Source organism: Bacillus sp. FSL K6-2841 (assembly GCF_037976435.1).
Taxonomy (GTDB): Bacteria; Bacillota; Bacilli; order Bacillales; family Bacillaceae; genus Bacillus; species Bacillus pumilus.
On record NZ_CP150266.1, the window covers coordinates 688,048 to 803,390 of the forward strand.

Annotated in this window: 81 protein-coding genes and 1 pseudogene (2 of these 82 only partly in view); 56 read left to right on the top strand and 26 right to left on the bottom strand. The window is 42.2% G+C overall.

Features of this window, described 5'->3' with window-relative positions; genetic code table 11:
• The 10 genes in view from MHH68_RS03415 to MHH68_RS03460 are tightly spaced (at most 26 nt apart) and all read left to right on the top strand, a layout consistent with a single transcriptional unit that may run on beyond the window.
• On the top strand, nt 1-28 hold the final stretch of the coding sequence (locus tag MHH68_RS03415; protein WP_339165135.1) for a 3-hydroxyacyl-CoA dehydrogenase family protein. The gene continues 830 nt to the left of window position 1, outside the view; 28 of the gene's 858 nt are visible here — the last part of the coding sequence; its start codon lies beyond the left edge, outside the window; it ends in the stop codon at nt 26-28.
• Between the two features lie 14 nt (nt 29-42).
• On the top strand, nt 43-1,098 hold the full coding sequence (locus MHH68_RS03420) for an HAD-IIIC family phosphatase (protein WP_339165137.1): 1,056 nt from the start codon (nt 43-45) through the stop codon (nt 1,096-1,098).
• A 26-nt stretch (nt 1,099-1,124) separates the two neighbouring features.
• The gene (locus MHH68_RS03425; protein WP_003214412.1) at nt 1,125-1,394 is read left to right on the top strand and encodes an acyl carrier protein; all 270 of its coding nucleotides are present in this window, start codon (nt 1,125-1,127) and stop codon (nt 1,392-1,394) included.
• Nucleotides 1,381-2,523 (top strand): acyl-CoA dehydrogenase family protein, encoded by a 1,143-nt coding sequence (locus tag MHH68_RS03430; protein ID WP_339165140.1) that lies wholly within the window; start codon nt 1,381-1,383, stop codon nt 2,521-2,523. The genes MHH68_RS03425 and MHH68_RS03430 overlap by 14 nt, the downstream gene beginning before the upstream one ends.
• A gap of 19 nt (nt 2,524-2,542) precedes the next feature.
• Entirely contained in the window at nt 2,543-11,632 is a 9,090-nt protein-coding gene (locus MHH68_RS03435) for an amino acid adenylation domain-containing protein (protein ID WP_339165142.1), read from the top strand.
• Nucleotides 11,633-11,652: 20 nt separating this feature from the next.
• A complete protein-coding gene (locus MHH68_RS03440) occupies nt 11,653-14,322 on the top strand; it encodes a non-ribosomal peptide synthetase (RefSeq protein ID WP_339165144.1) in 2,670 nt (889 codons plus the stop codon).
• Nucleotides 14,315-18,820: a type I polyketide synthase gene (locus tag MHH68_RS03445; RefSeq protein ID WP_339165146.1), complete on the top strand. Its 4,506-nt coding sequence runs from the start codon at nt 14,315-14,317 to the stop codon at nt 18,818-18,820. Before MHH68_RS03440 ends, MHH68_RS03445 begins: the two co-directional genes overlap by 8 nt.
• Before the next feature lie 18 nt (nt 18,821-18,838).
• The gene (locus MHH68_RS03450; protein WP_339165148.1) at nt 18,839-26,071 is read left to right on the top strand and encodes an SDR family NAD(P)-dependent oxidoreductase; all 7,233 of its coding nucleotides are present in this window, start codon (nt 18,839-18,841) and stop codon (nt 26,069-26,071) included.
• Nucleotides 26,064-32,474: an HAD-IIIC family phosphatase gene (locus tag MHH68_RS03455; RefSeq protein WP_339165150.1), complete on the top strand. Its 6,411-nt coding sequence runs from the start codon at nt 26,064-26,066 to the stop codon at nt 32,472-32,474. The genes MHH68_RS03450 and MHH68_RS03455 overlap by 8 nt, the downstream gene beginning before the upstream one ends.
• A complete protein-coding gene (locus MHH68_RS03460; RefSeq protein ID WP_061407032.1) occupies nt 32,467-33,474 on the top strand; it encodes a phosphotransferase enzyme family protein in 1,008 nt (335 codons plus the stop codon). Before MHH68_RS03455 ends, MHH68_RS03460 begins: the two co-directional genes overlap by 8 nt.
• A 42-nt stretch (nt 33,475-33,516) precedes the next feature.
• Here the strand turns inward: MHH68_RS03460 and MHH68_RS03465 are convergent, their stop codons facing one another.
• The 3 genes from MHH68_RS03465 to putP all read right to left on the bottom strand — a co-directional run bounded on the left by MHH68_RS03465 (nt 33,517) and on the right by putP (nt 37,374).
• On the bottom strand, nt 33,517-34,923 hold the full coding sequence (locus MHH68_RS03465) for an alkaline phosphatase (protein WP_339165152.1): 1,407 nt from the start codon (nt 34,921-34,923) through the stop codon (nt 33,517-33,519).
• 113 nt (nt 34,924-35,036) lie between these two features.
• Nucleotides 35,037-35,735: an MgtC/SapB family protein gene (locus tag MHH68_RS03470; RefSeq protein ID WP_170966033.1), complete on the bottom strand. Its 699-nt coding sequence runs from the start codon at nt 35,733-35,735 to the stop codon at nt 35,037-35,039.
• Between the two features lie 157 nt (nt 35,736-35,892).
• Entirely contained in the window at nt 35,893-37,374 is a 1,482-nt protein-coding gene (gene putP / locus MHH68_RS03475; RefSeq protein WP_339165154.1) for a sodium/proline symporter PutP, read from the bottom strand.
• Nucleotides 37,375-37,772: 398 nt separating this feature from the next.
• On the opposite strand from putP, the gene gatC reads away from it, so the two are divergent.
• The 3 genes from gatC to gatB are packed head-to-tail and all read left to right on the top strand — an operon-like array spanning nt 37,773 to nt 40,979.
• On the top strand, nt 37,773-38,063 hold the full coding sequence (gene gatC, locus MHH68_RS03480) for an Asp-tRNA(Asn)/Glu-tRNA(Gln) amidotransferase subunit GatC (protein ID WP_003213898.1): 291 nt from the start codon (nt 37,773-37,775) through the stop codon (nt 38,061-38,063).
• A gap of 14 nt (nt 38,064-38,077) precedes the next feature.
• Entirely contained in the window at nt 38,078-39,535 is a 1,458-nt protein-coding gene (gatA, locus tag MHH68_RS03485) for an Asp-tRNA(Asn)/Glu-tRNA(Gln) amidotransferase subunit GatA (RefSeq protein ID WP_050945742.1), read from the top strand.
• Between the two features lie 13 nt (nt 39,536-39,548).
• A complete protein-coding gene (gene gatB / locus MHH68_RS03490; protein ID WP_061407034.1) occupies nt 39,549-40,979 on the top strand; it encodes an Asp-tRNA(Asn)/Glu-tRNA(Gln) amidotransferase subunit GatB in 1,431 nt (476 codons plus the stop codon).
• Between the two features lie 182 nt (nt 40,980-41,161).
• Here the strand turns inward: gatB and MHH68_RS03495 are convergent, their stop codons facing one another.
• Nucleotides 41,162-42,007 (bottom strand): TetR/AcrR family transcriptional regulator, encoded by an 846-nt coding sequence (locus MHH68_RS03495; protein WP_058015495.1) that lies wholly within the window; start codon nt 42,005-42,007, stop codon nt 41,162-41,164.
• 131 nt (nt 42,008-42,138) lie between these two features.
• Here MHH68_RS03495 and MHH68_RS03500 point away from each other — a divergent pair, with 131 nt between their 5' ends.
• Nucleotides 42,139-45,339, top strand: coding sequence for an efflux RND transporter permease subunit (locus tag MHH68_RS03500; RefSeq protein ID WP_339165157.1), 3,201 nt, complete (start codon nt 42,139-42,141; stop codon nt 45,337-45,339).
• Between the two features lie 82 nt (nt 45,340-45,421).
• On the opposite strand, the gene MHH68_RS03505 is transcribed toward MHH68_RS03500, so the two are convergent.
• Nucleotides 45,422-46,375 carry a nucleoside hydrolase gene (locus tag MHH68_RS03505; protein WP_339165159.1) on the bottom strand — a complete coding sequence of 318 codons (954 nt, stop codon included), beginning with the start codon at nt 46,373-46,375 and terminating at the stop codon, nt 45,422-45,424.
• Between the two features lie 181 nt (nt 46,376-46,556).
• Between MHH68_RS03505 and MHH68_RS03510 the strand changes: the two genes are divergently transcribed.
• The 3 genes from MHH68_RS03510 (at nt 46,557) to MHH68_RS03520 (ending at nt 53,541) form a co-directional block, all read left to right on the top strand.
• Nucleotides 46,557-47,465 carry a diacylglycerol kinase gene (locus tag MHH68_RS03510; protein ID WP_058015492.1) on the top strand — a complete coding sequence of 303 codons (909 nt, stop codon included), beginning with the start codon at nt 46,557-46,559 and terminating at the stop codon, nt 47,463-47,465.
• A 60-nt stretch (nt 47,466-47,525) separates the two neighbouring features.
• On the top strand, nt 47,526-48,911 hold the full coding sequence (gene rlmD / locus MHH68_RS03515) for a 23S rRNA (uracil(1939)-C(5))-methyltransferase RlmD (RefSeq protein WP_339165161.1): 1,386 nt from the start codon (nt 47,526-47,528) through the stop codon (nt 48,909-48,911).
• A gap of 244 nt (nt 48,912-49,155) precedes the next feature.
• Entirely contained in the window at nt 49,156-53,541 is a 4,386-nt protein-coding gene (locus MHH68_RS03520) for a hypothetical protein (RefSeq protein WP_339165163.1), read from the top strand.
• Nucleotides 53,542-53,683: 142 nt separating this feature from the next.
• Here the strand turns inward: MHH68_RS03520 and MHH68_RS03525 are convergent, their stop codons facing one another.
• Nucleotides 53,684-54,253 carry a hypothetical protein gene (locus MHH68_RS03525; RefSeq protein WP_339165165.1) on the bottom strand — a complete coding sequence of 190 codons (570 nt, stop codon included), beginning with the start codon at nt 54,251-54,253 and terminating at the stop codon, nt 53,684-53,686.
• A 57-nt stretch (nt 54,254-54,310) separates the two neighbouring features.
• Nucleotides 54,311-54,793, bottom strand: a complete 483-nt coding sequence (locus tag MHH68_RS03530; protein ID WP_339165166.1) for a hypothetical protein — start codon at nt 54,791-54,793, stop codon at nt 54,311-54,313.
• A gap of 350 nt (nt 54,794-55,143) precedes the next feature.
• On the opposite strand from MHH68_RS03530, the gene MHH68_RS03535 reads away from it, so the two are divergent.
• From MHH68_RS03535 to MHH68_RS03545, 3 genes and pseudogenes are all read left to right on the top strand, one after another.
• Nucleotides 55,144-56,280: a Rap family tetratricopeptide repeat protein gene (locus MHH68_RS03535; RefSeq protein ID WP_339165168.1), complete on the top strand. Its 1,137-nt coding sequence runs from the start codon at nt 55,144-55,146 to the stop codon at nt 56,278-56,280.
• A 406-nt stretch (nt 56,281-56,686) separates the two neighbouring features.
• Nucleotides 56,687-57,658: a tRNA-dihydrouridine synthase gene (locus MHH68_RS03540; RefSeq protein WP_339165170.1), complete on the top strand. Its 972-nt coding sequence runs from the start codon at nt 56,687-56,689 to the stop codon at nt 57,656-57,658.
• Between the two features lie 110 nt (nt 57,659-57,768).
• Nucleotides 57,769-58,218 (top strand): annotated as a pseudogene (locus MHH68_RS03545) (SMI1/KNR4 family protein); the annotation flags it as partial.
• Between the two features lie 133 nt (nt 58,219-58,351).
• On the opposite strand, the gene MHH68_RS03550 reads toward MHH68_RS03545, so the two are convergent.
• Nucleotides 58,352-59,116 carry a MurR/RpiR family transcriptional regulator gene (locus MHH68_RS03550; protein WP_339165172.1) on the bottom strand — a complete coding sequence of 255 codons (765 nt, stop codon included), beginning with the start codon at nt 59,114-59,116 and terminating at the stop codon, nt 58,352-58,354.
• Nucleotides 59,117-59,264: 148 nt separating this feature from the next.
• On the opposite strand from MHH68_RS03550, the gene MHH68_RS03555 reads away from it, so the two are divergent.
• Together MHH68_RS03555 and MHH68_RS03560 are read left to right on the top strand one after the other, a co-directional pair.
• Nucleotides 59,265-60,854 (top strand): alpha-glucoside-specific PTS transporter subunit IIBC, encoded by a 1,590-nt coding sequence (locus MHH68_RS03555; protein ID WP_339165174.1) that lies wholly within the window; start codon nt 59,265-59,267, stop codon nt 60,852-60,854.
• Nucleotides 60,855-60,871: 17 nt separating this feature from the next.
• A complete protein-coding gene (locus MHH68_RS03560; RefSeq protein WP_180309429.1) occupies nt 60,872-62,197 on the top strand; it encodes a 6-phospho-alpha-glucosidase in 1,326 nt (441 codons plus the stop codon).
• A 115-nt stretch (nt 62,198-62,312) separates the two neighbouring features.
• Here the strand turns inward: MHH68_RS03560 and MHH68_RS03565 are convergent, their stop codons facing one another.
• Nucleotides 62,313-62,684, bottom strand: a complete 372-nt coding sequence (locus tag MHH68_RS03565; RefSeq protein ID WP_024718616.1) for a hypothetical protein — start codon at nt 62,682-62,684, stop codon at nt 62,313-62,315.
• Nucleotides 62,685-62,866: 182 nt separating this feature from the next.
• On the opposite strand from MHH68_RS03565, the gene MHH68_RS03570 reads away from it, so the two are divergent.
• Nucleotides 62,867-63,304 carry an Rrf2 family transcriptional regulator gene (locus tag MHH68_RS03570; RefSeq protein ID WP_106031366.1) on the top strand — a complete coding sequence of 146 codons (438 nt, stop codon included), beginning with the start codon at nt 62,867-62,869 and terminating at the stop codon, nt 63,302-63,304.
• A gap of 66 nt (nt 63,305-63,370) precedes the next feature.
• The gene (locus MHH68_RS03575) at nt 63,371-64,285 is read left to right on the top strand and encodes an NAD(P)/FAD-dependent oxidoreductase (protein WP_339165177.1); all 915 of its coding nucleotides are present in this window, start codon (nt 63,371-63,373) and stop codon (nt 64,283-64,285) included.
• A 10-nt stretch (nt 64,286-64,295) separates the two neighbouring features.
• Here MHH68_RS03575 and MHH68_RS03580 read toward each other — a convergent pair whose 3' ends face one another.
• On the bottom strand, nt 64,296-64,496 hold the full coding sequence (locus tag MHH68_RS03580) for a hypothetical protein (protein ID WP_061407050.1): 201 nt from the start codon (nt 64,494-64,496) through the stop codon (nt 64,296-64,298).
• A 113-nt stretch (nt 64,497-64,609) separates the two neighbouring features.
• Here MHH68_RS03580 and MHH68_RS03585 point away from each other — a divergent pair, with 113 nt between their 5' ends.
• The gene (locus MHH68_RS03585) at nt 64,610-65,257 is read left to right on the top strand and encodes a DUF3885 domain-containing protein (RefSeq protein WP_268497716.1); all 648 of its coding nucleotides are present in this window, start codon (nt 64,610-64,612) and stop codon (nt 65,255-65,257) included.
• A 32-nt stretch (nt 65,258-65,289) separates the two neighbouring features.
• Here MHH68_RS03585 and MHH68_RS03590 read toward each other — a convergent pair whose 3' ends face one another.
• Nucleotides 65,290-66,618 carry a 6-phospho-beta-glucosidase gene (locus MHH68_RS03590; RefSeq protein ID WP_268497715.1) on the bottom strand — a complete coding sequence of 443 codons (1,329 nt, stop codon included), beginning with the start codon at nt 66,616-66,618 and terminating at the stop codon, nt 65,290-65,292.
• A 199-nt stretch (nt 66,619-66,817) separates the two neighbouring features.
• On the opposite strand from MHH68_RS03590, the gene MHH68_RS03595 reads away from it, so the two are divergent.
• Entirely contained in the window at nt 66,818-67,549 is a 732-nt protein-coding gene (locus MHH68_RS03595) for a MurR/RpiR family transcriptional regulator (RefSeq protein WP_268497714.1), read from the top strand.
• A gap of 17 nt (nt 67,550-67,566) precedes the next feature.
• On the opposite strand, the gene MHH68_RS03600 is transcribed toward MHH68_RS03595, so the two are convergent.
• On the bottom strand, nt 67,567-68,766 hold the full coding sequence (locus MHH68_RS03600; protein ID WP_268497713.1) for an MFS transporter: 1,200 nt from the start codon (nt 68,764-68,766) through the stop codon (nt 67,567-67,569).
• A 145-nt stretch (nt 68,767-68,911) separates the two neighbouring features.
• Between MHH68_RS03600 and MHH68_RS03605 the strand changes: the two genes are divergently transcribed.
• Nucleotides 68,912-69,391 (top strand): YbaK/EbsC family protein, encoded by a 480-nt coding sequence (locus MHH68_RS03605; protein WP_144521521.1) that lies wholly within the window; start codon nt 68,912-68,914, stop codon nt 69,389-69,391.
• 33 nt (nt 69,392-69,424) lie between these two features.
• Here MHH68_RS03605 and MHH68_RS03610 read toward each other — a convergent pair whose 3' ends face one another.
• Nucleotides 69,425-70,333, bottom strand: a complete 909-nt coding sequence (locus MHH68_RS03610) for a LysR family transcriptional regulator (RefSeq protein ID WP_061407054.1) — start codon at nt 70,331-70,333, stop codon at nt 69,425-69,427.
• Between the two features lie 103 nt (nt 70,334-70,436).
• Between MHH68_RS03610 and MHH68_RS03615 the strand changes: the two genes are divergently transcribed.
• Nucleotides 70,437-71,636 carry an MFS transporter gene (locus MHH68_RS03615; protein WP_268497711.1) on the top strand — a complete coding sequence of 400 codons (1,200 nt, stop codon included), beginning with the start codon at nt 70,437-70,439 and terminating at the stop codon, nt 71,634-71,636.
• 64 nt (nt 71,637-71,700) lie between these two features.
• Here the strand turns inward: MHH68_RS03615 and MHH68_RS03620 are convergent, their stop codons facing one another.
• Together MHH68_RS03620 and MHH68_RS03625 are read right to left on the bottom strand one after the other, a co-directional pair.
• Nucleotides 71,701-72,780, bottom strand: a complete 1,080-nt coding sequence (locus MHH68_RS03620; RefSeq protein ID WP_012009211.1) for a DUF3900 domain-containing protein — start codon at nt 72,778-72,780, stop codon at nt 71,701-71,703.
• Nucleotides 72,781-72,978: 198 nt separating this feature from the next.
• On the bottom strand, nt 72,979-73,128 hold the full coding sequence (locus tag MHH68_RS03625; protein ID WP_003213883.1) for a DUF1540 domain-containing protein: 150 nt from the start codon (nt 73,126-73,128) through the stop codon (nt 72,979-72,981).
• Nucleotides 73,129-73,482: 354 nt separating this feature from the next.
• Between MHH68_RS03625 and rfbF the strand changes: the two genes are divergently transcribed.
• Genes rfbF through MHH68_RS03650 form a run of 5 tightly spaced genes read left to right on the top strand, consistent with a single transcriptional unit; the run spans nt 73,483 to nt 78,264 of the window.
• Complete coding sequence (gene rfbF / locus MHH68_RS03630) at nt 73,483-74,247, top strand: glucose-1-phosphate cytidylyltransferase (RefSeq protein WP_169057302.1); 765 nt, start codon at nt 73,483-73,485, stop codon at nt 74,245-74,247.
• Nucleotides 74,248-74,251: 4 nt separating this feature from the next.
• Nucleotides 74,252-75,223, top strand: coding sequence for a GDP-mannose 4,6-dehydratase (locus MHH68_RS03635; RefSeq protein ID WP_041816148.1), 972 nt, complete (start codon nt 74,252-74,254; stop codon nt 75,221-75,223).
• A 12-nt stretch (nt 75,224-75,235) separates the two neighbouring features.
• Nucleotides 75,236-76,147, top strand: coding sequence for a putative nucleotide-diphospho-sugar transferase (locus MHH68_RS03640; RefSeq protein WP_306011825.1), 912 nt, complete (start codon nt 75,236-75,238; stop codon nt 76,145-76,147).
• On the top strand, nt 76,144-77,334 hold the full coding sequence (locus MHH68_RS03645) for a glycosyltransferase family 2 protein (RefSeq protein WP_058015472.1): 1,191 nt from the start codon (nt 76,144-76,146) through the stop codon (nt 77,332-77,334). Before MHH68_RS03640 ends, MHH68_RS03645 begins: the two co-directional genes overlap by 4 nt.
• On the top strand, nt 77,335-78,264 hold the full coding sequence (locus MHH68_RS03650; RefSeq protein WP_061407060.1) for a putative nucleotide-diphospho-sugar transferase: 930 nt from the start codon (nt 77,335-77,337) through the stop codon (nt 78,262-78,264). It begins immediately after the preceding gene.
• A gap of 35 nt (nt 78,265-78,299) precedes the next feature.
• Here MHH68_RS03650 and MHH68_RS03655 read toward each other — a convergent pair whose 3' ends face one another.
• Nucleotides 78,300-79,538, bottom strand: a complete 1,239-nt coding sequence (locus MHH68_RS03655) for an MFS transporter (RefSeq protein ID WP_268497706.1) — start codon at nt 79,536-79,538, stop codon at nt 78,300-78,302.
• Between the two features lie 134 nt (nt 79,539-79,672).
• Entirely contained in the window at nt 79,673-81,712 is a 2,040-nt protein-coding gene (locus tag MHH68_RS03660) for a penicillin-binding transpeptidase domain-containing protein (protein WP_268497704.1), read from the bottom strand.
• A gap of 260 nt (nt 81,713-81,972) precedes the next feature.
• Here MHH68_RS03660 and MHH68_RS03665 point away from each other — a divergent pair, with 260 nt between their 5' ends.
• Entirely contained in the window at nt 81,973-83,388 is a 1,416-nt protein-coding gene (locus MHH68_RS03665; RefSeq protein WP_058015469.1) for a DASS family sodium-coupled anion symporter, read from the top strand.
• Between the two features lie 5 nt (nt 83,389-83,393).
• Here the strand turns inward: MHH68_RS03665 and MHH68_RS03670 are convergent, their stop codons facing one another.
• The gene (locus MHH68_RS03670; protein WP_323641413.1) at nt 83,394-83,738 is read right to left on the bottom strand and encodes a hypothetical protein; all 345 of its coding nucleotides are present in this window, start codon (nt 83,736-83,738) and stop codon (nt 83,394-83,396) included.
• Between the two features lie 92 nt (nt 83,739-83,830).
• Here MHH68_RS03670 and MHH68_RS03675 point away from each other — a divergent pair, with 92 nt between their 5' ends.
• Nucleotides 83,831-84,058, top strand: a complete 228-nt coding sequence (locus MHH68_RS03675; protein ID WP_058015468.1) for a hypothetical protein — start codon at nt 83,831-83,833, stop codon at nt 84,056-84,058.
• On the opposite strand, the gene MHH68_RS03680 is transcribed toward MHH68_RS03675, so the two are convergent.
• The gene (locus MHH68_RS03680) at nt 84,039-84,518 is read right to left on the bottom strand and encodes an Hsp20/alpha crystallin family protein (protein ID WP_339165189.1); all 480 of its coding nucleotides are present in this window, start codon (nt 84,516-84,518) and stop codon (nt 84,039-84,041) included. The genes MHH68_RS03675 and MHH68_RS03680 overlap by 20 nt on opposite strands.
• Before the next feature lie 65 nt (nt 84,519-84,583).
• Here MHH68_RS03680 and MHH68_RS03685 point away from each other — a divergent pair, with 65 nt between their 5' ends.
• Both MHH68_RS03685 and MHH68_RS03690 read left to right on the top strand, forming a co-directional pair.
• Entirely contained in the window at nt 84,584-84,841 is a 258-nt protein-coding gene (locus MHH68_RS03685) for a hypothetical protein (RefSeq protein ID WP_012009223.1), read from the top strand.
• Between the two features lie 6 nt (nt 84,842-84,847).
• Nucleotides 84,848-85,081, top strand: coding sequence for a hypothetical protein (locus tag MHH68_RS03690; RefSeq protein WP_058015466.1), 234 nt, complete (start codon nt 84,848-84,850; stop codon nt 85,079-85,081).
• Between the two features lie 38 nt (nt 85,082-85,119).
• Here MHH68_RS03690 and MHH68_RS03695 read toward each other — a convergent pair whose 3' ends face one another.
• Together MHH68_RS03695 and MHH68_RS03700 are read right to left on the bottom strand one after the other, a co-directional pair.
• Nucleotides 85,120-86,511, bottom strand: coding sequence for an amino acid permease (locus tag MHH68_RS03695; RefSeq protein ID WP_058015465.1), 1,392 nt, complete (start codon nt 86,509-86,511; stop codon nt 85,120-85,122).
• Between the two features lie 185 nt (nt 86,512-86,696).
• Entirely contained in the window at nt 86,697-87,770 is a 1,074-nt protein-coding gene (locus tag MHH68_RS03700; protein WP_058015464.1) for a glycosyltransferase family 2 protein, read from the bottom strand.
• Between the two features lie 133 nt (nt 87,771-87,903).
• On the opposite strand from MHH68_RS03700, the gene MHH68_RS03705 reads away from it, so the two are divergent.
• The 3 genes from MHH68_RS03705 to MHH68_RS03715 all read left to right on the top strand — a co-directional run bounded on the left by MHH68_RS03705 (nt 87,904) and on the right by MHH68_RS03715 (nt 91,622).
• Entirely contained in the window at nt 87,904-89,787 is a 1,884-nt protein-coding gene (locus MHH68_RS03705; RefSeq protein WP_061407066.1) for an ABC-F family ATP-binding cassette domain-containing protein, read from the top strand.
• A gap of 162 nt (nt 89,788-89,949) precedes the next feature.
• Entirely contained in the window at nt 89,950-90,375 is a 426-nt protein-coding gene (locus tag MHH68_RS03710; protein ID WP_061407069.1) for a MerR family transcriptional regulator, read from the top strand.
• Nucleotides 90,376-90,431: 56 nt separating this feature from the next.
• The gene (locus tag MHH68_RS03715; protein WP_058015461.1) at nt 90,432-91,622 is read left to right on the top strand and encodes an MFS transporter; all 1,191 of its coding nucleotides are present in this window, start codon (nt 90,432-90,434) and stop codon (nt 91,620-91,622) included.
• Between the two features lie 216 nt (nt 91,623-91,838).
• On the opposite strand, the gene MHH68_RS03720 is transcribed toward MHH68_RS03715, so the two are convergent.
• Nucleotides 91,839-93,392: an ABC-F family ATP-binding cassette domain-containing protein gene (locus MHH68_RS03720; RefSeq protein ID WP_061407071.1), complete on the bottom strand. Its 1,554-nt coding sequence runs from the start codon at nt 93,390-93,392 to the stop codon at nt 91,839-91,841.
• 152 nt (nt 93,393-93,544) lie between these two features.
• On the opposite strand from MHH68_RS03720, the gene MHH68_RS03725 reads away from it, so the two are divergent.
• Complete coding sequence (locus MHH68_RS03725; RefSeq protein WP_061407073.1) at nt 93,545-94,687, top strand: DEAD/DEAH box helicase; 1,143 nt, start codon at nt 93,545-93,547, stop codon at nt 94,685-94,687.
• A 35-nt stretch (nt 94,688-94,722) separates the two neighbouring features.
• On the opposite strand, the gene MHH68_RS03730 is transcribed toward MHH68_RS03725, so the two are convergent.
• Nucleotides 94,723-95,727: an NADP-dependent oxidoreductase gene (locus tag MHH68_RS03730; RefSeq protein WP_058015459.1), complete on the bottom strand. Its 1,005-nt coding sequence runs from the start codon at nt 95,725-95,727 to the stop codon at nt 94,723-94,725.
• 108 nt (nt 95,728-95,835) lie between these two features.
• Nucleotides 95,836-96,225 (bottom strand): YfmB family protein, encoded by a 390-nt coding sequence (locus MHH68_RS03735; protein ID WP_058015458.1) that lies wholly within the window; start codon nt 96,223-96,225, stop codon nt 95,836-95,838.
• Nucleotides 96,226-96,446: 221 nt separating this feature from the next.
• Between MHH68_RS03735 and MHH68_RS03740 the strand changes: the two genes are divergently transcribed.
• The 12 genes from MHH68_RS03740 to MHH68_RS03795 all read left to right on the top strand — a co-directional run bounded on the left by MHH68_RS03740 (nt 96,447) and on the right by MHH68_RS03795 (nt 112,375).
• Entirely contained in the window at nt 96,447-96,794 is a 348-nt protein-coding gene (locus MHH68_RS03740) for a general stress protein (RefSeq protein ID WP_058015457.1), read from the top strand.
• Between the two features lie 972 nt (nt 96,795-97,766).
• A complete protein-coding gene (locus tag MHH68_RS03745) occupies nt 97,767-98,423 on the top strand; it encodes a methyltransferase domain-containing protein (protein ID WP_058015456.1) in 657 nt (218 codons plus the stop codon).
• Nucleotides 98,424-98,701: 278 nt separating this feature from the next.
• Entirely contained in the window at nt 98,702-99,427 is a 726-nt protein-coding gene (locus tag MHH68_RS03750) for a GTP cyclohydrolase II (RefSeq protein ID WP_058015455.1), read from the top strand.
• A 33-nt stretch (nt 99,428-99,460) separates the two neighbouring features.
• A complete protein-coding gene (locus MHH68_RS03755; protein ID WP_144463032.1) occupies nt 99,461-100,264 on the top strand; it encodes an SUMF1/EgtB/PvdO family nonheme iron enzyme in 804 nt (267 codons plus the stop codon).
• A 4-nt stretch (nt 100,265-100,268) separates the two neighbouring features.
• A complete protein-coding gene (locus MHH68_RS03760; RefSeq protein ID WP_339165198.1) occupies nt 100,269-102,026 on the top strand; it encodes a WD40 repeat domain-containing protein in 1,758 nt (585 codons plus the stop codon).
• Between the two features lie 276 nt (nt 102,027-102,302).
• Nucleotides 102,303-103,388 (top strand): bifunctional diaminohydroxyphosphoribosylaminopyrimidine deaminase/5-amino-6-(5-phosphoribosylamino)uracil reductase RibD, encoded by a 1,086-nt coding sequence (gene ribD, locus MHH68_RS03765; RefSeq protein ID WP_268467398.1) that lies wholly within the window; start codon nt 102,303-102,305, stop codon nt 103,386-103,388.
• Nucleotides 103,389-103,499: 111 nt separating this feature from the next.
• Complete coding sequence (locus MHH68_RS03770) at nt 103,500-105,653, top strand: exosporium glycoprotein BclB-related protein (protein WP_339165202.1); 2,154 nt, start codon at nt 103,500-103,502, stop codon at nt 105,651-105,653.
• A 143-nt stretch (nt 105,654-105,796) separates the two neighbouring features.
• Nucleotides 105,797-107,392: a sensor histidine kinase gene (locus MHH68_RS03775; RefSeq protein WP_058015705.1), complete on the top strand. Its 1,596-nt coding sequence runs from the start codon at nt 105,797-105,799 to the stop codon at nt 107,390-107,392.
• A gap of 3 nt (nt 107,393-107,395) precedes the next feature.
• The gene (locus MHH68_RS03780; RefSeq protein ID WP_339165204.1) at nt 107,396-108,094 is read left to right on the top strand and encodes a response regulator; all 699 of its coding nucleotides are present in this window, start codon (nt 107,396-107,398) and stop codon (nt 108,092-108,094) included.
• A 2-nt stretch (nt 108,095-108,096) separates the two neighbouring features.
• On the top strand, nt 108,097-109,074 hold the full coding sequence (locus tag MHH68_RS03785; RefSeq protein ID WP_339165206.1) for a tripartite tricarboxylate transporter substrate-binding protein: 978 nt from the start codon (nt 108,097-108,099) through the stop codon (nt 109,072-109,074).
• A gap of 191 nt (nt 109,075-109,265) precedes the next feature.
• The gene (locus MHH68_RS03790) at nt 109,266-110,564 is read left to right on the top strand and encodes a citrate:proton symporter (protein WP_058015708.1); all 1,299 of its coding nucleotides are present in this window, start codon (nt 109,266-109,268) and stop codon (nt 110,562-110,564) included.
• 179 nt (nt 110,565-110,743) lie between these two features.
• Complete coding sequence (locus MHH68_RS03795; protein ID WP_339165209.1) at nt 110,744-112,375, top strand: M14 family metallocarboxypeptidase; 1,632 nt, start codon at nt 110,744-110,746, stop codon at nt 112,373-112,375.
• Between the two features lie 144 nt (nt 112,376-112,519).
• On the opposite strand, the gene MHH68_RS03800 is transcribed toward MHH68_RS03795, so the two are convergent.
• Nucleotides 112,520-113,005: a phenolic acid decarboxylase gene (locus MHH68_RS03800; RefSeq protein WP_339165211.1), complete on the bottom strand. Its 486-nt coding sequence runs from the start codon at nt 113,003-113,005 to the stop codon at nt 112,520-112,522.
• A 112-nt stretch (nt 113,006-113,117) separates the two neighbouring features.
• Here MHH68_RS03800 and MHH68_RS03805 point away from each other — a divergent pair, with 112 nt between their 5' ends.
• Together MHH68_RS03805 and MHH68_RS03810 are read left to right on the top strand one after the other, a co-directional pair.
• Complete coding sequence (locus MHH68_RS03805; protein ID WP_339165213.1) at nt 113,118-113,675, top strand: PadR family transcriptional regulator; 558 nt, start codon at nt 113,118-113,120, stop codon at nt 113,673-113,675.
• Between the two features lie 104 nt (nt 113,676-113,779).
• Nucleotides 113,780-114,886 (top strand): nitric oxide synthase oxygenase, encoded by a 1,107-nt coding sequence (locus MHH68_RS03810; RefSeq protein ID WP_169057322.1) that lies wholly within the window; start codon nt 113,780-113,782, stop codon nt 114,884-114,886.
• A 27-nt stretch (nt 114,887-114,913) separates the two neighbouring features.
• Here the strand turns inward: MHH68_RS03810 and MHH68_RS03815 are convergent, their stop codons facing one another.
• Nucleotides 114,914-115,186: an acylphosphatase gene (locus MHH68_RS03815; protein ID WP_339165215.1), complete on the bottom strand. Its 273-nt coding sequence runs from the start codon at nt 115,184-115,186 to the stop codon at nt 114,914-114,916.
• A 122-nt stretch (nt 115,187-115,308) separates the two neighbouring features.
• Here MHH68_RS03815 and MHH68_RS03820 point away from each other — a divergent pair, with 122 nt between their 5' ends.
• On the top strand, nt 115,309-115,343 hold the start of the coding sequence (locus MHH68_RS03820; RefSeq protein ID WP_169057324.1) for an MOSC domain-containing protein. 616 nt of this gene lie beyond the right edge of the window; only the first 35 of its 651 coding nucleotides appear in the window; it begins with the start codon at nt 115,309-115,311; its stop codon lies off the right edge, out of view.

A 115,343-nucleotide genomic window follows, 5' to 3' on the forward strand; every position in this document is an offset into this window, starting at 1 on the left:
CAAGGGCTTTTTCCAATATGACATGTGAGAGGAGAATAACCAATGGCTAAGCAAATCAAGTGTGTTGTCTGGGATTTAGATCATACATTATGGGATGGAATTTTACTTGAGTCAGATGAAGTGACGTTAAAACCATCGATGAAGGAAGTACTAATAGAGTTAGATAAGCGTGGCATCCTTCTTTCTATAGCAAGCCGGAATGATGAAGCAGCCGTGAAGGAAAAGCTTTCTGCCTTCGGAATTGAACATTTCTTTCTCTATCCAGAGATTCATTGGAATGCCAAATCTAGTTCATTAGAGAGAATTAGTGAGCGCCTAAATATTCATAAAGATACCATTCTCTTTATTGATGATCAGCCATTTGAGCGGGAAGAAGTGAAGGCTGTTCATCCAGAGATTACGTGCTGGGATGCAGTGGATTATCTGTCATTACTCACTGATGATCGCCTGCGTCCAGTCTTTATCACAGAAGATGCTAGACGACGCAGAAGAATGTACTTAGAAGCGGACAAAAGGCAGCAGGAAGAAGAGAAATATGAAGGGCCGCCTGAGAAATTCTTGGCGTCTTTACAAATGAAATTCGTGATATCAGAAGCAGGAGAACAAGACCTCCAGCGCGCTGAAGAATTGACCGTCCGTACCAATCAATTAAATGCGAGCGGGAAAACCTACGATTATGAAGAGCTTGATTTCTTCCGTCAATCAGATTCCCACTTGCTGCTTGTCTGTGAACTTGAAGATAAATTCGGTTCCTATGGAAAAATTGGACTTTCATTAATAGAAGAAACAGGTGACACATGGCATGTTAAACTGCTGCTTATGTCTTGCCGCGTCATGTCTCGTGGTGTCGGGACCATCTTACTCACAACGATTTTGCAAGAAGCGAAAAAGCGAGGAAAGCGGCTTGTCGCTGATTTTAAACAAACCGATCGAAACCGTATGATGTACATCACATATAAGTTTGCCAATTTCAAAGAAATTGAGAAGGGGGAGGATGGCTATATCTTGTTTGAAAATGATTTAAGCATGATACAGCCTTTCCCAGAATACGTAGATGTCAATATCGAATTAAATCAGAAAGACCCAGCCAAACAATAAAAAGCGAAAAGCGAGGAGATTAAATCATGAACCTTCACGAACAAGTAAGAGCCTATATCGAGCAAAACCTAGTGGTATTTGATGAGGAAATTGAGCTTGGAAATGATGATCATATTTTTGAACAAGGCTTTGTGAATTCTCTATTTGCGATGAAACTAGTGAACTATATCGAACATGACTTTCAATTCCAATTAGACAACGAAGACCTCGACATTGCTCATTTTAGTACGGTCAATCGTATTGTCGCCTTAATTGAGAGAAAACAACAGGGGGCGGCTCTTCATGAAAACAGCTGAACAAACGATCAATGCCATTGAAGACATTCGTCAGTATTGCGATGAACATATCCGTCCGTTTGCCAATGAATTCGATGAGACGGAACATTTGCCAGAGTCACTGATTCGAGATATGGCGAAACGAGGCTACTTGGCAGCAGGTATCCCTTCTTCCTATCAAGGGCTGGGGCTTGATCCGATCGCATATGGACAGTTCACAGAACAAGTGGGAAAAGCTTGCTGTAATGTACGCACATTATTGACAGTAAATTCACTTGTAGGAGAAGCCATTCTTCGTTATGGAACAGAAGATCAAAAACAAGGCTGGCTTGTTGAATTAGCTAAAGGAGAAAAAATCGGAGCCTTTGCTTTGTCAGAGCCGAATATTGGTTCAGATGCCAATCATGTTGAAACAAGCTATCAAAAGGAAGGACAATCCTATGTATTAAGTGGGACGAAAAAATGGATTTCCTTTGGAGCGATTGCCGATTTCTTTATTGTGATTGCAAGAGACGGTGAACAAGTCACGGCATTCCTTGTCGATCGCGATCAGCCGGGTGTAGAGATTGAGAGAATTACAGGAATGATGGCCAACCGAGCGTCATATTTAGCGGAAATGACCTTTGATCATGTCCGGGTGCATGAAAACTGTGTCTTAGGACCAGTTGGGGGCGGATTTAACCATGTGGTGTCACTTGCATTAGACCATGGAAGATACAGTGTCGCTTGGGCAGGGCTTGCCATCGCACAAGAAGCTGTTGATTCTCTTGTCACGTATTCGCGTAAAAGAACACAGTTTAATGAAAAATTGTACAAGCATCAAATGATCAAAGGCATGATCGGGGATGCAGTGACCCAGCTCCATGCAGCGAGAGCTTTATGCCTAAAGGCTGGGGAAATGAGAGAAGCGAATCATCCTGATGCGATCACAGAAACATCCATTGCAAAATATTTCACTTCTAAAATCGCTGTTGACATTACAAATACAAATGTCCAAATTCATGGCGGAAGTGGATTTAGCCGGGAAAACTCAGCTTCAAGACTATATCGTGAAGCGAAGGTGCTTGAAATTATTGAAGGGACTTCGCAAATTCAGCAGCAGGTTATTGCTAACTATGGTTTACGCCATTATTTCGTGAAACATTCTTAGAGAGAAAGGAGATGAGCCCATGGCCTTACAGCCGCAGAAGCTGGATAAACAGAACATTGAAAATATGTTAGGTATCACTACGATCCAAGAAGGACTGCTGTTTCATCATTTAATGGAACCGAACGGAACAGCTTATTTTGAACAACTGCTGATCGAAATAGACGGACCAATAGATCGAGACATTTTTGAACAATCATGGACGAATGTCACCAAACAGCATGAAATGCTTAGAACATTGTTCAGATGGCAGGAACTCGCAAGACCAGTACAAATTGTGATGAAGCAGCATCAGCCAGACATTCGTTATCGTGATTTGACACAAGCGAAGGAGCCTCTTCATGTGCTGAAAGAAGAGGTAACGGCACAGAACCGAGAAGAACGCTTTGATCTGCAGGAAGTCCCATTTCGCCTGACGTTATGTGAAGTGAATGATGAAGTCAGTTGGGTTCTCATTAGCTTCCATCACATTTTATTGGACGGCTGGAGCCTTGGGATTGTATTAAGCGATTGGATGAGTGCATATGAGCGCTTATCGAATGGGGACAAACCTCTTCTGGAACAAAGACCATCCTACCAATCCTTTGTCAAATGGCAGCAGAAAAACCTTCAACAGACTGAAGAACAAGCCGCCTATTGGAAAAATGTTTTCAACGGCTGGAGTTATGCAGAACTGCTTCCGAAGTCAAGCGGCGCATATGAACATTCAGAAGTGTTTCATCAATATGAACATCAAGTGGATACGTCCATTGCCGAGAGCCTGAGCAAATTCACGAATCAATATGACGTGACGCTGGCATCTGTGATGTATACGCTGTGGGGAGTTTTGCTATCTAAGTATGCCAACCAAGATGATATTGTGTTTGGGACAACAGTATCGGGGAGAAATGCAGATGTCCCTCATATTGAAAAGATGACTGGGCTGTTCATTAACACATTACCGCTGCGGGTCTCATTCGAACAGGAACGGCCAATTCTTGAACAGATGCAGGAAGTGAGCCGTGAGATCGCTGTAAGAAATGAATATGAACATACCCCGCTATCTGCCTTAAAGAATTATGCAGGAATGACTGCAGAGCAATCATTATTTGATTCAATCGTCGTCATTGAAAACTATCCATTAGATCAAATGCTCACGAAAAACGATCAGCCAATTCGTATTCGTGGATTTGAGATGACTGAGCAGACAGAATTCGATCTCACGCTTAGTGTCCAGGCATTTGATGATCAGCTGCACTTTTCATTGGTGTATAACCCCGTCAGCTTTTCAGCTGAGCAAATCGAAAAGTGGTGTCAGCATTTTCTTCATCTCCTGTCTGATGCCTGTGCTCATCCGCACAAAACTGCTGCTCAACTACAGCTGCTATCAGAAGAAGAGAAAGAAAAGCAGTTGGCGGTCTTCCAGCAATATGGCGGAGCAACATCTAGCAATGAGCCAACGGTGATTGACCTATTTGAAGCACAAGTAGAGCGAACGCCAGCGGCAGCTGCAGTTGAGTTTGGCGATACGACGGTTACATATGAACAACTCAATAAGAGAGTGAACCAGCTCGCACATTATTTACAAAACAAAGGGGTCAAACAGGAGCAGCGTGTCGGCATTTTAGCAGAGCATTCCATTGAAATGGTGATAGCATGCTTAGCGATCTTAAAAGCTGGCGGTGCATACGTGCCGATTGATCCTGAATATCCGCAGGAACGAATAGAATATCTATTAGAAGACAGCGGAGTAGAATGGCTCTTAACTCACCCAATAAAAGGGCTCACCTACGCCTATCATGGAGAAAAAATCGATATCACGCAGCCGGATCTATACACCGGACCATCAGACAACTTGGCAGAAGCCATCACCTCAGACCAAACAGCCTACTGCATTTATACATCAGGAACGACCGGAAGACCAAAAGGTGTACTCATTCATCATCTTGGCTTAGCCAACTATATTGAATGGGCGAAGCAAGTATATGTTCGAGGAGAAACAAGGCATTTTGCTTTGTACACTTCACTGTCCTTTGACCTGACGGTTACTTCTATTTTCACGCCGCTCATTTCAGGAAATACCATCATGATTTATCACCATGAAAACCGGCAGCTGCTTGTCGAAGACATCATAAAAGACAATCGCGTGCATGTGATGAAACTGACACCATCTCATTTACAGTTTATTAAGCATTTGTCTTTCCCAGACAGCCAAATGAAATGTTTCATTTTAGGCGGAGAGCAGCTGGAAACATCTTTAGCGAAATCCATTCAGCAGTCCTTCCCGCAGCCAATTGAAATTGTGAATGAATATGGACCAACTGAAACGGTCGTTGGCTGCATGATTCATCGATATGATCAGGATCTCGATCAAGACGTGTATGTACCGATTGGTAAGCCTGCACAGCATACAGATATTCTTCTGTTTGACAGACATATGAATCTCATGCCGGAAGGAGCCGCCGGTGAATTATATATTGGCGGAAAAGGTGTCGCAAAAGGCTATTTGAATCGCCCAGAACTAACCGAAGAAAGATTTGTCGACCACCCTTTCCAGCCAGGTGAAAAAATTTATAAAACAGGTGATGCAGCGCGCATTCTCCCTAATGGGCTCATTCAATTTTTAGGTCGAAATGATGATCAAGTGAAGCTGAGAGGCTACCGGATTGAAACTGGTGAAATTGAATTTTGGCTGAATGAACAGCCAGGAATAAAAGCAGCAGCAGTTGTTGTAAAGCCAGATGCTTCTGGTACACCATGTTTGGCCGCATATGTTGTCACAGCAGCCATACTTGATCAAGCGGCAATAAAACAAGCGTTGGCTGATCAACTGCCGGATTATATGATCCCAACTCACTTTGTTCAATTGGACGATATGCCACTGACTGCAAATGGCAAACTAGATAAACGAGCTTTACCTGCTTTGAAACAGGCGCAGCAAACGAAAAAACAGGCGGGATCTGCCAATCTTTCTGATACGGAGAAAGTTATTCAAGACATTTGGAAAAAAGTCCTCGGTTTAGATGAGGTAAGTGTCCATGACAAATTCTTTGACATTGGCGGGCATTCACTCAATTTGATCCACGTCAATCAACAGCTCGCTAAGCAATTGAATCAAAGCATTCCAATGGTCGAAATGTTCCGCCGCCCAACGATTAGAGAGCTTGCCGCATATTTAAGCGGCGATTCAGAGCAAGTAGCGGCAGACGCGCAGCCTGTAAAACAAAAGACAAGAAAAGCCAATGAGCCGATTGCCATTATTGGAATGGCTGGTAAATTCCCAGGTGCGAAAAATGTTGAGGCATTTTGGCAAAATTTGAAGAATGGAGAAGAATCAATTTCCTTCTTTTCCGATGAAGAACTGTTAGAAGCCGGTATTGACCGTCAAACCTTCGAACGATCCGATTATGTGAGGGCAAAAGGTGTCATTGATGGACCTGATTTATTTGATGCATCCTTCTTCGGCTATTCGCCAGGTCAGGCAGAAATGATGGATCCTCAAATACGTCTCCTGCATGAGTACGCCTATAAGGCGCTGGAAGATGCGGGGTATGTGCAAGAAGATTATACGGGTAAGGTCGGGTTGTTTACTGGGTCCACATCGAACTTCCAATGGATTCAGCGTTTTGCCGCTTCCCTTGATAGCAGTATGTCAGAGCTGTTTGAAGTGGGTTCACTCAATGATACGTACACCGTAAGTACAAGAATTGCCCATAAATTGAATTTGAAAGGACCGGCGCTTACGCTGCAAACCGCTTGTTCAACTTCTTTGGTCGCCTTGCATTTGGCCTGTCAATCCATTGCGAATGGTGATTCAGATGTAGCTCTTGCGGGAGGTGTGTCAATCCTGCACCCAGTGAAATCAGGCTACGTTTATCAACAGAACATGGTGAAATCAAGTGATGGCCACTGCCGCGCCTTTGACGATCAAGCGGATGGAACTGTTGGCGGAGATGGTGTTGGTCTTGTTGCTTTAAAAGCACTTAGTGAAGCCATAGAAGATGGCGACCATATTTATGCAGTCATTAAGGGCTCTGCCATCAACAATGATGGTGATCAAAAGGTTGGTTTCAATGCTCCGAGCGTCGAAGGACAGACACGTGTCATTCAGGATGCCCTGCATCAAGCAGATGTTTCACCAGATACGATTGAATATGTGGAAACACATGGAACTGGCACATCACTTGGTGATCCGATTGAAATAGAGGCGCTCACAAAGGCTTTCGACACAGAGAAAAAACAATTTTGCCGCATTGGGTCTGTGAAAACCAATATTGGACATTTGGATGCAGCGGCAGGAGCAGCTGGCTTGATCAAAGCTGTGCTTTCGCTTCAGCATCACACATTTGTACCTAGTCTTCACTTCAAAAAAGCCAATGAAAACATTGCATTTGATCATAGTCCTTTCTTTGTCAATACTGAGCGGACCGACTGGAAGCAGCCAGCTTCCCATTTGCGGCGGGCTGGGGTGAGCTCATTTGGAATGGGTGGAACGAATGCACATGTCATATTAGAAGAAGCGCCACAAAGAGACCGTCAGCAAATGCCTCGTTCTGCTGAGCTGCTTGTTCTTTCAGCAAAGAGCAAAACGAGCTTGGAACGAATGAAAGCCAAACTCGCAAGCCAAATAGACAACACGCCTTCTATCAATTTGGCAGACGCAGCTTATACGCTGCAAACAGGAAGACAATCCTTTGGTTTCCGTCAGACATTTGTTGCGGCAAGCAGAGAAGATGCTTTGCGCGTATTAACAGAAAAGCAAGGCAAGGGCATTGGAAAGCTCATGCATTCGCATGTGGAGAAACAAAAGATTATTTTTATGTTTTCTGGACAAGGCAATCAATATCTCAATATGGGATTAGATCTGTACCGGGAAGAGCCTTACTTTAAGAAGCAAATGGATGCTTGTTTTCAAGCATATGAAGAAGCAACGGGACGAAGTCTTGCACGTATTCTGTACCCATTAGCGGCTGAAACAGAAAAGGCGCGTGAACAATTGGCAAGTACTCAATATGCACAGCCAGCCATTTTTGCCATTGAATATGCCTTATCCATGCTTTTCATTGAATGGGGCGTTCGTCCTGATGCAATGATCGGCTATAGCTTTGGCGAATTAACGGCAGCCGCCATATCAGGGCTATTCAGCTTAAAGGACGCAATGTCCATGGTCGCCTATCGTGCGAATGCGATGCAGTCGTCACCAGCTGGCGTCATGATGAGTGTTCCATTACCTGAGGCAGAGCTAAAACCGATGCTTCCAAAAGATATTTCTCTCGCGGTTGTCAATGATTCATCATGTATTGTGTCAGGTCTAGAAGAGGCGATCAGTGAATTTGAACAAGAGCTGAAAAGCAACAGATTGATGTGTATGCGATTAGGTGGAACCATTGCCGCCCACTCACATGTCATGAAGGAGGCAGCGGAGCAATTCGGAGAAAAATTAACACATATGAAAGCCGAGTCTCTTCGCATTCCATTCATTTCGAATTTGTCAGGAGATTGGATGACAGATACGAGAGCGAAGGATATGTCTTATTGGAAAAGGCATATGACCGATACAGTTCGTTTTGCTGAAGGGATCACAAATATTTTACAAGAGGACAATATTCAATTAATTGAGATTGGACCAGGACAAGATTTAAGCGTGATGGTCAATCGGTCGCTGAACGGCCTGAACCAGCATGTATGTCATGTGTTAAGGCATGCAAAACAAGATGTGACGGATACTGAATTTTTACTTGGTCAAATTGGACGTCTATGGACAAACGGATTATCTATTGATTGGGATAGGTTCCATTTAAACCGTCAGCCGCGGAAAATGCCGCTGCCAACGTATGCATTTGATCAAACCTCCTATTGGTATGATGCAGCAGATCGTGTGAAACAAGACAAACCAAAGCAGTCTGGACGAAAGCAGCAAATGGATGAATGGTTCTATACCCCTCATTGGGAAGCGGATCTTTTACCTTGCGTGCCATTAGAAGATACGTCTGACGGAGCCTTGCTTTTGTTTGCAGATCCATCTGCTTTTGGAGAGAAGGTTACGGCTGAGCTCCTGACGAAACGGAACGAGTCCGTCATGGTTCGTAAAGGAAATGAATTTACGAAGCATGACGAAAAAAGCTATACCATTCGGTCACATGAGCCATCTGATTATGAAAGGCTCATATCAAATCTGGCAGATGACGAAATCAACGTGTCAAAAGTTTGCCATCTATGGGGGCTTTCAGAAAGACAGCCATCTCAAACGGAAGAAGAATGGGTGAAGCAAACGCAGCAAGAAGCTTATTACTCCTTGCTTTACATCGGCCAGGCACTGAAAAAATATGTGTTGGACCAAAAGGTATCGATTACAGTTCTTTCCTCATTGACGTATGCCGTTGGCGGTGAGCCTGTACTTTATCCTGAAAAAGCGATCCATCTAGGGCCTGCCATGGTGATTTCACAAGAAACACCGAACTTACGTTACCGCATTCTTGATATTGATCGTCCAGTGGAACATGGGGTTCAAGAAAAGAGATTGCTAAAGCAAATAAGCGATGAGCTAGATCGAGCGTCTGGACCGCTTCTCACGGTCTATCGACGAAATAAACGATATGTGAAAAAGTATGCGAAAGGTTCAGTTCCCGAAACGGGACATGCTCATTTGGCTAAAAAAGATGGTGTGTACATTTTAATTGGCGGACTTGGGTTTATTGGATTGAATATCGCCCAGACTTTGGCCGAGCAAACGCAGGGAACATTGATCTTAACGAGCAGATCTGGGCTCCCTGATAGGAGCAAGTGGCAAGTATGGCTGTCTACGCATGATGATCAGGATCCAACAAAGAAAAAAATACAAAGGGTCATGGCACTGGAAGAGGCAGGCGCAGACGTTCTTATTCAGAAAGTGGACGTTCGTCACAAGGAAGATATTCAGCAATTGATCAACACAGTGGATGCGTCATATGGACAGATCAATGGCGTGATCTATGCAGCTGGAGTGACAGGCGACCAATCCTTCCAGGTGATGGAACAAACAGATGTCACTTTTTCGGAGCCGCATTTTGAAGCGAAGATGAATGGTGTACTTCATCTTGATGATGCCTTAGGTGATCGATCCCTTGATTTCTGTTTTGTCCTGTCATCTTTGTCACCGATCTTGGGCGGTCTCGGTTTTACAGCCTATACAGCTGTGAATCATTTCATCGATGCGTACGTGTATGAACGCAATCTACGTTCAGAAACACAATGGTCTGTCATTAGCTTTGACGGCTGGGAATTTGAGCAAGGGAAGCAGCTTGATCTTCCAATCGGAGATGATGTTACCGAAACGTTAATTACAGAAAAAGAAGGAAGAATGATCTTTGAACGATTGCTTTCACTGGATCAAGTGGAACAAATGGTTATTTCAACAACATCTTTACATGATCGTATTCACCGATATGTAGACCGTTTATCCCTTGAGGAAGAGAGCGGCGGTGAGCATGAACAAGATGGCAATTTGTATTCTCGTCCAGCGCTTTCCACGAATTATGCGGCACCAGAAACGGAGCTGGAGAAAGCATTAAGTCAACATTGGCAAGCTTTCTTTAAGATTGATGAAATTGGCATAGATGATCATTTCTTTGAAATGGGTGGAGATTCTCTAAAGGCGATTACCTTCATTGGTATCATTCATCGTGCATTTAGTGTAGAGCTGACGCTGCCACAATTTTTCCAAATACCTACGATACGATTAATGGCAGCATATATCGATCAAGCAGATACTGCTGCTTATCATGCGATTGAAAAAGCCGAAGTGAAGGAGCATTATCCTTTGTCGTCTGCGCAAAAACGGTTGTATCTCATGCAGCAAATGGATGTAAACAGCACAGGATACAATGAGTTTAAAGCGGGACGAATCAAAGGGAAACTCGATATTAGCAGGTTGGAATGGGCATTTCAGCAGCTCATTAAGAGACACGAAAGTTTGCGGACTGCGTTTGTATTAGAGAATGGTGTCCCTTATCAAAAGATTGAAGAAGAGGTACCATTTGCAGTCACATTATTTGACCTCACTAAGGGATCGACACAAGGATCTGAGGAAGAGCAAAAACAAGTGATTGAACAATTTTTGACTGCCTTTACGTTAAGTGAGGCTCCATTGATGAGAGTCGGTGTGATGAAGCTGGCAGAAGAGGAATTCGTGCTCATGCTGGACATGCACCACATTATTTCAGACGGTCTTTCTCAAGATATTTTGGTCAATGACTTTATGCAGTTATATGACGGCAGGACGCTTGAGCCTCTCGCTCTGCAATATAAAGATTTTTCAGAATGGCAAAATGACCTGCTAGCATCAGAAGCACTGAAAGAATCGAGTGATTACTGGAAAGATCGGTTAGAGGGTGCCCCCCTCCTTGATCTGCCAACAGATTTCGATCGACCAGTGGTGAGACAATTCCGCGGCGGGCATTATACGTTCCGTATAGAAGAAGCGGAGCTAAACGCATTTAAACAGGTGATTTTAAAGGAAGACGCCACACTGTTTATGGGCTTGTTAAGTGTATATCAGATTTTGCTTCACAAATTAAGCGGACAATCAGATATCACGGTCGGGGTTCCGGTAGCAGGGAGAAAACAAGAGGAGCTGCAGCAAGTGATCGGTATTTTTGTCAATATGCTGCCACTTCGTTTGTATCCTAAAGCAGAGCTGACGTACCAGCAATTCCTAGAGGATGTGAAAGCACACGTCATCGATGATTTCGGACATCAAGACTATCAGTATGAACAAATGGTTCAAGACCTTCAGTTAAGCCGGAGTGTCAGCCGGAATCTATTGTTTGATGCTGTGTTCGCCTTGCAAAACATGAATCAGCCAGAACTGAAGGTAGGCGGTTTAACCTTTAGTGATTATCCGTATGAGACAGGAACGTCACGCTTTGATTTACTCTGGATTGCGTATGAGCAGGAAGACGGTCTTTCTTCAACGATCGAATATAATACTGAGCTTTTCACAGAGGAAACCATAGAGCGGATTGCGGGCTTGCTGAAAGACATCATGCGGGCTGTTTCAATAGATGCTGTAAGAATAGAGGAGATCGAACTGACTTCTTCGTTCCAGCAATTAGATGACGTATCTCTTTTCGAATTAGATGACTTGAAAATATAAGTAAAGAGGTGAATGGAAGAGTGATTGAACATGATGATTTTCAACTGAAAGCAGCGGCGAAGGAAAGGGTGAGGGAAAGAGCCTACTGGACATCGATCTTATCAGGTGTCCAGCTTGATGGCCGCATTCCTCATACGGTTTCAAAGGCCGAACCTGCTGCAATGAACCGATCGCTTCATTCGTCCTTCCCTGTGGCTATGAATCATTCGTTAAAACAATTATGCGGAGATTCTGATTTGCGGCTGTTTATCGTGCTAACCACAGCAGCTTTTGGCTTGCTTCAACGTTATAGCGGAAAAACTGAGTTGATGGTGACTGTTCCTACAATGGAACAGTCTGCCAATCAATCCGCCATCAATCATATGCTGCCGCTTAAGGCAGAGATTGAGCCTCATATGAGCTTTAGCGCAGGGCTAGAGGCAGTGAAACAATCGTTTCAGGAGGCAGTGCGTCATCAAAACTATCCTGTTCAAATATTAATGGATGAGCTTTGGCGTTCAGTAGGAGAAGACAAGAAGCGTGTCAATCTGGCATGTGCATTTGAACCATTGCATGGGCATGCTGACCGAGAGCAGCTGTATGCGGATGTGCTTATTGTTTGGAAGAAAGAACAAGATCACCTTCATGCTGAAGTTCACTGGGATGCTTCCATTTATGATGACCACATGATGGAGCAGTTCTCCAATCATTTCATGGGATTCACAGAGCAATGTCTCGAAACGCCTGAGCAAATGATGAGCACTCACTCATTTTTATCTGATGTAGAGAAAAGTCAGCTGTTTGATTCGTTTCAAGGGGAGTCGCTCGCTTATCCAGTGGATCGTGATATTGTGTCGTTATTTCAACAACAAGTTCAATTGCATCCAGCACGAACGGCTGTTGTGTTTGGCACTACCTCCTATACATATGAAGAGGTTGATCAATTATCTGATCGCATTGCGCTTAGACTGTCTCAAAGTCAGATAACACGTGAGACCCCTGTTGGACTCAAAATGTATCGATCTGCTGAACTAGTCATTGCCATTCTTGGCATCTTAAAGGCTGGCTATGCTTATTTACCGATTGATGTCCATCTGCCGATCGAAAGAATTCGGTATATGCTCAAAAACAGCGGCGCTGCAGCTATTGTCTCGGATGCAGAAGGACACGAAGGATTGGATGTCGAGGTTCATGTGATTCAAGACATGCTTCAAGAATCATCAATAAAAGAGAATCTGACTTGGTCTATCTCGCCTTCCGATATGGCGTATGTCCTGTATACATCAGGTACAACAGGGCATCCGAAAGGTGTCGTTATCGAACATCGTCATGTCATAAATTTGGTATATGGAATGAAAACGCGCTTTTTTGATCTACTCCCTGATCCTTTGCAAGTAGGGATGCTAGCTTCACACATTTTTGATGCGTCTGTTCAAACATTGTTCCCAGCATTGCTCCTCGGACATACGCTGCATATTGCCAAAGATGAAGTCCGTATGGATGGGCATGCGTTATGGTCGTTTTACCAAGAACATCACATTCAGCTGTCTGATGTGACCCCCTCCCACTTGAAGCTGATGAACAAAGCAGCAGCGCAATCAAGACAAGACCTGCCTGCGTTGAACATGTTGCTGGTTGGCGGAGAGGTGTTCACAAAAGAGCTGATGGATCAATTTTTACAGCATATATCAGGTGAAAAACCGATCATGATTAATGCGTATGGGCCGACTGAATGTACGGTTCAGTCATCATCCTTTTTGATTCCCCAAGACTGGGATGAGCAAGTCATTCCTATTGGACAGCCGATGCCGAATGAGCATATTTTCATATGTGATGCGCAAGGAGAGCCAGTTCCGATTGGCGTCTTTGGAGAGTTATATATAACAGGCGATGGTGTAGGTCGTGGGTACATCAATCACCCTGATCTGAGCAAGGAGAAATTTATTGAAAAACCAGAGCTCAGCAGCGGGATGTTATATGGTACGGGAGACCTTGCAAGATGGCGGTTTGATGGTTTATTAGAATTTGCAAAGAGAAACGACAGTCAAGTGAAAATTAGGGGATATCGAATTGAGCTAGAGGAAATCCGCAGAGCGATTCTTGATGACCCGCATATGCAAGGATTGATTCAAGATGTCATTGTCATTCCTAAGGAAACGCAGGATCAGGACCAATACATTTGCGCATACATGATGGCAAAACAAGTGATAGATCAGCGCGCGCTTCGTCAGTCTTTAAGTGATAGATTACCAGGTTATATGGTGCCGAGACATGTCATCCAAATAGAGCAATTTCCTTTGAATCTATCAGGGAAATTGGATATCCAAGCACTGCCGAATCCAGAAGATCAGCTGGTAGACAATCAAGAGCCTATGACCATTCAAGCACATAATGAAACAGAGCAGAAGCTTGTTCGTATTTTCGCCTCTATTTTACAAGTCCCTGCTTCGCAGATTCGTATAGATGAACCGTTTTTTGACTTAGGCGGGAACTCTTTTAATATCGTTGAGTTGTCCAATAAAGTGAAAGAGGAATTTCAGCAGGAGCTGACAGTGATGGAGCTGTTCCAATTTACAACTGTTTCACAAATAGCTGCTCAAATAAAAAACAAAGCATCAGGGCAAGAGAAACAAATCGAAGATGATGGAGAAAATGAAGCGGATGACTTAGAAAGTGCCGCTCAACTGTTAGGCGGGATGATAGATGAGTAAGTTCACAGGATTAGAGGTTGCAGTGGTTGGGATGGCCTGCCGTTTTCCAGGAGCAAAGAATATTCATCACTTTTGGGACAACCTTGCAAATGGAAGAGAGTCTATTACGTTCTTTTCGAAGGAAGAGCTGCTTGAGGCAGGGGTTGAGAAAGAAGCATTGGATCATGAGCAATATGTACGTGCCAAAGGAGCAGTTGATCAGCATGATCATTTTGATGCAGATTTCTTTGGTTATTCACAGCGTGAAGCAGAAGTAATGGACCCGCAGATCCGCATGTTTCATGAGGTGGCGTGGGAATCTCTTGAAGATGCAGGCTATAACCCTGAAACCTATCAGGAACCAATTGGTTTATTTGGAGCCGCCTCTGCTAATTTATATTGGCAAGCTGCTTCCATGCTGATGAGAACGAATCACTCATCCGAACAATTTGCGGCTGTTCAGTTAACAGATAAAGATTTCATGAACACAAAGGTATCTTATAAATTGAATTTGAAGGGGCCGAGCGTAGCTGTTGATACAGCTTGTTCTTCCTCTTTGACTGCCATTCATATGGCGGCACGCGCCTTAATTACCGGAGAATGTAAAATGGCTCTCGCAGGCGGCGTCACCATTACGACCCCTCACAAAAAAGGATACATGTATCAAGAGGGGATGATCATGTCGCCAGATGGGCACTGCCGGGCTTTTGATGAACAGGCAGAAGGTACCGTAGGCGGTGAGGGCTGCGGCGTTGTTGTGCTCAAATCATTAAAGCAGGCACTAAAAGATAAGGACCATATCTATGGCGTGATTAAAGGTTCAGCCTATAACAATGACGGCGGGCGGAAGGTTGGCTACACAGCACCAAGTATAGAAGGACAAAGCGAAGTGATTAAAAAGGCACTCAACATCAGTCGTGTAGAAGCTGAGAGTATTTCTTATATTGAAGCACATGGCACAGGTACAACTCTTGGAGATCCGGTTGAAATTGAGTCACTAAAGAAAGCCTTTCAAACGGATAAAAAACAGTTTTGTGCGATTGGGTCTGTGAAAACCAATATTGGTCATCTTGATTCAGCCGCAGGGGTTGCAGGTTTTATCAAGACAACGCTTAGTCTGTACCATCAGATGCTGCCGCCTAGCCTTCATTATAAAAAGCCGAATCCGAAAATTGATTTTGAATCAAGTCCATTTTATGTCAATACAACACCCGTACCATGGACGAAAACAGAGCAGCCGCTGCGTGCCGGAGTTAGTTCATTTGGAGTCGGTGGAACGAATGTACATCTGATCATGGAAGAGGCACCCGCCGCCGACAAACCGTCAGTAGAAAGAGATCATGAACTAATGGTGATTTCTGCAAGATCGAAGCAGGCGGTTCAAAAATCTGCTGAACAAATGACATCTTATTTAAAAGATCAAAAGCGTGTCACACTATCCGAGGCTGCCTTTACACTGCAAGAGGGAAGAAAGCATTTTCCTTATCGACAAGCTTTTCTTGCAGGTCCTGACCGCACATTCCAGTCAGCGGGACAGCCGCAAAAGGCCTTTCAACAGCCTGCAGTCGTCTGGATGTTTTCTGGACAAGGTGCTCAGTATGTGAATATGGGCAAAGATTTATATGAGAAAGATCCTGAATTTAAACAAATGCTTCAGAAATGTTTTGCCATCATTTTATCTTTATCAGGTGTTGAGATCGAGAACGTGTTATACCCAACAACCGAAGAAGAGTTCATAAAAGCAGAACAGCTCATGCAGCAAACATCATATACACAAATCATCTTGTTTAGTTTTGAGTATGCGCTCGCATCGAAGCTGATGGGACTAGGCATACGTCCGCATTATTTCATTGGTCATAGCATTGGAGAAATAACAGCTGCCTGCGTGGCCGGTATTATTCACCTTGAAGATGCAATCCGTATCGTTTTAAAAAGAGGCAGTTTGATGCAAAAAATGCCTCGGGGTGAAATGGCCGGAGTGTCACTCTCTGCCGAAGAGATTGAACATGATCTTCCTGAAGGTGTCGAGCTTTCTGCGGTGAATAGCTCGCAATTATCTGTTGTTTCCGGTCCTTCAGAACGATTACAGATCTATCTCGAACAAGCTGAAAAAAGAGGAGCTTCTGTCCAAACATTGAAAACCTCTCACGCCTTTCATACGAGTATGATGGCTGAAGCGTCCGAACAGTTTAAGCACGTTCTCTCGGAAATCACCTATCAACAGGGCGAGATTCCGATTCTTTCGAATGTGACAGGGAACTGGTTAACAAATGAGCAAGCATCATCGCCTGATTACTGGGCATCTCATATCAGGCAGCCTGTTTTATTTAGTCAAGGATTAGAGACGTTACTTGGACTTGGAGAAGTGGTTTTCATTGAAGTGGGGCCAGGTCATACGTTGACTCAATTTGTGAAACGACATGAGGACTATGATGTGAACAAAGCAGCAGCTGTTTCATTGGTGAGACACCCAAAAGAACAAGCTGATGATGATGAATATATGAAAAAAGCTATAGGGAAGCTGTGGAGTTTTGGAGTGGAACCGAACTGGAGCGCTGTCAGAAAAGAAAAGGCCCCATATCGAGTGTCACTGCCAACATATCCATTCGAGCATCAAATATTCCCCTCTCCGCAGTTTAAAGCAGATCAGCTGATGACCGCTATAGCGCCATCAGAAAAGGGTGAGAAATTCTCCGCTGATTTTGAAGACTGGTTTTATATACCGGTGTGGGAGCGCTCTGCACCTGTACTAAAAGAGCAGCATCATCAAGGGAAGCGTATCTTGGTTTTTGAGAAAAGTGGTCATATTGGCGACTATTTGAAAGAACGGCATGCAGAAGTTGTCAGCGTCTGTCAAAGTGATCATACGATCAAAGAAAATGACCAGTTGATGAAGGCTGACGTTCATATGCTGTCACACTTAGAGTGGGTTATGGCTGAACTGCACCAATCTGGGTTTATACCGGAAGAGATCATCTGGATGCATGATGAACTGACAGAAGATACAGGTGATCAGCCAAACTACTTATCTGTACTCGATCTCGTCAGGCTCATCAGTCAGCATCATAACACAACCATCCGTCTTCATCTTGTGACAAATCAAGCGCATGATGTCATCGGGATGGAGAAGGTCAATCCTCTTCAAGCAACATGCACTGGACTAGCTCTGACCATTCCTCAAGAATATCAGCATATTGCGTGTCAGCACGTTGATTTATGTCAGGAAACAAAGGCGGACTGGCCGCTATTTCTTTCATATGAGGTGGCAATGCACGATCAAGAGGCGCTTGTGGCGTATCGGGGGAACAGCAGGTGGGTTCGAAAAGCTTCAAGTACACCTTTAAGTAAAGAGGAATCGTCCACGCAGCCTTTCAGGACTCATGGTGTTTACCTCCTGACCGGCGGTATGGGAGGCATTGGCTTCACACTAGCTCAACATTTAGCAGAAACGTATCAAGCAAAACTTGTGTTCCTCAGCCGATCACAGATACGTGAACGCTCTGCATGGCATGAGCTGAGTGATGCAGATGGGAAAGAAGCTGAAACCGTGAAAAAGCTGATGACTCTTGAAGAGTTAGGAGCTGATGTACTAACTGTACACGGTGATGTGTCGGATAAAGACGCTGTGCAGAAAGCGGTCCAGCTGGCTCATACAACGTTTGGCGATTTACATGGTGTCATCCATGCGGCAGGAGAAGCAGATGGGAAGATCATCCAAGCAAGAACAGCAGACGATGAAATTCGCATGTGTCAGGCAAAAATCAACGGGACCTATGTGTTGGATGAAGCACTCAAGAATGAAACGCTCGACTTCGTTTTACTTTGTTCATCCCTAGTGTCTTTTCTTGGAGCGGCTGGACAAGTGGCTTATGCGGCTTCCAATGCTTTTATGGACAGCTTTGCTCATGCGAAGAGGCAGGAAGGAAAGCCAGTGATTTCTTTAAACTGGGATCGATGGGAAAAAGTCGGCATGGCACACGACTCAGCATTAGCGGCCAAAGTCAATGACATGATGGCGCTCGAGGAGCAGGCGGGAATTTCACCAGAAGAAGGAATCAAGGCCTTTCAGGAAGTGCTTCGTCTAGACTATCCACAAATTCTTGTTTCTGTTCGAGACATGGGTGAGAGAATAAAGCACCGCTTAACACCTATGCAGGAGGAAAAAGAGTCGTCGCAACAAATATCGCAGGTCATAGATGATCGCCTAGAAGTCTCATTGAGTGATGCACTCAGCTCCTTTTTTCCTCATGAACCGGATGTGAATGAGAACTTCTTTGAAATGGGTGCGACATCCCTTGATTTGCTGCAGATGAGCGGTCATATTAAATCAATTTATGGGATAGAGGTTCCAGTGGTCATGATGTATAGTCATCCAACGATCGCGTCATTGGCTGCAGAACTGAAGAAGATACATGGCGTGAAGGAAGAAAAGCAAGCTGTCACTGAATCATCTAATCTCCGCAAACAGGCGATGGCAGATGGGAAAAACCGCCGTAAACAGAGATTAAAACGAAAATAGATGGGAGAAATGCAGCGTATGTCTGATCAAGAGCAATGGAGCGAATCTGGACTTGAAATTGCAGTTGTAGGATTAGCAGGTACATTTCCTGGGGCACCGAATGTGCAAGCGTTTTGGGAAAATGTGTCGCAAGGGAAAGAATCCGTTACGTTTTTCACTGATGAAGAATTAAAGGCAGCGGGTGTAGATGAGACGCTGCTAAAACGTTCTGATTATGTCAAGGCAAAGCCATATTTAAAACAGGCATCATCATTTGATGCAGACTTTTTTGGCTACTCTCCGCGAGAGGCATCGATTATGGACCCGCAAATTCGATTGATGCATGAATGCACATGGCATGCGCTTGAGGATGCAGGCTATGAACCTGAGCAATACGAAGGTTTAATTGGTCTTTATGCCGGGGCATCTAGCAATCTATCGTGGATGGGGCAGCATATGTCGTCACTTGCAAAGAACGAAGATGTGTTTCAAATCATGCATCTCAATGACCCATCCTTTGCTTCTCGAATTGCCTATAAATTAAATCTAAAAGGTCCAAGCGTATCGGTGCAAACGGCTTGCTCCACATCACTTGTTGCGATCCATATGGCCTGCCAAGGATTAATCGGCGGTGAATGTGACCTTGCGTTAGCTGGAGGTGTCACACTTCATCAGCCGCAAATCACAGGCTATCAATACCAAGAAGGAATGATTTATTCTCCTGATGGTCATTGCCGTCCGTTTGATGAAAAAGCAAAAGGAACCGTTTTTGGTGAAGGTGCAGGCGTTGTTGCACTAAAACGATTAAAAGATGCGATAGAAGATGGAGATTTTATTTATGCTGTCGTAAAAGGATCTGCAACGAACAATGATGGAAGTAATAAAGTCGGCTATACAGCCCCAAGTGTGAGTGGACAGGCAAGTGTTATTGAATCTGCGTTAGAAATGGCTGAGACAGAACCAGAGACGATTTCTTATATCGAAGCACATGGAACGGGTACGCCTGTTGGAGATCCGATTGAGATTGAGGCGCTTACTCGTGCTTTTCAAACAGATCAACAAGGCTATTGCCGAATTGGATCAGTCAAAGCCAATATTGGTCATTTAGATGCCGCAAGCGGCGTAGCTGGTTTTATCAAAACAGTCATGATGCTGCATCATCGTCAATTTGCCCCGATGCCGCACTTTGAGAAGCCGAATCACCGTATTTCTTTTGATCAAACCCCATTTTATGTTGGGACAGACAAAGAGGAGTGGAAGACATCTCAATTGCCAAGGAGAGCTGGAGTCAGTGCCTTTGGTATAGGGGGAGCAAATGCTCATGTCATCTTAGAAGAGGCACAGCCGAGAAAAACAAACAGCAAGGCCTCGTCCAAAGAATTAATTGTGCTCTCAGCTAGATCAATGCATGATCTGAAGAACATGACAAAAAACTTAAAGGAATATGTCTCCTCACATCCTGATCTCTCACTTGGTGAAGCAGCTTATACCTTACAAAGTGGAAGAAAGGCTTTCAAATATCGAAAAGCGTTTGTCTGTTCCACGCGGGAAGAGTTATTAGCGGAGCTGCAATTGCTGAATGAAGAGACAGCAGGCAGAGAAAGTCATCTTTATAAACGGATCAACATGAAGCTGAAGGGGTACCATGAGTCAGGTTTACGTGATTACATCGAGCTGTATGAGAAAGATCCTTCTTTCAAAACAGAAGTGGATCGAATCGTAAGCCTTGTCCAACCCGCTTTACCTATCAAAAAAGATGAGCTGTTCCATCCTAAACAAAGCCGTCAATCAGAAGTGGCGATGCTGATCATGACATCGGCTTTTGCTAACATGCTAAGATCACTCGGAATTGAACCAGATGGCTGGATTGGAGAAGGCAGCGGAGTCTGGACAGCTTTATATGCAGCAGGCGGCCTTGAGCTAAATGATGCGGTATCTATTGTGTACCATCTTCATGACACCGAGATGGTTAATCAAAGGCTGGCTTCCCTGCCTCAGAGGACACTAAAGCAGCCTGTTTACTTGCAGCAAACCGGGGAGGAACTAATCACTTTCGACCCATCGTCTGCAAAAGGTCTTCTTAATATGGATCAGCCAGTAAAATCACCAATGATTGAGCAAGAATCACCAGCTTTGATCATTGAGCTTTCAATGAAACAAGGGATTGTATTTGAAAAGGGAGCAGAAAAAACAACCGAACCACTTGATGGAGACATGCTTCAAATTGCAGGTGTTCTTTGGGAAATAGGAGTCGGCTTAGCTTTTCCTGTAACAGATGAGAAGAACAGGCAGCGTATTCCGCTGCCTGGGTACCCATTTCATAAAACCGATTTCTCTGCACAAACAACTACGATGGCAGCCATTGAACCGCAAAAGCCGCAGAATGAACAGCGTGCCTTTGCTTCACTCGCTTCATTACAAAAAGAGATTCACGACATTGTGCAAACTCATTTTGGGTTTGATCAAATGGATGATGAATCGCCATTTTTTGAATTTGGTGCGACATCCCTTGATATTTCTCAGCTTGCAGCGAAAATATCTGAGCACGTGGACAAGCAAATTGACACTGTGCAATTGTATCGGTTTGCGACAGTGGCAAGTCTTGCTGAATATTTGTTTGAAGAACAGTCAGAGCAGGTTCAAACGCCTGCTTCTCGCCCAGTAAAAAACACGTCCCAGGAGCATACGGATATTGCGATTGTCGGAATGGCTGGAAGATTCCCAGGAGCTTCATCGCTAGAAGACTTTTGGCAGCGTCTTGTGAATGGCGAGGAAATGATTCACTTTTTCACAGAAGAAGAGCTCAAGAAAGCAGGGCTGGATGCGTCTGTCTACCAGCATCCGAATTTCATTGGAGCAAAAGGTCGTTTACAAGAGATCGAAGGCTTTGATGCAGACTTCTTTAACTATTCTGCTAGAGAGGCAGAGCTAATGGATCCGCAGTTCAGGCTCTTGCATGAATGTGCTTGGGAAGCGCTGGAGGATGCTGGCTGTGATCCTGATCGAATGGCAGGGAAAATTGGCGTTTATACAGGAACGAGTCCAAACCATGAGTGGCTGACGCGCTTTGCCCATCAAATGGAAGCAACTGAGCAGTTCAGCGCCATGCTGTTAAATGATCGTGAGTTTTTTAGTACGCAGCTTTCTTATAAATTGAATTTGCACGGGCCTAGTGTGACCATGCAGACAGCTTGTTCGACCTCGCTTGTCAACATAGGCATGGCCTGTCAAGCATTATTGAATCAAGAATGTGATGCCGCACTGGCTGGCGGTGTGACGGTCAGTTCTCCAGAAAATATCGGCTACATCTATCAAGATGGGATGATTCAATCAAAAGATGGACATTGCCGTCCGTTTGACCAAGAGGCGAGCGGAACCATTTTCGGAGATGGAGCGGGGATTGTTCTACTAAAACGTTATGAAGATGCGATGAGAGACGGCAACCCGATTCATGCGGTCATCAAGGGGGTTGGTGTGAACAATGATGGCAGCCGAAAAGCTGGTTTTACCGCTCCGAGCGTGGAAGGACAAGCAGAGGTTTTAAAAGAAACGTATGAAAAATCAGGTATCGATCCCGCGTCTATCGGTTATATAGAAGCTCACGGTACGGGGACAAAAATGGGAGATCCAATTGAGGTATCCGCTCTTAGCCAAGTGTTCAAAGGGACAGATCCGCTGACGATTCCGATCGGTTCTGTGAAAAGTAATGTCGGACACTTAAATAGTGCGGCAGGGATTGCAGGTCTGTTTAAGGCCATTTTGGCTCTCCAGCATAAAACGATCCCGCCAACCATTCATTATGAATCACCCAATCAGGAAATTCCTTTCAAAGATACACCGTTTTATGTGAATCAAAAGGCGTTGTATTGGAAGGAAGCAGATGGTCCGAGAAGAGCGGGAGTCAGCTCTTTTGGTATCGGCGGAACGAACGCTCATATGATCATAGAAGAGGGCATACAGGCGAAGCAAAAACCAGCTTCTACCCAAAAGCAGCTGCTCGTCTTATCTGCTAAAACAGATACTGCTTTAGCGAAAATGACAGAGCAATTAAAGCAGTATGTGATCCAGCATCCTCAAGTCCCGCTTGAAGATATTGCTTATACATTGCGGTATGGCAGAAAGCAGTTTCCATACCGAAAAGCGATCGTACTCGCGTCTGCTGATGAATGGATGCAGCAGAAACAGCTTGAAACGAGTGTGTTCCGAAGCCAAAAATGGCGCAAAGCAACCTTTATGTTTTCAGGTCAAGGCGCTCAGTATGCTGGTATGATGCGCGGGTTATATGATGCAGAGCCAGTGTTCAAATGGGAAGTAGATAGATGTTTTAAATATGTAATGGAAACGGAGCAAGTGGATTTAAAGGGCATTGTTTTTTCCGAGGATGAAACGAACGAAGACATCACAAAAACGTCAAATGCCCAGCCGCTCCTCTTTATATTTGAGTATGCATTAGCCAAATTGCTTCAACATAGCGGTGTTGAGCCAGAATCAATGATTGGACACAGTATCGGCGAATACGTTGCCGCTTGTTTGTCAGGGGTCTTTTCTCTCGAGTCTGCATTAACACTCGTGATGGCAAGAGGAAGATTAATGCAAGACATGGAAAAAGGCGCGATGCTTAGTGTGCAATTACCAGAGGCGGAACTCGTCTCGATGATCGATGAATCGCTTTCTGTTGCTGCTGTCAATGCAAAAGACCTTTGTGTCGTTTCTGGAAGAGAAGAGCATATCGCTGCATTTGAAAAGAAACTGCAAGACAAAGGAATTATCACAAGACAGCTCCATACTTCTCATGCCTTTCATTCCTACATGATGGAGCCAATGCTTGAGGCGTTTCAACAAATCGTAGAAAAAGTAGAATTGCAAGAGCCGGTGATTCCGTTTATATCGAATGTCACAGGCACATGGGCGACAAGAGAAGATGTGATGACAGCATCTTATTGGACGAACCACCTGCGTGGAACCGTTCGTTTTCATGAAGGTCTATCTCAGCTGTTAACCGATGAAGTACGAGCACTCATTGAAGTTGGACCTGGAAACAGCTTGACGGCATTAGCGAAACGTCATGAAAACAAAGAGTCACATCATGATGTCCTGAATATGGTGAGGCATACGAGAGAACAAGCGGATGACCATGCATATTTCTTAAAGAGAATAGGAGAGCTATGGGCAGGGGGCTACGAGGTCAAAGCGCAGCAACATCCAACTCAAGAGGAACGTCAGCTCGTATCGCTGCCGACCTATCCATTTGAGCGGAAACGATATTGGATTGAAGCAGGAAAGTCCGCGTCTCCGCAGCTATCCGCCCCTAAGGAAACGAAGAAGAAAGAGATGGAAGAATGGTTCTACCTGCCTTCATGGGAACAGCAGCCGCTAAAACCAGTTTTCGAAAAAGAAACAGAAGAACAAACGTGGCTCATTTTCAGGGAACAGGATGCTTTTCATGAACTGTTTACCCATTCATTTAAGCAAAAAGGGATCAAGGTCATTTCTGTCACAAAGGGTGAAGCTTATCAAGTGCAAGATGATTCGTTTACGATCAATCCGGCAGAAGGCCAGCACTACCGAAATATGCTAGATTCATTGTCTAATAGAGGCATCAATATCCAGCGGATTCTGCATTTATGGGAAGCTGCGAAAGAAGATGACAACTCGAATCGTCAAGCTGCTTTTCAGGCGCACATTGAAAAAGGCTATTACAGTTTAATTTTCTTATCTCAAGCGATTGCTGCCCAAAAAAATATTCGAGAATGCCGTCTGTTTACGATCACTAGCGGAATTCAGCCAGTCACAGGCAATGAGACGATATGTGCAGAGAAAAGTGCAATGCTTGGACCATGTAAAGTCATTTCACAGGAATACCATCATATTAAGTGCTGGAATATCGATGTGGAAGACGTGCCAGAAGTCATGTCTTGGAAGGAACAAGTCCTTGTCGATCTTATTTTGCAGGAAATCATGCAGCCTGGAAAGGACCAGCTTGTGGCGTATCGTCATCGAAAGCGCTGGGTGCAGAGCTACAAGCATTTGCCGCTGCAAAAAGAAGATGGACTTCCGAAGATGATCAGGCCAAATGGTGTGTATCTGATTACAGGAGGTTTAGGTGGTATCGGATTTGTTCTGTCAAAGATGCTGGCGAAGGAAGGAAATGTACATCTTTATTTAACTGGAAGAACGGCATTGCCGCCAAGAAATGAATGGGCGTCATATGTTCAACAAGCAAATGCCGATGAAGCGCAGCGCACGAGAATTGAAAAGGTGCTTGAGCTCGAACGATTAGGGGCAACAGTAGAAGCGGTGCAGGCGAATGCAGGAGATCTTGATCAGATGAAACGTGTATTTGATGCCATTCGCAAAAAGCATGGCGGCGTTCATGGTGTATTCCATGCAGCAGGATTACCAGGAAGTACATCCTTCCGTGCAATCAAAGATATCCCTTCTACACTGGCGCAGGGAGAGGATCAATTCCAATCAAAGGTGAAAGGGCTTGATGTGCTAGAGCAGCTGCTGGAACAAGAACAAGCAGACTTTTGTCTTCTCTTTTCTTCCATTAGTGCATTGCTTGGGGGCTTAGGATTCTCTGCTTACTCAGCGGCTAACTTATATATGGATGCATTTGCAGCTAGACTTAATCAACATAGTCAAACCCCGTGGATGTGTGTGAACTGGGATGCATGGAATTTCTGGGGTGAGCTAGAATCCACAATTGGTGAATCGATCAATGAGCTTGCGATTTTACCAGAAGAGGGTGCTGAGCTGTTCCAGTATGTTCTGTCTAACCGGCAGAATCGACACATGCTTGTGTCCACAGGAAATCTTGATGAACGGATAGATCAATGGCTATCACTAGAGCCTAAGACCGCACCAGATGAGGATTCATACGAAGTGTCTAAGCACGAAAGACCAGAGCTGGGCAATCCATATGTGGCGCCTCGAAATGAAACTGAAAAAGCGATCTGTCAAGTATGGCAGGATTTTATGGGCATGGAACAAGTGGGCATTCACGACAATTTCTTTGATCTCGGCGCAAGCTCGCTGGATATTGTTCAAGTCACCAATCGGTTAAATCAAGCACTTCAAACAAATGAAGCGGTTGTGACCTTGTTTACGTACCCTTCTGTTGCAGAGCTTGCGAAATATATCCAGCCTTCTGAGGACTCGAAGGAAGAAGCGATGGAAGAAGAACTAGCCGTCGTCACTTCAGGTGATCGAAGAGCTCGTTTTAAACAGCAACGGAATAAAAGATTGAGAGGCGGAATCGAGAATGAATGATACAACGAATCACTATCATGGCGCAGAAATTGCTGTTATCGGTCTTGCAGGTCGTTTTCCAGGGGCCAAAAATGTAGATGAGTACTGGGAGAATCTGAAAAAGGGAAAAGAAACAATTTCTTTTTTTACAGAGGAAGAATTACGGCGTGAAGGTACAGATGAAGCTTTATTAAAAAACCCCCGTTTTGTTAAAGCAAAAGGAATGCTAGATGATGTGGATTTATTTGATGCAGATTTCTTTGACTATACACCAAAGGAAGCGGCTATGATGGACCCGCAGTTTAGACTGTTTCATGAATGTGTTTGGACGGCGCTTGAAGACGCTGGGTACGATCCGTTTGAATATAAAGGGCAAATCGGTCTTTATACAGGTGCAGGGATCAATACAGAATGGGTCATGAGAGCACTTCAAGGGGCGGCACAAGGTGAAGATTCGAAAACACTGGAAGCTGCCGTTCTGAATATGCGTGATTATTTAGCGACGATGATTTCATATAAATTAAATCTGAAGGGACCGAGTATGGTGGTACAAACCGCCTGCTCGACCTCGATGGTATCGATTCATTTAGCCGTTCAGGCTTTATTAAGCGGCGACTGTCATATGGCAGTTGCAGGCGGCGTGTCCATTCGCCTGCCGCAAAAATCGGGCTATCTGTATCAAGAAGGCATGATCCATTCATCTGACGGACATTGCCGCGTCTTTGATAACAAAGCCGATGGAACCGTTTTTGGTGATGGTGCAGGTGCTGTTATTTTAAAAAATTTAGAGGATGCCATTGAAGACGGCGATCACATTTATGCTGTCATTAAAGGATCATCTATTAATAATGACGGAAATAGAAAAGTAGGATATACAGCACCAAGTACGAAAGGTCAAGTTTCAGCGATTAAGACAGCACTTCGAATGGCTGAGGTGGAACCTGAAACCATTTCGTACATTGAAGCACATGGAACCGGGACAACCCTCGGAGATCCGATCGAAATTGAAGCGCTCAAGCAAGCATTTGATACAGATAAAAAAGGCTTTTGCCGCATTGGGTCTGTCAAATCGAATGTTGGTCATTTGAATGATGCATCAGGTGTCGCGGGCTTTATTAAAACCGTTTTAAGCTTAAAGCATCAAGTGATTCCGCCGACCATTCATTTTGAAACACCAAATGAAAAAATTGAGTTTGCCGATTCACCTTTTGTTGTAAACACAGATTTGACGCCATGGAGCACGCAAGAATCTCCTCGCCGGGCAGGTGTAAGCTCATTTGGGATAGGTGGAACAAATGCTCATGTCATTTTAGAAGAAGCACCTGCTGCACGTGTAGCAACAGATAGTCCTGAGGATAGTGAACTTCTTTTATTATCTGCCAAAACACCAGCAGCTCTTGAAAAAATGACGGATCGTCTTGCGGACTACTTACTCCAGCATCAGCAGCAAGTCCGTCTAAGTGACGTTGCCTATACGCTGCAAACAGGGCGCCATCATTTTCCGCATAAACGTGTCATTCTTGGAAGTAACACGGCTGACATGCTGCAGGCACTCAGTCAAAGGTCAAAAGAGGTGGTCAAGACGGCCAGCTCCCAAACATCAAGCCGTCCAGTCGTCTTTCTTTTCCCAGGCCAAGGATCTCAGTATGTAGACATGGGGCGTCAGCTTTATGACAAATATCCAGTCTTTAAGGAAGCGCTGGATCAATGCTTGAATCAATTCAAACAGCATGTCTCAGTTGACCCATTTCGTCTTTTGTTTTCAACAGAAGAAAGTGATGATCGTCAGCTGATCAACCAAACAGAATACACGCAGCCGCTTCTGTTTAGTGTGGAATATGCTTTGGCTAAATTGCTGATTCATTTTGGCGTCAAACCGCAGGCACTGATCGGCCACAGTATTGGAGAATACACGGCTGCTGCGGTATCTGGTTTACTATCTGTTGAAGATGCCGTAGATCTTGTGGCTTATCGCGGACAGCTCATTAGCCAGCTTCCAAAAGGCTCTATGCTGAGCGTTCCTTTGAGTGAACAGGACGTGCTGCCATACTTAACAGATGATCTTTCACTTGCAGCAGTAAATGGTCCTGAATTGTGCGTAGTGTCAGGTGAGACCGCAGCCATTGATGCACTTGCTGAGAAGCTGGAGGCTGCTGGACATGGGTGTAGAAAGCTTCACACTTCTCATGCCTTCCATTCTAAAATGATGGATGACATCTTGCCATCATTTAAAGAAAAGGTCGCCGAGTATCAATTGAATGCGCCGTCTATCCCGTATATTTCTAACGTCACAGGTACATGGATTGACCATGAAGCAGTGCAAGACCCGGCATATTGGGCTGATCATTTGCGGCAAGCAGTTCGTTTCCGTGATGGAGCGGAGACATTATTAACGGAGCTTGATCCTATTTTCGTTGAAGTCGGGCCAGGGAATACGTTAAGTGCCTTTATTCGCCAAGCTTCAAAGGAACATCATCAGCAGCCGATTCCATTAATGCGTCATCCAAAAGAAGAGGCAGCCGACGACCGCTACCTGCTGGGAAGATTGGGTGACATCTGGCTTCAAGGGGTGCCGGTTGACTGGACAAGATTGCGAAATCAGACATCAAATCAAAAAGTATCCTTGCCAACCTATCCGTTTGAACGACAACGATATTGGATTGAAAAGGTAGATACAGCCGCATTATCTTCATCTTCAGGTGTGCAAATGGTGGTGCCAAAGGAAAACAAGACACAGGAAATAGAAGAAAACAATCAAGTCCATGCCGCCGCATCGAATGACATTGAGGCAACGTTACAGCGGATGTGGAAAGACATTTTAGGAATTGAAAAGGTGGAAAGAGACGACCATTTCTTTGAGCTTGGGGGACATTCGTTAAATGCCACCGGTCTCATTTCTCAAATTCACAAAGAGTTTGGTGTAGAGCTAACGCTCACAGATATGTTTAACAATCCGACGATTGAAAAGCTCCAAGCATTCATCGAGAAGGCTGAGAAGCATCAATATTTCAAGATTGAACCAGTCGAAAAGAAAGACACGTATCCATTATCTGCTGCTCAAAGACGGACATTCCTCATTCATCAGCGTATTGGTCAAGTGACCTCATACAACATGCCGATGGCACTAAGATGTAAAGGGGAAATTGACGTCGAGCGCTTTGAGCAGACCTTCAAGCAATTAATTGATCGTCACGAAACCTTGCGAACGACCTTTGAATTAAAAGATGGTGAACCGGTTCAGCGGGTCCATGATGACTTCCAGTTTGCTGTTGAATTGACAGAGGCTGATGAAGAAGGATTAGAAGCACAAATCGATGAATTCATTCGTCCATTTGACTTAAAGGCTGCACCATTGATCCGTGTGCGTTTTGTGAAAATCGCAGCACATGATCACCTCTTATTAGTCGATATGCATAATATTGTGGCGGATGGAGCGAGCATGAACATCTTTATTAAAGAATTTACTGAGCTCTATCGAGGGGAAACCTTGCCGGAACTCACTGTTCAATATAAAGATTATGCAGAATGGCAAGACAAATATTTCCGCAGCGAGATGTTCCAAAAGCAGCAGGATTATTGGAAGCAGCAAATTGGCTCAAATGTGCCAACTTTGACAATGCCATATGATTTTGAACGGAAGGAACAATCCTTCTTAGGAAGAGCGATCAAATTCAACATTGAACCGCACATCGTGGAGAAAATTGAACAGCTTGCTGAACAGTATCAGCTGACAAATAACGTCATCTTGTTCCAGCTCTATGGACTGCTGCTCTCACGTTATGCAGATCAAGAGAAGCTGATTGTTGGGTCACTTGTGGCTGGAAGACGTCATGCAGATATCGAGCATACAATTGGCATGTTCACAAACTTCCTGCCTATTAAACTAGACATGGTACAAGACGCAACCTTTACAGATCAACTGGCGCAGACAAAGCAAGTGCTGCTGGATGCGTATGACCATCAAGAGTACCCATTTGATCAAATGGTCGAGCATCTGAATCCAAAAACAAGACCGCATCGCAATCCATTTTTTGATACAATGCTCATTTACCATAATGAGTACGATCCGAATATTAAAATCGAAGCCGATGGACTAACATTTGAAACACATGAGTTTGCAAAGGGAATTTCCAAACTCGATATGAAAATGGATGTTGTTAGAGAAGTAACAGGTGAGTTAAAGTGCGTCCTTCAATACAATCTTGCACTGTTTAAACATGAGACAATGCAAGCGTTCGTCAAGCACTTCGAGCACTTGGTCGAACAGGCTGTTCAAACACCTGATCAATTGCTCAAGGATTTCGCTGTTCTTTCACAGGAAGAAGAACAGGCAGCAAAGGAGAAAAGGGAGCGTGCAGAGGAAAAAGCACCGCTCGTACTAACGGTCAGCTCGACATTTACAGCAGATCCGATCGCACCTTACATTCAGTACTGGACCAAACAGTTTGACGTGCAGCTGGATGTTCAATTTGCACCGTATGGGCAGGTATATCAGGAATTATTAAATGAGCGCAGCCTTATCTCACAGAAGAAAAACGGTGCGAACCTTCTGCTCATTCGTTTAGAGGATATTACAGGCCCAGCTCATCTTTCACTGGAAGAAAAGAAAAAACAGGCTGCAGAGCATGCTGAAGAACTTGCAAGCGTTCTGAAATCAAAAACGAAACATAACCTATATTTTGTTGGGATTCTGCCGATAAGTGCTGCTCTTAAAGACACGCTGCAAGATGTGGAACAAGAGTGGATTACTCAATTATCTGAGATAGACGGTGTTCAATTGATTGATTGCCGTCAGCTTGCGCAGCAATATCAGATGAATGACATCTTTGATGCAAAAGGAGAGCAAGCCGCACATCTCCCATTCACAGAAGTCTTTTGTGGAGCCATCGGAACAAAAGTCGCACGTGAGTTCATTGCATGGCAAGGCGCACCATTTAAGGTAGCAGCCATTGATTGTGATCACACGCTTTGGAGAGGTGTCGTTTCAGAAGACGGTATAGAAGGCATCGATATTACGCCAGAACATCAAATGCTTCAGCGCTTTTTAAAACAAAAGCAAAAAGAAGGTCTCTTGCTTGTCTTAAGCAGCAGGAATAATGAAGAAGATGTGTGGCGCGTGTTTGAAAACCACCCAGATATGATCTTGCAAAAAGACGATATTGTCGACTGGCGGATCAATTGGGAAAGTAAACCGGCACATCTCAAAGAGATGGCAGATTCACTGAATCTTTCATTATCTCAGTTTATTTTCTTAGACGATGATCCTGCTCAGTGCTTGCGTATGAATGAAGAGCTGCCTGAAGTGATGACACTGCTGTTACCTGCCAATGAAAAAGCGATTCCATTATTCGCCCAGCATGCTTGGGCATTCGACCGCTATGATATTACAGATGAAGATAGAGGGCGAACAACGAGCTACAAGGCTGAAAAAGCTCGTCAAAAAGAGCAAGCAGAATCGCCGTCTATGGAGCAATTTTTACAAGATTTGAATTTGAACATGAGTGTAACAGAGTGGGAAGAAAAGCACCTTGCCCGCGTGGCGCAAATGAGCAGCCGCATTAACCAATTCCGCTTAAATGATCAGCGCTTTGATGAACAGCAGCTAAGAGAGCGATTGGAAAATGAGCGTGTTCAGGGCTGGATTATTGAGTCAGCGGATCGCTTCAGTCATGAAGGAATTGTAGGGGCGATCTTGGCTCATCATGCAGGCGACACCTTGATCATCGATGCATGGATGCTAAGCTGCCGTGCGCTAGGGAAAGGGATTGAGCAAAAATGTCTGACATGGCTCGCTGAGTATAGCCGTCAGCACCAGATTTCTGCTATTGAATTCACATTTGCATCGACTGGACGTAATGAGCTGTTCAAGTCATTTATGAAAGAAAACAAGATGCAGGAGATTGAGGAGCAGCAAACATACCGTATACAAGTGGAAGAAATCGGTTCACTAAGTGATCACATTCAGATTGTTGACCACCTGTCACCTCGTCAGCACCCGGCTGAAGAAATAGAGGGTCAAAAGGTGGAGACAGTAAGTCATTCAGCTTCTGGAGGTTACACATGGGAAACGGTTCAAACAGATCAAACGCTGCACAGCGGTTATGTAAAAGCCCTTAAGGTACATGATCAAGAAGGTCTGCGATCATTATTAAAGACAGAACTAACGCAGGATCAAGGACTTTACGCACAGCCCACTAATGAACGCGAGGCATTGCTTCTTGAGATTTGGTGTGACATTCTTCATGTGGAAAAAGTAGGAATTGACAACGACTTTTTCGATTTGGGAGGAAATTCTTTACTTGCTGTCAAAATGGAAGTAGAGATTGAAAAGAAGGGTTGGTATGTTGATGATTTGAATTTTGCTGAAAAACACACCATTCGAGAATTAGCAAAATATATGAAGAGGGAGAATCAGCATGCATAAAGATGTAAAAGCCATATATGAAGAATCAAAAATTTTAGATGAGGCCACTCATTTATACGGAGTCCAGCGAAGTGACATCCACTTTATCGCAGATGCAGAAAACTATGTGTATGAACTTAAAAAAGACGGAGAGTCTTTCATTTTAAAAATTACCCATACCATCCGCAGATCACCTGATTATATTTTAGGTGAAATGGAATGGCTCCATCACTTAGCGAAGGGCGGACTTTCGGTTGCAAAACCAATTGCTTCATTAAATGGCCGTGATATCGAGCAAGTAGACGATGGGCAAGGTGGTTCATTTTTGCTGCGAGTCTATGAAAAAGCACCAGGTCATAAAGTTGAAGAGGCAGACTGGAATGATGAATTATTTTATGCGCTTGGACAGTACACAGGCCGCATGCATAAACTGACAAAAAGCTATCAGCTGTCAGACCCGCGATATAAAAGACAAGAGTGGGATGAAGAGGAGCAGCTTAAATTACGTAAGTATGTACCAGCCGATCAGACGCTTGTGTTCGAACAAGCGGATCGGTTGATGGAAAAGCTGTCAAAGCTGCCGAAAAATCAGGATACGTACGGATTGGTTCATGCGGATCTTCATCACGGAAACTTCCACTGGGATCAAGGCAAAATTACGACCTTTGATTTCGATGATATCGGGTACAATTGGTTTATGAATGATATTAGCATTTTGCTATACAATGTGTTGTGGTACCCAGTCATTCCATACGAAGACAAAGCAGCTTTTGCAGGAAACTTTATGAAGCAATTCCTTAAAGGCTATCGTGAGGAGAATGAGCTTGGGGATGAGTGGCTTGCCTACATTCCTGACTTCCTTCGCTTACGTCACGTGCTGATCTATGGCTTGCTGCATCAAGCATTTGATTTGGCTACCATCGGAGAAGAAGAGAAGGCCATGCTCGCTAGCTTCCGCTCCGACATTGAGCAAGCAGCGCCGATTACAACGTTTGACTTTACAAAGCTAAGTCAATCTTAACTTCAAAATCCCCGCCTCTGTAATAAGGCGGGGATTGTTTTTTTATGGGCGATAGGTGGACGGTGATTCAATGATGTGAAACAGATTCTTTCCTTGCTTTGTATTATCGATCCAGCCTTGAAATGCTACTTTCCCAGGTCCATATGCATAGACAGGGACATCCTCACCTGTATGAGCAAAGGTTGTCCAGCCTGAGAAAGAACGTTGATCAAAGATGTGTTGAATGCTGAGTTGAATCGTACTGGCCTTCCCTGATTGTGCCGCTTTTTCCACCTGTGAGATTTCCTTTTTTGTGAGTGAGAAATCAATATTGGTGTGAAGGACATCACGTACCGATTGGCCGTCTGCGATTTTCTTTGTCATATACACAGGTGTTTTCTTAGCAGCTAGAATGGGTGCTGGGTCCCATTTATAGCCGGTTTCACTTGTCATGCCATCTGCACCAAACGAAAAGCCGCCAGTCGCATGATCTGCTGTGATGACGACGAGGGTTTCTTGATCCTTTTTAGCGAATTGAAGAGCCGCTTGGACTGCTTTCTCAAAATCCTCCATCTCACTCATGGCGCCGACCACATCATTTTCATGTCCAGCAGAATCAATGGTACTGCCTTCAAGCAGCATGAAAAACCCATGCGAATTGTCTTGATTTAATTGGGTCAATGCTGCCAGTGTCATGTCTTTTAAAGTAGGCACATGCTTTGGACGATCGATGGCTCGATCCAGCTCGTCCTCTTGGAATAAGCCGAGCATTTTCGAAGATGATTGGGAAGTTAAATCATCTTTTGATCTTAGAATGGAATATCCGCTCTTCTTAAATTCTTTCACAAGATCACGGTCTTTTCGGTCAAAATATTGCATTCCGCCACCTAGAAGGATATCAACTTTGTGCTCTCCACCTATTTTCTCATCAAAAAAGTGGTCTGCAATTTGTTCTTTGTTTTTTCGGGAGACGTTATGTGTGCCAAAAGCGGCAGGTGTCGCATCGGTGATGTCAGATGAGACAACAAAGGCTGTTTTCATTTGTGCTTCCTTTGCTGCTTCAACGACACTTCTAAGAGGTTCTTTATCTTGGTTGACGGCGATGGCATCATTGTATGTCTTTTTTCCAGTCGCCATGGCCGTGGCTGCGGCAGCTGAGTCGGTAATATTATCTCGAGGATCATCTGGGTGTGTGGTCTGCATCCCGACTAAATGCGGGTCCCAGACGGTTTGTGCTTTTGGAGAACCAAGCTTTTCTTGCTTGAATGTGCGGTAGGCTTTGATCACGGGCATCCCCATTCCATCGCCAACGATAAAAATAATATTTTTTGGTGTTTTCGTTTGTTTCTTGTCTGCTGCATTTGTTGATACGGGAGTGACATAATGTGAGGTCAATAAAGCAGCGAATACGAGTACTACTAGAATTCCACTCATAAGATAAATACGTTTTTTACGATCCATAGAGCCCATGAAAAATCCCCTTTTATCATTTATTTCATAATTTGTATTTTATTTGAATGAAGGCGATGGTTCAACCCCTTTTCCCATAAAAAAAGGTGATGAGACTTTTGCCTCATCACCTTTTATACCGTATCACACTTGACGCCAACGACGCCTTCTAGATCTTTAATATCAAAATACACATCAGTTGTATAGCGATCTTTATGCACGCGTACACGTACTTCCATAATCGGATAGTTCTTTTCTGTTAAATCATCAATACGAACAGAATGAATGCGAATATTGAGGGCTTTCATTTCTTTTAAAATATCCGTCATACGGTTTCGATCAGAAAGAGACATTCTGATGCGTATTTCTTTTTCCTGTAAGCGAATCGGTCCGATCCGCTGGAAGAGCCACGGTAGAAATTCGACACTAACCAGAATAAAGAAAAGACTGAGGAAGGCTTCTTTATAAAATCCTGCACCTGTTGCAACCCCAAGTCCTGCTGCTCCCCAGATCATCGCAGAAGTCGTAAGACCTGAGATGACATCATTGCTTTTTCGCAGAATCACACCTGCTCCAATAAAACCAACACCAGATATAATTTGCGCCGGTAACCTGAGTGGGTCCATTTGAAGCCTAGAGACTCGAGGGAAATTGTAGGCTGCATCAATGCTGATGATGGTTAACACGCAGGAGCTGACAGCAATGACAATACACGTTTTTAAGCCGAGCGGCTTTTTCTTCAGCTCTCGTTCGAGCCCAATAATCAAACCGATTAAGGTGGCCACGGCTAACTTTAAGACTGTATCCCATTCAATCGTCCAAAACATGCGTATCGCTCCTTCACTTCATGTACGTTTCACATCATGTATATGATCTTCTCACAGCCCATATGGCTGCACAACTTCTATTTTATTCAGAAATGGGAGAAAGAAAAGCATTTTATTTAAAAAAGAAAGTCATCCGCTTAAGGCAGATGACCCCTCATGTTCTTTATTTTGATTCTTCTTCAAGATGATTTTCCATTTTGGTAAACAGCTTTTTAGAAGCTTTAGATGGTTTGTTGGTCAAGAGGCTGACAATGATGGCAGTCAAACCACTTAAAATAAATCCTGGAACCATTTCGTACAAGCCAGTTGTATTATTCAAGCCGGTTGAAATCCATGTTAAGACTACAACTGCCCCAACAACCATTCCTGCTAGTGCACCGTGATGGTTCATTCGCTTCCAATATAGGCATAGAAGGATGACTGGACCAAATGAAGATCCAAAACCTGCCCAAGCATAACCAACAAGGTCAAGAATGGTATCACTTGGATTAAGTGAAAGACAAAGCGCGATAATGGCAACGACCAATACAGACATACGTCCAATCATTACTAGTTCTTTGTCTGACGCTTTTCTTCTAAAGAAAGTCCGGTATAAATCCTCTGTCATTGCACTTGCAGTCACAAGCAGCTGTGAAGAAATCGAACTCATAATCGCAGCTAAAATAGCAGAGAGTAAAAATCCAGTAATATACGGATGGAATAACACCTTAGAAAACACAATAAAAATGGTTTCTGGGTCTGCTAAAGTGGTACTAGTCTCATGTACATAAGCGACACCGACTAATCCAACAGACAGTGAACCAATAACAGACACAATCATCCAGCTCATACCGATACGACGTGCTGGTTTTAAATCTTTTACAGTCGTAATGGCCATGAATCGAACAATAATGTGTGGCTGTCCAAAGTAACCAAGCCCCCATGCTAAGAAGGAAATAATGCCAATGACGCTCGTTCCTCTGAATATATCAAGCAATTTTGGATCAATTTGTTGGATATCTTGATACGTGGCAATTGGGCCACCTAATTGAGTAAAGGCAACGATCGGCACGAGCACTAATGCTAAAAACATAATGGCTCCTTGAACAAAATCAGTTAAGCTAACTGCCAAAAAGCCGCCGAATAAAGTGTATAAGATCACGATACTAGAGGTTAAAATTAAACCAAACATATAATTGGCACCAAACGCAGATTCGAATAAACGACCGCCAGATACCATACCTGATGAGGTGTACAGTGTAAAGAAAATCATAATAATGACAGCCGAGACAGCTTTTAATAAAGTAGAAGAATCTCTAAATCGTTTGTCAAAAAAGTCTGGAATGGTGATCGCATCATCAGCAACCTCAGTATACGATCGTAAGCGAGGAGCTAAAAATAGATAATTCAAGTAAGCCCCGCTAATCAAACCAACAGCAAGCCATCCTGACGAAAGCCCTGTTGTATACATCGCGCCTGGAAGTCCCATGAGCATCCAGCCGCTCATATCTGAAGCACCAGCAGATAGAGCTGTCACGTAAGGACCCAGCCCGCGTCCGCCCAACATATAATCATTCAAGTCATTTGTTTTTCTAAATGCATACCAGCCAATGGCCAGCATTCCAATAAAATAAATAGATAGAGAAATTCCAATTTCAATACTCATGTTTCCATATCACCTTTTTCGTATTAATTTGACATCACCTCATTCAAAATATACAAGAACATCCAATTCGTTTGTCTGCTCACTGCTATGGTTACTTAACCTAACAGAGTATTCCCTGCTGATCAACCTTCTTAAACCTCTTTCTTACATAAAAAAATGCGTAAATGATTGATGGGAATCTATATGTAAGCGCTACCAAAAACATTTAAAAGAAAAAATTTTCTGATAAATATTCAACCTCTGATACAAATTATTTTCATAGTTTCTAGTTTGGGGTGAATGGCTACCATCTCAAGCCTGCGTAAAGTTGCTTTAGAACAGTAAAATTTGATATGATAAAGTGTATATGACTTATGATCATGACCACGAACACGTATCATTTTTGGAGGTGAACCTGCATGTCTAGAATTTCAATAGAAGAAGTAAAGCACGTGGCGCATTTGGCACGGCTTGCAATTACAGAAGAAGAAGCTGAAATGTTTACTGAACAGCTTGATAGCATCATTTCATTTGCAGAGCAGTTAAACGAGGTAGATACGGAAAACGTTGAACCAACAACACACGTATTAAAAATGAAAAACGTCATGAGAGAAGATGTTCCGAATAAAGGTCTTTCCATTGAGGCAGTTATCAAAAACGCGCCTGATCATAAAGACGGCTATATTCGTGTGCCATCAATTTTGGACTAAAGGAGGCCTGAGGCATGTCACTGTTTGATCACAAAATTTCTGAATTAAAAGAGCTTTTACATAAAAAGGAACTGTCTGTTTCTGATTTAGTGGACGAGTCTTATAAACGAATCAATGAAGTAGACGGGAAAGTACAAGCATTCCTTGCACTGGACGAAGAGAAAGCTCGTGCGTATGCAAAGGAATTGGACGAGGCAGTTGGTGAAAAGGACGAGCTTGGTCTATTGTTCGGTATGCCAATCGGTGTGAAAGATAACATCGTCACAAAGGATTTACGTACAACAGCATCTAGTAAAATCCTGCAAAACTTTGATCCTATTTATGATGCAACGGTTGTCAATCGTCTAAGAGATGCGGAAGCAGTTACAATCGGTAAATTAAATATGGACGAATTTGCAATGGGATCTTCTACAGAGAACTCAGGCTACAAAGCAACGAAAAACCCTTGGAATTTAAACACTGTTCCAGGTGGATCAAGTGGTGGCTCAGCAGCTTCTGTTGCAGCAGGTGAAGTACCATTTTCACTTGGATCAGATACGGGCGGTTCGATTCGCCAGCCGGCATCATTCTGCGGCGTTGTGGGTCTGAAACCGACGTATGGCCGTGTATCTAGATACGGCTTAATCGCATTTGCTTCTTCATTAGATCAAATCGGACCGATAACGCGTAACGTAGAGGACAACGCATATGTTCTTCAAGCGATTGCTGGGGTCGATCAAATGGACGCAACGAGTGCAAATGTCGACGTCCCAGATTTTCTTTCTTCATTAACTGGAGACATCAAAGGCATGAAAATTGCTGTGCCAAAAGAATACCTTGGAGAAGGTGTTGGCGAGGAAGCAAAAGAGTCTGTTCTTCAAGCATTAAAAGTATTAGAAGGACTTGGTGCAACATGGGAAGAAGTGTCTCTTCCGCATTCTAAATATGCGCTTGCGACTTACTACTTACTGTCTTCTTCAGAAGCATCTGCAAACCTTGCGCGTTTTGACGGCATCCGTTATGGCTACCGTACAGATAATGCAGACAACCTAATTGATTTATATAAAAATACTCGTTCTGAAGGCTTTGGAAACGAAGTGAAACGCCGCATCATGCTTGGCACATTCGCTCTTAGCTCAGGATATTATGATGCATACTATAAAAAGGCGCAAAAAGTCCGTACATTGATCAAAAAAGACTTCGAAGATGTTTTTGAAAAGTATGATGTCATTGTAGGACCAACAACACCAACTCCTGCATTTAAGATTGGTGAAAAGACAAGCGATCCACTGACGATGTATGCGAACGATATTTTAACGATCCCTGTGAACCTTGCAGGCGTTCCAGGAATCAGTGTGCCTTGTGGATTTGCTAACGGTCTTCCGTTAGGACTGCAAATCATTGGCAAGCACTTTGATGAAGGAACGGTTTACCGCGTGGCTCACGCTTTCGAGCAAGCAACAGATCATCATAAAGCAAAACCTGAACTGTAAGGGGTGAATCAGAATGAACTTTGAAACGGTAATTGGACTTGAAGTCCACGTTGAGCTAAAAACACAATCAAAAATTTTCTCCAGTTCGCCGACACCTTTTGGTGCAGCTGCCAACACGCAAACAAGTGTCATCGACCTTGGATATCCTGGTGTACTGCCTGTATTGAACAAAGAAGCGGTGAACTTTGCAATGAAAGCAGCAATGGCGCTAAACTGCGAGATCGCAACAGATACAAAATTTGACCGTAAAAACTACTTCTATCCTGATAACCCAAAGGCGTATCAAATTTCTCAATTTGATAAACCGATCGGTGAAAACGGCTGGATTGAAATTGAAGTAGAAGGCAAAACGAAACGAATCGGTATTACGCGTCTCCATTTGGAAGAGGATGCAGGTAAACTGACGCATACAGGCGACGGATATTCACTTGTCGATTTCAACCGTCAAGGCACACCGCTTGTTGAAATCGTATCTGAGCCAGACATTCGCACACCAGAAGAAGCGTATGCTTACTTAGAAAAACTAAAATCCATTATTCAATATACAGGCGTATCTGACTGTAAGATGGAAGAAGGCTCGCTTCGCTGTGATGCCAACATTTCACTTCGTCCGATCGGCCGTGAAGAGTTTGGAACGAAAACAGAGCTCAAGAACTTGAACTCATTTGCTTTCGTCCAAAAAGGCCTTGAATTCGAAGAGAAACGCCAAGAGCAAGTATTGCTTTCTGGCGGCTTGATCGAACAAGAAACTCGCCGCTATGATGAAGCGTCTAAAAAGACGATCCTCATGCGTGTCAAAGAGGGTTCTGACGATTACCGCTACTTCCCAGAACCAGATTTAGTGGAGCTGTACATTGATGACGAGTGGAAAGAACGCGTAAGAGCATCGATCCCAGAGCTTCCAGATGAGCGCCGCAAACGCTACATCGATGATCTAGGGCTTCCTGCGTATGATGCGATGGTGCTGACGCTGACAAAAGAAATGTCTGATTTCTTTGAAGCAACCATTTCAGAAGGTGCAGAAGCGAAGCAAGCTTCAAACTGGCTGATGGGTGAAGTATCTGCCTACTTAAACTCAGCTCAAAAAGAGCTGGAAGATACAAAGCTAACGCCGCAAGGCCTGGCTGGCATGATTAAGCTCATCGAAAAAGGAACGATTTCTTCTAAGATTGCCAAAAAGGTATTCAAAGAGCTGATTGAAAATGGGGGAGACGCAGAAACAATCGTCAAAGAAAAAGGACTTGTCCAAATTTCTGACGAAGGTGCCCTGCTCAAACTTGTCACAGAAGCACTTGATAACAACCCGCAATCCATCGAAGACTTTAAAAATGGAAAAGACCGCGCGATTGGTTTCTTAGTCGGACAAATCATGAAAGCATCGAAGGGACAAGCAAACCCGCCGATGGTCAACAAGATTCTCCTAGAAGAAATCAAAAAACGCTAAATAGCAAAAAACCGCCTCATGAGAAGAGGCGGTTTTTTTATTTGAACTGACAGGGTCTTATCATAGATTCAGACCACCGCCGTATATCAATTCGGGGATTCTTTTCTTATAATGAAGCGTAAGCGAAAGTGCACATTCGAAGGGGGATAAAGGTGAACGAATCGGAAAAACAGCGCGTAAAGTTATGAAAGAAACAGCTTCAATTGTTCGACTACTCTTATGACAGCAGGGTCCTCACACTTTTCTAAATTCGTCAGCATCCCTTGAATGACTGGCTTACGAGGCTCAGCTTTCGCCAGTTCTTCCTCAATGACTTCAATGGATACAAGGGTATCATCAGAAAGTAAATGCTCAAGCTTTAACAAACGAAGCTCCTCTTGAAGGGAAGCAGCACTCGGCGCTTCATCGTCCCAAATGGTTGGCTTTAAGATCGGTTTCGTCTGAGAACGAAGCATGCCTTGAACCAAATCATCAAACCGTTCGAGTATAAAGGAAGAGAGCTCATCAAATGATAATTGCAGCTGATCTTGTAAAAGCAGCACCTGCACATACGATTGGATGATTCCTTGAATCATGACTGACAGGTCAGTTATATATGGTTCGATCTCCTGTCCATAAGTGGTCAAGATGGAAATTTGGATTTCCTCATTCATTTGCTTTTTCACAGTTTTTGAATACTTTTTAATTTGCTGGTTTTCTGGAATAATGTTCTCGCTGAGGATCAAAATGATAAAATCCTTGTTCTCAGCAAAATGCTGAAACTGTTCAGCGATTTGCTTCTGGAAGATCTCTCTCGGCGCGAGATGCTGATTCTCTTTTCGAATCGTTTCAATACTTTGCATGGACGTGTCGATATAATATTCAAAGGCGCGATTGAAAAGCTGTTCTTTTGATTTGAAATGTAAATAAAATGCGCCTTTTGATATTCCGCACTCATCTGCAATTTCCTGAATGGTCGTAGAAGAAAAACCCTTTTTCGCAAACAACTGGATGCTTGCTTTAATGATTTTTTCTTTTTTTTCGTTCATGAAATAAGGCCCCTTCAGCTTTAGAATGTTACGTCAAACGCAAGTGAAATGGTTGACGGCATTGTATATCACCGTTTATTATGATATAGAATGACCAGTCAGTCAATACATAAAGGAAAATGGAGGACATAATGAATTCGATCATCAATTTTGTATTAAAGAATAAGTTCGCTGTATGGCTCATGACGATTATCGTAACAGTTGCTGGTCTATATGCCGGATTGAATATGAAACAAGAATCAATCCCGAATATCAACACTCCAGTCATTACGGTTTCTACAACGTATCCTGGCGCAACGCCGGACGAAGTATCAGATAAGGTGACCGACCCGATTGAGAAGTCTATTCAAAACCTCAACGGAGTCAATGTTGTCACATCCAATTCATTTGAAAATGCCTCATCTATTCAAATCGAGTACGACTACAAGAAAGACATGGATGAAGCAAAGAAGGAAATTGAAGATGCGATTAGCAATATCAATTTTCCGGAAAATGCAGAAAAACCAAAAATCGCACGCTTTAGCATTAACGCAATTCCAATCTTAGCGATCAGTGTCTCTGGTGATAAAGAATCATTAGAAGACCTTACACAGAAAGTAGAAGACGACCTTGTTCCTTCCATTGAAGGATTAGACGGTGTCTCTTCTGTCGAAGCTTCAGGACAGCAAATCAAAGAAGTAGAATTTTCTTTTAAACAAAAGAAATTGAAAGAATACGGTTTAGATGAAGAAACCGTTCAAAACATGATCAAAGGCTCTGATGTCAATGTACCATTAGGTCTATACACGTTTGGTAACAAGCAAAAATCAGTTGTCGTGGACGGCAATATTTTAAGCGTCAAAGATTTGAAAAACATGCGAATCCCTGTCACACCAAGTGCAAGCGGCGGTGCGGGAAGCGCTGGAGCTGGAGCACCATCTAGCGGCGCTGAAAACCCAGGTGCGCAAGGTGCGGAGCAGCAGGCAGCAGCTCAGCAGCAAACTGGTGGAGGTGCAGCAAGCAGTCAATCTGTAGAACTGCCAACGATCAAGCTTTCTGAAATTGCGGATATTAAAGTAGTAAAAGATGCAGAATCGATTTCTAGAACGAATGGAAAAGACAGCATCGGCCTGCAAATTGTCAAAGGTTCTGATGCCAACACTGTGAGTGTGGCAGAAGAAGTGACGAAAGAGCTTGAGAAATTCAAAAAAGACAATAAAGGAATCAAAGTCAGTACGACATATGATCAAGCAGAGCCGATTAAAGAATCTGTCAGCACAATGCTGAACAAGGCGATCATCGGAGCAATCTTTGCGATCATTATCATTATGTTGTTCCTTCGAGATATCAAATCAACATTAATTTCGGTCATCTCCATTCCGTTATCCTTGTTGATTGCTGTTTTATTATTAAATCAGCTGGATATCACATTAAATATCATGACACTTGGTGCCATGACCGTCGCCATTGGGCGTGTGGTCGATGACTCGATTGTGGTCATAGAAAATATCTATCGACGAATGGCGTTAAAGGATGAACCGTTAAAAGGCAAGACACTCGTCAGAGAAGCCACAAAAGAAATGTTTATCCCGATAATGTCTTCGACGATTGTGACTATTGCAGTATTCTTACCGTTAGCATTAGTGGGCGGAATGATTGGTGAACTATTCATCCCATTTGCATTAACCATTGTGTTTGCTTTAATGGCGTCACTGCTTGTCGCTATTACGATTGTTCCAATGATGGCACACAGTCTATTTAAAAAGAACCTGTATGGCACAGCGAAAAAAGTAAAAGAGCATAAACCAAGTAAGCTTGCCGGCGGTTATAGACGTGTACTCAATTGGACACTGAACCATAAATGGATTACATCAGGAATTGCGATTCTTATGCTTGTCGGAAGCTTATTCTTAGCACCACTTGTCGGTGTCAGCTTCTTACCACAGGAAGTAGAAAAGACGGCGATGGTGACATATACTCCTGAGCCGGGACAAACGAGAGAACAAGCAATTGATGAAACGAAAAAAGCAGAAGAATATTTGATCAAGCGTGACCATGTCAATACTGTTCAATATTCACTAGGTTCTTCAAATCCTATGACAGCAAGTGTAGGGGGCAACTCTAACGGTGCGTTATTCTTCGTACAATATGACGATGACACGCCAAACTTTGATAAAGAAAAAGATAAAGTGACGAAAGCCCTGCAAGACAAAACGTCTAAAGGGGAATGGAAATCACAAGACTTCTCGTCTGCTGGCGCAAGCAATACCGTAACGTACTATGTCTACGGCGACAAAGTAAGCGATATTGAAGGCACAGTAAAAGATGTCGAGAACATCTTAAAAGATGAGAAAAATTTAAAAAATGTCAGCACAAGCTTATCTGAGAAATACGACGAATATACGTTTAATGCAGATCAAGAAAAACTGGCGAAGCTAGGTCTAACTGCTTCACAAATCGCTCAAGTGATTGCCCCTCAAAATAGTGAAACAACACTAACGAAAGTCACAGAAGACGGCAAAGAACTTGATGTGAAGCTTCAAACCGAAAAAGACGAATATAAGAGCATAAAAGATGTAGAAAATAAAAAAATCACAACACCTACAGGACAAGAAGTTCGAATTGGTGATGTCGTAAAAGTAAAAGACGGTACGACAGCAAATACAGTGACAAAGCGTGATGGGAAAATCTACGCAGAAGTGTCTGGTGACATGACAACAGACAACGTCTCAAGTGTAACGCAGGATGTTCAGAAGAAAGTCGACAAGCTTGATGTGAAATCTGGCGTAACGATTGACACAGGCGGCGTAAGTGCGGATATTGAGGAATCCTTTACACAGCTTGGTCTCGCAATGCTTGCAGCGATTGCCATTGTGTACCTCGTTCTCGTCATCACATTTGGCGGAGGTCTTGCACCATTTGCGATTCTATTCTCACTTCCATTTACAATTATTGGCGCGCTCGTTGGATTGTTTTTAGCAAAAGAAACCATTAGCTTAAACGCCATGATTGGACTGCTCATGCTGATCGGAATTGTTGTAACAAATGCGATCGTCTTGATTGACCGAGTGATTCATAAAGAAAAAGAAGGTCTTTCAACAAGAGAAGCTTTACTTGAAGCAGGAACAATAAGATTACGTCCAATCTTAATGACGGCACTCGCAACGATTGGTGCACTGCTGCCACTCGCATTAGGATTTGAAGGCGGAAGCCAGATCGTATCAAAAGGACTTGGCGTCACCGTCATTGGCGGTTTAACAAGTTCTACACTTCTCACATTGGTCATCGTCCCAATTGTGTATGAAATTTTAAGCAAGTTCAGACGTAAGAAGAAGTACGCTGAAGAAGAATAAGAGGAAGCCAAAGGGCTGAAATAAAGATCATTTCAACCCTTTCTCACTCATTTGAAAGCCCCGTTTATTGGCGGGGCTTTTTTTATGTTGAAATCTGACAAACAGCTTTTCTCATGAGCTCTTCAAATGCATGGAAAAAGGCATCACGATCGACATGGTCAATGACTTGTATTGACTTTCCATCTGAATGTTCTTCGGTACGTCCTTGCTTTGGCGTGTCGGTATAAACGATTGCGTTCACTTCTTTTGAATGGGTAAATGATGAAGAAGCAAGCGTCATCGTGGTGAGTACGTCCCATAAGTAATACGTCGAATTCGTTTCATGATGAATGAGTGGTGGACAAAAGGCATAGCACTGCCCAATAAAATCAATTCCAATGTGAGAACGAAGGGAAGCCCAGCGCTGACGCACATCAAGTGTAAGCGGCACTTGATTCGTGCTTTCAAGTGCGACTATCTCAATAGGAAAGCGTTCCTTGAAGACGGTGCTGACAGCATAAGGGTCCCAAAATGCATTCCATTCTGCTGTCCCATCATGCTCGGGTTCCTCCACATTTCCCTTTTCAAGAAACGTACCGCCCATCCATACCAATTTTTCAATTTTATTAGAGATGGAAGGATCCTCTTCTAAAGCCCGAGCAAGGTCTGTGAGCGGGCCTGTAAAGAGCAGCGTGACAGGTTCTGCTGCCTTTTTAACGGTTTCAATTAAATGAAGGTGTGCTGGAAGCTTGGATACGTTTGTATCAACAGTGCCTTTCTCGTTTAAAAGAGGTAAGGCGTCTACATAAAAAGCATGCATGCGCCACTCTTTCGGAAAAGGATTGACGCCTCTAGAATTTGAAGCAGCGACTTCAATTTCATAAGGGCTAAATCGATCGATAATTTTTTGAGACGCACTGAGAGCTGGCTCTAAATAACAATCAGCAGGTATGACAGACGTCCCGATCACTTTCAGGTGTTCCATTTGAAGGAGAAGAAATAATGAGACGAGATCATCAACACCACCATCATGATTAAAATAGACAGGCTTTTTCATCGCAAACCATCCTTTACAGCGTTTTCTTTTATCTTATCAGAATGCTTTCTTGCTGAGGGAAATGTGGCAGGAGATTTCTAATATTAGGTGGTTGTTCTGTTGCCATTTTCAAATCTCATAGTATAATTAAAGGTTGTTAGTGGTGAAAATAGATTGCATAATGAATATAGGATGATGATGAATGAAACGTGCTCGAATTATATACAATCCGACATCTGGGCGTGAACTCTTCAAGAAGAATTTGCCGCAGGTTTTGCAAAAATTTGAACAAGCTGGCTATGAAACATCTTGTCATGCAACGACATGTGCAGGAGATGCGACACAAGCAGCTGAGAATGCCGCACAGCGAGACTTTGATTTAATTGTAGCAGCAGGTGGAGACGGCACGATCAATGAAGTTGTCAACGGACTAGCCCCGCTTGAAAAAAGACCAAAACTAGGAATTATTCCCGTTGGAACAACAAATGACTTCGCAAGAGCACTTGGCATTCCACGAGAAGGTGTTTTAAAAGCAACAGATGCCATTATAGAAGGTGTAGCGAAGCCGCTTGATATCGGTAAAGTCAATGGACATTATTTTATTAATATTGCAGGAGGCGGCCGGTTAACAGAGCTCACTTATGAAGTGCCTAGTAAGCTGAAGACAATGCTTGGACAGCTTGCGTATTATTTAAAAGGCATGGAGATGCTTCCTTCGATCCGCCCGACAGAAGTCGAAATTGAATATGACGGTAAGTTGTTTCATGGAGAAATCATGCTGTTTCTTGTTTCACTCACAAATTCAGTAGGCGGCTTTGAAAAGCTAGCGCCAGATTCCATTTTAGATGATGGAATGTTTGACCTGATTATTTTAAAGAAGGTCAATTTAGCAGAAGCCATTCGAGTAGTCAGCCTTGCACTTCGAGGCGAGCATATTCATGATAACAATGTCATCTACGCAAAAGCGAATCGCGTGAAGGTAGATGTAAAAGATAAAATGCAATTAAATTTAGATGGCGAATTCGGCGGCATGCTGCCAGGTGAATTTGAAAACCTGTATCGTCATATAGAATTTATTGTGCCAAAAGCAACAGCTGAAAAAATAGGGTAGAGATTGAACTTGGTTCCTTATGGCGCCAAGTTTTTCTTTGCAAATGAGGTGATAAAATTGGTGAAAATGAAACCGCCTGTTGAAAAGAATGAATACTACAATGTAACCTTCGAAGACTTAACGCACGAAGGTGCAGGTGTAGCGAAAATTGAAGGATTCCCTGTCTTTGTACCGAATGCCCTTCCAGACGAACAAGGGAAAATCAAGGTCACACGTGTGAAAAAAGGATTTGCTTTTGGGCGACTCATGGAGCTGACAAAGGAAAGTCAGCACAGGCAAGATGCGCCATGTCCCATTTATAAGCAGTGCGGAGGCTGTCAAATTCAGCATATGAGCTATGAAGGCCAGCTGCTATTTAAACAGAAACAAGTAAAGGACGTTTTAGAGCGGATCGGCAAGCTTGATATGAGCCGTGTAAAAGTTCATCCTGTACTCGGCATGGAAGACCCTTGGAATTACCGAAACAAAGCACAAGTTCCAGTTGGCGAACGCGAAGGCGGACTTGTTGCAGGATTTTATCAGCAGCGTACCCATGAAATCATTGATATGGAAAAATGTCTGATCCAGCAGTCAGAAAATGACGAAGTGGTACAGGCAGTAAAAGACATATGCAATGCGTTTGGCATCAAAGCATATAACGAAGAGCGGCACAAAGGCTGGCTGCGTCATGTGATGGTTCGCTACGGGATTGCAACAGGTGAAATGATGGTTGTGTTTGTCACTAGAACGGCTGACTTTCCGCAAAAGCAGCAAGTGATTGACCAGATTATAGCACGCTTCCCACACATTCGGTCAATTGTGCAAAACGTGAATTCGAAGAAAACAAATGTCATTTTCGGAGACGAAACGACTGTTTTATGGGGAGAAGAATACATTTATGACACAATTGGCGACATCAAATTTGCTATTTCAGCCCGCTCGTTTTATCAAGTGAATCCAGCTCAAACAAAGGTGCTTTACGACAAAGCGCTTGAATATGCAGAGCTGCAAGGCGAAGAAACCGTGATCGATGCGTATTGCGGAATAGGTACGATCTCCTTATTTCTCGCACAAAAAGCAGGCAGAGTCTATGGCGTGGAAATTGTGCCAGAAGCAATTGAAGATGCAAAACGCAACGCTGACTTAAACGGAATCAACAACGTCGAATTCGCGGTCGGCGAAGCAGAAACCGTCATCCCAAGCTGGTACAAAGAAGGCATCAAAGCAGATACGCTAGTTGTCGATCCGCCAAGAAAAGGCTGTGATGAAGCACTGCTTGACACCATTTTAAAGATGAAACCAAACCGAGTTGTGTATGTGTCCTGTAATCCGGGGACGCTAGCTCGTGATTTGCGTATTCTTGAAGATGATGGGTATGTGACAGAGGAAGTGCAGCCTGTGGATATGTTTCCGCATACCTCACATGTGGAATGTGTGGCGCAACTTATTTTAAAAGAAGGCAACTAACCCGTATGGGTGTTGTCTTCTTTTTTTATAGTAGGGGGATTAACAAAGTTTTAGTTGAAGAGCCCTCAAACTCTTTGTCGGTAACTGCTGGTACTTAATCAGACAATTCACAGAAAATTTATTTTAACTTTTTGATATAATAGAAATATGAATAAAATGTAAAATTGGTAATTAAAAGGATGATGAGAAGGTTTGTTATTGGAATATAAGAAAAATCATGGTCGTCGATTAGGGGGGAATAATAGTGAGCATTTTAGCATATATAGCAGGAACTTTGATAGCCCCAAATTTTGCGGGTTATCTTTTGTCAAAAGGTTTAACAAATCGAGGTGAAAAGAGATTAATTAAAGACATAGAAGATACAGTTAATGAATTTAATCGTAAGTTTGATAATACTGAGGTTGATAGTAACTATTTTATAGAGTTTCTTCAACAGAGCAAGACTGTTGAGACAATAATACAAAGAGTATTTTATGCATATAACACTACAAAGGAAGATTACCAAGATATATTTAAGAAACTAGCACAAGAAGCGGTCGAATTTGTCAATATTAAAAAAGATGAATTTAAGCATACACCTATTAAGAAACCGAGTGATTTTGAAGAGTACTTCTCTGAGTTATTTGAAATACTAGTAAATTTTCGAGAGTCGTTATTAGATATTAAAGACAAGGCAATTGTATCAATGGTTGATGAGTCAATTGGTAAATCAGAAGGGGAAATTATAAGAACAATTGAGGAGCTAAGGGCCGATTATTTGTTAGGAGGGAATAAACACCTTTCGTCTAATGAACAAATCAAGCCTAGGCTAGAGGAGTTGAATTGCGAATATAAATCAACTTTTATTCCGTTGGACAACAGTCTTATAAAGAGAAAAGAATTTTCTTTATGTAGAGAAGCATTAGATTCAGAGAAATCTTTAATAATACATGGAAAGGCTGGAAGAGGGAAAAGTGGATGTACAGAAGATGTTATCAATTATTGTGAAGAAAATGAGATACCATATTTAGCAATTAAATTAGATAAACGAGTTCCCAGTATGACTGCCGAGAAGTGGGGAGAAGATTTAGGATTACCTGCATCAATCACTCATTGTATTCACAGTGTTTCTAAAAATGAAAAGGCAGTAATTATTTTGGATCAGTTGGATGCCCTACGCTGGACTCTTGCTCATTCTAGAGATGCTTTATTAGTATGCTCTCAGATTATTAATCAAGTAGAGACATTGAATAATGATAGAAAAAACAAGATATCTGTTGTTTTTGTGTGTCGAACTCATGATTTGGAAAACGATAATAATATTAGAGCATTATTTAAAAAAGATGATTCAAAAGAGGACGTTATTCAATGGGATAGGGTTCAGGTTAATGAGTTGGACGAGGAATTAGTTGAGGGTATTGTTGGAAAGCGTTATGAGCAACTAACAAGTAAATTGAAAGAGATACTAAGAATTCCAAGCAATTTATATATTTGGAAACAGCTAGACCCTGGCAAAGTATATGCAGAATGTTCTACCGCAAGCCATTTGATCTCAGAATGGTGGGGACAGCTGTCCGAAAAATGTTTTGAGTTTGGATTGAGAGAAGACAATCTAACTCAGATTAAAGATAAGATGGTAACTTTTTTAGAAAAGTCTAGTAGAATATTTATTCCTTTAAGTATATTAAACGAAAATAAATCAACCTTAGAATTCTTATCTTCAAATGCTTTCTTAATAATTCAGGATAGAAAAGTTTCATTCGCTCATCAGTCTATATTAGACTGTTTTTTAGCAGATAAGATGCTTCATAGATATTATGATGGTGAAGATATCGTAGATATTATTGGGGCTAAAGATAAACAAACACCTGGTAAAAGATATCAAGTGCAAATGTTTATGCAAAATTTATTTGAAATTGATAGCCATGATTTTATTACTGTTGGACAAAAAATGTTTGAAGCAAAACAAATCAGGTATTTTGTCAAATTTGTTTTCTTCGAGGTGTTAAACCAGATAGATAATATAGATGAAAATATACAAAATTTTATTGTGAATAACTGCGAAAATGAAATATTCGGTAATCATATTATTAATAATGTTATATTTTCCAAGCCCAATTATATTAAGTTGCTTAGACAATGTGGCATTTTAGAGAAATGGTTTAACACCCCATCTAAGAAAGATATAGTTATCAATTTGCTTGTAAGTATGAGTCCTAATTTTGAAGCTGATGATATTACCTTCATTGAAAAATATTCATTTAATTCACAGGAAGACGATAATAAATTCTCTAAATGTTTTTTGCGCGATATAAATCAGGATACGGATGAGTTATTTGAATTAAGAATGAAATTTTATAAGCGATATCCGCGAATGGCTGATAACTATCTTGATTTTAAGTCGATGCTCAAAAATAGTGAATTAAGAACAATACGGCTGTTAGCTTTTTTATTGAAAAATAAAATTAAAAGCGGGGGTAAACAAATTTATTATTACGAAGAAACATTTCTTTATGAAGACTCTGAAATTTTAATAAATAATGGAGAAGAGGTTCTTAATTTATTATTACCATTCGTTCCAATAGATAAAGACGCAAGTTTTATTTATAGTGAGTGGTCTGGATTTTATATTCATAAAAGAGGTCTAGAAAGGGCTTCTATTCAAATTATAAAGAAAGCGAATGCAGCAATAATTTCTCAACAACCGGAAAAATTCTTTGATTACTATAAAAAATTCATGGGGAAAGGTAATGATATATTTAATGAAATTATATTGGATGGATTATCTAAATTGTCAGGAAGTTATAGTGATGTTGTAATTAATTATTTATGCAGTGATTTCAACAGTAACGCATTCGATAATACAAGTGGAAATGGTGATAAATTAATTCTTGCCAAACAAATATTAGAAAAGCATACGAGATACTGCAGTGAAGTTATTTTTAATTTATTGGAAGAGAGAGTTCTAACGTATCTTTCTCCACAAGCTAAAGATATATATCGACGTAGAATTAATTATAATAAAGAAAAAAATGGTCATACAGTTTATTGGAGTTTTTGGGGAGATTTTCAAAAAGAAATTTTAGAGGTTCTCCCCTATAATCGATTGAGTACTCAAGCAAAAAATTTGCTGAGTATTTTAAGACGTAAATTTCCTGAAGGGTCAAAACTATATAAATATTCAAATGGGCACAGTGGGTGGGTAAGCTCACCCGTGACAGGGAAAAAATTAAATAATAAAAGATGGCTAGAGATTTTAACTAATACAAAACTTATTCACAAAGATCATTCCCAGTGGAAAGAAGTTTCAGGAGGGTTTATTCATAATTCTATTGAAGAGTTTGCAAGTAGCTTTAGCAATGCTGTTTCTGAGGAACCCGAAAGAATGATAAATCTAGTTCTTTCAAATAAAGAGAAAGTTCTGGAATCATACGTAGAATCCTTATTTAGTGGCGTTGCATCTAGTAAGGCATTGAGTAATGTGCCGGTAGAGTTATTGGAAAAAATGATTTTGACCTATCCATATGATTATACCTCATATCGAGCGAACGACATTTGCTCAATCATTAGAAACAGGAAAAACGTAAATTGGTCTCATGAGATTTTGGATACTCTAAAGGATATTGCGATCAACCATAATAACCCAGAATTAGGAGTTGTAAATGTAACTAATAATGAGGATAAAGAAATGCGTAGCTTTGAGATGTTACAAAGTAATGCATTAAACTGTGTAAGAGGTAACGCTGCTCAAGCAATAGCAGAGTTATTATGGAATGAAAGAAGTTTGTTTATACAGTTTAAAGATACAATTGAAAAGTTGACATTAGATGAAAATGCGGCTGTCAAATTTGCTAGTTTATTTGCATTATGGCCTTCATATAACATTGAAAGAGATTGGGCATCAAAATTATTTTTAATTCAATATGAGCAAGATTATAGGCTAGCGGGCTTCTTTGGCACGAAAAATATGCTCTTTTTACTATATCCGAAATATCGCGAACAAGTATTAGAAGTTATTAAAAAATGCTACAAATCTGAAGATGAAAGATTAGTTGAAATGGGTGGACATTGTCTTTCAGAGATGTTTATTCTAAAAAAAGAATTTACACAAGTAATGAATAATGTTGATAAAATGAGTGAAGTACAAGCAAAAGCAATTCTCCATATGACAATTAATTATTTCAATAAAGATGAATTTAATTCATCAGCAAAGAATATAATGCTTAAATTTAAGGCAAGTAAATTAGATTTGGAGATTCCGATTTCAAGGTTATTTTATGATAATCTTATAGATTTAAAGAGAGATAAGGATTTTATGATTGAAATAATGAATTCTGGTTTAAACCGTAGAATAGTACATGCATTTGTTCATTATCTTGAAGAAAAATCAAAATCAATAGTTGATTACAAAGATATTATATTTTCAATGAGTCACCACTTACTTGGAAACGAAGTTGGTAAGTTTGAAGAGATTTGGGGGATAGAAGATGAAATTTCTAAATTAATCATTGGATTATATGACGAAACCTCTAACTCAACTATTCCTGAGATAAAAGCTATTGCAAATGAATGTCTTAATATATGGGATTTGATGTTCGAAAATCAATTTGGTCAAATTAGGTCCTTGAGTCAAAAACTAATGGAAAGATAAGACGTTGTTGCATAACTATTATGTGCATCATTTTACACCTTTAGATCTTTTAAGTAACTATCAGATATCTCGTGTAATCTATATTCGCATCTTTATGTTAACTGGATAAATTTAGAATTCCATATATAAATAACCCCCTTGTCTAGATAGGGGGGTCTTCTTCTATATTTTGATTTTTTTGATCAAGCGCAGAGGATATAATATCAAGACCAATGTATAAAAAGCTAACAAAGAAAGATAAAATCAATACACCATTTCCCCATATAGAAACTTCAACTATCTCCATATTTAGTACATATTTAATTGAAAAGTAAATAAGAGCCCACGAAGCAAAAAATTCTAAAATATAAGTTATCCATTTTGGGACCTTCAACAAAAAAATGATTCCTTTCCCTATAAATAAAACTATAAATGACCAAAAAATTACGATGATGCTAACTAACAAAGAAAAGGTCACCAAAGAGAAAAATGAATCATAAGTTATGTATTCGCCGAAAAGAAAATTTACTCCCAATGATACTAGGTAAAGCATGAAAGTCGGAATAGCAATAACGAAACCAAGGGAAAAACATATTAGTAAAATAAGAAGAACGGCAGCAATAGCACCTGGGGGTTCATCTACAACATTTTTTTTCCTTAAAAAAGTATAAAATATGATAGAAACTAAAAGAAGTATTAAAAAAGTCAATGAAATCACATAAGAAAAAGACAATATATATACCCTCCATAAAAAAGCGCTATTAGAAAACTAATAGCACTTATTGTTTATTTAAATAAGAGTAATGATGAATTTTGCCAAAGTTTTAGCAACATCTTTAGGTGCACCCATTTTAATAAAAGCTGTTACAAACTGTTTTTCTGTCCACTTTTCCCCTTTATCCATTACCTTTGCGATTTTAGCAGATTTCTTTCTGATCCAAGCAGCAGCCTTTGGATTAAAGGGTTTCAATGCTTTTGATAGTAACCATCCACCAGAACGTAAAGCACCTCGGAATGCTTTATATGACCATGAAACAGCACCTTGAGTAGAAACTTCCCCGTTTGTGGCTTTTTGAGTTGTTAAAGCATTTGACTGAATAGGGCTAGTGCTGTTATTTGTTGCGGCTTGTTGTAAAGATGTTTTATATACCTTCGTATGTACTGGTGCTATTGATTTAGTTGGCTCCGCTGCAAACGCAGTAGTCGCACCAAGACCGGAAGTTAATAAAGTTGCGCTTAATAGTACAGGAACAAACTTCTTTCTAAAAGTCATAGTAATTTCGCCTCCGAAAATTTAATGAAGAGGCTGTTTATAGTGCTAAAAAAATCTTGTTGTTCAAGCCTCAATTATAAAATACATCTTGAGAAAAAACAGTGGCATATGTCTTGAATTCTTATAGGACTTTTATATAAGATAATCACTCCTTTCTTGATTTACATAAAAATTGTAATAACAACCAAATTAAGGGTAAATAGTATTTTAATACTGTATTTTCACAACGTTATATATTTGCTTGTCTATATAATTGTATTTTTTTTATGGAAAAATTGCGGTTTCTTTTCGGTGTGGAAATATTTCGAAAATGATAATATATGTCATTATAGGGAATAGCAAGAAAGGGGATGGTAGGAGTGGAGAAAATTCTTTCTTCTCAAGTTGGTATATTGATAAATGATTGGTATAGATTTATAAGGACATTCAGCGTGCCGGACGCAGAGATTTTAAAAGAACAGGTTGAAAGAGAAATAGAGGACATGGAAGAGGATCAAGATTTACTGCTATATTATCAATTAATGGAGTTTAGGCATCGACTCATGCTTGAAAGTCTTGTGCCTATTGAAATGAATCAACAACGCCCCACTTTACCCGATTTACTCAGAGAAATAGAGAACAAACAGCCCCACGTCAAAGGAACGCTTGACTACTATTCAAACTTCTTTAGAGGTATGCACGAATTCCACCAAAAAAATTATGTTGCTGCTATAAATTTTTACAAGGCTGCTGAAGAACATTTAAAGAATGTTCCCGATGATATAGAAAGAGCCGAATTTCATTACAAACTAGCTGATGCATATTATCGCATTGATCAACATTTCGTATCGTTAAACCATTTGGAAAAAGCAAAAGAAATGTATTCAACAAGCGAGTTTTACAAAGCGAAAGTAGTCGGTTGTAATATCAAATTTGGAGCGAATATGTACGACTTATACCGCTTAGATGAGGCAGAATCTTATTATAGGGAAGCCTTGAGCTTGGCTCAAGAGCTTAATGAGGAAACAGCCCAACGGATTATTGGTGTAATACATCATAATTTAGGTTTAGTGAAAAAAAGAGCCGGAGAAATTGAAACCGCAGAAAATGAATTTCTAAATTCAATTCAAATAAAAGAACATGCCGAAACGATCTCGGGAATTAGAACACTTTATATGTTGTCCTGGGTATTCTACGAACAAGATAAAAAAGATAGAGGAAACCAATATTTCACCATTGGCTTTAATAGAGCTAACTTTGCAGACGATCAAGAATATATAGCTAAATTAAAAATCATTTATGCGCTTTTTGAAGAATATAATGAATCGGAGGTAAATGAAAGCCTCAGTTATTTAGAAAGCAAAAGTTTGTGGCAAGATGTAGCGGAGTTATCAGATAAACTCGCAGATTATCATTATCAAAAAGGGAATTTTGAATTGAATAGAGAATATCTAAAAAAGACCATTAAAGCACAACAACAAATACTAAAAATGGCGGAGGCGTTATGATGAAAAAGTTATTTATCAGTTTAACAATTTTTTCTGTGTTATTCGCTGCCGGTTGGTCACTTGATAAAATCATTACTTCTAACACTTATCATGTAACAGAAAAGGCAATTACAATTTAAAGAGCCCCTGCATAGGGCTTTTTTATTTGAATATCTTTTCATTAGTTTGCCGGATGCTGTACCTGCTGCCCGTCGCGTGACATGTTTACCTGAAGTAGCTTTTTGAACGGCGTTTACGTCTCCTCAAATTTTTGATATTTTATAAAGTGCTGATAGTATTTTGTTCATTTTATACTCCTTTTGCGTTGAATCCTTACTAAAGTATATAATGATAAAAATTGCTGAAAGACTTTATAGAAGGACATGCCCTTAAAAGGCGCTATGTCATGAGAGGAATTGGATGAAAGATGAGTAAAAATTTCTGGCGTGATTTACCGCGGCCATTTTTTATATTAGCACCAATGGAAGAAGTGACAGATGTTGTGTTTCGTCATGTTGTGAGTGAGGCGGCGAGACCGGATGTGTTTTTCACAGAGTTTACGAATAGTGAGAGCTATTGCCATCCTGATGGGATTCAAAGTGTGAAAGGGCGTTTAACGTTTACAGAGGATGAGCAGCCGATTGTTGCTCATATTTGGGGAGACAAGCCTGAGAACTTTAGACAGATGAGCATTGGAATGGCGGAATTAGGTTTTCAGGGGCTTGATATTAATATGGGCTGTCCTGTCCCGAATGTTACGCAAAACGGGAAGGGCAGTGGATTGATTCTTCGCCCAGATGTTGCGGCAGAGCTGATTCAAGCGGCAAAAGCAGGGGGATTACCTGTCAGCGTCAAAACAAGACTTGGTTTTACAGAGGTTGATGAATGGCACGATTGGCTCAGACACATTTTGGAGCAAGACATTGTGAACTTATCGATCCACCTTCGTACTAGAAAGGAAATGAGCCAGGTGGATGCGCATTGGGAGCTCATTCCTGAGATCAAAAAACTTCGTGATGAAGTAGCACCTGATACGCTTTTGACGATCAATGGTGATATTCCTGATCGTCAAACAGGCTTAAAGCTCGCTGAGCAGTATGGAGTGGACGGAGTGATGATTGGGCGCGGAATTTTCCATAACCCATTTGCCTTTGAAAAAGAGCCGAAGGAGCATACGAGTGATGAGCTGCTAGGTCTTTTAAGATTGCATCTTGATCTTCACGATCAATACTCATCACTAGGCTTGCGTCCATTCAAGGCACTGCACCGTTTCTTTAAGATTTATGTAAAAGGGTTCAGAGGAGCGAGTTTTCTAAGAAATCAATTAATGAATACATCATCAACAGATGAAGTGCGTGCAATGCTAGATGAATTTGAAGCGAGAAATCAAGAGCAATAACCATTGAAAAGAGGAGGGGAAGCCCTTCTCTTTTTTCTATGAATAGGACTATTAAACTAGTTGCTCCAAATGGTAAAATGAGATAGAAATAACAATTGGAGGTATTATATTTGAAATCATTTTGGGATAAAGACATAGAAAGTGAAGAGACATTTAAGAAAATCAATGAGAAAGGCATTGCAAAAGCGGAAAAGAAGCTAGGCATCATCCTGCCTGATACATATAAAAAACTGATTCTTGAACAAAATGGCGGTTATACCCTGCATAATGCTTTTCCAACGGACCAGCCGAATGGATGGGCAGAGGATCATGTGTCATTTGATCATTTAAGAGGAATTGCCAAAGACGAAGGCATCATGGACAGTGATTATTTAATAGAAGAATGGGAATTGCCTGAGGGACTTGTGCTTATTTGTGGAGATGGACATACGTGGATTGCATTGGACTATAGAGAAACAAAGGAACATCCGCCAATTCATTACTTTGATCTAGAAGATGAGACGGATTTTAAATTAGCGGATTCGTTTGATGAACTGATTGCTGGGCATTATACTGCTGAATAACATTTTAGCAGTCATCACTTATTTCAGAAAAATGTTTTGGTGTTTTTTGAGAGAGACAAAAATGTCTCTCTTTTTTATGAAGCAATATGGATTCTTTCACCATTTCAATCCAAAAATGTACCTGATATTTTTAATTCCTATTATTCAATTGATTCCATTTCCACTCACTAAATTTTCTGACGATCATATCTACCACAATGTAAAATGGCAGAAAGCTTGAGTTGTCCACTTTGTTATACAAAGGAAACGGGGTGCTGCTTACATAGATGTTAAACATGGCATTTTGTGCAAGGAAGTTATTTCTCAATGTGGTCATACTGATAAATTTGATATGTCTCGTTTTCACTAATTGAATGATTTCATCTAGATTTTTCGATTCGCCTGATAAAGAAATGATAAATAAAAGGTCATTCTCACCAAATTCAATGATTCCATCTGTTAAGTCTCGCTTGCTTCGTAATACTTGAGATTTCTTATGCAGTGACCATAGCTGCCGTTGTACATCATTGGCCAAATCGAGCTGTGCAGTTCCTGTACCATAAATATAAATATACGGTGCACGATCAATCAGCTGATTTAATTGATGAAAGTCCAGCTGCTCCATATATTTTCTTGTCTGCCTTATATCTTGATCGAGTAGTTTCATTAAATCCTGTGTTGATTCTTCAGTAAGATGATTTAATTTCACATAAGACTTTAAGTCACTGTAGCCGTCGAAACCTATTTTTTTGGCAAGTCGATGGATGGAGGAGATGGAAGTATGAGCATAACGAGCAAGATCCTGAATTTTCATTGTCTTCATTTCTTCAAGATGATCGTGAATCGTTTTAATAATGTGCAGGTCATTCTTATTTAAATCCTCGAAGTATTCATTTACCAGCTTGTCCAATATCATGCGATGTACCCTCCAACATGAAAATATTTTCTTCCTGTGAAAATATAATCTAATGTTACAACTTGATTTCTAAATACGTCAATCCTATTGGTTTTTGTAAGCGCTCCCTTTACAGTGGTGTTATGGATCAAACAAAGGGGTGATGCTTATGAATGCAATCAAGCGATTTGGCAGTGCTATGGTAGTTCCAGTCCTTTTATTCGCGTTTTTTGGTATTGTTGTCGGCCTTGCGACTTTATGTAAGAATCCAGCGATTATGGGGGATATGGCTGCAGAAGGTACGATGTGGTATAAGGCTTGGACACTGATTGAAAGTGGAGGGTGGACGATTTTCAATCATATGGAGCTGGCATTTGTGATTGGCTTGCCGATCTCTCTTGCAAAAAAAGCGCAAGCACGTGCGACGCTCGCAGCTTTGATGATTTATCTTGTGTTTAATAATTATATTCATGCGATTTTGACACTTTGGCCGTCCACTTTTGGTGTTGATTTATCGCAAGGAGTCGAGAACGTAGCGGGTGTAAAAGAAATTGCGGGTATACCTACGCTCGATACAAGTATCATTGGTGCGGTGATGATATCTGGAATTGTGATTTGGATTCATAATCGTTTTTATGATCAAAAACTGCCTGAAATGCTCGGGATTTTCCAGGGGCTTGTCTTTGTTGTCATCATCGGATTCTTTGTGATGATTCCTATTGCTTTTGTCGTTGCTTTTGTATGGCCTTATGTTCAGCAGGGAATTCATTCTCTCCAAGGGTTCATGGCACAGTCTGGTTATATTGGTGTCTGGCTGTTTCATTTTTTGGAAAGGGTGTTAATTCCAACAGGACTTCACCATTTTATTTATACACCTTTTGAGTTTGGTCCAGCGGCTGTAAATGGAGGGTTAAAACCATATTGGATTGCTCATTTAAATGAATTTGCGACCTCAACTTCCGATTTGAAGGATCTTTATCCATACGGATTTTTACTGCATGGAAATATTAAGATGTTCGGCTGTTTAGGGATAGCTCTAGCGATGTATTTTTCTACCCCGAAAGAAAACAGAAAAAAGGTTTTGGCATTGGTATTACCCGCCACATTAACAGCGGTATTTGCCGGAATTACAGAACCACTTGAATTTACATTCCTATTTCTCGCGCCTTATTTATTTGTCATACATGCACTTCTTGGAGCAACCATGGTGACAATCATGAATATGTTTGGTGTTGTCGGAATGATGGGTTCCGGGCTTATTGAAATAGCTGCTTTGAACTGGATTCCGCTCTCTTCAAATCATGGAGGGATTTATCTGATCCAAGCCACAATTGGATGTCTATTTACAGCATTGTATTTTGTCATATTTAGATGGGTGATTGTGAAATTTGATATTCCATTACCAGGACGAAAACATGAGGAGGAGACGAGGCTATATACAAAACAAGATTATGAGAATGCTAATAAAAAGGATCATAACAAAAAGGAAGTGCCCGTTTATGCGTCTGAGTACGAAGAGAAAGCCGTTTATTTCTTAGAAGGCCTTGGCGGTAAAGAAAACATTAAAGATGTAACAAACTGTGCCACGCGTCTGCGTATTACAGTGATTGACCCTAGCTTGGTGAAAGATAGAGAATACTTTACAAAAAATAAACTGGCACATGGAATGGCTAAGAGTGGTCAAAGCATTCAAATCATCGTTGGCTTAAGTGTACCGCAAGTGAGAGAGTCCTTTGAAACAAAACTTTCATTAGATTGAAAAAGGAGCTGGATATCATGAAAACATTTAATATTACGATCGCTGGAGGCGGAAGTACATTTACACCGGGAATCATTTTGATGCTGTTAGACTATTTAGATGAGTTCCCAATTCATACAATTAAACTTTATGATAATGATGAAACTAGACAAAAGACAATTGCAGATGCTTGTGAGATTATGTTAAAAGAACGAGCGCCAGAAGTTCGACTGCTGGCAAGTACTGACCCAGAAGAAGCCTTTACTCAAGTCGATTTTGTGATGGCACATATCCGTGTCGGCAAATATGCAATGCGTGAATTAGATGAGAAAATTCCATTGAAGCATGGAGTCGTTGGGCAGGAAACATGCGGTCCAGGGGGAATCGCTTACGGTATGCGGTCCATTCCAGGTGTCTTAGAACTTGTCGATTATATGGAAAAGTATTCTCCTGAAGCTTGGATGTTAAACTATTCTAACCCTGCAGCAATAGTAGCAGAGGCAACACGTAAGCTAAGGCCGAATGCCAAAATTTTAAACATATGCGATATGCCGATTGGAATTGAAGAATTGATTGCAAAGAATTTAGGCTTATCTTCACGTAAAGAACTGGAAGTAGATTATTATGGTTTGAATCATTTTGGCTGGTGGACAGATATTCGAGATAAAAAAGGAAATAGCTTAATGCCTGAGGTCATTCAGCATGTAAGCCAGCATGGTTATGCAGCAGATGGAACATCTGAACTAGAACAGCAGAAGAGCTGGAACAGCACATTAAAAAAGGCTAAAGATATTCAAGCACTTGATCCAAAAACGGTACCAAATACGTATTTGAAATACTATCTATTTCCAGATGAAGAAGTGGCACATTCAAATATAGAGTTCACACGTGCCAATGAAGTGATGGAGGGACGGGAAGCCTTTGTTTTTAGTGAATGTCAGGCCATCATTGATAAAGGTACTGCAAAGGAAACAAAGCTAGCCATTGATGAGCACGCTTCCTATATCGTTGATTTAGCAAGAGCCATTGCTTTTAATAAAAAGGAACGGATGCTGATGATTGTGGAGAACAATGGCGCAATCAGGAACTTTGACCCAACAGCTATGGTCGAAATTCCTTGTATCGTTGGCAGCAACGGTCCAGAAAAGTTAGTGGTTGGAGAAATTCCTAGATTTCAAAAAAGTCTCATGGAGCAGCAAGTTGGCGTAGAAAAATTAGTAGTAGAAGCATTTGAAGAAGGGTCCTATCAAAAACTATGGCAGGCTATTACATTATCGAAAACGGTGCCGAGTGCTAAAGTAGCAAAAGATATTCTAGATGACTTAATTGTGGCAAATCAAGCCTTTTGGCCAGAGTTAACATAACACGAGAATAAGCAATATGGGCGTGACAATGCTCATATTGCTTATTTGTTTTTTCAATCGATGGCTTGTGAAGGAGACGAAAAGCCCCCTTTTTCAAAAAGGGGGTCACATTTCCTTACTCCGCACTCTCCTCAACCTCACGGCTATCCTCTGTTTCGCCAATATAAATAGGACCGTTTGCGTGGTCGATTCGTATGGGCCATTCGTATGGGACTTGCAGGCGTCGTGCGATGGCTCTCCAAAACTTTGCAGAATCAAATTCTAGTTCTTGAAAGTCTTTGAGCAATTCTTTATAAGAAGATCCGTCAAATTGAATGTACGAGTCTTGAAGACGCATAAAGGCGTAATGTCTCACTTCTAATGCTGCCGCAGCTTCCATTTCTTCTTCTGTTGCTTCACCAATGATTGTTCCTGCGGGCGGAAGCATGTCATATACGTTAAATTCCTCTTCTTCTTCGTGTGCTGCATTGTGCTGTTGATCTGACATTTTGTTCACTCCTTCTAGTTTTCATCAAATTTGATTCGTGCTTACCTCTATTATCGGAAGGATATGCGAGATGTGGAATGAAAAAAAGAAGTAGATCCACAATACTTGCTTTTTCTTCTTGAATCTTTTATGATCAATTACAGATATAAAAGGTCTATAATAGATAGAAAGGAAATCGTCTGATGAAATATTCTAAAGCAACCAACTATGCGCTTCATACGATGGTATTTTTAACGCTTGCACCAAAGGGGAAAGCAATTGGCGTTGAGCCTCTCGCCAAGATGCAAGACCTTTCATCCACTTATTTATCCAAAATTTTAACAAAGCTTGTGAAGGCAGGATTGATTGAATCAACACCTGGCGCAAAAGGTGGTTACACCATTCTGAAAAAGAAAGAGGACATTTCATTTTTAGACGTCATTCAAGCGGTAGAAGGTCAAACCAATTTATTTCGTTGTTCTTTAGAACATGATTCTTTCATGCCTCATGATGGTTGTTTGATTGAACAAGCCATGCAGGATGTTGAAATGAAAATGCAGGAAACGCTTAGTCAAAAGCGGTTAGTTGATATCGCTAGCCAAATTGAGCAGACAGAAAAAAATCCATTTTTCAAGATGTGATTTTTTTTTGAATAAATTATAGATATTAAGAGTCTTTAAAGTCTTGAATAAAAAGGAGAGATTTATATGTTATTAGATTGTGCCATTATTGGAGGCGGACCAGCTGGATTAAGTGCAGCACTTGTTGTGGGGCGAGGCAGAAAACAGGTCATTGTATTCGATGACAAGATGCCAAGAAATCGAGTGACTCAGGAATCACATGGGTTTATTACAAACGATGGGATGACACCGTTTGAGATCAGACAAGCGGGCGAAGCAGATCTTCAAAACTACCCCAATATCCAAATCAAACGAACTAGAATTGTTGAGATACAAAACAATGAGGACAACTTTGCGTTACTGACACAAGAGGGAGAAAGATTTGAAGCGAAGAAAATCATATTGGCAACAGGACTAAAGGATATACTGCCAGAGATGAAGGGGATTCATGAAGTGTATGGAAAGACGTTGTTTAGCTGTCCTTTCTGTGATGGCTGGGAGCTAAAGGACAAGCCGCTTGCTCTCATTGCTGAGAATCCACGCGCCTTGCATATGGCTAAACTTCTTTCCAATTGGACAAAGGATTTGATCGTGTTTACGAATGGACAGCAAGTGTTTGCTGAAGAGGAGAAGGCATTGCTATCAGCACATTTTATCCAAGTCATTGATGTACCGATTATGTCCATTCATCATGAGAATGGGCAAATGCACTCTATTCACCTTGCGAATGGGGAAACGGTGAATAGAGAAGGCGGATTTGTCGCAAGTGAATTCAAACAGTCAGCTCCATTTGCTGAAAAAATAGGCTGTCAAATGACGAAAAATGGCGGTATCGAAACAGATATTCTTGGACGTACAACCGTCAGCGGTGTCTTTGCATGCGGTGACAATTTAGGCGGGCCAGCTCAGCTTGTCCTTGCCGCAGCAGCTGGAAGCCAGGCAGGAATGGGCGTCATTCATGAACTTGTGCAGGAAGAATTTCAACAAAAAACATCTCTATGAAAAGAGATGTTCAGCGATGAGCAGTTTTCCTTTTTGCTAAGACGTGAGCTGTCCATTCAAAAAGTGCGTAGATAACAAAGAAGATCAGGATCCAGCTGCTGGCATCGACCCATACATTGGTGATATGAATGATGTTCGCCTGATCAAGTCCAGCCTGTATCCACATAGTGATCAATGCGGTGAGGAACACCTGTAAAAACCATTTTTTCAATTGGTCACACCTCCATCTCTTTCTATCATATAAAAAATGACAGTTTATTTCCAATTGTATTTCCATCAATTTCAACGGTAAAATAAGAAATAAAACCAATGGAAGGACATGACATGAGCGATCAAACGAATAGTTTTTTAAAAAGTCATTTTCCTAATCTTGTCCTCACGCCGCCTCTTTTTTATGGGTGGTCTTTTGGACTTCGCTTTGAAGTGGCAGATTGGTCATTAGGAGAAAAATCAGTTGTATTAGAAAAAGCAGGGGATCGTGCTTTGAAAATTGTCAGATATGCTTTTGACCCAGAAGACGATATTCTATTTGTCACGGATGTCTATACGCAGCATGAACATGAATTAACGAAGCAAAAGCTCCTAGTTTATCAGAAATATGTTCGCCGGCAAGTACGCAATCGATTGCGTCACGAGCTTTTGACCTATGTCAGATCAGATCTAGATGAGCCCCTGACATTGGAGAGATTTACACTGACTTGCAAGCTGCAAGATATCCGATTACGCCCACTTCTACAAGCCATATGCCAAGAGGACTTTTATGCACCGAATCAAATTTTGAACGGGAAGCTTGGTTATGAAATTTATCTTATCAATCTCTCAAAACAGATGATTTTCCACTTATATGATGATCGAGGCTGTGATCTTATTGCGGCAGATGCTGAGCGTCTTCGGCCAGTCTATGAGGGCTTGCAGCACTGGCTATTAGACTATGATCGCCCTCAGATGGACCAGCTGTTTACAGAGAAATAAGAAAACCGCACTTTGACAAGTGCGGTTCTGTTTTATGCTTCTACTTTATTGAAGAATTGTGGTAAATAATCTTTGTGTGCTTCTAGCATCTCATCTAGGATGCTTTTTGCAATGGCATCTGATGGGACGAGTGGGTTGATCGTCATTGCGACAAGTGCTGTGTTGTAATCTCCTGTCACGGCTGCTTCAGCGGCAACACGTTCAAAGGATTTAATTTGAGAAATCAGTCCTTTGACTGCGACTGGCATTTCGCCAACAGCGATTGGTTTAGGACCGTCTTTTGTGATGACGCAGTTCAGTTCTACAGCAGAATCATTTGGAATGTCACTGATGGCACCATTGTTGATCGTGTTTACAGGCTGAATGTCATGCTTGTCGTTATAAATCGATGCGATCAAGTTACACGCTGCATCACTGTAGTAAGCACCGCCTCTTTTTTCAAGCTGTGGCGGCTTAATATCAAGATTAGGGTCTTTGTAAAGCTCGAATAGGTCATTTTCTAGTGCACGAACGACTTCTGCACGAGTTCCTTCATTCTCTGCTGCTTTCTTTTCTTCAGCCAGCATATCACTTGTTTTGTAGTAGTAGCGGTGATATGGACATGGAATCACGCCAAGCCCTTTTAAGAAATCAGCATCCCACGGAATGGCGTGAATGTTGTTCATTGACATCGTAGAGTTTGGATCTGCCATGTCTTCGATGACTTGATCCATAATGCTTTTACCATCTAAGAATACGTTGAGTCCGAAGACCATATGGTTTAATCCAGCAAAGCTGACCTCGACTCTGCTTGCGTCGACATCAAGTCCTTTGGCGATTCCCATGCGAATGCCGATTGGCACGTTGCATAAGCCAACGACTTTGCGATGGTTTGAATAGCGAAGAACGGCTTCTGTGACCATACCAGCTGGGTTGGTGAAGTTCACAAGCCATGCATCTGGGCATAGTTCTTCAATATCTTTGACAATATCTAGAATCACTGGAATGGTACGAAGTCCTTTGAATAGACCTCCTGGACCATTCGTTTCCTGACCAATGACATCATATTTTAAAGGAATGCGTTCATCCTTCATACGTGCTTCAAGAAGTCCGACACGGAATTGTGTTGTGACGAAATCAGCGCCCGCAAGCGCTTTTCGGCGATCTAATGTTAAATGAACCTCGATTGGAAGTCCTGCTTTTTTCACCATTCGTTTGGCAAGATCTCCGACGATTTCAAGCTTTTCTTTTCCTGCTTCAATATCGACAAGCCAAAGCTCGCTAATCGGAAATTCATCGTACCGTTTAATAAATCCTTCTACAAGCTCTGGTGTATAGCTTGATCCTCCGCCAATTGTGACAACCTTTAATCCTTTTGCCATGTGCTGCACCTCCGAATAATGTAACGCGCAATGTTATAATAGAGAAAAGCCAATTCTTTTGTTTGTACATCTATAGCTTATCGTGAGAGCATCTCGTGCGTAAATGACTTCAGCGTCTTTAGGCAAGGGTGCCCTATTTAGAGATTTGTTACATAAAAGAAACACATTGTGACATGCTGTTGGAGAAAGGGGAAGTCAGATGTTTTCAAGTGAGGTCATTTCCAGCTTTAATGAATTAGAAAGCGCTCTATACCGATATATCATGGAAAACAGTGAAAAGGTCGTGTATATGAGAATTCGGGACTTAGCAGATGCTGCCCATATTTCCACCTCGTCTGTCCTTCGCTTTTGCCGAAAAGTGAATTGTGAGGGTTTTTCAGAGTTTAAAGTGAAACTTAAAATGTATTTAGAATCAGAGCGGACACCTACTTTAAAAAGCACCCAGCACTTTCTATATGAATTTATTGAACGCACACTAAAAGGGGACTTTGAAGGGAAGATTAAAGAGGCAGCAGGGCTCATTGCCGATGCGAAAAATGTGCTGTTTATTGGCACGGGCAGCTCTGGTATTTTGGCGCAGTATGGGGCAAGGTACTTTTCAAGTCTTGAGAAATTTTCATTTTACATCAATGATCCGTTTTTCCCGATGAATATGCAGTATTTAGACAATAGTGTCACCATTGTGCTGTCGGTATCAGGGGAGAACAGTATTACGATTGATCATATTTCGAAGTTAAAAAGAGAAGGCAGCACAATCATTAGTATTACAAACAATCAGCATTGTACAATTTCTCGTATTTCTGATTTAAACATTGCTTATTACGTGACAGACGAACGGGTTCACAGAGCCAATATTACGACACAGACGCCCGTTGTGTATATTTTAGAAGCGATGGCGCGTGATATGTTCGCAATGTTAAAGGAAAAGTAAAAGAGCCGCTGCATGAATCAGCCGCTCTTTTTTTTCTGCCTCATAAAAGAGAGGAAGGCAATACCGGAACAGATGAGCACAAACAAACCGCCCAGCAAATACACAGTCCTCGCTCCGAATGCATCTGCAATCAATCCAACAAAGAAAATAGATAAACCGACAGATACAGAGGAAAGGACGTAATGAGCCGAGTACACCTTTGATAAATCTCGGACTGGCGTTTCCGTTTGAAGAATAGTCTGCTGTGAAACATCCCGAATTTGATAGGCAGGCCCCATTAAAATACAAAGCAGCAAAGCAAGCCACGGCAGGCTGTTCAGTGAGTAGACAATGGTCAGCACTGCATAAATGAATGAACCAGCTGCCATAAAGAGAAGAAGCTGCTTTTGAATGAACCGGCTTATCCACGCAGCCAAGAGCCCGCCTAGAATGGCGCCGGTATAATAAGCGGCATTGATAAACCCCCACCAATCTTCACTTTTGTTTAAATCTTGTGTGACAAAGGCAAGCGTAATCGCCCCGATCCACACAGCGCCTGCTATATTTTCACACACATCCATAAAGGTCAGGGTACGAATTGTTTTGTTTGTCCAAATGATCGTCCAGCCATCCTTGAAACTGTTCATTTTATTTACTTTTCGAACGGGTTCTTCTTGCTGAAGAAGAGGAAATATAGGGAAGAAAAACAAATAAGATAACACTATCATCAAACAAGTGATCCACATTAAATAAAAGGGACCAATGAACAGAACGAGCATTCCAGTAAACGAATAGCCGGCAATTTGAACCGTTTGTTGAAAAATGGAGGCTGTACTGTTCGCTTTCACAAGCTGATTTTCTGGCACAAGCATCGGCATGATGGCCTGTAATAAAGGACTAATGAATCCGCCTGTGATGGAAATGAGAATGAGTGCAACAAATAGCCAAACCATATGCTGCTGAAAGAAATGAAATTGGGCTGTAAAGACAATGAGCATCCCAAGACGTAAAAGCGGGACCCATTTCAACAGCCGGCCTGCTTGAAAGTGATCTGCCAACATAGGAGAGAGGAGCCCAGCTAATAGCTGGCATAGCGTTCTTATTAGCGGAAATAAAGCCGCATACGCAACAGATTGTGTATCTTGATAGATCACAAATGTGATCGTCATGACAAATAGAATATCACTTAGCATGAGAAGGCTTTTACTGCCTGTATAGTACCAAAACTGATTTCCCATATCCAACCGGCTCCTTTCCAAAAACAAGTTCAGTATAGCATGGTGAAGAACGACTCAGAGGCTTTTCATTGAAAAATACATCTTAAGGATGAGAGGATTGTGATAAGCTAAATGAAAGACATCGTAAGGAAAGGGGTTCAAATCAATGAAAGTTCTGCCAGCACATGAATACTTGAATCAGAACAGCATCCCATATGAGATCAAAACATTTTCTTCCGAAACAGAGAAGGGAGCAGCAAATGTAGCAGCTGCCCTTGGTTTTCGTGAAAGACAAATGATTAAGACATTGATTTTTGAAACAGGGGAAGGGGAGCAGCTGCTTGTGATGGTTGGCGCAGACCAGCATATTAAGTCAGGGAAACTAAAGAAAGCGGCTGGTTCCCGCAATATTAAAATGGCATCACCAGAGAAGGTTCTAGAAGTGACAGGCTACCGAATTGGTTCAATACCGCCGTTTTGCTGGCAGCCAGAAGGTTTCCGCACCATCATCGAAGCTTCGCTATTAGAGGAAGAAATATTAGGTGTTGGAGCAGGTGAATGGGGAAATGAAATACTGATCACACCAGAACAATTAGTGAAAGCCTCAAAGGCTGTACCGTATGACATCGTGCAGCCAGCAGAATAGAAAAAAGTGCCTGTTTCTCATACAGGCACTTTTTTAATTTGCAGCCGGCTCCTTAAATGGACCGATACCCTTCATTTGCAGGAAGGCATCCACGGTTCTATTTTCTTCAAGGTCATTCGTCCGTTTACAGATCACAACAGGTCTGACGATTTCTATGCCTTCGATATATACTCGCCCAATCTCTTTCCGCTTGAGACTGCCCTGAACCGCATCACGGGGAACAAGCGTGATTCCATAGCCAGCTTTGATCATTTGAATCGCTTCATGAACACCGCTGAATTGTAAATCAACAGTTGGTTTTTTTATTCCTTTCGAGGTGAACAGGGAAAAGAGCTTATCTCTTGTGGAGCTGCCTTCTTCACGCATCAAAAAAGGCTCTAGACTCAGGCGCTCTAGCGGAACGGTTTTTCCGTTCAACGGATGGTCTGCTGGCACAATGAAATCATAGTTTAAATTCGTCAAATGGGAGGTAACGATCTCCTCATGATGCAAATCTTCAATTACAGCGATGGCGACATCTGATTTGTATTGAAGCAGGCTCTCTATCACTTGAGCGGAGTTTCCGCTTTTTAATTCAATTTCTGTCTGTGGAGCTGACGTTTTAAATGCAGCCAGCCAATCAGGCAGTAAAAAGTTGAGTGGTACGTAGGTAGAAGCGATGCGGAGGCGCCCCTTCTTCCCGTTTTGTAATAGCGTGATCTGATATTCTACTTCCTTTTCAGCCTCAAACACTTGCCGGGCATAAGGTTGCAGCATCTTTCCCATTTCTGTGAGTGCAATGCCTCGGCCGTTTCGTTTAAAAAGGCGAAATCCGATCTCTCGTTCAATGCTTCTAAGCTGAGCCGTCACAGCTGGCTGTGTTAAAGATAGTGCATCTGCAGTTTGTGTGACGCTTTTTGTCTCTGCGACCTTTGCAAAAATCCGAAGGGCATGTAAATTCAACTTTGCACCACCTATCAATTATTTTGATAAAACAATCAAAAACATTCATTAGATTTATTATAAGGCATCCCTTATCGTAAAGGTAGCGAAGGGGGAAGAAAAAATGGATCGTCGTCAAAAGCAAGTTGTGTCAATATCGCTCATCACAGCATTTGCACTTATTGGGGATTCAATGCTCTATATTGTTCTCCCGGTCTATTGGAAAGAGATTGGTTTATCATCCATTTGGGAGGTCGGGTTACTGCTGTCCATTAACCGATTCATTCGTATCCCGCTAGCACCTGTCGTATGGTGGCTCTATCGATATATCCCAATGAAGACAGGCGTATTGATCGCGATTTTGATCGCGTCAGTGACCACGATATTATATGGGATGAGCGGCTTTTGGCTGCTATTGATCTGCCGCTGCGCATGGGGGCTTGCTTGGACATTACTCCGTATGAGCGGGATGAGGGTTTTGGCTGAAATGGACGAAGGCTCACAAGGACATTTGACGGGGCTTTATAATGGGCTTTACCGGCTCGGCAGTTTATTTGGCATGTTATGTGGCGGAATATTTGCCAGCTTGATCGGCTTCCAGTCCATGACGCTAGTCTTTGGTTTACTCACATTGATGGGGTGCATTTTTTATGTATCGTTGGATGAAATTGAAAAGAGAGAAGGCATGCAGGTGTATCAGGGCATCAAACAGAAGTGGTTTACACGAGATGTGGTTAAAGTACTGATAACAGGCATGCTGATCGCACTGATCATCCAAGGTTTATTCGCATCCACGCTGAGTCATGTCATTGAAGCAAAGATCGACCAAAATCAATTGACTCTGTTTGGCTTTGTCATCGGAGCTTCGGCATTAAGCGGTGTGATTCAAGCAATCAGGTGGGGATGGGAACCCTTTGTCGCACCGAGAACGGGTAAATGGTTTGATCGGCTTGTGATGAAGGAACGAATGCTATGCTGGATGTTTCTTTCATTTGGAGGGCTCAGTTTTCTTGGGGTCATGCTGAAGGTAAGCGGCTGGTTCCTATTGATGCTGCTTTTGCTTCAGCTGCTGGCAACGATTGTCACAACGTTCACCGATACACTTGCCTTTCAAAAAGCCTCTGCTCAAACAGATAAGAACCGCTTTCTCGCCAGCTATTCTTTTGTTCAAGATATGGGGGCTGCTTTAGGACCTTTGTGTGGGTATACATTGATTCAGTTTTTCGGAACAAACAGCGTTTTTTGGCTGATGCTCGTCATAAGCTTCATGCTTGTCAGCATGTGGGTAAGAGGCGGGCAGCATGTTTCTTCTAGTGCAGCGTAAAAAAATAAAGCGCTATATAAAAAACTGCCTCATGCAGCTGATCGCAGGAGGCAGTCATATTCTCTTATTCTAAGTCTGAATCGTAGGCTTTTTGCGTGAGCTGGCTGACAACCTCTTTTAACCCATTTGGTTTATGGAATTCAACAGGTGTGCTTCCTTTTTCAAAGACGATTTGGTCTGCTTCAACGAGCACGACATATCGATTGTTGACCTTTGCAATATGGATCGAGTGGCCAAAGTCGGCTAAAAGTCCTTTGATTTCTGTTTCACCTAGACGCATTTTCATTGTGATGTCAGGGGTTTGTTCCACAATGTGAGAAGCTGCTAGTGTGACCTGTTCTGTATCGAGTGTTTCTCTAATTTCTCGCTTTTCACTCGCTTCCCATATTTCAAGATCCTCTTCGAACTGCTTTAATTCTTCACTTTCATCCTGTAATGTTTCAAATACTTGTTCCTGCACCATGTTCATGACCTGGGATTTCATGATTTCAGGCATAGATTCTCCGTATTCGACGAATTTCAGAAAGTCCTCAAAATAACGAGCGTGTGAGGATTGGTGAATTTTCACTTCAGCTTCCTCTGTCATGCCCTCTTCTGGCATAAACGGGTATTGAATCGATTTCATATTTTTTGTCGTAATCGCCATTTCTACTTTTTTGATCAAGGTAGATGTATCAGCGATAGAAGCGACTTTCTGTTCAAAATCGCATTTCATAATAAAGACAAAGGAGTCATCGAAGTACTTTTTAGGAACGGCAGACGCAACTAAAAAAACGCCGCCTCTGACAGCACTTGTATCTAAATACGTGCGAACAAACTGTTCACTGCATTCATTAAATACTTCTTTTGTATCGGCAAATCTCGTCTGATGAAATAAATTGTAGTTTGGATTTGAATCTAGTTCATGACCAGGTTCGACAATGAATCGGCCAATTTTGGTTGGTACTTGTTCAGATTTAGGGTGTCTGTCCACTTTTCGTTTGACGATTTTTTTTAGCTCACCATCTAAAAAGTCCTTCAGCTCACTTTGTTCAAATTCCTCTTGATCTAATGTTTGATAATGCTTAAACCGTTTATTTGCTTGTTCATCTTTGCCTTCGATTTCTACGACAAAGAATGATAGAAAACGTATCGTAAAATCCATTGATTGGTCACCACTTTTTCTTCTTCGGATATGTTGAGTATAGAAAAAGGAGTGAAAATCGTCAACGAATGGAGAAATATCGTGTCATTATTTCCCGAGAAATGTTTAGTGAAAAACACTTGATAATAATTATCATTCTTGATAGAATGATAAAAGAAAAGAAGGAACCTGCCAGTTCCTTCATCTCAGAAAAACTACTTATTTTGTTTCAAATGTTTCGCAATCAGTTTCAGCATTGCGAGTCACATCAGTCATTGTGTTTTTACCAATTTTAATGGTAGAAGCCGTACAGCTGTTATCAGCCCAAAAACGGCAAGAGTTCACTTCACAAAGTACGTTTTGTGCCATGGGAATTCACCTCCGTGATTCATATTGAGAATGAAGCAAGCTGCCACTTGAATTCATTTCATCTAGTAGTCTCTTAATTAAAAGAGGCTGTTTGTGCTGTTGATGCACATGTTTATCATACCATCTACCCTGATAATATACAATTTAAACTTTGAAAGAGCGAGAATACAAATCTCGCTCTTTTTTATTTGTAAAAATAGTTAAATGCTAGGTGGCACCCTCTCTCATTTTGACATATGAATAGAGTAGATTCAAAACCTGATGTCGGACAAAGTATGAGGGTACATGTACTGATTTTCCGCATAAAGATAAGGTTTTCAATCAAAAATTTTCATAGAGAGATGAGGGGAGAAGATGAAAGCAGTCATTCTCTGCGGAGGAAAGGGAACGAGAATGAGTGAGGTCACACAAGCGCTTCCTAAACCACTTGCTATGATCGGAGATCGGCCTATTCTATGGCATATTATGAAAATCTATCAGTATTACGGAGTAGATGAGTTTATCTTATTGCTTGGATATAAAGGAGAGAAGATCAAAGAGTATTTCCTGAACTACGACTGGCGGCATCACAGCATGAAGCTGGATATGGCGACAGGGGACATGAAGCTCTTAGGAAAGTCAGAGAACTGGAAAATCACCTTTTTAGATACGGGTGAGAATACGATGACAGGCGGACGGTTAAAGCAGGCACAGGACTACATTGGGGATGAGACATTCATGATGACGTATGGTGATGGACTTGCCAATATCAATATGTTTCATCTGCTGAAGCGTCATCAGGAGCTTGGGGCAGCTGCGACTGTCACAGGAATTGAAAAGAAGTCACAGTATGGGACGTTGAAGGTATATAACGGGATGGCACAATCCTTCTCTGAGAAGACAGACAGTATCGGGATGATCAATGGAGGATTTTTTGTGTTGTCTCCAAAGGTATTTGACTATTTGACTGACGATGACCAATGTGTGTTTGAAGCGGAGCCTCTTCAAAATTTGGCGAATGATGGAGAGCTTGCGGTTTATGAGCATCACGGATTTTGGACAGCGATCGATACGTACAAGAACCTGAAGGAAATCAATGGCATGTGGACAAATGGAAAACAACCATGGAAGGTTTGGTGACGGCATGAGCGGTTTTTGGAATGGGAAAAATGTATTTGTGACTGGATGTACAGGACTATTGGGAAGCTATCTCGTCAAGGAATTGATTGATCAAGGGGCAAACGTAACTGGACTTGTGCGTGATCAGGTGCCAAGGTCGAATTTATATCAAGGCAGTCAATTTGAAAAGATGAATGTGGTGCAAGGTGCACTAGAGGATATGCAAACGATTGAACGTGCGTTAGGAGAATATGAAATTGATACTGTCTTCCATTTGGCGGCGCAGGCCATTGTTGGGGTTGCAAATAGACACCCTGTTTCTACATTTGAAGCGAATATTTTAGGGACATGGAATGTGCTGGAGGCTTGCAGAAGACAGCCGCTGATCAAACGAGTCATCGTGGCATCAAGTGATAAAGCATACGGCGATCAGGAGCAGCTTCCATACGATGAAGACATGCCGCTAAATGGGAAACATCCGTACGACGTATCAAAGAGCTGTGCAGATTTAATTTCTCACACGTATTACAACACATATGGTCTTCCAGTTTGTATTACACGCTGCGGCAATTTATACGGAGGCGGGGATTTAAATTTCAACAGAATCATTCCGCAAACCATCCAGCTTGTGCTGGAAGGAGAAGCGCCTGAAATTAGAAGTGATGGGACTTTTATTCGTGATTATTTCTACATTGAAGATGCGGTTAAAGCTTATTTGCTGCTAGCTGAGAAGATGGAGGAAAAAGGGCTCGCCGGAGAAGCATTTAACTTTAGTAATGAAATTCAGCTGACGGTGCTTGAGCTCGTGGATAAGATTTTAAAGGCAATGGGCAGTGAACTGAAGCCTCGTATTTTAAACCAAGGAACGCATGAGATTAAGCATCAATATTTGTCGGCAGAAAAGGCGAGAAAGCTGCTTGATTGGAAGCCTGACTACTCCATTGATGAAGGGTTAGAGAAGACGATTGAATGGTACCGCGAATTCTTTCAAAAATAGAGGTGTAAGTAGATGAACAGCATATATTGTACGGTTCTATCAAGTGGAAGACTTTATCAAGCCGTTGCGTTTTTCTTATCATTGAAGCAAGTAGAAGATGATGCTGTCATCAAGACGTTATGTATGGATGATGCTGCATTTGATCTGCTTCAACAAATGAATTTTCCTCATGTCGATCTCGTTCATGTACGGGAGCTCGAAACCCCGGAGCTGCTGGAGAAAAAAGAGGAACGGGATGCCTCTGAATATTGCTGGACGTTAAAGCCGATGTGGATTGAGTGGTTATTTGAACAGGAGCAGGCAGAGGGCGTAACCTATCTTGATGCGGATTTGTTCTTTTATGAGAGCCCGCAAGTGATTTTTCAACATCAGCCGGAAGCCTCTGTTTTACTTTCGAGAGGGGATATTGTAATTCCGAGCTTCGATCCTGAGGAAGTGAAGATGCTTCAGAAGCTTTTAGGCCGCTATAACTCAGGCTTCCTGCATTTTAAAGGAGATGAAGCTGGCCGGAAATGCCTTAGTTGGTGGAAGGAAGAATGCTTGAAGGAATGCAAAAATGCGCCCGGCGAAGGAAAGTTTGGCGATCAAGGATATCTCGATCATATGCCGAAGCTGTTTGAAAAAGTGGAAGATATTCAAACAAAAGGCGTGAATATTGGTCATTGGAACTATGGGCAGCATTCTTATCGGGAAGAAAATGGACGGATTTTGCTGGATGATGGGCATCCGCTCATTTGCTATCATTTCAGCGGCTTTCGCATCGTGAGCAAGGATGAGATGCAGCAAATCCATGAGAAGGGAAGAGATGATCTGCCGTTTTTCCAAGAAGCCTATCGAAACGTGCTGCGCCATGTGATTGAATCTGTTGAGCAGATCGATCCGCTGTTTAACGGCTATGCCAAATTGGAGGAGGATGGCGCATGAATGAAAAGCCAAAGGTAAGCGTCATTATTCCGAGCTATAACGCTAAGGAGCGTTTAGAAGGAAGTCTTTTTTCCTTAACGCTTCAGGATACGGATATTCCGTTTGAGGTCATTGTCGCCGATAATGGGTCAACGGACGGCACGATGGAAATGCTGGAGAACATTGAGGTGAATTTCCCATTTAAAAAAGTACGTATTCCTGTGAATCAAGGGATTGCCAAGGGTCGCAATCATGCCATTCGCGAGGCGGAGGGAGACCTGCTGATATTCCATGACAGCGATATGCTGGCAGAGCCGCAATTTATTCAAAAGCATGCGGAGGCACATGCTGATCAAGAGGACCTTGTCATTTGTGGTGTATGCTGGAAGCGGATTTATCGTTATTTTTACGAAGCATTTGATAAGGATCATATCAAGCGATTGAAAAAACAAGGCTTGTATGAGCGGAAAATGAAAGATAAAACGCCTCTTTTATCCATGCAAGAAGTGGAGAATGGTGCATTTCTAGAGAAAAGCTTTGATTTGCAGTCTGAGTTTATTGATATTCTCAAAGACATTTTGCGCACGTACAATTATGATTTAGGCTCTTATGAGCTGCCGTGGCGATTTTTTATTACGAATAACTCCTCTGTCAAACGCAAGCATGTCATCGCGCTCGGGATGTTTGATGAACATATCGTTCGGTACGGGTTCGAAGATTATGATTTAGGCATTCGTCTGCATCAGCTTGGTCTCTCCTTTGAATTGCGAGAGGATATCATGAGCGTGCATCAGGAACATCCAAGTAATTTAACTTCATTTGATGACATCAAATATAACATTTTGTATATGTGCGAGAAGTACAACAATATTGATGCCATTGATGTCCATCTGGCTTTCTCTGGTCCGTTTTCACACACCGTCACAAATGACATTGTAAAAGAGGTTCGGCAGCTGCGTGAAAATCCAGTATTCGATGGTCTGCTCTCTTATTTTTTAGAGCTGCTTCATTTGATCACAGAGCGGAATGTGGGCGTCAAACGCGATAATAAAGATCAGCTAACCGCTAGACATGTCCCTTTGAAAAAGCTGTCAGAGGCAGCGCAGCTTGCACGGCACGAATATGGCTGCACAGTGCTTGTAGAAGCCATTCAAGGGCTGACGAAAGAGCTATTACGCGTTGATTTGTTTCAAGTGGATGTGTTGTAGATGGCGTCTTATCATTTTACAACCATTGTGTCGAATACCCATGTTTTTAAGCTTTTGGCGCTCATTCATTCGCTTGAACAAACCGCTCATTCATTCAAGCTGTCGGTTTTATGTGCAGACCCTTTGGCTTACAAGGTGTTAAGTGAATTTCCTCATCCGCACGTTCAATATGAACAACTTGAAGATATTGAAGATGCCAAGCTGCGAAAGGCAAAGGGTGATCGGACGTTCCATGAGTATTGCTGGACGTTAAAGCCAGCTTTTCTGCTCAAAATCTTTGAATCCTCAGAAGCAGATTATCTCGCCCATTTGGATACGGATTTGTATTTTTATCATGATCCAGAGGCGATTTTTGCTGAGAATCCCCTTGCTCATTTATTTTTGACGGATCATATGAATTCTGAGCGGTTCTATCACTTTTATGAGTTGTCCGGCCGCTTTAATACTGGATTTGTCGGCTGCCGCAACACAGACGTTGCCAAACAGGCGATCACACAATGGAAGGAAAACTGTCTTGCACACTGTACAGTCGAAATGGATACAAAAAATAAGACGTATGGAGATCAGCGGTATGTTGAAAGATGGATCGATGATTTTGAAGGGGTCCATGTCGTGACCTCAAAAGGAGCCAATGCCGCGATTTGGAATATTGAAAACTACAAGCTTTCCGTTGTAAAAGGGGATATGTATCTCGACGAATGTCCACTCTTGTTCTATCATTTTTCTGCCTTTACGATCATTGATGAGAATACCTTTAATCTGAATTGGTATTACTATATGACAGAACAAAATTTAGTGGATCATCTCTATATTCCGTATGCTGATTTAATTCATCAAAAAATTAAACAGGTGCAAAAGGTCTTTCCAGAATTTCAGCAAGGGTTTATTGCAAAGAAGCACGTTCCTGATACGCATTTTTATGAGATATGAAAAAACCGCTCAATCACTGAGCGGTTTTTTCCTTTTTATGATTCATTCCATTTGGAGATGGTTTGATCACTAGGTAGTAAGAAGGCCAGGATGCCTAATATCGGTAAAAAAGCGACTCCGATCATGGTAGGTGTTAAACCGAAGGCATCAATGAATGAGCCTAGAGCGACCGATCCGATTGCACCCATACCAAACGCAAGCCCAACCGTTAAACCAGACATTGTGCCAATTTTCCCGGGAAATAGTTCTTGAGCATAAACGACTGTGACAGAGAAGCTTGATGTCAGAATAACCCCAATTAATCCAAGTAAAACATAAGCAAAAACAGGTCCGGCAAATGGCAGCAGCAAGGCAAGTGGAAAGGATGCCAATAAGGAAATTAAAATCACGGTTTTCTTGCCGAAGCGGTCTGCAAGCGGCCCGCCTAAAAATGTCCCAATTGCACCTAGAATGAGAAATAAGAAAATATAAGTCTGTGATTCTTTAATCGTCAATCCATATTGTTCAATCGCATAAAACGCATAGAAATTCGATATCGCATTTCCATACCAAGAGCGGGCAAAGATGAGAAAGACGATAATGCCAAGTGCTGTGAGTGCTGATTTGCGGTGAATATCGGATCTTGCAGCTTTTGCTGGAGCTTTTTTCGCTTGAGCTCGAATGGTTTGAAGTCTTCCTGCGTACCATCTTGAAATATAAAGAAGGAAACCGACAGCCATCATTCCAACAATCGTAAACCAAGCCACGCCTGGCTGACCGAGAGGGACGAGCATTAATGCAGCGATCAGCGGAGCAAAGGCTTGACCTGTATTTCCGCCTACTTGATAGATGGACTGTGCAAGTCCTCGTCTTGGACCAGCTGCCATGTTGGCAACACGAGAGCCCTCTGGATGGAAAATAGCAGAGCCGAGTCCGATAAAGACAACGCAAAGTAATATGGTGGCAAAGGAAGGCGCAAATGCAAGCCCGAATATACCGACAGCACTAGTAAATAAAGCAATCGGGAGTGCATAAGGCATCGGCCTTTTATCTGTGTACCACCCAATAGCGGGCTGCATCACAGAGGAGACCATATTTAATGTAAAGGCAATCAGCCCTAATTGTGTAAAGGTCAGCCCCATTGAGCGTTCTAAAATAGGGAACATCGCAGGAATAACGGCTTGCAAAGTGTCATTGAGCATATGACAAATGCCAATAATCAATAAAATGGGATAAACCGTTGATCCAGTGACAGAATGTTGAGGTTTATCCTTTGTACGTGCAGCAATAGCCAATGAGACTTCCTCCTTTCATTCAACTGTTTTCAATTTTGCATTCTTCTCATTTTATTCATAAGGTGAACTATAAAACAATAGCAAATTGTCATGATTTAGAAAAAAGAGACACAAGTGCTTGTGTCTCTAAACGGTTACTTATAAAAAGATGCGATGACAGGCTTCATTTTTTGAATGACGAGTCCACTACCGCCGCGGTTTTTTACATCTTCAATCATACCGACGAGGACGTAATCTTCTTTTTTAGGATTAAATGCAAGTAAAAATCCATTTTCAGAACCGTCTGTTGCTCCTTGCTTGCTCTTCAGTTCTGCCGTTCCTGTTTTAGCGGCGATATCAGCTCCTTCAATTTGTAAGGAGTGAGCTGTACCGTTTGGACTCGTCACGACCTGAGTGAGCGCGTCTTTCACTGTATTTGCCGAGTCTTCTTTGATGATTTGTTTTGATGATGCTGTTTTCTCATCTTGAACGACTCGAGGATAGACAAGCTTGCCTCCAGTTGCAAATGGAGAATAGGCATGTACTTGTTCAATCGGTGACATGAGTAATTCGCCTTGACCGTATGCTGAGTCAGCAAGTAAGATGTCCGATTGAATGCCGTCGTTCGATACTTGTGCTGGTTTCATTGTAAATGGCATATGCAAATCTTCGCCAAATCCAAATGTCTTCACTTTTTTCTCATAGGTATCTTTGCCAATTTCCAGTGCTTCTTGTCCGAAGTAAATATTATCTGAGTACACGAGGGCATCAACCATATTTACGTTTTCTTTATCGTGAACCCGTGTAATTCGATAATTGCCCCAAGATTGATCCTTTTGCCATTTCAGTCCATGGATGGTGCGTACTTTATTAGGCTTTGTGACACCTGTTTCCAGCCCAATGGCTGCTGTAATGGTTTTGAATGTAGACCCTGGTGCATACCGGCTCGCATACCGGGCTTGGAATGGGAGATCTGGGTTTTCACTGTATGCCTGATATTGCTTAGGTGTGATCCCGTTTGTCATGAGATTGACATCATAGGAAGGAGAGCTGACAAGCGCTAATAGATCCCCTGATGATGGATTCATGATGGTAACGGCCCCTTTTTCACCTTTCATCTGTTTATAGGCTTTTTTCTGTAAAGAGGCATCAATGGTCAGCTTCACTGTTTTTCCATCTTGTCGATCTGACTTTTGCAATGTTTCTTCAATGCCTGTTTCATCATGGACGATCAAAATGCTTCCGCCATCTTGTCCGCGTAAATTTTTGTCAAATGCGAATTCAAGGCCGGTTTTGCCGATGATTTGATCTGCTTTTAATGCCGGATTTCTTTTGATATCATCTGCATTTGCTTTCCCGACATAGCCGGTGAGATGGGCGGCGGCTTCGTTATAAGGATAGTAACGCATTTCCTTTGATTGATAGGTGACGCCTTTTATATCCTTTGGAATCGGCTTCTGTTCTAACATTGATTTGAGCGGGACAAACGTGTCGTCTGTGACCCATGCTTGTTTTAGCTGATTGTCGATTAGTTCTTCATCTATATCAAATGCCTTGCTGATTTTTTTGATATTGCGTTCTTTTTCTTCCCCTGTGCCAAGCTTTCCTGGGATGATGCCAAGTGCGCTTCCACCAGTTGTTTCTGCTAGGGTACGTCCTTTTCGGTCGACGATATTTCCGCGGACAGCAGGGTCTGATTTGACTTTGATGGTATCTCCCTTCTCCATTTGCGGGAAGATGAGATTTGGTTTCCAGTCGACTTTCCATTTGTCATCTTCTTCTGAGAGAACGCCCTTGTAAGAAAGCTTGTGCAGCTTGCCAAATGACGTTTTCATTGTTACATCATAGGAAAATTGATACCCATTTCCTTTGTCCTGTTTTTCGACGTTAAGCTTTGATATGTTCAGATCATGAGCACCAATTCCGTTGAAGATATTGTCGTATTTTTCGGCTAGTTGTTTTTTTGAAAAGTGATTGGCTTCCAAAGACGCACTTGTCACCTCATCAGCCAGCTTTGTAAAGTCTTTCTTCTCCAATTGTTTTGTAAAGGATTGAGCCGCTTTTAAAGCCTCTTTTTCTTTTGAGAAAAGAGAATCTTTTAAGAAAAAGAAAGCAGCAGCAACTACGATGATACTAAGAATGGGAATGATGACTTTTTTCTGTTTCCAAATTGATTTTCGTTGATCTGTATACAATGAAAACACCTCAATTTTTGATTAGATCTTCTATATTTTACAGTGATTGCACATGATTTGTATAGTTTATCCTATGAAAATAGACCAAGGCACGATGTCAAGGTTTTGGGAAAGGGATGAAAATGATAGCTTGTTTCTATGAAAGATATCTTCATTTTTTCTTATGATTTAAAGGATTTCTTAAGAGATCATCGAATGTGGAAAATAGAAAAATATACAAGCGCTTTCAATAGGGGGGAATTGTTATCGTTTATAAAAAGGTGAATGTGATTGGACTTGTTCTTGGACCGGCACTCTTCTTGCTCATTCTTTTTCTCATACCTGAAAATGAATTGACCTATGCTGCGAGGGTAGTCTTGGGCATTACCGCTTGGACGGCTACATGGTGGGTGACAGAAGCACTGCCCATCCCTGCAACATCTTTATTGCCCATCATCTTACTGCCGACACTTGGCGGGCTTTCGATGGAACAAACATCAAGAGCTTATGGAGATCCGATCGTTTTTATGTACATGGGAGGATTTATGATCGCAATTGCCATTGAAAAATGGAATCTGCATAGAAGAATGGCCTTACACATTTTAAGGGTGATTGGCACACGAAGTGACCGCATTGTATTAGGAGTCATGATCGCGACTGCTTTTTTATCTATGTGGATTTCAAATGCAGCGACAGCCCTGATGATGCTCCCGGTGGCACTGGCTGTGATTAAAGAGGTCAAGGCTAATGATATCTTAGCTGGTCCATCTCTTGAGCGATTCAGTAAAAGCATTTTATTGTCGGTTGCGTATTCAGCGTCAATTGGTGGTCTGGCAACACTTGTCGGATCTGTGCCAAATGCTGTGTTTGCTGCGATGTCAAAAAAGCTATTAGATCGGGAAATTATGTTTTTTGAATGGTTTTTGTTTGGCTTTCCTGTTGCGATGATTCTGCTCATTCTCTTATTTCTGTATTTGACCAAGGTACAGTTCAAGGTAGAGCACACAGGTGAAATGAGTGTAACGTTCATACGAGAGGGATTAGAGAATTTAGGGAAAATGAAACAAGAGGAGAAATGGGTGTTTGCTGTTTTTCTCATGACGGCGTTTTTGTGGATTTTTAAACTCTTTTTGTTTGGAGGAGCCGCCGTATCCGATACATCCATCGCCATTTTTGGTGCCATGCTATTATTTCTCATTCCAGCAACAAACGGTGAGAGAATATTAGAATGGCAGGATATGAAACAGCTGCCGTGGGGGCTGTTGCTTTTGTTTGGAGGTGGGCTTTCGCTCGCTACGGGCTTTGCAGAAACCAATTTAACAGGGTGGATCGGGGAAAATCTACAGCATTTAAATGGTCTTTCTTATCTCATGCTATTGATCATTTTAACGGGAGCAATTTTGTTTATGACGGAGATTATGTCAAATACAGCTGTTGCCAATATGATCATTCCGATTACAGTAGGGCTTGGGCTTGCGATTGGTATCGAGCCCTATGGGTTAATGGCTGCGGCTGCTTTGGCTTCTTCTTGTGCGTTTATGCTGCCGATTTCCACACCGCCAAATGCCGCTGTTTTTAGTGCAGACGTGCTGAAAATATCAGATATGGTCAAGGCGGGCTTTTGGTTAAATATCATGAGTATTGTGGTGATTGTCCTTGCGGTGTATTTCTGGCTCCCGGCTGTGCTTAAAAGCTGAGCGGGTTACGAAGGTGGCTTTGATCGAATCGAGACCGTCGGTGTTTTTGTTTCTTTTGGCTTTGGTTGTGGTGTTGATTTTTTGATGTGAGTGTCCTTTGGCGTGTAATAGGTTGCCCCAATATTGAGTCTGCCTTGAAGCTGGTCAATGGAAAGCTCACCAAACTCCAAATGGTAATCAATTTTGTCCACATGCAGGGATTCAATATGAATGTGTGTATCCTCTGAGACAGGGGAAGCTGGTGCAGACATTTTTTGCTCAAGAGCGGTGAGCCTTTTTTCCAGCTCACTGACAGAGGGGGATGGACTGGATTCAGTTTTTTTAAAGAGTGATAGAATGAAATGTTTCAAGTAGACCACAACCTTTTCTTCTGCCTTGATCTAGTCTATGGAAAAGCTGTGAGATATATACTTATAGAGATGACAAGAAAGGGGAGAAGCACATGCTGCCTACTCATATACACATTGCCCATATGAAAACGAACTCGATGGGCACAGGATCGTCCATGACGTTTGGTTCGACGTTTGTTTGTAATCATTGCAGTACGATTAAAAGAAACAATGGTTTTGGGGAACAGAATGCTGATGGCGTGATCACGATCCTGCCGATTGAATCGATTGATGATCGTGATCAAATTGACGCCGTGAGTATCAATATTCGTCATCTATGATAATAGCAGTCGCTTTTCCTTCATCTTTTTGCAGCCTGATATAAAGCACACCGTCTTTAAAGGCTGCATTCATTTGGCCAAGAATCATATCTGGGAGCCGAATTTTCTTTTCAAACGGACCATACTTCCCCTGCTTTTGGCGAAAATCCTGCTCATTAAAAAAGGAAAAACGCTGTCCTTTCACAACCAAATATTCGCCATATGATAACACTTGTACATCTTCCTTTCGGTAGCCAGGCAAATAAATTAAGTACTGAATTTCTGTCGCGGTTTCCACCATGTCGATTGGTGGGAACGACGCATCTGGGCCGCGCTGATCCTGCTGCGTGAACGTAAATGGAGATGGACCATTTGCCATAAAAGGAGATCTTTGCTCATCATCGAAGATCATTTTCCAAAAATCGTCCCCATGCATTTGCTGGGCAATATCCATCCACTGCTTCATTTTTTCGAAGTCCATGTGAAGACCTCCTGTTAACATACTTGATGGGTGCTTGCATATACCTATAAAAAGGAGGTTTATCTGTGGTTCAACCAACTCCGTATATCAATATTAATATTTTCATGTTAAAAATTAATTCCTTTGAAAATGCGTCGGCGGTGAATGTCGGACAAAATTTGTTAGCAGAGTGGCAAAACTCAGATAAAAAAAATCAGGGGTACGGACAAAATTTTGGAGATGCCAGCGGTTTTGTCGGGACAAAAAGCCATGTAGATGATCGAGATCAAGTGGACTCACCTGCCTCTTTTTCACCAACAGCTAAACCCATTCAAAGGAAGTGACGTGTGATGTTATTCTCACCCTCAGTCGTCAATGTCGGTGCTTTTAAAATCAATGCAATGGATCGGGGTGCATCACTGACGCTAGGTCCTTATCAGCAGATCGATTATTTTCTCTCGATGAAAATGAACCAAGGATTTGGAGAGGACAATGGAGATTGTTCACCGCTTGTCATTCCGATTTCAAGCGTGTTAGATCCAGATATGGTGGACTCAAATTCAGCCAAAAACAGCGTGATTTAAGCAAAAAAAAAGAGACCGGGAAACCCCGTGTCTCTTTTCTAATGTGTTTCATTTAGATGACTTTTTCGTCTTGCATAGGTGAAATAAACAACGACACCAATGGCCACCCAGATCAGGAAGGCTCTCCATGTCTCCCATTTCAGTGTAGCAGCCAATATCATACAAATGACCGCACTAATAATGGGAAGGTAAGGTACAAAGGGTACTTTAAAAGCTGTGTTCATATTCGGATGTTTTTTCCGTAGGACGATCACAGCGATAGAGATCACTGTAAAGGCTGCAAGTGTACCTATGCTGACTAAATTCGCTAGCGTAGATAAGTTGACGAATCCAACGATACATGCCGCAACAGCACCTGTGAGCCAAGTGTTAGCAACCGGTGTTTTCGATTTTGGATGAACGTTTGAAAAGATTTTCGGCATGAGTCCATCTCGGCTCATGGCAAAGGTTAAACGAACTTGAGCATAAACAAGTGCAATTAACACTGTCGTAATCCCAATAATAGCACCTGCGGATATAATGCCCGCCACACTATTCAGGCCAACAACTTGAAGAGCAAATGCGACAGGGTCACTGACATTCAGCTTCGTATAGTGAACCATGCCTGTTAAGACGAATGAAACACCGATGTATAAAATCGTACAAACACCGAGCGCACCGATGATTCCGATTGGCATCGCCTTTTGAGGATTTTTGACTTCTTCAGACGCATTAGCGATTGCATCAAATCCAAGGTAAGCAAAAAAGACAGTCGCCGCTCCAGCAATCACGCCGTGGAAGCCCATCGGCATAAAAGGTGTCCAGTTTTCAGGTTTGACGTAAGCAAAGCCTGAAATGATAAAGAGAAGGACAATGGCAATTTTAATCAGCACAATGATGTTATTCAGCTTCGTGCTTTCTTTGACGCCTCTTGAGACGATAAAGGTGATAAGCAAAATAATGAGTGCGCCTGGAAGGTTAAAGACGGCCCCATCAGCGGCTCCAGGTGCAGCTGATAAAGCCTTCGGTATGTGCAGACCGAATCCACTGAGCAGTGATTGGAAATAGGACGACCATCCGCTTGCTACAGCAGAGAGTGCAATGACATATTCAAGCATAAGATCCCAGCCCATTAAGAAGGCGAGAAATTCCCCAAGTGTAGCATAGGAATACGTATAGACGCTTCCTGATACAGGAATGGATGAGGAGAATTCAGCGTAGCAAAAAGCAGCAAGGGCGCATGCGATCGCAGCTAAAATAAAAGATATAATAATCGCGGGTCCCGCATCCTTTGCCGCAGCAACCCCCGTAATCACAAAGATACCAGTCCCGACCACGCAGCCAATGCCAAGCAAGATTAAATCAAACGTATTTAACGATCGGCTGAGCCGCTTCGTTTGACTTTCAAGCATGAGCTGGTCGAGAGACTTTTTTCGAAATAAAGAACTCATGTTGACCTCCTAATGGATAAATCTTTTCGTAAGACGAGTGTTAGTATATGCTGAAATGACAATTTAGTCAATTGGTTGAAGAACGCTTTAAACCACTAAAGTGTTAAACGCCACAATCGAATTTTTGCTAAAAAAGAGACATCCGCCAAGAGATGGAAGGCGGATGTGGTGATAGATAGTTTAGTTTATGTCTGTTCAGCAAATATTTTTTCATTATACAGCACACTTGGATGAGTTGGGTGATGGGCGGCGGAGGCAAGATGATGTGTTTTGGCTTTCTCCAAATCGCCGAGCTGATAATAACAATAGCAAAGCTGAAGGTGAGGATACCACGTTTTATAATGTGTGAGTGTGAAGGCTGCTTCGTTTTCAGGAGCCTTCAGCGCCTGCTCATACCAAAAGATTGCTGCCTGATGTTTATTTTGAATTTTTAGATGATCCCCGATTCGGCAGCAAAATTCTGGCCGAGGCTGATCATATAAGAAAGAACGTAATAATGAGGATAAAGCCGCTTCCTCGAAACCTACCGCATAATAGCAGTCGGCTAAATATTGGCATGTGCGAATTTCATCCTCAATCCAGCACTGTTTTGTCGCTAAAAACTCATGATAAAAACGAATTGCTCTGACATGCTGCCTGTTATCTCTTAATTCATTGGCAAAATAAAAGAGATCACGGGGCGTCATGTCCTCTCCCCTTGCCAGCATGTCTTCATAAATTCGCAGGTTGCGCCCTGGTTCACCAGCGGTTGTTTTCTTACGCTTTTGATGTGTGACGGCTATATCGGCTGGTAAGATGTTTCCATACACCTGAAGAAACTCATGAACGGCCCCGTACCACTGAAAGTTCAAGGCACGCTTCACAAGGCGATTTCTTCTATATTTAAAATTCACCTGACCGTCTTCATCGAATCCTACATGATAAAACATCGAGACAGCATCCACAGAAGGATCAAGTGTCTCTTTGAGCTGAAGAAATTTTTGACGGTCTTCTTCAAGCAGAACATCATCTGCATCAAGCCATAAAATATACTCTTTCGTTGCACGTGAGAAAGCGAAATTGCGGGCTTTGGCAAAATGCTGAACCCATTCAAAATCAAGTACCTTGGCTGAAAAAGAGTGAGCAATCTCTTTCGTACGATCTGTTGAGCCTGTATCAACGATGATCATCTCATCGACAATGTCTTGGACAGAGGAAAGGCAGTCCGCTAACACCTCCTCTTCATTTTTCACGATCATACATAAGCTAATGGTTACCATCTTTAGATCACCTCTTCATAGTGTATCGAGCAGCAAAAGGAAACATTCTTTTCAGCTGCGGGTTTTTTAAAACTAGTTTTCTGCAACTGGCTGATTTAAAATAAAGGAAGAATCTATGTAAGGGCTGATAAAAATGAGTTTATTGAATGTTGAAGGATTATATAAAACCTATGGCGAGAAAACGCTGTTTGATCATATTTCTTTTCATATAGAACCAAAGGAACGCATCGGATTGATTGGACCAAACGGAACAGGAAAGTCAACGCTCCTAAAGGTCATTGCAGGACTTGAATCGTTTGAGGAAGGTGACATCACGAAGGCAGGGACACTTGATATCGAATTTCTTGAGCAGGACCCCGAAATGGACGGGGATGAAACGATTCTCGATTACATTTTTTCTGGAACAGCACCCATAATTCAAACGATGAAGGCATATGAACAGGCACTCGCCGATTTAGAGCATGATCCGCAAAATGAGGCAAAACAAGAGGCGCTCATGCGCATGCAAAATCGAATGGATCAGGAAGACGCATGGGATGCGAACCTATCAGCAAAAACGATTTTGACAAAGCTTGGCGTCAAAGATGTGAGCCGCTTTGTTCATGCTTTATCAGGCGGACAGAAAAAGCGTGTCGCGATTGCTAAAAATTTAATTCAGCCCGCAGGATTGCTGATTTTAGATGAGCCAACCAACCACCTCGATAATGCAACGATTGAATGGCTCGAAGGATATTTGAGTCAATACAGCGGTGCTGTCATTCTGGTGACGCATGATCGTTATTTCCTCAACCGGGTGGCCAATCGGATTTACGAATTGAATCAAGGACAGCTTTATACGTATAAAGGAAATTATGAAGTCTTTTTAGAAAAAAGAGCGGAACGAGAAGCAGAAGCTCAGGTAAAAGAAACGAAGCGTCAAAACTTACTCAGACGCGAGCTTGCATGGCTGAGAAGAGGGGCAAAAGCAAGAACGACGAAGCAGAAAGCACGCATCGGCAGAGCCGAAGAGCTGATGGATCAAAAAGGGCCTGATGCGAAGGGAGAGCTGGATTTCGCCATCGGTTCCCATCGCCTAGGAAAACAAGTCATAGAGGCAGAAGACTTGTCGATTTCATTTGCTGGCCAGAACCTTGTGGAGCGGTTTACAGACTTAGTCGTGCCGGGCGACCGGATTGGATTTATCGGACCGAATGGAGTCGGAAAAACGACGCTTCTCAACTGTCTTGCGGGTAAAATTGAACCGACTTCAGGACAATTGACAATTGGACAAACCGTTCGTATTGGCTATTACACGCAGGATCACAAGGAAATGGATGAAGAGCTGACGATCATTGAATACATCAAGGAAACAGCTGAGATCGTTAAGACATCTGATGGCGCCATAGTGACAGCAGAGCAAATGCTGGAACGGTTCCTATTCCCAAGATCCATGCAGCGGACGTTTATTCGCAAACTATCAGGGGGAGAACGCCGCAGACTGTATTTACTGAAAGTCTTAATGGAAGAACCGAATGTTCTCTTTCTAGATGAGCCGACGAACGATCTTGATACGGAGACACTTAGCATTTTAGAGGATTATTTAGAACAGTTTCCTGGCGTTGTCATGACCGTATCGCATGATCGTTATTTTTTAGACCGAGTGGTTCACCGTCTGCTTGTCTTTGAAGGAAATGGCCGCGTTTCACACTACCAAGGTGCTTACAGCGATTACATGGAGCAAGAAAAAGAAGCGAAGCGCACAGAGACAAAGCCTGCTGAGAAACAAGTAGAAGCGGCGCCTAAAAAGAGAAAAAAACTTTCTTACAAAGACCAGCTTGAATGGGATGGAATTGAAGACCGGATTCAGGCATTAGAGGAAAAACATCAGCAGCTTGAAGCAAGCATTGCAGAAGCAGGCAGTGATTTTGGGAAAATTCAAGAACTGATGGACGAACAAAAAGCCGTTGCTGAAGAACTAGAACAAGCAATGGACCGCTGGACAGAACTGTCGATCATGATTGAGGAATTAGAGGGTTAATCCTAATAAAATGATTGAAATAAAAAAACCTGCAGAACATTTTGCAGGTTTTTTTTATTTTCATCAAGACACGAGAGAATCAAGAACCTAAAAATTTACGTTTACGTTAAGGTTATAAAGGTGTATAATAAATCATGAATTGATGAGCAGGAGGCACTGGCAATGGAATGGATGAAAATTGATCAAGTGGCGAAAAGAAGCGGACTGACCAAACGGACGATTCGTTTCTATGAAGAAATTGGTTTATTATCAGCACCAAAGCGGACAGAGGGCGGTGTCAGGCTGTACTCAGAGGACGACATGGAAGAACTAGAAAAAGTAATGCAGGCAAAAGAGGTACTCGGCTTTTCTTTACAAGAGCTTCAATCGTTTATGGAAATAGGGAAGCAGTTAGAGCTGAATAAAGAAGGCTACTTGTTGTCGCTTGATCCGAAGGAACGATTAGAAAAACTGTTAGATATTGAGGCGCAGCTGACTGTGCAGCATCAATTGATTACAAAAAAGCTTGAAACGATTCAATCCTTTAAAAAGGATCTTGAAACGATGAAAGATAGAGCGGCTCATGCGATTGAGCAATTACAAAAATAAACACCTCAGTGTGTTTATTTTATTTTGTGAACATATGAAGGAAAGGTTCTGATGGAATGAAGGAAGAAGAAGTGTTAAAACAGCGTACAAGTCTGCTTAGGCAGCCGAAGGCCGTCTGGGCTGTTGCCTTTGCATGTGTGATTTCATTTATGGGGATAGGACTTGTGGACCCGATTTTGCCTGCCATTGCATCACAATTAGATGCATCTCCAAGTCAGGTCTCTCTTTTGTTTACGAGCTACTTACTTGTGACTGGCTTTGTGATGTTTTTTACCGGCTTTATCTCTAGTCGGATTGGTGCGAAATGGACGTTATTAATCGGACTTATTTTTATTATTGTCTTTTCTGCTTTAGGGGGTACCTCTTCAACGATTAATGAATTAATCGGCTTTAGAGGGGGATGGGGCATTGGGAATGCCTTATTCATTTCAACGGCTCTCTCTGTCATTGTCGGTGTGTCTGTTGGAGGAAGTGCGAAGGCCATTATTTTATACGAGGCTGCACTAGGTCTTGGGATTTCGGTTGGACCGCTGCTTGGCGGAGAGCTTGGGACGATCTCTTGGCGCGGTCCATTCTTTGGCGTTGCGGTGTTAATGCTTGTTGCTCTTTTAGCCATTACGTTTATGCTTCCACCGATGCAAAAGCCTCAGAAAAAGGTGAAATTATTCGAGGCTGTCGGGGCGTTAAAATATAAAGGACTTTTAACGATGGCTTCTGCCGCTTTCTTATACAATTTCGGTTTCTTTGTGCTTTTAGCGTATTCGCCATTTGTGCTTCATCTGGATGAGCATGGTCTTGGTTATGTCTTTTTTGGATGGGGACTATTTTTAGCTGTGACTTCCGTCTTCTCAGCGCCGGTCATTCATCGCAAGCTTGGAACATTGACTTCTCTTGTGGTTCTGTTTGCTTCGTTTGCTGTGATTTTATTCGGTATTGGAATCTGGACTTCACATGTTGTAGTCGTCATCTGCGGAATTGTCATTGCTGGGGGTATTCTTGGTATGATCAATACTGTGCTCACGACCGCAGTGATGGGATCAGCACCGGTTGAGCGTTCCATTGCTTCATCCTCTTACAGTGCCGTGCGGTTTATTGGGGGCGCGATTGCTCCTTGGATTGCCGGCGTACTTGCTGAATCTTTTACTGCAAGCACCCCTTACTATGTTGGGGCGGCTGTCGTTCTGTTAGGCATGATCATCCTGTTAATTGGCCGGAAACATCTCATCAATATTCAAGCAGGTCATTAAATAGAAGAAGCCTTATATCTGCATGAGATATAAGGCTCAGCGTGTAGACAAACCCTCGCATTCTTTGTCAGGACTGCGCTCCGGTGCTCACGAATGTTCAATTCGCTCCACTCCGGTACTCGTCCTTCCTAGACTTCAAAGGTTTTCTATCACGCTGAAAAGAAGACAAAGGGCTAAAATAAAGATCATTTTAGCCCTTTGTCAACAATCTGAAGCCTATAATACTTTGGTCGTCCAAGATTCGCAATTCCAAGTTTCAGTGGCTACATCTTGATAAAATTCAGGTTCGTGAGAGATCAATAAGACACTCCCTTTGTATTCTTTTAATGCACGTTTTAGTTCTTCTTTCGCATCGACATCCAAGTGATTGGTCGGCTCATCGAGAACAAGGAGGTTGGTTTCTTCATTGATCAGCTTACAAAGACGGACCTTTGCTTTTTCTCCACCGCTTAAAACAGACACGCGGCTTTCAATATGTTTTGTCGTTAATCCGCATTTAGCAAGAGCAGCTCTCACTTCATATTGCGTGTAAGAAGGGAAGGTGCCCCATACTTCTTCAATACAGGTGTTGCTGTTTTGCTCTTTTACTTCTTGCTCAAAGTAGCCAATATGAAGGAATTCTCCGCGTTCCACCTCACCAGAAATTGGTGAGATTTCTCCAAGGAGACTTCGCAGCAATGTCGTTTTTCCGATGCCGTTAGCGCCGTATAACGCAATTTTTTGCCCGCGTTCCATTTTCAGATTCAAAGGACGAGAGAGCGGTTCATCATAACCAATGACCAAATCTTTTGTTTCAAAAATCAATTTCCCAGAAGTCCGTGCCGCCTTAAAATTGAATTCAGGCTTTGGCTTTTCTGCTGCGAGTTCAATCATATCCATCTTATCCAGTTTCTTTTGACGGGACATCGCCATATTTCTTGTGCTGACACGCGCTTTGTTTCTTGCCACAAAATCCTTTAATTCAGCCACTTCCTGCTGCTGCCTTTTATAAGCTGCTTCAAGCTGCTGCTTTTTGACTTCGTACACTTGTTTAAATTGATCATAATCACCAACATAGCGTGTGAGCTCTTGATTTTCAACATGATAAATCAAGTTAATGACGCTGTTTAAAAACGGAATATCATGTGAAATGAGGATAAACGCATTTTCATATTCCTGTAAATAGCGCTTCAGCCACTCAATATGCTGTTCATCTAAATAGTTGGTCGGCTCATCGAGAAGGAGAATTTCTGGCTTCTCTAACAGCAATTTCGCAAGCAATACTTTTGTACGCTGTCCGCCGCTCAGCTCCGTCACATCACGGTCCAGCCCAAGATCTGTTAACCCAAGACCTCTCGCAATTTCTTCGACCTTGGAATCAATGATATAGAAATCATTGTTTGTGAGCGCATCTTGAATAACGCCCACTTCCTCTAACAGCTTTTCCAGCTCATCAGGATCAGCTTCACCCATTTTGCCGTAAATGTCATTCATCGCTGCTTCCATTGAAAATAAATAGTGGAAAGCATCCTGAAGCACTTCGCGGATCGTTCTGCCCTTTTCTAGCACAGTGTGCTGGTCCAGGTAGCCGACACGGACATTTTTTGCCCATTCAACTTTTCCTGCATCTGGCTCCAGCTTGCCAGTAATAATATTCATAAACGTTGACTTTCCTTCACCGTTGGCGCCAATTAAGCCGACATGCTCGCCTTTTAATAAACGGAAGGAAACTTCGTGGAAAATGGCTCTGTCGCCAAAGCCATGGCTTAAATCTTTAACAGATAATATCATTTTTTACACCTCAAATAGATTCAAAACGGCTAGTGCCTCTCATGATTATATCGAACTGTCCGGCTTGATAAAAGCATCAAAAGAAAAATTGCGTTTCAAAGCTGATTTTGAGATACTAAAGGATAGATTGAATGAGGATAAAGGAGATCGACATGATAGAAAATTGGGCATTTTTGAAAGAAGCAAAGCCATTTATTCAAGAGAACTTCCAAGCGGCTGGCTTCGAAAAACCAACAGCTATACAAGAAAAAACAGCAGAATGGATTACGGAGAAGCGTGATGTGATCGCAGAATCGCCTACGGGAACGGGGAAGACACTGGCGTATGTGTTGCCGCTTTTAAATAAAATTGATGTGAATATCAAGCACCCGCAAGTCTTAATCTTGGCACCATCAAGAGAGCTTGTGATGCAAATTTTTGATGTTGTGCAAGAGTTTAAACAAGGATCAGACATCAAAGCGGTCTCCTTGATTGGTGGAGCGAACATTAAAAAGCAGCAGGAAAAACTAAAAAAACACCCGAATATCGTCGTAGCGACACCAGGCCGCGTCCAAGAATTAATCAAAATCAAGAAACTGAAAATGCATGAAGTCAAAACAATCGTGCTAGATGAAGCAGATCAGCTTCTTGTGCCAGAGCATATGAAAACGATCCAAGCGATCATTAAATCCACACTAAAAGAAAGACAAATCCTTTGTTTCTCTGCGACCTTAAAAGACGAAACGGTTCAACTGATTAAAGAAATGACGTCTGAACCAGAAGTATTGAAAATTGCTAGAAGTGAGGAAGAAGCGCAGAAAGTAGGACACTATTATCTATTATGTGACCAGCGTGACAAAGTAAAACTTCTGCAAAAGCTATCACGGCTTGAGGACATGCATGCGCTCGTTTTTGTGCGTGATATTACGAATCTAAGCATTTATGCAGAGAAATTAGCGTATCACCATGTCGACCTCGGTGTTCTTCATAGTGAAGCGAAAAAAGCAGAGCGAGCTATCATCTTAAAGGAATTTGAACAACGTGAATTCCCGCTTCTTCTTGCAACAGATATCGCAGCAAGAGGGATCGATATTGACGATCTGCCTTACGTGATCCATGCCGACCTGCCAAACGAAGAAGGCTATATCCACCGTTCAGGCAGAACCGGCCGCGCAGGAAAAGAAGGAGCTGTTATCAGCCTAGTCACACCTCAAGAGCATTCAATGCTTAAAAAAATGGCGAAAAAGCTAAATCTTTCGCTTCAGGAAATTGTTTATAAGCAAGGTCAGCTGCACCTTGCGCCCAAGCAAGCATAAAAAAAGGACCCTCCCACATGGAGGGTCCTTTCTTTTTATGAAATTTTGACAAGCTGTTTTCCGACATTTTCCCCTTTGAATAGTCCGAGGAATGCATCAGGAATGTTGTCAAAGCCTTCAATGATTGTTTCTTTATAAGTCAGTTTATCTTCTTTTACCCATTGTGCGAGATCTCTTGCTGCTTCTTCAAAACGATCTGAATAGTTGGCAACAATGAAGCCTTGCATCAATGCGCTTGTTTTAATGAGTTTTGTTTGAACACGCGGTCCAATGTCCTCGCTTGCGCTAATGTTATAAGACGAAATCGCGCCGCACACTGGAATACGTGCGAAGCGGTTCAAATGATTCATCACGGCATCAGATATTTCGCCGCCTACATTGTCAAAATACACATCGACGCCGTTAGGGCACGCCTTTGCAATAGCATCATCTAAGTCTTTTGTTGTTTTATAATTAATTGTTTCATCAAAGCCCAGCTCTTTTAAATAAGCCAGCTTATCATCAGATCCAGCAATCCCAACGACGTGAGCGCCTTTGATCTTAGCAATTTGTCCCACGACGGAACCAACAGCACCTGCGGCCCCAGAAATGACAACGGTCTCGCCTTCTTTTGGCTGGCCAATTGCAAGAAGACCGAAATAAGCGGTTTGCCCTGGCATGCCTAAAATGCCTAAATAATAGGACAATGGCGCGATAGATGGATCAATTTTAGTGAGAGATTCAGCTTTGGCTGTGGAATATTCTTGCCAGCCAAGGAATCCGAGAACAAAATCACCTTTTTCAAATTGAGGCGATTTAGACTCGACAACTTCTCCGACAACACCGCCCTGAATCACTTCATTTAGCTTGAATGGAGGTGTATAGGATTTTGTATCCTGCATTCGTCCTCTCATATAAGGATCTACAGAAACATATTTCGTTTGAATCAAAACTTCACCATCTTGCGGCACAGGTATATCGACTGTTTCAAAATGAAAAACATCTTTTGTAGGTAATCCTTGTGGACGTTTAGCTAATTGAATTTGCTTTTGCTGACTCATGTCAAATCCTCCCTTTCACTTGCAGCCTAGATTTACATTAACATGATGCTTCTTTTCATTCAAAACATACGGTCTATTTCAAACACATACAAAAAAGCAGCCGCCATCTCATAGATGAGGACTACTTTTTTGAAAGTCAACAGAGAGGAGCGGCGGCAGACAGCCAAACAGCTGATACACGTCCGCATCACGTTCTTTTAACAAATATTCGTTCGCATTTTGCATGGAGGCTTTCATCATATCGCGCGTCACAAAAGGAAAAAGGATATTCAAGTATGAGGACAACAGGTCTTGTGGATCTTGTTCAATCGACTCGATATCTCCAATGTTAATAATGATGGAAAAGAGATAATCAATGGAGATGCGAAAGTGCTGTTCAGCAAACAATGTAAGCGGCTCTGCTTTTGCTTCTTCAGGATTCCACTTTTGAAAAAGCTGTTTCACCAAATCACTGACAACCCAAGCATTAAACTGCTGCTCCGCTGAAAAGTAATACATCAGCTCTACCTCATTTCTAGCCTCCAGTACAAGAATTGTACAACAAAACAGCAGGGATGAACACAATATTTCAGAAAATTTAGTCATTTTTACAGGGTTTTTGTCAAAAATAAGTCAATAGGCATGGTTAGTACTCAATGTAAAATGGATGTGCTCAAGGAAGGTTTAATGATAAAAGTGACGGGTAAAAGATTCGTAAGACGCTAAAGGAGGAATAAAAAATGAAACCTGTTGTAAGAGAGTATTCAAATGATGAAACACTTCAAAGAGATGTAGAGCAATTAAAATCACTCGGTGTTGCAAGAGAGGACATTTATGTTCTGTCCCATGACGATGATCGTACAGAGCGTATTGCTGGGAATGCAGATGCCAATACGATAGGTCCAAGAGAAGTTGGACTGAAACATGCTGTTGGGAACATCTTTAGTAAAAAGGGTGATGAGCTCCGAAATAAAATCCATGAAATTGGTTTCTCTAAAGAAGAAGCTGAGAAATTTGAAGAACATTTAGATGAAGGAAAAGTCCTTCTGTTTGTGACAGACCATGAAAAAGTGAAAACTTGGGCATAAACGCCAACTGAGAAAAAGCCTCTTACTTTTGTAAGGGGCTTTTTTTCATGCCATCATCTTTGAAGGAGAGGTTGCATCTTTTTTACTATATTTAGAAAAAATAGCAGATTGGAATAAACAGTAAAACATCTAATTGAAAATGCAGATATACCAAAGAAAAAGATAGGAAATAAGAAAAGAATAGTAAAAATTTCACAAAAAACCATTCGGGAAATAATCATTGTATCTTTCGGTTTTGTTTCAAAATGTAATAAAAATCTTGTGTAATTTAGTAGATAAATTTCTTAGTTCTATTGGTTTATGTTGTATTTTTGTGTAGAAATAAGTGTTTTGAGGTCAAAAAACCACGAAAAATACCTGTATTTTCAATTAGAAAATTCATTTTAATGTTTAGGAAATAATTTGTTGACAAAATAATCTAAAAACAATATATTTGGCTTATTCCAGTCATTATGGAAGTAGTTGTTAAAATTCTGAAGGGTTTATTCAAGGCTTATTCTAGTGAAAGGTGGTGTCATAAAACCAAGGTATAAGTGCTTTTAAGAGAAAAAGCTTACTCGGAATATGTCTACTAACACATAAGAAAACGGTCTTTTACTTGAAGAAAATATGGCAGCCGATCTAAACAGTAGATTGACCTTTCTACTATGATCACTTTGCAAGAGATATAGAAAAGACGTCATGTTTTTGTACAGAGGAGAAAGCGGTTTCAAAAAAGGTTGTGAGTTGATCGAACGGTGAAGGAGGTGAACTCATATGAAAAAAAGAGAAAACAAGCTGATGCGCTTCAGCTTTCAAATGGCTGCATATGAGGATGCACGCTGAAAAAGAAGAGTGAACATGTGGGATGCTTCTCTTCTTTTTCAGAAAACAGATTTCCTAAAAAATCCATCTTTTATTTTAACATAAGGTTTTTGGCTTGGAAATGACCTTTGCCCGAAAAGTCGATTTTAAATAGAAGGAGGTCCTGTGATGAAAAAGGCTTTATACCATGAAGACAGTGGGTTGTATCTAGAAAAAATGCGTATGGCATTTCAAGAACATTATGAGAAAAGAACAGATATGTGGTCTACTGATCCATCCTTAACAGATGCAGCCGTGATGTCATTAAAAGCTTGGCGTTCAAGGGAAAAAAATGCACTTGCTTCTGTGCTCGATATCGGATGCGGGAACGGCCGGGCACTTGAACATTTAAGCGGACTTTCCGAATATGTCGGCATCGACCTGTATGAGCATGAGGAGTGGGGAGGGTTACAGAAAAGAGAAACGGTCCCTGTCTATTTTTTTCATCAAGATTTTATGTCCTGGTCGATGGATCAGGGACGGGAAAAGCAGTTTGATTTAATTTTAGATCATGGCTGCTTTCATCACCAGCACCCTGATGATCATGAGCGTTATTTAAAACAGGTGTCCTCTTTGCTTCAAGAAGGCGGAGTCTTCTCACTTGTTGTATGGGGAGAAGAGTGGAGAACAGGGCTAATCGGAGAAGATGGCCGTTTCCACTTTTCATTTTCAGACTCTCAGCTTGGAGAAAGAATTTGTTCATCAGGTCTGGAGCTTGTATCGATTACACCATTAAAAGCAAAAGCCGGCATAAGCCAGCACCATGTCATTGCCGTCAAAATCTAGTACAAAGGTGAACACTCAGACGTAGCAGAGGTGTTCATTCTAAGAAAGAGCCTGTGCGCATCATGTAAGAGAAAGGCGTGATGAACCCAAAATTCTGCTCCTTTGTACTGGAAAAGACCAAGATTGAACTATCGCTAGAATAGGTGGAATCAAGGTCTGAACGATGAGAGGAAACGCATATCCATGTTCTTTTAAGCCATGAGTGCGGACACATATTCACCACCATCACTGCGCTTCCTGAGTCGATTTGGGTGCAGCGATGAATAGGGGGGAGACAAATGAATAAGTTTGTAGATGAATTACAATCAATGATTCATCATTTTACCTTTCAAGAAAAAAACTATTTGCTCGTGGGACCAGTGAACCTGCCGATCTCCATTCAACATGAAGAAGTGTCATTTAAGTGGTATGCCTTCGCACCTGTTGAAGGGGAGACAAAACCAACGATTGAATCTATTGTCCAAATGAGTACCGCGCAGCAAACCTTTTCCTCTTGTCTCTTATTTGGCGACTTTGAAAATGAAATGCCGCCGCTTGTGCGAATTCATAGTGTCTGCCAAACAGGGGATGTGTTTGGGTCACTGAAATGTGACTGCGGTCCACAGCTTGCGTTATCGCTGAAAAAAATCACCGATTACGGAAAAGGCATGCTTGTCTATATGGCCAATCAAGAAGGGCGGTCAATTGGGCTGATGGCGAAAGCATTGACGTATAAATTACAGGAAATGCAGCTGGATACGTTTGAAGCCAACCGCCTGATTGGATGCGGCGATGATGACCGGCATTACGAGGAGGCAGCGGCTGTTCTGCACTATTTAAACAAAGGGAAACCAATGCATCTCCTAACGAACAATCCAGATAAAGTCGATTCCATTGCTGCCTACGGTCTTCCTGTTTTGCGGTTTGATCATACGGTCGAAGCCTCTCTCTATAATGAAGCCTATTTAAAAGCAAAAGCAGCCTCAGGGCATATGGTCGATGAGAAAAAATTAATTAATCAGTAGATGAGTTTACTTTAAAGAAGGCGGGAGAAAAGCGTGAAACCTGAAATCAATTGGATTCAAATCCCAAGCGGCTATGCAACAATCGGAAGTAATGAAGAAGATATGAAAAAGGCATCAGAATTCTGGAAGGACAAGCTTCTCAATCCAACTTACGGTCGTGAGAAAAAATTTCAAAAATGGCTGTACAAAGAATTTCCATCCTATCAGCCGTATATCAATGAATTTTTCATTTCAGATACAGTCGTCACTAATGAATGGTATCAAAGTTATTGTGATGAAACAGGCCAGTCGTACCCTGAGAGCTTAACGAATCAAGAACTTGGCGGCGGGAAAGATCATCCGGCTTGGGGCATGGAGATCGAGGAAGCCTTCTCATTCTGCCAGTGGCTAAGCGGGAAACTCGGGATAGACGTGTCGCTTCCTACTGAAGAAGAATGGGAATATGCTGCCCGGGGTAACACGAGAAATCAATATCCTTGGGGAGATGAGTTTGACTCTTCTTACTGTAATACGTACGAATCAAATATTGAAAAAACGACACCTGTCCGCCATTACGAAAAGGGAAGATCCTTATTCGGACTTTATGATATGGGGGGCAACGTCGAGGAATGGGTCAACAGCAAATATCATGTGTACGAAGGCGGCATTGAGGTTGTAGATGATTTAACGGAAACGCTTGGCAGTGATTACTACATTTTAAAAGGCGGCTCCTTTGCAAGAGGCGGAGATTTATGCAGAGTCGCCAGAAGACACGGGAAGCATCCAGACCCTGTTTTTCGATTTACTGGCTTTCGTGTAATGACTCGTCAAAAACAACATATAAAGGTGGGAGTGTAAAATTATGCATAGAGGACCAATTACATCTGTTTTATCAACTCAGCAGGACCAAATTGTTTACACTGGCGGCTATGACCGCTGTATTTATCAGTGGAACCGGGCGACAGGAGAAGGAACGTTTATTGGAAGTCATGAGCATATCATTAACTCTTTATCTCTTTCTGAAAACGGAAAGTACTTAGCCAGTGCTTCGTCAGACTACACCATTCAATTGTATGATACAGGCACACATACTCACATTCGCACCTTGTTTGGTCATGCGGATGATGTAGAAGCCGTTGCTTTTGCGAAGCAGGATACCTTGCTTGTCTCGGTGTCCAGAGATAGAAGATGCTTAGTCTGGGATATCGAAACAGGAGCCATTCTAAGAGAATTTCATGGACATAGCAAAGATGTATTAGCTGTATGGATACATGGCGATAAAGCTTATACAACAGGTGATGACGGCTACGTTCTTGTATGGCTGTATGATACAGGAGAAATTGTAGGGGAAATCGGTCCGTTTGATTATGAGCTGGACACAATCAGCGGCAGCAATCAAAAAGAAGTGTTCGCACTTGGCAGAGACGATGGTACCGTCATTATTTATGATGCGGTGACGTTACAGGAGAAAAAAATCATTAAAGCTCATTTACAGGGCGTCAAGCGGGTGAACTTTTCTCCAAGCGGCAATTACTTGCTGACAGCAGGCTATGACCATTTAATTAAGCTGTGGAATTACGAAACAGGGGATTTAGTCGATACGTTGCTGCCTCATAAATATCAGTGGGAGCGCTCGCTTGTCTGGACGGAAGATGAGAAATCTATCCTAGGAGCCAGCTTTGGAAAAACGTATTGTGAATGGTCTATTGAAAAGGGGAAAGTTGTATCAGATGAGGTCGAAATGGCGACACCATCTATTAATGATATTGCACTGACTGAGGCAGGAGATATTATCACAGCATCAGATGACGGAAAATTCAGAAAAAATGGGATTGAAATCACTAAATCGACAGGCGTTTTAACAAATGGAGTGGCTGTCGCTAGAGATGGAAGCTATTATGCGTGGGGAGATCATGCAAGTCAGGTGCATATTGTTCATGAATCATTACAGCAAATGGTTTCGTTTGATCTCAATACAGGACCGGTCAACAGTGTGTATTTCCACGAGGAGGACAGGCAATTTTATATTGGAACTTACGGCGGTTATGTCCATGTCATTTCGACAGAGCATTTAAAGGAAGTTGGCCGTTCCAAAGCACATGATTGTGCTGTGAAAGCATTAAAAGTAGAAGGGGATCATATCATCACAGCTGCGGTAGAAGGCACCATCTGTCTTTTAGATAAGAAGAGCTTGTCTTTAAAAGCCAAATATATCGGGGCGACAGAGCTGTTAAATGATGTATTCATTGATAGCAAAAGAGACCGTATTGCCATTGTCAGCCGTGACAAGAATGTGAGATTGTTTGATTTGCATACAGGAAGAATTTTAGACCAGCATAATGAACACCAGTATTCGATTAAATCGGTCTCTGTCACAGACTCTGGCTATATTGTGAGCGGAGATTATTGGGGCTATATCGTCGTGTGGAATCCAGAGCTAGGGGTCAATACCGGCCCAATTAGAATTGCTAAGAATGGGATAAGTGCCATTAGACAATTAGGCAATGATGTATACGCAAGCTCGTATGATGGTGGGATTTATCATATTCGAGAAGATGGCACGTATACCGAAGTACTGCGCTTATTTGAACAATTTCCAAAAGAAGTAATCTCTCATTAAGAAAAAGAATGTAAGCGGGGGATTCTCATGATAAGTGTTTGCAAGGAACATATGAAAAAAGGGCTAACTGTACTCAATTGTCCGCATGTGCTCCTCATTAATAAATATGAATGTCGCAAATGCTGTTTTTGTAAACAACGAGCATCATATAAACTTTTTTATTCCTTGCCTTACTATGATCGTTCTGAAAAGAAACGGATGGAAAAAATATGAGAATAGAACTCCTTCATTTCCTGAAGGAGTTCTTTCCCTTGAAAGAGAAGAAAGGAGACTCACATGAAAGACGATGTGTTTTATATGAAACTGGCGATTGCCAACGCAAAAGCAATGAAAGGGCAAACCTCCCCAAACCCGCTTGTCGGTGCCGTCATTGTACAGCAAGGTGAAATTGTTGGAATGGGTGCTCACATGAAGGCGGGTGAACCTCATGCTGAAATTCATGCGCTGCAAATGGCAGGAGAAAAGGCAGAAGGAGCTCATCTGTATGTCACGCTTGAACCTTGTTCGCATCATGGGAAAACGGGTCCTTGCACTGAAGCGATTATCAAAAGTGGTGTGAAACGAGTAGTCATTGCGATGCAAGATCCGAATCCGCTTGTAGCAGGCAAGGGAATGACCATGTTGAAACAAGCTGGAATCGAAGTAGAAGAAGGAATATGTAAACAGGAGGCAGAGCGCTTAAACGTGCCTTTTTTTCATTTCATTCAATCAGACCTTCCTTATGTCATATTAAAATCAGCGATTTCAATAGATGGGAAAATTGCAACGGCTGATCAAGAAAGCAAATGGATCACTGGAACAGAAGCGAGAACAGAAGTGCAGCAATTGCGCCAAGAAGCAGATGCTGTGATAACTGGTGTCGAAACGATTATTCAAGATGATGCGGGTCTTATTGTGAAAGATTCAATCATGACCCAGCCCATTCGTGTCATTTTAGATTCCACATTAAGGATTCCGCTTCATGCGAAATGTTTAACAGATCGTATGGCGGAAACCATTATTTGCACCTCGCATATGTATGATCAGAAAAAGTATGAACAGCTTATAGACAAAGGGCATCAAATTTATGTCACAAGCGGAGAGCGGCGGACGGATATTCACGAAGTGTTACGCATGCTGAAGGAACGTTCTGTCATGTCAGTTCTTGTTGAAGCAGGAGGGAATGTGAGTGCTTCCTTTTTAGAAGCATCACTTGTCAATGAAGCTGTCATTTATATGGCACCTTTATTAATCGGAGGCAAGAGTGCGCCTACTTTTTTTGAAGGAGATGGGGTAAAAAAACTAAAAGAGGCGATTCGTCCAGCAGATGTTAAATATAGTATGGTAGGAAAAGATATCAAAATAACAATGAAATTTCAATAAATAGAAGACCTTGTGCATCGAGCGCGAGGTCTTTTCAATATTTTTAATAAAAATAAAAATGTACATACACCTTTCCAAGGAACGATGAATACGATGGATGGGGGTGATTCCATGAGAAGATGTAGACAATGCGGAAAGACATATCCAACTCATTCGACAGACCACTACCAAAAAGGAAGCTGGTATGATGCGTATAAGGATGATGGCTGGGAATGTGATAGTTGTAAGAAAGGAAGATCAGGTAAGCCAGGAAAATCAGTGAAAAATCCTTGCTGCGGAAAAGATCCTTGTGTTTGTGTGATTCAAGGTCCGCCAGGCGGGAGAGGAAGAAGAGGTCCAGCAGGCCCAGCAGGTCCGGCGGGTGCAGTGGGTCCAGCGGGTCCAGCGGGTCCACCAGGAGCGACTGGAGCCACGGGTGTAGGCTTAACGGGCATCGTAGCATTTGATCCAGCGGTAGCCCCAACCTATCCAGTAGGTCAAGTCGTGACATTCGATGGGAGTACGTATGTGGTGAATTCAGCGCCGCCATTAGGGACGCCAGGTTCGTCACCAGATTATACCTTGTTAGCAGCAGCTGGTGAAACCGGAGCCACCGGCGCTACCGGTGCAACAGGAACCGGAGCAACCGGAGCCACGGGAGATACCGGAGCGACCGGAGTAACCGGCGCCACGGGAGATACCGGCGCTACCGGTGCAACAGGAACCGGAGCAACCGGCGCCACGGGAGATACCGGAGCGACCGGAGTAACCGGCGCCACGGGAGATACCGGCGCTACCGGTGCAACAGGAACCGGAGCAACCGGTGCCACGGGAGATACCGGAGCGACCGGAGTAACCGGCGCCACGGGAGATACCGGAGCGACCGGTGCAACAGGAACCGGAGCAACCGGAGCCACGGGAGATACCGGAGTAACCGGCGCCACGGGAGATACCGGAGCAACCGGAGCCACGGGAGATACCGGAGATACCGGAGCTACCGGCGCCACGGGAGATACCGGAGCAACTGGCGTCACAGGAGATACCGGTGCCACAGGAAATACCGGAGCGACTGGTGTTACAGGAGATACCGGAGCGACCGGAGTAACTGGTGCTACAGGAGTAACCGGAGCCACGGGAGATACCGGAGCTACCGGCGCCACCGGAGTAACAGGAGATACCGGAGCGACCGGAGTAACAGGAGCTACAGGAGATACCGGAGCGACCGGAGTAACAGGAGCTACAGGAGATACCGGAGCGACCGGAGTAACAGGAGCTACAGGAGATACCGGAGCGACCGGTGCCACAGGAGATACCGGAGTGACCGGTGCCACAGGAGATACCGGAGCGACCGGAGTAACGGGAGATACCGGAGCGACCGGAGTAACAGGAGCTACAGGAGATACCGGAGCGACCGGTGCCACAGGAGATACAGGAGCAACCGGAGTAACGGGAGATACAGGAGCAACCGGAGTAACGGGAGATACAGGAGCAACCGGAGTAACGGGAGATACAGGAGCAACCGGAGTAACGGGTGATACAGGTGCGACCGGAGTAACCGGAGATACAGGAGCAACCGGAGTAACTGGTGCAACAGGAGATACAGGAGCCACGGGAGTAACCGGAGCGACCGGAGCAACAGGAGATACAGGAGCGACCGGAGTAACCGGAGCAACCGGAGCAACTGGTGCAACCGGAGATACAGGAGCCACGGGAGCAACAGGAGCAACAGGAACAGGAGCCACCGGCGCCACAGGTCCAACAGGTGTGACAGGATCGAGTGCAATTATTCCATTTGCATCTGGTACGCCAGCTGTTTTAACCACAATCGCAGGCGGTCTTGTTGGAACATCTAGCTTGGTCGGATTTGGTAACTCAGCGACAGGTGTCAGTATTGTAGGCGGAATCATTGATTTAACCGGGGCAGCAGGAACATTACTAAACATGGCGTTTTCAGTGCCGAGAGATGGAACCATTACGTCATTTGCTGGCTATTTTAGTACGACAGCCGCGCTTTCTTTAGTTGGCACGAGTATTACTGTAACAGCTAGTCTGTTTGCTTCACCGACACCAGATAACAGTTTCACGCAAGTAGCGAGCGTCACATTGGCTCCAGCGTTAACCGGTATTTTAACGATAGGTGCTATTTCAAACGGCATTGCTACTGGTTTGAACGTACCAGTCACACCAGAAACAAGATTGCTCGTTGTCTTCTCTGCAACAGCTACAGGTCTATCATTAGTGAATACCGTTGCAGGCTATGCGAGTGCTGGTTTATCAATCACGTAATGAACACATTGGGATGACTCAATCATGAGTCGTCCTTTTTTGTATTGAATGAATTTTCTCTTAACTTAGTGAGAAAAAGTGATATGATTTTCTTAGAGTCTATTCGGGTGAATCTACATAAATTAGGGGTTGTGGCGGTGAGGATGGGCAAAAGGAAAGTCACTTTACAAACAAAAATTTTTGGGTTAATTATTGGGCTTTTGCTTGTTGTTATTGCCTTATTGACCATTTGTTTTGGTTTTTTGCAGACATCAGAAAGGCAGAGCCAAGCTGAACAGCTGGCAGTGCAAACTGCTAGAACGATTTCATATATGCCGCCTATTAAAACATCAGTGGCTACAGGAGATTCCCAAAACGAAGAGCAGGCTGTACTTGAGCAAATGAAGGAGCAAGTAAGAGCGCATGCTATTTTTATCACCAATCAAAAAGGAAAGGTTCTTTTTCATACAAATCATGAGGATGTAGGGAAAACCATCAGTGTGTCGGAAGGAAGAAGTACACTGCTATTTGGAGGAACCTCCATATCAACGGGTGATTCTGATGGTGAAACCGTTGTCAGAGGCAGTGCCCCAATTATGAAAGAAACAGGCAGTCATGAAGAAATTATTGGGACAGTCAGCGTCGAATTTTTAAAAAGAGATATCGACCAAGCGACAGCCCATCAACTATTCAAATTAAGTTATATTGCCCTTCTTGTTTTGCTGCCTGGGGTTTTTGGAGCCATTTTTTTAACAAGGAGTATTCGAAAAGATATATTAGGGCTTGAACCGCATGAAATTGCCTCATTATATCGAGAAAGAGAAGCGATGCTGCACGCGATTAAAGAGGGAATCATTGCATTTGACCGTAAAGGTGCAATTACAATGATGAATACGTCAGCTGAACAGATGCTGCGGGTCTCTTCAACGCTGCCTCTTCATATTGATCAAGTGTTGCCAAATGCCAATCTTCTATCCTATCTAAAGGTAGAGACGATTGAACCTAACATAGAATCAGTCGTCAATGATAAAACCTTTGTGTTAAATGTCAAAAAAGTGGTGCAGGACAATCGAGTATTTGGAGGAATTGTGAGCTTCAGGGAGAAGACCGAGCTGACGAAGCTCCTGAATACATTGACAGAGGTAAGCCAATATTCAGAAGACCTTAGAGCGCAAACACACGAATTTTCGAATAAACTGTACGCTATTTTGGGCTTGCTTGAGTTACAGCAAGTGGATGAAGCCATTGACTTAATTAAAGAAGAATATACTCTTCAAAATCGCCAGCATGATTTACTCATGAAGCAAATTCGCTCTCCGAAGATACAAGCCATTTTACTTGGGAAGTTAGGAAAGGCATCTGAGAAAAAAGTTCATTTTCACATTGATGAAAATAGTTCATTGGAGCCGCTCCCAGTCCATATGAGTTTATCTCACTTTATCACCATCATTGGCAATCTCGTAGACAATGCGTTTGAGGCCGTATTGAATCAGGAGAAAAGAGACGTAAGCCTGTTCATCACAGATATTGGATTTGATATTATCATAGAGGTGTCTGATTCAGGAGATGGTGTCAATGAAGGAGCCATTTCACAACTTTTCACAAGAGGACATTCATCAAAGGGAGAAGGGCGAGGCTATGGACTTGCCAATGTCAAAGAAGTGCTGGAGGAACTTGGGGGCTGGATTGAAGTTGCGAACCAAAAAGAAGGCGGTGCCATCTTCACTGTTTACATACCGAAAGGCACAAAGGGGGAATAGGTTGTGATGAAGGTACTCATTGCGGAGGATGATTTTCGAATTGCTGCGATTCATGAATCTTATATACAAAAGGTACAAGGCTTTCAAGTTGCCGGAAAGGCAAAAAGTGCAAAGGATATGTGGGAGGCACTTCAAAAAGAACAGGTGGATCTTATTTTACTTGATGTGTATATGCCTGATGAGCTAGGCACGAACCTTTTGCCGCTTTTAAGAGAGCGCCATCCTGATGTGGATGTGATCATTATCACAGCTGCAACGGAAACGATGCTGCTAAGAGACGCGCTTCATTATGGAGTGGTTCATTATTTAATCAAACCGGTGACGGTCCAAAAATTCACTCAGGTTTTAACCGAATATAAAGAGAAGAAAGAGTTAATCAATTCAAAAGATGAAGTCAATCAAACGATGATTGATCTGTTTTTTGGTCAGATGCAGGAAGAATCGCAACAAAAGGATGACCGAGACTTGCCAACAGGTATTAATTCACTGACTTTGGACAAAGTGAAAACATTAATGGAGGAAGAGTTTAGCGGAATTACAGCGGAAGAACTCGGAGAAAAAATGGGCGCATCACGTACAACAGCAAGACGATATGTAGAGTATCTTGTGACAACGGGAGAATGCCGGGCAGAGCTGGCATATGGAATCATTGGCAGACCAGAACGAAAATATTATCCTGCTAAAAAACAAGTGGAGTCATAAAAATGAAAAAAGGAATACTCCTTATCATCTTGGTCTGCCTTTGTACGACGCTCACCTTTAATGAAAAAACAGCAAGAGTTTCTTTCCTGGAGTACAGCCCATTATACATTGTGGTATCAGGTGTACCCGACGGCGGATTTGACCAAACGGCCCAAGTGATGAAAACCGTGCTAGAACAAGAAAAACTGGTGAAGCAGCCTGTGAATATTCTTTATCAAAGAGGCGGAACGGTTGATAAAGGATGGACATATATGATGGAGCGAGATGCCAATTATATTAGTTTAAATTCAAGCCTATTATTAAGCCGTAATTTACTGGGCAGCAGTAACGTGACCATGAATGATGTCACCCCGCTCGCCATTCTTGCTGAAGAGTGGCAGGTCGTTGCAGTTCCTGTTGACTCTCCTTTCTCAAATGGGAAGGAGTTATTACATGCACTAAAGAAGAAACCGGATTCCTTAAAAATCGGGTTTGCCCCAGACTTCGGTAATGATGATCAAATCTCATTCGCACGGGCTGCCGAAATGGCAGGAATTGATCCATACCGTATTCAGTTTTTGAAATTTGACAGTGCAGATGATTTATTTCAAGCACTCATTGACCATGAAGTAGATGCGGCAACCACGACGATTACGGAGGTTCGTCATGATTATGAAAAGAAAAGACTGAAGCTTGTCGCGACCACAACGAATCAGCGCTTAGATGGATTCAAAGACGTTCCCACTTGGAAAGAGCAAGGGATTCCGCTTATCTTCTCTCATTGGCGTGGTGTGATGGGGCCAAAGCAAATGAATCAGCACGACATTCGAGAATGGGATCAGCTTCTTTATCATATGACACAAACGAAGTCCTGGAAAAAGCAAATGAAGCAAAAAGGCTGGACAAGTCGTTATATGAACAGCAAAGAGGCAAAAATTTTTATGGAAGATCAATTAAGGCGATATGAGCAGTTTATCCAAGGGGAACAAGCGGTCGAGTAAGACCGCTTTTTTTCATGGAATTCATCAAAACCAAGGTTTGAACAAAATGAACAAAAAGCATTTATCGCTCGAAAAAGAATTAAAATTCATAATATTTACTTCAATTCAGGCGTCAGATATCATGACAGAAAGGGTTGGAAATGGGATACCAACATTTAATGAAAGCGTATACAACATAAGGGGTGAACAAAGTGTTAGCAATCTTAGGATTTCTTATGATGGTTGTATTTATGGTTTTGATTATGACGAAACGTATGTCTGTTTTAACGGCATTGGTATTAACACCAATTGCATTTGCTCTTATTGCAGGTTTTCATTTTACTGAAATTTCTGACATGATTGTCAAAGGTGTGCAGCAAGTTGCACCGACAGCGGTCATGATCATGTTTGCGATTTTGTACTTTGGCATTATGATTGATGCTGGTTTATTTGATCCGATGGTGGCGAAAATTTTAAACATTGTCAAAGGCGATCCTTTAAAAATTGTCGTTGGAACAGCTGTCCTGACCATGCTTGTTGCACTTGATGGTGATGGGACAACAACGTACATGATTACAACCACAGCGATGCTTCCATTATTTACGCTGCTTGGTATCCGTCCAATTATTTTAGCGGGGATTGCTGGAGTCGGCATGGGGATTATGAATACGATTCCATGGGGAGGAGCCACACCTAGAGCGGCAAGTGCACTTGGCGTTGATCCATCACTTTTATTTGGTCCGATGATTCCAGTCATTGGTGCAGGGGTTTTGAGCATGATTGTGGTGGCATACTTTCTTGGGAAGTCTGAAAGAAAGCGTCTTGGTGTCATTGAGCTCGAACAGCCGATTCATGCAAATGAAATGGCAGCGGCACTACAGGATGACATCAAGCGACCGAAACTTTGGTGGTTTAACCTAACGCTTACGTTGTTATTGGTACTCCTTCTCGTCTCAGGAAAGGTCAGCTTAACGGTCCTATTTGTTCTTGCTTTTTGTGTAGCAATTATCGTGAACTATCCGAACCTTGAACAGCAGCGTGAGCGGATTGCGGCTCATTCAACTAACGTCTTAGCGATTGCTTCCATGATCTTTGCAGCAGGCGTTTTTACAGGCATCTTAACTGGCACGAAAATGGTTGATGAAATGGCGATATCGATTGTTTCTGCCATTCCTGAGCAGCTTGGCGGCTTTATTCCAGTCATAGTGGCGTTAACGAGCGGGATATTTACGTTCTTTATGCCGAATGATGCATACTTTTACGGGGTCCTGCCGATCCTATCAGAAACAGCGGCAGCATATGGTGTTGATAAAATTGAAATCGCGAGAGCCTCTATTATTGGCCAGCCGATTCATATGTTAAGCCCACTTGTTCCATCCACTCATTTACTTGTTGGACTTGTTGGTGTATCACTGGATCAGCATCAGAAGTTTGGGATGAAATGGGCTGTGCTTGCAGTTGTTGCCATGACGGTCATGTCGGTACTCATTGGGGCCATCTCCATTTGGTAAATAAAAGAGTGTCTGCTACGTGAGCAGGCACTTTTTTAGTTCATATTGCCGAGTAGGCTCGATTCATTTGCCCTATACAATAAGCATGCCTGTTCCTCCAAAAGATATATTTTTGAAAAATACTGACACTTTTACTGTTTTTTTCTTTATAATGCAAATCAACGAAGGGAGAGGATAGCATGTCCAAACGAAAAGGCACGATTCTTTTTGCTGCTATATGTCTCATAGCAGGAAGTTTGTCGATGGTGAGCCCAGCTTCAGCTCATGCAGATACCCCTTATTATGGAAAAAATTATGAACAGCCAGCCCCAGTGAAGAAGCTATACCCTGAGCCTGACGAGACGTTCGATACCCCCGCATTTCAGAAAAAAGGAGAAGCCTTCACCACACAAGAAGAGCTTCAACAATTCTTACGTGACATTGTCCGCAAAAGTCCTTATGCTTCCCAGAAACAGATTGGAACATCTATTGAAGGACGGTCCATTCCAGCCCTCTACTTTACAAAGGATCGTCATATTTCTCCACTTTCAAAAAAGCCAACGATCTGGCTTCAAGCACAAATACACGGAAATGAACCGGCGTCCGGTGAATCGGCTCTCGTCATCGCAAAACGATTAGCAGGTGATGAAGGAGAGCGTATACTCAGCCATGTCAACGTCATTATTGTCCCAAGAATCAACCCTGATGGTTCTTATGCGTTTGACCGCAGGCTTGCAAACGGAATGGATGGGAACCGTGATCATATGACATTAGAATCTCCAGAGCTGACAGCCTTGCATCAAGAATTTAATCGATATGCACCAGAAGTGGTCATTGATGCCCACGAATACGATGTAGGACAAAAGCAGTTTGAGGATATCGGCTCAGCGGGTGCACTCAAATATCACGATTTATTGATCTTATCAGGGAAGAACTTGAATATTCCAGAAAGCATCCGGCTCACGTCAAATGAATTATACGTGAGCGGCGTCCGTGAAACGCTGACAAATCAAGGATTTTCAAATGATTTATATTATACAAGCACAAGAGGAAAGGATGGAAAGATCGATCTCTATGAAGGCGGAACGGATGCACGAATTGGCCGAAATGCCTTGGCGCTCTCGCCAGCACTATCCTTTCTTGTAGAAAGCAGAGGGATTGGAATTGGAAGAGAAGACTTTACCCGCCGCGTCGCAGCACAAGTCACCACTCATGAAAAAATCATTGAAACAACGGTGAAACATGCAAAGCAGGTGAAGCAGCAAATGGTGACGGAGCGTTTGAAGCTGGTGAAAAAAGGTCTCCAATCGAATGATGACGATCAAGTGGTCATTCAAGATGATTTCAAAGCGCCGGTGGAAGATTCGCTTGAAATGGTAGATATTGAAAAAGGACAGACCATCAATGTCCCTGTACGCTTTCACAGTGCGAGCGACGCTGTTCCTGTCATGTCGAGAGAGCGACCGACAGCCTATCTTGTTTTACCTGGGCATGAAGGGGTAGAACGGAAACTGCAGACCTTAGGGTTAAAAAGTGTCACATTACCTGCCAGTGTAAAAGTACCGGTACAAGCCTATCAAGTAACAAAACGAGACGAAAAGAGTCAAACAGATATTCAGCTTGAAACAGAACTCTTCCAAAAGAAACGTCAGCTGCCAAAAGGGACAAAGGTATATGTAACGGCGCAGCCGCAAACGAATTTGTTGTCACTTGCCCTTGAGCCAGAATCAAAAGACAGCTACATGTCATCTGGATTGATTGCTTCAAAAGTAGGCGATGAACTGCCAGTGTACCGGTTCTTGCTATCTAACAGGACGTTAGGTATTAAATAAAAAAGAGCTAAAATGATTTTAGCTCTCAACGTGTCCTATACTGCAAAGATTTTCTATCACGCTGAAAAAAAGACAAAGGGCTAAAATCAACATCAATTTAGCCCTTTGTCTACAATTTAGAAGCGGCACAGTGCGTGCTGCTTTTTATTTTCGTCCTGCTCTTATTTTATCAGTCAAACCTTCATATGGTGCTTCTGCGATAATGGTTTCGTCATTTACACCTGCATGATGAATATACGTAATGTCCGCAAATTCTGGAACAACATATTTCGGATATGTTTCGTACTTTTCACGAGATTCTTTCATGAGATCGATGTAGTCATTTTGATAGCAAACGGTGATATCTGGACGTTCATGCACCCATTTTGGGAAGAAGATGACGCCATGCATGCGTTTTTCTTCAGGCATAAAGTTCAGAGAGACGTCTGTCCCAGTTGGTTCTGTCCAAGAAACTTTGTAAACGCCTTTTGTCAGTTTCACAATGTTCACTTCTTGATCACGGACCCAGCGGCCTCCAACCATTCCGCTATGAATGCGGTAATCAATGGTGTGATCGTTTTTAATGTAAATCTCATATTCCCAGCCATTTTCATACGTATAAATCATATGAAGTCCAACGAATTGATCCATGTTTATTCCTTCTTTCATTAGAATGATGTTGTTTCAAACATGTCGTGATTTACATGTTTATTTTAAAGTCTATGGTATACTATTGTCAAAGAATAAGCGTTGGAGGCACATCATGAGAGTTTTGAAATATGCCATTCTTGGCTTACTAGATCAGTGTGAGCTGACTGGATACGATATTACTAAGCATTTTAAGGATTCCCTTGGACAGTTTTGGAGTGCGAAACATAGCCAAATTTACCCTGAGCTGAAACGGCTCACAGAAGAAGGGTTTATTGAATTTGATGTTCGTATACAAGGAAAGAAGCTGGAGAAGAAGGTCTATCAAATCACAGAGGCAGGGCAAGCAGCATTGCATCAGTGGTTAAGGACAAAAGACCCGATCCCAGAAACAACAAAGGATGAATTCATGCTCAAAACATTTTTCATCTCCTCCATGGACAAAAAAGAAGCGGCCGACCTGTTTACACATCAACTGCTAGAGCGCACGAAGAAAGTAGACATACTAAAGCAGAAGCTGCACGCGTTAATAGAGGATGATCCTGGTGCTGAATCGCTTCATTCAGCGCAATTTGGGCATTATTTAGTGCTGACAAGGGCAATTGAAAGGGAAAAAGGCTATGTCCGCTGGCTCGAGCAAACCCTTAAACGGATTAATTCATCCACGCTCTAAGGACAATGGTCGGATGATATGATAAAAAATGGTTTGAAACTAGTGAATTTATAAATAGAAACCGCTACAATGGATATATTCGTATTAAAGTGAGGCGAGTATGTTTGAATAATCAAGAAGCGTTGTGGAATGAAGCAGAAGCTTTTATTTCTGTATGCTATGAAGAATTAGGCAAGACAAATGAAGAGAAAGCAGCAAGGCTGCATGAAATAAAACAAGAAATTGACTCTAAAGGGACGTATACTCACACACAAGAGGAATTGGCGCACGGGGCGAAAATGGCATGGCGCAACAGCAACCGCTGTATTGGCCGTTTATTTTGGTCCACCCTGCATGTTCACGACTGCCGTCATGTGAAGACAGAAGAAGAGGTGAAAGAGGCACTCTTTCATCATATTGAGTATGCGACAAATGATGGGAAAATCAAACCATCTATTACGATCTTTCCTCCAGAAAATGATTCGCAAAAGGAAGTCATCATTTACAATCATCAGCTCGTTCGTTATGCAGGCTATGAGACAGAGTACGGCATCATCGGCGACGAGGCTTCTCTTGAATTAACAAAATTGTGTGAAGCCCATGGCTGGAAAGGGGAAGGTACGCATTTTGATATCCTGCCTCTCATGTTTCAGCTAAAGGATCAACCGCCAGTTCTGTATGAGCTTCCGAAGGAAATCGTTCAAGAAGTCGAGATCACCCATCCGGAATATGAAGGATTTCGTGATTTAGGACTGAAATGGTACGCCGTTCCGATTATTGCTGATATGAAATTGGAGATTGGCGGTATTCATTACAATGCAGCGCCGTTTAATGGCTGGTATATGGGCACAGAGATTGGCGCACGTAACTTAGCCGATGAAAATCGCTACAATATGCTGAAAAAAGTCGCTTCGATTTTAGGACTGGACACGACTAAGAATGCGTCGCTTTGGAAGGACAAAGCCATTGTGGAGTTGAATGTGGCGGTTCTTCATTCTTACAGGGAAGCAGGGGTGACCATTGTTGATCACCATACAGCAGCACATCAATTCAAGCAGTTCGAAAAGCAGGAAGAAAAGGCTGACCGTAAGCTGACTGGGGACTGGACTTGGCTGATTCCACCGGTCTCACCAGCTGCTACCCACATCTTCCACAAGCACTACGACAATACCATTGTGAAGCCGAATTATTTTTATCAGGAGAAGCCCTATCATGGAACAGAAAAAGCCTAGCGAAAGCTAGGTTTTTTTATGAAAACTTCATCCCTTGATACGAAAATCCTGATAATCAGCTAATTCAGTGAGCGGCTCCATCTGCATATCTGTGACCTTAGAAAAAGGGCTTCCTTTCCGGACAGTCTTTAAGAAATCAAGCACTTCCTGCTGCTCACCCTCTACCTTTAACTCGACATGCCCTTCATCTGTGTTGCGTACCCAGCCTTTTATCCCACGATTGACGGCTTCTCCTTGTACAAAATAGCGAAAGCCGACTCCCTGCACCCGTCCTGTAACAATGGCATGATAATGAATCAATGTCATCTCTCCTTTTTTCTCATCGTACCATAGCATGTAATTGATCTTCACGCATCGACTATGATTTCATTGTCTAACGATGTAAAATAATAGCGATGAGACAATCAAAGGAGATGGTGATCGTGGGACAGAAGAAATACGACATAGCTGGAATCCA

Coding starts and splice junctions, on each gene's coding strand:
- MHH68_RS03505 (WP_339165159.1), bottom strand. CDS start 46,375: ATGAAAAAGCCTGTCTATTTTAATCATGATGGTGGTGTTGATGATCTC.
- ribD (WP_268467398.1), top strand. CDS start 102,303: ATGAAAGACGATGTGTTTTATATGAAACTGGCGATTGCCAACGCAAAA.
- MHH68_RS03745 (WP_058015456.1), top strand. CDS start 97,767: ATGAAAAAGGCTTTATACCATGAAGACAGTGGGTTGTATCTAGAAAAA.
- MHH68_RS03585 (WP_268497716.1), top strand. CDS start 64,610: ATGAGCGATCAAACGAATAGTTTTTTAAAAAGTCATTTTCCTAATCTT.
- MHH68_RS03495 (WP_058015495.1), bottom strand. CDS start 42,007: ATGAACGAAAAAAAAGAAAAAATCATTAAAGCAAGCATCCAGTTGTTT.
- MHH68_RS03455 (WP_339165150.1), top strand. CDS start 26,064: ATGAATGATACAACGAATCACTATCATGGCGCAGAAATTGCTGTTATC.
- MHH68_RS03695 (WP_058015465.1), bottom strand. CDS start 86,511: ATGAGTTCTTTATTTCGAAAAAAGTCTCTCGACCAGCTCATGCTTGAA.
- MHH68_RS03465 (WP_339165152.1), bottom strand. CDS start 34,923: ATGGGCTCTATGGATCGTAAAAAACGTATTTATCTTATGAGTGGAATT.
- MHH68_RS03460 (WP_061407032.1), top strand. CDS start 32,467: ATGCATAAAGATGTAAAAGCCATATATGAAGAATCAAAAATTTTAGAT.
- MHH68_RS03555 (WP_339165174.1), top strand. CDS start 59,265: ATGAATGCAATCAAGCGATTTGGCAGTGCTATGGTAGTTCCAGTCCTT.
- MHH68_RS03730 (WP_058015459.1), bottom strand. CDS start 95,727: ATGAGTCAGCAAAAGCAAATTCAATTAGCTAAACGTCCACAAGGATTA.
- MHH68_RS03750 (WP_058015455.1), top strand. CDS start 98,702: ATGAATAAGTTTGTAGATGAATTACAATCAATGATTCATCATTTTACC.
- MHH68_RS03620 (WP_012009211.1), bottom strand. CDS start 72,780: ATGGATTTTACGATACGTTTTCTATCATTCTTTGTCGTAGAAATCGAA.
- MHH68_RS03510 (WP_058015492.1), top strand. CDS start 46,557: ATGAAACGTGCTCGAATTATATACAATCCGACATCTGGGCGTGAACTC.
- MHH68_RS03710 (WP_061407069.1), top strand. CDS start 89,950: ATGGAATGGATGAAAATTGATCAAGTGGCGAAAAGAAGCGGACTGACC.
- MHH68_RS03735 (WP_058015458.1), bottom strand. CDS start 96,225: ATGTATTACTTTTCAGCGGAGCAGCAGTTTAATGCTTGGGTTGTCAGT.
- MHH68_RS03590 (WP_268497715.1), bottom strand. CDS start 66,618: ATGGCAAAAGGATTAAAGGTTGTCACAATTGGCGGAGGATCAAGCTAT.
- MHH68_RS03675 (WP_058015468.1), top strand. CDS start 83,831: ATGCTGCCTACTCATATACACATTGCCCATATGAAAACGAACTCGATG.
- MHH68_RS03530 (WP_339165166.1), bottom strand. CDS start 54,793: ATGACTTTTAGAAAGAAGTTTGTTCCTGTACTATTAAGCGCAACTTTA.
- MHH68_RS03775 (WP_058015705.1), top strand. CDS start 105,797: ATGGGCAAAAGGAAAGTCACTTTACAAACAAAAATTTTTGGGTTAATT.
- MHH68_RS03635 (WP_041816148.1), top strand. CDS start 74,252: ATGAGCGGTTTTTGGAATGGGAAAAATGTATTTGTGACTGGATGTACA.
- MHH68_RS03680 (WP_339165189.1), bottom strand. CDS start 84,518: ATGGACTTCGAAAAAATGAAGCAGTGGATGGATATTGCCCAGCAAATG.
- MHH68_RS03605 (WP_144521521.1), top strand. CDS start 68,912: ATGAAAGTTCTGCCAGCACATGAATACTTGAATCAGAACAGCATCCCA.
- MHH68_RS03560 (WP_180309429.1), top strand. CDS start 60,872: ATGAAAACATTTAATATTACGATCGCTGGAGGCGGAAGTACATTTACA.
- MHH68_RS03575 (WP_339165177.1), top strand. CDS start 63,371: ATGTTATTAGATTGTGCCATTATTGGAGGCGGACCAGCTGGATTAAGT.
- MHH68_RS03570 (WP_106031366.1), top strand. CDS start 62,867: ATGAAATATTCTAAAGCAACCAACTATGCGCTTCATACGATGGTATTT.
- MHH68_RS03425 (WP_003214412.1), top strand. CDS start 1,125: ATGAACCTTCACGAACAAGTAAGAGCCTATATCGAGCAAAACCTAGTG.
- MHH68_RS03760 (WP_339165198.1), top strand. CDS start 100,269: ATGCATAGAGGACCAATTACATCTGTTTTATCAACTCAGCAGGACCAA.
- MHH68_RS03450 (WP_339165148.1), top strand. CDS start 18,839: ATGTCTGATCAAGAGCAATGGAGCGAATCTGGACTTGAAATTGCAGTT.
- gatC (WP_003213898.1), top strand. CDS start 37,773: ATGTCTAGAATTTCAATAGAAGAAGTAAAGCACGTGGCGCATTTGGCA.
- MHH68_RS03595 (WP_268497714.1), top strand. CDS start 66,818: ATGTTTTCAAGTGAGGTCATTTCCAGCTTTAATGAATTAGAAAGCGCT.
- gatB (WP_061407034.1), top strand. CDS start 39,549: ATGAACTTTGAAACGGTAATTGGACTTGAAGTCCACGTTGAGCTAAAA.
- MHH68_RS03690 (WP_058015466.1), top strand. CDS start 84,848: ATGTTATTCTCACCCTCAGTCGTCAATGTCGGTGCTTTTAAAATCAAT.
- MHH68_RS03500 (WP_339165157.1), top strand. CDS start 42,139: ATGAATTCGATCATCAATTTTGTATTAAAGAATAAGTTCGCTGTATGG.
- MHH68_RS03785 (WP_339165206.1), top strand. CDS start 108,097: ATGAAAAAAGGAATACTCCTTATCATCTTGGTCTGCCTTTGTACGACG.
- MHH68_RS03640 (WP_306011825.1), top strand. CDS start 75,236: ATGAACAGCATATATTGTACGGTTCTATCAAGTGGAAGACTTTATCAA.
- MHH68_RS03645 (WP_058015472.1), top strand. CDS start 76,144: ATGAATGAAAAGCCAAAGGTAAGCGTCATTATTCCGAGCTATAACGCT.
- MHH68_RS03430 (WP_339165140.1), top strand. CDS start 1,381: ATGAAAACAGCTGAACAAACGATCAATGCCATTGAAGACATTCGTCAG.
- MHH68_RS03795 (WP_339165209.1), top strand. CDS start 110,744: ATGTCCAAACGAAAAGGCACGATTCTTTTTGCTGCTATATGTCTCATA.
- MHH68_RS03805 (WP_339165213.1), top strand. CDS start 113,118: ATGAGAGTTTTGAAATATGCCATTCTTGGCTTACTAGATCAGTGTGAG.
- MHH68_RS03550 (WP_339165172.1), bottom strand. CDS start 59,116: ATGATATTGGACAAGCTGGTAAATGAATACTTCGAGGATTTAAATAAG.
- MHH68_RS03540 (WP_339165170.1), top strand. CDS start 56,687: ATGAGTAAAAATTTCTGGCGTGATTTACCGCGGCCATTTTTTATATTA.
- MHH68_RS03700 (WP_058015464.1), bottom strand. CDS start 87,770: ATGGTAACCATTAGCTTATGTATGATCGTGAAAAATGAAGAGGAGGTG.
- MHH68_RS03445 (WP_339165146.1), top strand. CDS start 14,315: ATGAGTAAGTTCACAGGATTAGAGGTTGCAGTGGTTGGGATGGCCTGC.
- MHH68_RS03770 (WP_339165202.1), top strand. CDS start 103,500: ATGAGAAGATGTAGACAATGCGGAAAGACATATCCAACTCATTCGACA.
- MHH68_RS03420 (WP_339165137.1), top strand. CDS start 43: ATGGCTAAGCAAATCAAGTGTGTTGTCTGGGATTTAGATCATACATTA.
- MHH68_RS03715 (WP_058015461.1), top strand. CDS start 90,432: ATGAAGGAAGAAGAAGTGTTAAAACAGCGTACAAGTCTGCTTAGGCAG.
- MHH68_RS03720 (WP_061407071.1), bottom strand. CDS start 93,392: ATGATATTATCTGTTAAAGATTTAAGCCATGGCTTTGGCGACAGAGCC.
- MHH68_RS03615 (WP_268497711.1), top strand. CDS start 70,437: ATGGATCGTCGTCAAAAGCAAGTTGTGTCAATATCGCTCATCACAGCA.
- MHH68_RS03435 (WP_339165142.1), top strand. CDS start 2,543: ATGGCCTTACAGCCGCAGAAGCTGGATAAACAGAACATTGAAAATATG.
- MHH68_RS03650 (WP_061407060.1), top strand. CDS start 77,335: ATGGCGTCTTATCATTTTACAACCATTGTGTCGAATACCCATGTTTTT.
- putP (WP_339165154.1), bottom strand. CDS start 37,374: ATGAGTATTGAAATTGGAATTTCTCTATCTATTTATTTTATTGGAATG.
- MHH68_RS03565 (WP_024718616.1), bottom strand. CDS start 62,684: ATGTCAGATCAACAGCACAATGCAGCACACGAAGAAGAAGAGGAATTT.
- MHH68_RS03600 (WP_268497713.1), bottom strand. CDS start 68,766: ATGGGAAATCAGTTTTGGTACTATACAGGCAGTAAAAGCCTTCTCATG.
- MHH68_RS03705 (WP_061407066.1), top strand. CDS start 87,904: ATGAGTTTATTGAATGTTGAAGGATTATATAAAACCTATGGCGAGAAA.
- gatA (WP_050945742.1), top strand. CDS start 38,078: ATGTCACTGTTTGATCACAAAATTTCTGAATTAAAAGAGCTTTTACAT.
- MHH68_RS03535 (WP_339165168.1), top strand. CDS start 55,144: ATGGTAGGAGTGGAGAAAATTCTTTCTTCTCAAGTTGGTATATTGATA.
- MHH68_RS03725 (WP_061407073.1), top strand. CDS start 93,545: ATGATAGAAAATTGGGCATTTTTGAAAGAAGCAAAGCCATTTATTCAA.
- rfbF (WP_169057302.1), top strand. CDS start 73,483: ATGAAAGCAGTCATTCTCTGCGGAGGAAAGGGAACGAGAATGAGTGAG.
- MHH68_RS03740 (WP_058015457.1), top strand. CDS start 96,447: ATGAAACCTGTTGTAAGAGAGTATTCAAATGATGAAACACTTCAAAGA.
- MHH68_RS03800 (WP_339165211.1), bottom strand. CDS start 113,005: ATGGATCAATTCGTTGGACTTCATATGATTTATACGTATGAAAATGGC.
- MHH68_RS03625 (WP_003213883.1), bottom strand. CDS start 73,128: ATGGCACAAAACGTACTTTGTGAAGTGAACTCTTGCCGTTTTTGGGCT.